The following is a 114165-nucleotide window of genomic DNA, read 5'->3' as shown; positions in this document are numbered from 1 at the left end:
CCATCGGCTACGGAGCCACCGGCGGCGAGATGTTCCTGCGCGGCCGCACCGGCGAACGCTTCTGCGTCCGCAACTCCGGCGCCCTGGTCGTCTCGGAGGGCGTGGGCGACCACGGCTGCGAGTACATGACCGGCGGAACGGCCGTCGTCCTCGGCGAGACCGGCCGCAACTTCGCCGCCGGCATGTCGGGCGGTGTCGCGTACGTCATCGACCTCGACCCCCGCCAGGTCAACGTCGGCAACAAGGAGGCCGTCGAGGCCCCCTCCGAGGCCGACAAGCTGTGGCTGCACGATGTGGTGCGCCGCCACGAGGAGGAGACCGGCTCGACGGTGGCCGCGAAGCTCCTGGCTGACTGGGACGCCGCCGCGGCCCGCTTCAGCAAGATCATCCCGACCACGTACAAGGCAGTGCTCGCCGCCAAGGACGCCGCTGAGCTGGCCGGACTCTCCGAGTCCGAGACCACCGAGAAGATGATGGAGGCGGCGACCAATGGCTGACCCGAAGGGCTTCCTCACCACCCCGCGCGAGACCGCCTGCACCCGTCCCGTGGCCGAACGCCTCAAGGACTGGAACGAGGTCTACGTCCCGGGCTCGCTGCTCCCGATCATCAGCAAGCAGGCCGGCCGCTGCATGGACTGCGGCATCCCGTTCTGCCACAACGGCTGCCCCCTCGGGAACCTGATCCCGGAGTGGAACGACTACGCGTACCGCGAGGACTGGACGGCGGCGTCGGAGCGCCTCCACGCCACGAACAACTTCCCGGAGTTCACCGGCCGCCTCTGCCCCGCCCCGTGCGAGTCGGCGTGCGTCCTCGGCATCAACCAGCCGGCCGTCACGATCAAGAACGTCGAAGTCTCGATCATCGACCGGGCCTGGGACAACGGCGACGTCACCCCGCAGGCGCCCGAGCGCCTGTCCGGCAAGACCGTGGCCGTCATCGGCTCCGGCCCGGCCGGTCTGGCCGCCGCCCAGCAGCTGACGCGAGCCGGCCACACCGTGGTGGTGTACGAGCGCGCCGACCGCATCGGCGGCCTGCTGCGCTACGGCATCCCCGAGTTCAAGATGGAGAAGGTGCACATCAACCGCCGCATCGAGCAGATGCGCGCGGAGGGCACCAAGTTCCGCACCGGCATCGAGGTCGGCCGCGACATCACGGCCACCGACCTGCGCAAGCGCTTCGACGCGGTCGTCGTCGCCGCCGGCGCCACGGTCTCCCGCGACCTGCCGGTCCCGGGCCGCGACCTCAAGGGCATCCATTTCGCGATGGAGTACCTCCCCCTCGCGAACAAGGTCCAGGAGGGCGACTTCCTGGCCCCGCCGATCACCGCCGAGGGCAAGCACGTCGTCGTCATCGGCGGCGGCGACACCGGCGCGGACTGCGTCGGCACCGCCCACCGCCAGGGCGCCCTCTCGGTCACCCAGCTGGAGATCATGCCGCGTCCGTCGGAGGACCGCCCCGCGTCCATGCCGTGGCCGACCTTCCCGATGCTGTACAAGGTCACCTCGGCCCACGAGGAGGGCGGCGAGCGGATCTACTCCGTCTCCACCACCCACTTCGAGGGCGACGAGGACGGCAACGTCCAGGCCCTGCACCTGGTCGAGGTCGAGTTCGTCGACGGCAAGCTGGTGCAGAAGCCGGGCACCGAGCGGGTCCTCCCGGCCCAGCTGGTCACCCTGGCGATGGGCTTCACCGGCACGGACCAGGCCAACGGTCTGGTCGAGCAGTTCGGCGTGGAGCTGGACGAGCGGGGCAACATCGCCCGCGACGCCTCGTACGCCACCAACGCCGACGGCGTCTTCGTCGCCGGCGACGCGGGCCGCGGCCAGTCGCTCATCGTGTGGGCCATCGCGGAAGGCCGCTCGGCCGCCCGCGGCGTGGACCGCTACCTGACGGGCACCAGCACCCTCCCGTACCCGGTCAAGCCGACGGACCGCTCCCTGATGGTGTAAGCCCCAGGCAGTACCCCTCCCTCGGGAGGACCCCTCATACGGTCCGTACAAGGGCGTACGGAACTCCGACACCGCGCCCGCCATGTCCCCGACCAGGGATGGCGGGCGCGGTGGCGTTCTGCAGTTATGTCAATGCGTTCCGCTGATGCGGCGACCTGGTGCGGACTACGCTTTTCGCGGCGCAAGAACACTGCGGAAGCGGGGAGTCGGCTCATGGCCAAGCCGAAGGACGAGGGTGGCGCGCAGACACCGGAGGAGTTCGCCCGTGTACTTCCACCGCCTGTCCAGGGCGTTCAAGTCCAAGCACGTGGAGTACTTCGCGGTCGCGGCCGAGCTGGAAGGCCTGGCGACGGCAATCTACGAATACGCCCCCACGCTGGTCCCTGGGCTGCTCCAGACGGAGGACTACGCTCGCGCCGTGATCCGGGCCGCCAGCCCTACCGCGCTCGCCGAACGCGTCGACGCGCTGGTCGCGGCACGCATTGAACGGGCACGGCTCCTCGGCGATCCGGGAACTCCTGAGATGTGGGTCGTCCTGCACGAGTCGGTGCTGCCGACGGCGGTAGGGGGCCCTGCGGTGATGGCCGCTCAGTTGCGGCACATCGCGTCCTATGTCCGGTCCCACCGCATCACCGTGCAAGTGGTGCCGTACGCGGCGGGCGCTCATGGCGTCCTGGACGCGTCCGTGAGAATCATGCGGTTCGACGACGCTCCCGATGTCGCTTACACCGAGGGACCCCACGCAGGGCAGCTGCTCGACTATCCGGCTCTGGTCCGGCGTTACTGGAAGTCATACGATCTTGCAAGGGCCGCCGCTCTGTCGCCGGAGGTGTCCCTGACCTTGATCGAGTCGGTGGCGGAGGAGCACGCAACATGCGCGCAGACATGAACGGCCTGTCCTGGCGGACGTCGTCGTACAGCAACGGTGAGGGCGGCAATTGCGTCGAGGTGTCCGACGGCCTCCCCGGCACCGTCCCCGTCCGCGACAGCAAGCAGGCGGGCACCGGCCCGGTGCTCGCGTTCCCGGCTGAGGCCTGGTCCTCCTTCATCCAGGACGTGAAGACCCGAGGCTGATCTCGTACCGCAGCCGCTGCCGTACGGTTTCAGCCGGCGGGCTCCTCGCGCGGCGGTTCGTCGTCGTTGCCGCGGCGGAGGGTGCGTGTTCCGTGGGCCGGGGTCCATGAGCGGATCACCAGGTCCTCGCCGTCGACGGCGATGTGGACCACCTCGGTCAGGTCGGCGTGGAAGAGGTGGAAGGGGTGTGCCGGGGCGTCGGTCTCCTCCGCGTACCGGTGCAGTTCCGGCGGCTCCACGACCTCCACCGCGCGCCCCGAGACGCGTACGTCGCCGTCGGGCATGGTGTCGCCCTCGCCCGGGTTGGTGTGCAGGGCGAAGCGCGGGTCGCGCTGGAGGTCCCGGGCCTTCATCGAGCCCGCCATCATTCCGAGCCACAGTTCCCCGCCCCGGAACTCGACGTTGAGTCCGCTCACCCGGGGCGAGCCGTCCTTGCGCAGGGTGGCCAGGACGTGGTGCGGGTACCGGGCGAAGCGGGCCCGCACGGCCGCAGCGAATTCCGGTTCCGCCTTCTCGAACGCTGCCCAGTTGTTCGTCGTCATCTCGGTCTCCTCGCACGATGTCGCAGGCCGGGCCCACCGCTGCCCTGGCGTCCGGGGGCGTGGGGACATCTTCGGTGAAGCGGGCGCTCGGATGCCGCTTCTGTCCGGCGGACGCGCGGACGTGCGGACGCGCGGACGTGCGGTGGTCGGTCCGGCGCCCCTACGGGTGCTTGCCCGCGCCCTCGGAGGCGGTGCGTGCCGCCTCCAGGGCGTCCATGTCCTCCAGCATCGCGACCGCGAGGTCCCGCTCGGAGGTGTAGTACCGCTCGGCCCACCTGAGGGCCAGTGCCGGGTACGCCCAGGCCGCCTCGCCCTGGGCGTCCTCCGCGTCGGCCTCCGCGCGGCGGCGCATGCCCTCCGCGAACTCCTGGTGCCCGCGCAGCACTTCGCGGATCTGCTCCGGCTCCAGCAGATGGCCCAGCCACAGCCGCAGCATCGGCCCGTGCTTGAGGACCGGCGGGTCGACCGGTGCCTCGCGCGCCCATGTGCGTACGGCGGCCATGCCCTCGCCGGTGATCCGGTACACGCGCTTGTCCCGGGTGCCGGATTCCTGGGAGACCATCCGCGAGGAGGCGTAGCCGGCCTTCTCCAGGCGCTTCAGCTCGCTGTAGATCTGGCTGAAGGAGGGGCTCCAGTAGAAGAAGCGCAGCGACCAGTCCGACCACTTCTTCAGGTCGTAGCCGGAGAGTTCCTCGCCGAAGGAGAGCAGTCCGAGGACCGCCCAGCTGGTCGCGGGGAGGGCGTGCGGGGGTGCCCCCGCCGACGCCTCGTCTGCCGTCTCGGCCGTCTCGTCTGCCACGCAACGCAGTCTACGACCGGTCGCGCGAGAGCCCTTCCCCCTGTCGGATGTGACTGCTAGAAGTATTTCTGTTCGTCATGTGGCGTGTTGTGTGCGTGCCGTGCTTTCCCCGATCCCGCTGGAGGGGCCTTCCGTGACGTTTCAGGAGAAGCCCGCGTGCCGGGCGTGCCCCGGCGTCGGCGGCGGGGTCTGAGGTGGCCTCGCTCGACGGCAAGGTCGTCGTCATCACCGGAGCCGGACGCGGCCAGGGCGCCGCCGGGGCCCGGCTGTGCGCGGGGGCCGGGGCGCGGGTCGTCGTCACCGACGTGCGCGAGGAGGAGGGCAGGGCGGTCGCCGCCGAACTGGGCGCCGGCCAGGGCCTGTACGTACGGCACGACGTGGCCGACGCCGACAGCTGGGCCGGGGTGGTGCGGGAGGCGGTGGCCGCCTTCGGGGCGGTCTCGGCGCTGGTCAACAACGCCGCCCTGTGGCGCACCGCGCACGTCGAGGAGCAGAGCCCGGAGGGCTTCAAGGAACTGCTGAGGGTCAACCTGCTGGGCCCGTTCCTCGGCATCCGGGCGCTGGCCCCGGTCCTGCGCGCCGGCGGGGGCGGCTCCGTCGTCAACGTCTCCTCCACCGCCGGGCTGGTCGGCGTCCCCGGCCACGCGGCGTACGCGTCCACGAAGTCCGGGCTGCGGGGCCTGACCCGGTCGGCGGCGCTGGACCTGGCCGGGGACGGGATCCGGGTCAACTCGGTGCACCCGGGGGCCGTCGACACCCCGATGGTGGCCGCCGCGGTCGCCGGGCGGGACTGGTCGCACGTACCGCTGGGGCGGATGGGCAGGCCGGGGGAGGTCGCGGAGCTGGTGCTGTTCCTGTGCTCGGACGCGTCCTCGTACGTGACGGGCGCGGAGTTCACGGTCGACGGGGGGATGACGGCGCGATGACGCGGGACGAGCTGTCCGGGGCCGCGCGGCGGCTGTGCGACGCGATGGCCGCCCGGTTCCCCGGGCCCGGGGACGCCGCCGCGCTGCGGGCCGCGGTGGCCGCGGGGGAGGCGGTGCGCCCGGCGGGGCCGGAGGTGGCCTCGGTGTACGACACCACCGCGGGCGGGGTGCCGGTGCGGGTCTACGACCCCGCGCCCGGGGCGGCGGGGCGGCCGCTGGTCGTGTACTTCCACGGCGGCGGGTGGGTGATGTGCGGCCCCGACACCCACGACGCCCTGTGCCGGGCCCTGGCCGCCGCCTCCGGGGCGGTGGTCGTCTCCACCGGGTACCGGCTGGCCCCGGAGCACCCCTGGCCGGCGGCGGCCGACGACGCGCTCACCGCGCTGCTGTGGGCGCGGGCCGAGGCGCTCCGGCTCGGCTGCGATCCGCGCCGGGTCGTGGTGGCGGGCGACTCCAGCGGGGGCAACCTGGCGGCGGTCACCGCGCTGCGGGCGCCGGAGCTGGTCGCCGGGCAGCTGCTGGTGTACCCGCCGCTGGACGCCGCGATGGACTCCGCGTCGGTGGCGGCGTACGGGCGCGGCTACTTCCACACCGCCGCGCACATGGCCTGGTACTGGGAGCAGTACGGCGGCGACCCCGCCCACCCGCACGTCTCGCCCCTGCGGGCGGCCCGGGTCGCGGGGCTCCCGCGCACGCTGCTCGTCCTCGCGGACTGCGACCCGCTGCGGGACGAGGGGCTGGCGTACGCGCGCCGCCTGGGCCGGGCGGGCGTGGACTGCGAGGTCCGCCTCTACCCGGGGGTCTTCCACGGCTTCCTGGGCCTGCCGCTGCCGGTCGCGGAGACGGCGGTGGCGGGAGCGGCGGCCTGGCTGGCGGGCACCGGCTGAGGGAGGGGGCGGGGCGGCCGGATTCGAACCGGCGTCTTCCCCTTCGCAAGGGGGCGCAACGACCTCTGTACCACGGCCCCGCCCTTGCGGCCGATCGTACGGCGTGGGCGTCACGGCACCGGCGTCGCGACCGGGGGCCGGGAAGGTCCGGGACGGACGAGGGGCGGGGCGGCCGGATTCGAACCGGCGTCCTCCTCCATGCTGTGTAGGCGCACTGCCTCTGTGCTACGACCCCGCTTGTGCGCGATCTTAGCCGCCGCCGGACGGGACCGCGCCGGGATATTCCCGACATGATGTGTCCATGCCTGGTTTCCTGCTGCGTGCCTGCCTGCTCCTCGCCGTGGAGGCCGGAGCCGCCGCGCTGCTGCGCGATCCCGGGACGCCGTGGATCCCCGTACTGCTGGCGGTGTTCGTGGCCGGCTCGGCCGTACCGCACGGCACCGAGGCGGAGTTCGCGGGCCGCTTCCTCGTCGCGCTCACCGCGGTGGGCGCCGCCCGGCTGGGGGCCGCCGCCTGGGAGGGGCACGGCCTGCCGGCCACGATGGGCCTCGGGGCGCTGCTGCTGCTCCAGACGGTGGTGCTGCTACGGCTGTCGCTGCGCGGGCGCCGCCGTCGTACCGGGCGCCGGCGCGCCCCGGCGGGCGGCAGCGGCCGCCGGTGACGCCGGGACGATTTGGCGCACCCGGCCGGACCGGGTATTTTTTCCTGTCGGAAGGCGCCGCTAGCTCAGTTGGTTAGAGCAGCTGACTCTTAATCAGCGGGTCCGGGGTTCGAGTCCCTGGCGGCGCACCCTCACCTTCGGGCGGTTCCCGGTTCACCGGGCACCGCCCGAAGTGCTTTCCGGCCCGGCCCTGACCTGACCCGCCGGACACCCCCCTACGCCAGCACCTCCGCCCGGCACCGCGACGGGCCGCCCCATGCGTCACGCAGCGGGCGGGCCTTGAGCAGCCACAGCGACAGGTCCAGTTCCCGGGTGTAGCCGACCGCCCCGTGCACCTGGAGGGCGGTGAGCGCGGCCGCGTACGCCGCATCCCCGGCGGTCAGCTTCGCCGCCGCCACGTCCCGGCGCGACAGGGACAGCGCGGCCGCCCACAGCAGCGGCCGGGCGAACTCCAGCCCCAGCAGGGTGTCCGCCAGCCGGTGCTTGACCGCCTGGAAGCCGCCGATCGGCATCCCGAACTGCGTGCGCCCCTTCGCGTACTCCACCGTCCGCGCCAGCAGCGCCTCACCGACGCCCAGGCACTGGGCCGCCGTCAGCAGACGCGCCCAGCGCAGAGCCGCCCCGGCCGCGGCCGTCACCGCCGGGCCCGCCGCCAGCAGCTCCCCGGCGGCGGCCGGCCGGTACAGCCGCCGCGCCGGGTCGGTCGAGGCCAGCGGCTCCCCCAGCCCGCCGGCCAGCCACAGCTCGCCCGCCGCCGTCACCGTGAACCGGTGCGTCACCGCGTCCGCGTCCAGGGCGTACGGGGATCCGCCCGGCAGCGTCAGCGTCGCCGAGGAGCCGCCCGAGGCCAGCCCCGGCAGGAACCGCTCCGCCGGCTTCCCGTCGTCCAGCCCGGCGAGGAGCACCGCGGCCGCGGCCGTCTCCACCACCGGCCCCGGAACGCCCGCCCGCCCCAGCTCCACGAAGCCGAGGGCCAGCTCCACCGGCAGCGGGCCCGCCCCGTCGTACGCCTCCGGCGCGGCCAGCGCGAACAGGCCCGTCCCGGCCAGCCGGGCCCACAGCGCCCGCCCGGGCCCGTGCTCCCCGGCCGCCCAGGCCCGGGCCGTCGCCGGAACCCCGGCCGCGGCCAGCAGGGAGCGCAGGGTGCGGGCGTACTCGGACTGTTCCGCGGTCGGCAGGAAGCGCATCAGCGGCGGCCCTTCGGGAGGCCGAGCAGCCGCTCGGCGATGATGTCGCGCTGGATCTCGTTCGTGCCCGCGTAGATCGGCCCGGCCAGCGAGAAGAGCCACGGCTCCGCCCACTCGCCGTCCGCGAGCTCCGCGTCCGCGCCCAGCAGGTCCAGGGCCGTCTCGTGCAGGGCGATGTCGTACTGCGACCAGAACACCTTGTTCAGGCTGGACTCGGCTCCGATCCGCTCGCCCGCCGCGAAGCGGGAGGCGCCCGCCCAGGTGAACAGCGCGTAGGCGCGGGCCCCGACCACCGCGTCCGCGACCCGGTCCCGCAGCGCCGTGTCGGCGGGGTCGCCCCGGTCGCGCCACAGCCCGGCCAGCCGGTCGGCGGCGGCCAGGAACCGGCCGGGGGAGCGCAGGGTCAGCCCCCGCTCGTTGCCGGTGGTGGACATCGCGATCCGCCAGCCCTGCCCGGGCTCGCCGATCACGTCCTCGTCGGGGACGAAGACCCCGTCCAGGAAGAGCTCCGCGAAGGCCGGCTTGCCGTCGAGGCGGCCGATGGGCCGTACCGTCACCCCCGGGTCCCGCAGGCCGAACATCAGGTACGTCAGCCCCTGGTGCGGCTTCGGCGCCCCGGGGTCCGTGCGGAAGACGCCGAAGGCCCGGTCGGCGAAGGCGGCCCGCGAGGACCAGGTCTTCTGCCCGGACAGCAGCCAGCCGCCCTCCGTCCGTACCGCCTCCGAGCGCAGCGAGGCCAGGTCGGAGCCGGCCTCGGGCTCCGACCAGGCCTGCGCCCAGACCACCTCGCCGCTCGCCATGGGGGGCAGTACGCGCGCCCGCTGCGCGGCCGTGGCGTGCTCGAAGAGGGTGGGGGCCAGCAGGTTGATGCCGTTCTGGGAGACCCGGCCGGGTGCGCCCGCCGCCCAGTACTCCTCCTCGAAGACCAGCCACCGCTCGAGGTCCACGCCCCGGCCCCCGTACTCCTCGGGCCACGACACCACCGACCAGCGGTCCGCGTGCAGCAGCGCCTCCCATTCCCGGTGGGCCGCGAAGCCCTCGGCGGTCTCCAGGGAGGGCAGGGGGCGGGCCGGGACGTGGGCGCGGAGCCAGTCGCGGGCCTCGGCCCGGAAGGCCTCCACCCCGGGGGAGTGGTCGAGGTTCATGAGGCGGCACATCCTTCCCTAACAAGTGTTTGGTAGGTTAACGTACGGCCATGAGCAGAGTCGAGGAGTCGCGCACCGGAGCCCGCGGCCGGCTCCGCACCCCCCGCACCACCGCCGGGCGGACCCCCGGCCTCCCCGAGGAGGCGCGGGCATGACCGCGCGGCCCGCCTACGTCCCGGCCCACGGGCTGCTCAAGGACCGCACCGCCGTCATCACCGCCGCCGCCGGAGCCGGCATCGGCGGCGCCACCGCCCGCCGCTTCCTGGAGGAGGGCGCCACCGTCCTGATCAGCGACGCCCACGCCCGCCGCCTGAAGGAGACCGAGGAAGCCCTCACCACTGCCTTCGGGCCCGGCCGGGTCGCCTCCCTGCCCTGCGACGTCACCGACGGCCGCCAGGTCGAGGCCCTCTTCGCGCACGCCGAACAGCTCCACGGCGGCCTCGACGTCGTCGTCAACAACGCCGGGCTCGGCGGCACCGCCGAACTCGTGGACATGACCGACGACCAGTGGGGCCGGGTCCTCGACGTCACCCTCAACGGCACCTTCCGCTGCACCCGCGCCGCCCTGCGCTCCCTGAAGGCCTCCCGACGCGGCGGAGTCGTCGTCAACAACGCCTCCGTCATCGGCTGGCGCGCCCAGACCGGCCAGGCGCACTACGCCGCCGCCAAGGCCGGAGTGATGGCCCTGACCCGCTGCGCGGCCTTGGAGGCCGCCGGATTCGGCGTACGCGTCAACGCGGTCGCCCCCAGCCTGGCCATGCACCCGCACCTGGCGAAGGTCACCAGCGAGGAGCTGCTGCGCGAGCTGACGGCCCGCGAGGCCTTCGGCCGGTACGCCGAGCCGTGGGAGATCGCCAACGTCATCGTCTTCCTGGCCAGCGGCTACTCCTCGTACATGACGGGCGAGACGGTGTCGGTCAGCAGCCAGCACGCCTAGGCCGACAATGGGGCCGTGCCAACGAACCAGCCGAACGCCCAGCCCGACGCCCAGCCGGGCGCCAAGAAGAAGACGCAGGTGACCGCCTCACCGGAGCGCCGACGGGAACTCCTCGCCACCGCCGCCGAGGTCTTCGCCGCCCAGGGCTACAACGCCACCACCGTCCGCAAGATCGCCGACGCCGCCGGGATGCTCGCCGGCAGCCTCTACTACCACTTCGATTCCAAGGAATCGATGCTCGACGAGATCCTCTCGGCCTTCCTGACCGAGCTGTGGGCGGGGTACGACACCGTCCTCGCCGCCGGCCTCGGCCCCAGGGAGACCATCGAGGCCCTCGTCACCGAGTCCTTCCGGGAGATCGACCGGCACCGCGCCGCCGTCGCGATCTACCAGAAGGAGGCCCGCACCCTCTCCGCGCAGCCCCGCTTCCACTACCTCTCCGACTCGCAGGTCAAGTTCGAGAAGGCGTGGCTCGGGACGCTGGAGCGGGGGGTCGACGCCCAGGTCTTCCGTGCCGACCTCGACATCCGCCTCACCTACCGCTTCGTCCGCGACACGGTGTGGGTCGCGGCGTCCTGGTACCGGCCGGGCGGCCGGCACAGCCCCGAGGAGATCGCCCGCCAGTACCTGTCGATGGTGCTGGACGGGATCGCCGTACGCCCCTGACCCGGAGGAGCCCGCCATGCCCGAGGCCTACATAGTCGACGCCGTACGCACCCCCGTGGGGCGGCGCGGCGGCGGCCTGTCCGCCGTGCACCCCGCCGACCTGGGCGCGCACGTCCTGAAGGCGCTGGTCGAGCGGTCCGGGATCGACCCGGCCGCCGTGGAGGACGTCGTCTTCGGCTGCCTGGACACCGTCGGGCCGCAGGCCGGTGACGTCGCCCGCACGGCATGGCTGGCGGCGGGCCTCCCGGAGGAGGTGCCCGGGGTGACGGTGGACCGGCAGTGCGGGTCCTCGCAGCAGGCCGTGCACTTCGCCGCGCAGGGCGTCCTGTCCGGGACCCAGGACCTGGTCGTCGCGGGCGGCACCCAGAACATGTCGATGATCCCCATCGCCTTCGCCTCCCGCCAGGCCGCCGAGCCGCTGGGCCTCACCGAGGGCCCCTACGCGGGATCGCGCGGCTGGCGCGCCCGGTACGGGGACGCGCCGGTCAACCAGTTCCACGGGGCGCAGCTCATCGCCGAGAAGTGGGGGATCACGCGGGGGGACATGGAGGAGTTCGCCCTGCGCTCCCACCGGCGGGCGGTCCGCGCCATCGACGAGGGCCGCTTCCGGCGGGAGACCGTCGCCTACGGGGAGGTCCGGGTGGACGAGGGCCCGCGCCGGGACACCACCCTGGAGAAGATGGCCGCCCTGAAGCCGGTCGTCGAGGGCGGCACCATCACCGCGGCCGTCTCCTCCCAGGTCTCGGACGGCGCCGCCGCCCTGCTGATCGCCTCCGAACGGGCGGTCGCCGAACACGGCCTCACGCCCCGCGCCCGCGTCCACCACCTGTCGGTCCGCGGCGAGGACCCCGTCCGCATGCTGTCGGCCCCGATCCCGGCGACCGCGTACGCCCTGAAGAAGAGCGGCCTCACCCTGGACGAGATCGACCTGGTCGAGATCAACGAGGCCTTCGCGCCGGTGGTGCTGGCCTGGCTGAAGGAGACGGGCGCCGACCCGGACCGGGTCAACGTCAACGGAGGCGCCATCGCCCTGGGTCATCCACTCGGGGCGACGGGCGCGAAGCTGATGACGACGCTGCTGCACGAGCTGGAACGCACGGGCGGCCGCTACGGGCTCCAGACCATGTGCGAGGGCGGCGGGCAGGCGAACGTGACGATCATCGAGCGGCTCTGACCCCGGCTCCGACCCCGCTCTGACCCGGCCCCGATCCGGCTCTGACCAGGCCTCGATCCGGTCGTGATCCGGCTCGGGGCGGGCCCCGCCGCGGCCGCGCCGCGGTTCGAGTGGCGCAGGTCGCAGCGGCGCGGGCCCGAGGTGTGCTAGCTTTGGAGCCGTTGCAGTTGTGGTACCCATGAACATTATGTGCGCCTGACGGGATTGCTCCGCAGGCGCTTTTATTGTTTTTCCCGGAATCTCCCGGATGGGGCCCTTGCCGCCTATTCAGGAGATCCAAATGGCTAACGGTACCGTGAAGTGGTTCAACTCGGAAAAGGGCTTCGGCTTCATCGAGCAGGACGGTGGCGGCCCGGACGTCTTCGCCCACTACTCGAACATCGCCACCCAGGGCTTCCGTGAGCTGACCGAGGGTCAGCGCGTGACGTTCGACGTCACCCAGGGCCAGAAGGGCCCCCAGGCGGAGAACATCCTCCCCGCCTAAGTTCTTCAGCATGCCGGGGTCCGCACCGCACGGTGCGGGCCCCGGCTTGTCTGCTGTCTCCACCGTTTGTTCGACCTGCCGGTTTCAGGAGGGCTTTTCCGCATGACCAGCTCCAGCTCCGCACGACCCAGCCGCCGCCCCACTCGGGGCCGAGGTGCGGCCCAGGGACGTCCGAAGGCTGGCGCGGGACGGCAGAAGTCCGCACCCGTCGCCCGGCCCCAGGAATTCACCATGCCCGAACCGCAGGCCCCGGCCCTCCCGCCGGTCGCCGCGTTCGAGGACATGGACATGCCCGAGGCGCTGCTGAAGACCCTCGCCGCCCAGGGCGTGACCGAGCCGTTCCCGATCCAGGCCGCCACCCTGCCGAATTCGCTCGCCGGCCGCGACCTGCTCGGCCGCGGCCGCACCGGCTCCGGCAAGACGCTCGCCTTCGGCCTGGCCCTGCTCGCCCGCACCGCCGGCCGCCGCGCGGAGCCCAAGGCGCCGCTCGCGATGGTCCTCGTACCGACCCGCGAGCTGGCCCAGCAGGTCACCGACGCCCTGAGCCCCTACGCCACGGCCGTCAACCTGCGCATCGCGACCGTCGTCGGCGGCATGTCGATCAACCGGCAGTCCGGCGCCCTGCGCCGCGGCGCCGAGGTGCTCGTCGCCACCCCCGGCCGCCTCAAGGACCTCATCGACCGCGGCGACGCCGACCTCTCGCAGGTCTCCGTCACGGTCCTCGACGAGGCCGACCAGATGACCGACATGGGCTTCATGCCGCAGGTCACCGCCCTGCTCAAGCAGGTCGAGCCCGGCGGCCAGACCATGCTGTTCTCGGCGACCCTCGACAAGAACATCGACAAGCTCGTCAAGATGTTCCTGACCGACCCGGTTGGCCACTCCGTCGACCCGTCGGCCGGCGCGGTCACCACCATGGAGCACCACGTCCTGTACGTCATGGACGAGACCGACAAGAAGGCCGTGGTGACCCGCATAGCGGCCCGCGACGGCCGGGTGATCATGTTCGTGGACACCAAGCGCGGGGTCGACCGCATGGTCAAGCGACTGCTCGCCGACGGCGTCCGCGCCTCCGGCCTGCACGGCGGACGCTCCCAGCCGCAGCGCAACCGGACCCTGGACTGGTTCAAGACCGGCGAGGTCACCGCGCTGATCGCCACCAACGTCGCCGCGCGCGGCATCCACATCGACGACCTCGACCTCGTCGTCAACGTGGACCCGCCGACCGACCACAAGGACTACCTGCACCGCGGTGGCCGCACCGCCCGCGCCGGCGAGTCCGGCAGCGTCGTCACCCTGGTCCTGCCCGAGCAGAAGCGGGACATGACCCGCCTGATGTCGGACGCAGGGATCAGCCCGCGCACCGCGCAGGTCAAGTCCTCCGACGCGGAACTGGCCCGCCTCACCGGCGCCCGCGAGCCCTCCGGCATCCCCGTCGTACTGGAGGTGCCGCAGCCCCCGCAGCCCAAGCGCACCGGCTCGGGCTCCGGATCCGGTTCCTCGCGCCGCCGCTCCGGCGGTCCCCGCGGCGGCTCCGCCACCGGCTCCGCCCCCGCGGCCGGCGGTCGCGGCCGGCGCTCCGGCGGCGCCGCCTCCGGGCAGGCCACCGCTGCCGGCTCGGGCCAGGCCCGCCGCGGCCAGGGCGGCGGCCAGGGCACCGGCGGTGCCCCCGCCCAGGGACGCCGCTCCGGCGGCTCGGCCTCCGGCGGCGCAGCCGCGGCCTCCGCGCGCAGCCGCGTCGGCACCGGCGGCCAGGGCCGCCGCCGGGCGGTCTGACCCCCGGCACGACGGCAAGGACGCCGGGCGGCACGCAGCACGTGCCGCCCGGCGTCGGCACGTCCGGCCCCGGACGGCTGCCTGAGGGATGCCGGGCGGCTACCGGACCAGCTTGTCCTGGAGCTTCACCAGCGTCCGCAAGTCCAGGCCCAGCCCCTGCGTCAGGTAGCCGTAGAAGCTCCCGTAGTCGGCCTCCAGCTGTCCCGTCGCCGCGTCCAGGTAGTCCTGGCGGACCTCCTGGAGCGGGATCAGCAGGTCCGGGTTCTGCATCCGCCCCGACTGCTTGAGCACCGCGCGCAGCTGGGCGTCGTACGCCGCCCGGAAGGTGTTCGAGGCCAGGTAGTCGCGCTCGGCTGTCTCCTGCGGCACGGCCAGCGCGCGCAGCAGGACGTAACTCAGCCAGCCCGTCCGGTCCTTGCCTGAGGTGCAGTGGTACAGCAACGGGCCCTGGCTCCCGTCCGCGATCTCCCGCAGCGTCGTCGCCAGCTGCGTCCGGTTCTCGGGACTGGTCACGAAGGTGCGGTAGATGTCCCGCATGTACGCCTCGGCGCGCCCGCCGCCGAGCATCTGCTCCTGCTTGACGGGGTCACCCGCGGTGATCGCACCGACCAGGGTGCCGTACAGCCCCAGGTCGCTGATCGGACGGGAGGTGACGGAGAGCCCGGACGGCAGCCGGTCGGCGCCGTCGTACTGGAGCTCCAGCGGGATGCGGAAGTCGACGACCTTCGTGAGGCCGAGACCCGCGACGGCGGTGACGTCGGCCGCCGTCAGCCTGCTCAGCGCGTCGGAGCGGTACACCAGCCCCTGGCGGACCTGACCGCCGGTGTAGGTGCGGTAGCCGCCGACGTCCCGGACGTTGACGGCGCCCTGGAGGGGGATCTGACGGATCGTTTCCGCCAGCGGGTCCCGGTGCTGCGCCGGACGGTGGTGCTGGTGCCTGGCGGAGGCGGCGCTGTCCGCCGGCGCCGCGTACGCGGAGGCGGGCAGGGCCCCGATGGCGAGGGCGGCGACGGCCGCCGCGGTGGCCAGGCGGGTTCGGGCACGGCTCATCGTGCGACTCCTGTAACGGAGAAGGGGGATCACCCTGGTGGTGGCAGGGTGCGGAGCGAGTGCAGTGCTTCGAGTACCTGCTGTGCTTCGGCCATGACGCCGGAGACGAGTTCCGCACAGGACGGCAGATCCTCGATCACCCCCGCGACCTGGCCCGATGCCATGACACCGAGGTCCGTACGGCCCTCGACCATGGACGCCTTCAGGAGCATCGGAGTGTTCGCCGCCAGCAGGACCTGGCTCCAGGACAGGTCCTTGCCGTGCTTCATCGCCAGGCCGTCGCGCACCAGTCGCGTCCAGCTCAGGCCCGACAGCCTCCGGAAACCCGCCGCGTGCCGGACCGCCCTGGCCAGCGCCCCGGCACGGCCGGACCGCTCCAGGGACGCCACCAGCTCGGTGCGCAGCATCCGGTGCGGCAGCCCGTCCACGGCCGTGGTGACGGTGACGTCCTTGACCGTGGCCTTCAGGTACTCGGCCTTCACGGCGTCCGGGACCGTGGAATCGGAGGTCAGCAGGAAACGCGTACCCATCGCGATGCCCGCCGCCCCGTAGGCCAGGGCCGCCACCAGCCCACGGCCGTCACGGAAGCCGCCCGCCGCCACCACCGGGATGTCCACCGCGTCGACCACCTGCGGCAGCAGCACCGTCGTGGCCACGTCCCCGGTGTGCCCGCCACCCTCCCCGCCCTGCACGATCACCGCGTCCGCACCCCAGGCCGCGACCTTCTCGGCGTGCCGGCGCGCCCCGACCGAGGGGATCACCACCACTCCGGCGTCCTTCAGCCGGGCGATCAGCTCCCGGGAAGGGGCGAGCGCGAACGAGGCCACCCGCACCCCCTCGTCGATGACCAGCCGCACCCGCTCGGCCGCGTCCCCGGCGTCCGCCCGCAGGTTCACCCCGAACGGCGCGTCCGTACGCGACCGGACCTCCCGCACGGCCGCCCGCAGCCGCGGGACCGTCATCGTCGCCGAGGCCAGGATGCCGAGTGCCCCCGCGTTCGCCGCCGCCGACACCAGCCGCGGCCCGGCCACCCAGCCCATGCCCGTCTGCACGATCGGGTACCGGACCCCGACCAGCCGGGTCAACGCCGTCTCCACCGTCCCCGTCACCGCCCTTCCGCCGCTCCTCGTCCCCGTCCCCGACGCCTCAGACCCGGACCTCCCGGTCGCGCAGGCCCCGGGGGTCGATCACCTCGCGGATCAGCCGCAGTTCCCCGGGGCTCGGCTCCCGCGTGTACGGGACCCCGTCCGCGACCGCCAGCTCGAACCCGGTCGCCGCGCGGACCTGCCCGACCGTGACGCCCGGGTGCAGCGACACCAGCCGCATCGAGCGGTCCGGGCCGGCGAAGTCGAACACCCCGAGGTCGCTGACCACCCGGGGCAGCCGGTGGAAGCGGGTCACCCCGGCCGCCTCCGCCCGGTCGTGGCCCACCCCGCACACCATGTCGACGCGCTCGACGAACACCCGGGGGGAGTGCCTCGGGATCCAGTAGCTCACCGGGTTGTTCAGGGTGTTCACGGGCGCGCCGCGCACCCCGAGGAGCTGGCGGGAGGGCCGCTCCCAGTCGCCGATGCAGGAAATGTTCTGGTTGCCGTACCGGTCGATCTGGCTGGCGCCCATCATCACGTGCCGCCGTCCGCCGGTGACCATCGTCAGGTGGCGGCGGTACGGCAGCCAGCCCTCGGCCGTACCGTCCAGGCCGACCAGCATGGCCTCGCCGTCGGTGAGCAGCAGGTCGGGGGCGAAGGTGCGCTTGGCGAGCCGGGCGCCGAAGGAGGGGATCAGCCCCATCGGGCTGGCCAGTACCTCGCCGTCGTCCCGCCAGGCCTCGGCGCAGGCGATGACGCAGTACTCCGGTCGGGTGGCGGTCGCGGCGGTCACTGCTGCTCCTCGTGCCAGGTCCGGACGGCGGTCCGGTAGTCGTGCTCGCTCGCACCGGCCAGGAAGCGGGCGGCGAACTCGGGCCAGGGGGTGGCCGCGTACAGCTTCTGGAAGGCCTCGTCGCGGTCGTAGTCCGGCACGCAGGAGGTGAAGTGCGCGCCGTTCGGGGCCTCGACGACCCCGGTGACGGAGTGCCGGCTGACGAGGAGGGACTGCGGCGGCCCCGCCTTGGCCAGCTCCGCGCTCTCCACGAGCTGCTCGCAGGAGACGTACGCGGTGTCGGCGGCCTCGCAGAAGAGGTCGTCGAAGTAGGGGTCCGGGCCCAGGTACTGGGCGTTGCCGAGCCGGTCGGCGCGGTTGAGGTGGACCAGGGCCGCGTCCATGCGCAGGGCGGGGACGGCGACGAACTCCTCGCCGTCGGCGTACGGGGAGGTGACGGTCCGCAGTTCGGGGTTGACCCGCATCACGTCGGAGCCGAGGCCGGCCCGCACGGGCATGAACGGGAGCCGGTTCGCGGCGGCGTGCAGCCCCCACATGATCATGGCCTCGTCGTACTCGGTGAGGGCGAGGGCCCCGTGCTCGCGGGCGGCCCGGAAGTTCGGCTCCAGGGCGATGGAGTCGAGGGTGGCGAAGGGGGCCACCAGTCTGCGGATCCGGCCGGCGGCGGCCAGCAGCCCGACATCGGGGCCCCCGTACGAGATCACGGTGAGATCGGTGACCTCCGAGCGGAGCAGTGCCCGCACCAGGGCCATCGGCTTGCGCCGGGAGCCCCAGCCGCCGATGCCGAGGGTCATCCCGCTGCGCAGCTGCCCGACGACCTCTTCGAGGGTCATGCTCTTGTCCGTCATGCGGTGTCTCCCCATTCCTTCCCGGGGGCGGAGCCCTTCCCGAACGTGTCGCGGACCCGGTCGGCGACCCCGCTGAGGTTGGCCTCGAAGGTGAAGCCCTGCTCGAAGCGGTAGCTGCGGCGCACGTCCACCGGGTCGATGCCGTTGATGGCGGCCTTGGCCAGGCGGATCAGGTAGCCGTCCTTCTTCGCGATCTCGGCCGCCAGCTCCAGGGCGGCGTCCCGCAGCCGCTCGGGCGGCACCACCTTCCAGACGGAGCCGTGCGCGTGCAGTTCGGCGGCGGTGACGGTGCGCGAGGTGTAGTACAGGGCCCGCATCAGGTGCTGCGGGACGAGCCGGGCCAGGTGGGTGGCGGCCCCGAGGGCGCCCCGGTCGAGCTCGGGCAGGCCGAAGACGGCGTCCTCCGCCGCCACGATCGCGTCGGCGTTGCCGACGAGGCCGATGCCGCCGCCCAGACAGAAGCCGTTCACGGCGGCGACCACCGGCACCTCGCACTCGTACACGGCGGCGAAGGCCTCGTAGCAGCCGCGGTTGGCGCCGACGAGGGCGCCGTGTCCCGTGTCGCGCTGCATCTCCTTGATGTCGACCCCGGCGTTGAAGCCCCTGCCCTCGGCAGCCAGGACCACGCAGCGCACCGCGGGGTCGCGGCCCGCCGCGCGCAGGGCGTCGGCGAGGTCGTACCAGCCCTGGACCGGGAGTGCGTTGACGGGCGGGAAGTCGGCCGTGACGAGTGCGATGCCCTTGACGGGGCCGGAGGTGGAGACACCCATGAGCGGATCAGCTACCTTTCCACCAAACATTTGTTAGGCGAGGAAGGTAGCAGTCGATGGAGCTCAAGGGGAGGGTCGTGGTCGTCACCGGCGGAACCCGGGGCGTGGGCGCCGGGATCGCGCGCTCGTTCCTCACGGCCGGGGCGGAGGTCGTCGTGTGCGCCCGGCGGGAGCCGCGGGAGCCGGTCGCGGCGGACGGGCGGCAGGCCGCCTTCACCGCCGTGGACCTGCGCGACGGGGCCGCCGTACGGGAGTTCTTCGACGCGGTCGCCGACCGGTACGGACGGCTCGACTGCCTGGTCAACAACGCGGGCGGCACCCCGTACCGGCTGCTGGACGAGGGCGGCGGCGAGGGCGGGGCCGAGCGGCACGCGCGGGTCGTCGAGCTCAATCTGGTGGCCCCGATGACGGCCTCGCTCGCCGCCTACCCGTGGCTGCGCGAGAGCCGGGGCTCGGTCGTCATGATCGGCAGCGTCAGCGGGACCCGCCCCTCGCCCGGTACGGCCGCCTACGGCGCGGCCAAGGCGGGCCTGGAGAGCCTGGCCCGCTCGATGGCGGTGGAATGGGCGCCCCGGGTACGGGTTAACTCGCTGGTCCTGGGCATGGTGCGGACCGAGCTGGCGCACCTGCACTACGGGGACGAGGCGGGCATCGCAGCGGTCGGCGCCACCGTGCCGCTGGGCCGGCTGGCCGAACCCTCCGACGTGGGGGAGGCGGCGGTGTTCCTGGCCTCGGACCGGGCGGCGTACGTGAGCGGCGCGAGCCTGCTGGTGCACGGGGGCGGGGAGCGCCCGGCGTTCCTGGACGCGGCGACGGTCAACAAGGCGACGGTCGGGGAGGCGAGCTGAGATGGGTATCGCGCAGGGACGCGTGGTGATCGTGACGGGCGCGGGACGGGGACTGGGCCGGGCCCACGCCCTGGCCTTCGCGGCGGAGGGCGCGCGGGTGGTCGTCAACGACCTCGGCGTGGACGTCGACGGGCGGCCCGGGCCCGACAGCCCGGCGACGCTGGTCACGGAGGAGATCCGGGCGCTGGGCGGGCAGGCGGTGGCGCACGGCGGGGACATCGCGTCGGAGGGGGGCGCGGCCTCGCTGGTGGACTGCGCCGTCTCCTCCTTCGGCGGGCTGGACACCCTGGTCAACAACGCCGGGTTCCTGCGGGACCGGATGCTCGTCAACCTGGGGGAGGCCGACTGGGACGCGGTGATGCGGGTGCACCTGAAGGGACACTTCCTGCCGCTGCGGTCGGCGGCCGCGTGGTGGCGGGCCGAGGCGAAGGCCGGGCGGCAGCGGGCCGCCCGGGTGGTCAACACCTCTTCGGGCGCGGGGCTGCTGGGCTCCGTCGGCCAGGGCAACTACAGCGCGGCCAAGGCGGGCGTCCTCGGCCTGACCCTGGTGGCGGCGGCCGAGATGGCCCGGTACGGGGTCCAGGTCAACGCCATCGCCCCGGCGGCGCGGACCCGGATGACCGAGGAGACCTTCGCCGAGTCGATGGCGGCGCCGGGGGAAGGCGCCTTCGACGCGATGGCCCCGGAGAACGTGTCCCCGCTGGTGGTGTGGCTCGGCTCGGACGCCTCGGCGGGGGTCACGGGGCGGGTGTTCGAGGCGGAGGGCGGCCGGATCACGGTGATGGAGGGCTGGCGCCCGGGCCCCACCACCGACCGCGGCGCCCGCTGGACCCCGTCGGAGGCGGGCGAGGCGGCGGCGAAACTCCTGGCGGCATCGCAGCCACCGCTCCCGGTGTACGGAGCCCGGTAGGCCGTAGCACCGGCCCGGGGCGCCTGGTGGAGGGCCTGTCGGGGCGGCACCGGGAGTCGCGCCGACCGGCCCGCGCCGCGGCCGGGCGTCGACGCTCCCGTGAGGAAACGCACGCGCGGCCCGAGCCGGGGGAGGGCCTCCGACGACGGGGCTCGGCCTTCCGGCGTCCGGGGGCAGCGCCGGGCGGGCGGCTGGGGAGGGCTCCTGGCCACGGGGCCCGGGCTAGGTCGTCTCTTTCGGGTCTTGCCGGTCAAGCCCGCGGAGTCTGGTGCGGTGCCTCGCAGGGCGGAGCCACAGCACGCGTACTGGACGTACTCGGCTGTGCCGACAACGCGGCGAGGTGCCGTGCCAGGCGTCGCGGGTCTGGGGGTACCTCCCAGCGGTAGCTGGGGGAGCAAGATCCGGAAGAGACGGCCTACGGGGCCCGGGCTCCCGGCGCCGAGTGGCCCGCGCCGCGACCGGGCGTCGACGCTCCCGGCCCCGGGGGTCCCGGGCCCGCCGGGCCCCAGGGGCAGCGTGGCCCTGTGCGGGCCGGCGGTGGGAGGGGCCGGCCCCGCGGGGCCTGGTCCCGTCTGTCCGGACGTCCGCCTCGGCGGTTGCCGGGGCCGGCCCCGCCAGGGTCCCGTCCGTGCGGCCTCGGGCGGCCTTGCCGGGCGCGGTCCGCCTCGCCGTCCGTCTGAGCCCGTCGCGAGGTTCGGCTCCGCGGGGGTCTGACCGCATCCGGCCCCGGTCAACCGGCTCCGGATGGTCCGGCCCGTGTGGTCCAGCCCTGCGCGGGTTCGGACCTGTCCGGGGGCTAAGGGGTGGGCCGGTCCCGTCCGGCCCCCGGCGCGGCCTGACGGGGCGTCGTGGTGTGGTCCGGCCGTGCGGGGGTCCGCCTCGCCCCCGGCTCTTCGCCCGTTCCCCGAGCTGCGAGCGGCCCTCCTAAGCGACTTTCAGGCGCGGGCGCGGGTGACCGTACGGGTTCGGGGTGGAGCTTTGGGTTTGGGGAGCCGGAACGCGCGCGGCGCGGCCCGCGCCCGGGTGCGCCCCGCGCGGTGGGCCGGTCGGGGCCCGGGCGGGTGGTGTATCGAAAGGGCCATCATGCGGGGCCGTGGCGGAGCGGCCCGTTCGCAGGCGCGCTGATGGGCGGGCCCGGGCACGGGCCGGGCCGGGCCCGTTCCGGCCAGGAAAGGGGCGCGGTGCGGGCGACGGCGGCCTTGGCCGTATCCCGTCCTCCCCGCCCGGCGTCGGCGTGATGGCATGTGCACGCCGAATCCGGCAGACGTTCCCGTCCCCCTGAAAGGGAGAACCGAACATGCCGCTCCGCAGAATGGCCGTCGGTGCCGCCGTCGCGGTGGTGTCGGCCGTGGCCCTGCCCGCCCAGGCCCAGGCCGGCCCGTCCTACGTCCCGCCGCCCGGCCGCGTCACCGTCGACGTCGTCGGCGTCAACGGCTCGGGCTGCCCCCAGGGCACCGCCAACGTCGCCGCAGCCTCCGACAACACGGCCTTCACCGTCACCTACAGCAACTACCTCGCGCAGACCGGAGGCGGCTCCGGCGGCACCGAGTTCCGCAAGAACTGCCAGCTGGCCCTGCGGATCCACGTCCCCCAGGGGTACACGTACGCCATCGCCCGCGCCGACTACCGCGGCTTCGCCCACCTCCAGCGCGGGGCCTACGGGCAGCAGCGCGCCAACTACTACTTCCAGGGCGAGCCCCAGACGGCCCGCACCACCCACCAGTTCAACGGCCCCCTCACCGACAACTGGCAGGCCGGCGACCGGACCGAGTACGCCGACCTGGTCTGGGCCCCCTGCGGCGAGGAACGCAACCTCAACGTCAACACCGAACTGCGGGTCTACGCGGGCACGTCGAGCCCGCAGGCGCTGAGCTTCATGAGCATGGACTCGACGGACGGCAGCGTCAGCACCGTCTACCACTTCGAGTGGAAGGAATGCCCCGCCAGCTGACGCCAGCGCCAGAGACCGATCCGGAGGTCAGGAGTGACAACGATGTCTCAGCCCCTGTCCCGCACCCGCACCCGCGTCCTGCTCACCGGCGCCGCGGCCGCCGCCCTGGTCACCGCGTCCACTCCCGCCGTGGCCGGTGGCCCGATCACCGCCCCGCCCGACAAGATCGTGATCGAGCTCGCCACCGTCAACGGCTCCGGCTGCCGCGAAGGCACCGCCCAGGTCGCCGTCGCCCCCGACAACACGGCCTTCACCGTCACCTACAGCGACTACATGGCGCAGGTCGGCCCGGGCGCCCCGCCGACCGCCTTCCGCAGGAACTGCCAGCTCAATCTCCGCGTCCACGTCCCGTCCGGTTTCACCTACGCCATCGTGCAGGCCGACTACCGCGGATTCGCGTTCCTCCAGCCCGGCGCCTGGGGCCAGGAGAGGGCGAGCTACTACTTCCAGGGCATGCCGCAGACGTCCCAGCGGACCCACCAGTTCACCGGCCCCCTCAACGACAACTGGCAGACGAGCGACAAGACCGAATACGCCGACCTCGTCTGGGCCCCGTGCGGTGAAAAGCGGAACTTCAACATCAACACCGAACTGCGCGTGAACGCCGGCACCTCCAACCCGCAGACCTCCACGAGCTTCATGGCCATGGACTCCACCGACGCCAGTGTCAGCACCCTCTACCACCTCGCCTGGCAGGTCTGCCCCGGCGGCGGCCCGAAGGTCTGAGCGCGAAAAGGCCGCGGGCCCGGCCCCCTGGCGAGGGGTCGGGCCCGCGGCCTCACTCGTGCGTTGCCATATGACTACCCGCTACGTCGGCGCGTTGAACCGCGGCCGGCCCACCATGTTGTCCGCCGGCCGCTGCGCCGACCGGTGCGGCCGGTCGGGTCGCCCCGGTCAGGACAGCTTGCCGCCGTAGTCCGGCAGCTTGACGGTGCGTTCGGCGTGGCCGCCGACGAGGTCGCTCTCGTTGTTCCCGATGTTGGCGATGATCGTGTAGCCGCGCGCCTCGATCTCGGCGCGCTTGGCCGTCTTGTAGGCGCTGACCTGCTCGAACAGTGCCGGCAGGTCCCGTACGTACAGCCCGTCGACCGGGTAGCCGACGGCCTTCAGGTTGTGCTCGGTCAGGGAGTACACGATCCCGGGCCGGGCGGTGACGAAGAAGATCGCCACGCCCCGGTCGTCCGCGTACCGGGTCAGCGCGCGCACCTTCTCGATGGCGGGCGTGGGGAAGGTCCAGAACCAGTGGAAGTCCGTCTCCAGCGAGGAGTTGTCGATGTCGAGGACGATCGCGGGCTTCTCGCCGGCCGGGGAGGCGGCGATGCGCTGCTCGATGGCGGGGCGCGCGGCGTCGATGACGGCGGCCACGTCGCGCTGCCAGGTGGCGTAGTCGATGCCGAGGATCGCCGCGTTGCCGCCGGGTGCGGAGGCGGTGACCGCGGCCGGGGCGGCAGCGGGGGCCGCCCCGGCCGCGGTGGCCGGCAGCAGCGTCATCACGGCGGCGGCTACGGCCACGCCGGCGGCGGCGGTACGGGACATGGGGGTGCGGCGGGTGCTGCGCATGGGGGGCGCTCCTCGGTCACGGCTTGACATGTACTGACCAGAGTTGGCCAGAACCGAACCCCTGTCTACTGGCCGGTAGGAAACTTTTCGTGGCCGCCCGATGAATGGTGTTCCGTCCCCCCGGGCGGCGGGCCGGAACTTGTCCGAAAAGGCGGTCTTGATGGCGCCGTCCCGCCGGTTGTGTCATGGACGCGTCATTCACCCGATGGCACGCACAGCCCAACCCCCCACGAAAGGCAGTGTGTTGACCGTGACCACCCTTGGCCGGATCGTCAAGCGCGCCCTCGCCGTCGGCGCCGTCACCCTCGCCGCCGTCAGCCTCCAGCCCGCCGGCGCCAACGCCTCACCCGCCCCCGTCGTCGGCGGAACCCGCGCCGCCCAGGGGGAGTTCCCCTTCATGGTGCGCCTCTCCATGGGCTGCGGCGGGTCCCTCTACACCCAGCAGATCGTCCTCACCGCCGCCCACTGCGTCAGCGGCTCCGGCAACAACACCTCCATCACCGCCACCGCCGGCGTCGTCGACCTCAACAGCTCCAGCGCGATCAAGGTCAGGTCCACCAAGGTGCTCCAGGCCCCCGGCTACAACGGCAAGGGCAAGGACTGGGCCCTGATCAAGCTCGCCCAGCCCATCAACCTGGCCACCCTCAAGATCGCCGACACCAAGGCCTACGACAACGGCACCTTCACCGTCGCCGGCTGGGGCGCCGCACGCGAAGGCGGCAGCCAGCAGCGCTACCTCCTGAAGGCCCAGGTCCCCTTCGTCTCCGACGCCTCCTGCCAGAGCGCCTACGGCAACGACCTCGTCCCCAGCGAAGAGATCTGCGCCGGCTACGCCCAGGGCGGCGTCGACACCTGCCAGGGCGACTCCGGCGGCCCCATGTTCCGCCGCGACAGCAGCAACGCCTGGATCCAGGTCGGCATCGTCAGCTGGGGCGAGGGCTGCGCCCGGGCCGGCTACCCGGGCGTGTACACCGAGGTGTCCACCTTCGCCGCCGACATCAAGGCCGCGGCGGCCACCCTGTAGTCCGGCCCCTCCACTCGTCCTTCCGGCCGGACGGAACCGGCCGGAAGGACGAGCGCGACACCCGGACACCACCACGTGACCGGCCCCGGCACCGGTACCGTCACCGGCCCCGGAGCCCCGGCCGATACCGCCGGCCCGCCCCGATGGCGGCTCGCCCGCCCCCGCCCGGCCGCCGCCGTGGGCCCCCGGCCGCACCCCCGCGTCTCACGGACCGACTGACAGAGGTGACGGCGACGCCCGCCACGTATTCTCGGGAACCATGAACAACAGCGACATCGACGAGATCGACGAGAACGTCACCGCCGAACTGTCCCGCCTGCGCGACAGCATCGACAACATCGACGCGGCCGTGGTCCACATGCTCGCCGAGCGCTTCAAGTGCACCCAGCAGGTCGGCCACCTCAAGGCCAAGCACCAGCTGCCCCCGGCCGACCCGGGCCGCGAGGCCAGCCAGATCGCCCGCCTGCGCCAGCTCGCCGAGAACGCCAAACTCGACCCGGCCTTCGCCGAGAAGCTCCTCAACTTCATCATCGCCGAGGTCATCCGCCACCACGAGACCATCGCCGCGGGCGAGGAGTAACACCCACCGGGGCCGACAGCCGGGCCGACCCCCGGCCCGGCCGACCCCCCGGCCCCGGCGGATGCCCGGCCGATACCCGGCCCCCGGCCGCCCCCCCCGGCCCCGCCTGCCCTGGGAGCCGCCGCGGCCATCCGGCAGCATGGCCCCCATGACCGCACTGACGCGCAACGAAGCGCAGCTCCGAGCCCAGCTCCTCGACGTCCACCACTACGTCGTCGGCCTCGACCTCACCACCGGCGACGAGACCTTCGAATCCGCCACCGTCATCCGGTTCACCGCCCGCACCGCCGCGGACACCTTCGTCGAGCTCAAGCCGGACGCACTGCACTCCGCCACCCTCGACGGAACCCCCCTCGACCCCGCCACCCTCACCGGCAACCGCCTCCCCCTCACCGGCCTGACCCCCGGCCCCCACGAGCTGCGCATCGACGCCCGCATGCGCTACTCCCGCACCGGCGAGGGACTCCACCGCTTCACCGACCCCGCCGACGGGGAGACGTACGTCTACTCCCAGATGTTCCTGGACGACGTCCAGCGCGTCTTCCCCGCCTTCGACCAGCCCGACCTGAAGGCCGTCTTCGAGTTCACCGTCGCCGCCCCCACCCACTGGACCGTCCTCGCCAACAGCGTCACCACCCGCGTCACCGACCGCCCCGCCACCGGCGACACCGCCGCCGCCGGCCTCTGGCAGTCCGTCACCACCCCCCGCATCCCCACCTACCTCGCCGCCGTCGCAGCGGGCCCCTGGCACAGCGTCACCACCACCCACGCCGGACTGCCCTTCGGCATCCACTGCCGCCAGTCCCTCGCCCCCCACCTCGACGCCGACGCCGACGAGATCCTCTCCGTCACCACCGCCTGCTTCGACCGCTACCACGAGAAGTTCGCCGAGCCCTACCCCTTCGACTCCTACGACCAGGCCTTCGTCCCCGAATTCAACGCCGGCGCCATGGAGAACCCCGGGCTCGTCACCTTCCGCGACGAATTCGTCTTCCGCTCCGCCGTCACCGACACCGAACGCCAGCGCCGCGCCATGGTCATCGCCCACGAAATGGCCCACATGTGGTTCGGCGACCTCGTCACCCTCGCCTGGTTCGACGACATCTGGCTCAACGAATCCTTCGCCGAATACATGGGCTACCAGACCCTCACCGAAGCCACCCGCTTCACCGGCACCTGGACCGAATTCGGCATGGAACGCAAGCCCTGGGGCTACGCCGCCGACCAACGCCCCTCCACCCACCCCGTCGCCCCCGGCCCCGACGACGTCCCCGACACCGCCTCCGCCCTCCTCAACTTCGACGGCATCTCCTACGCCAAGGGCGCCTCCGCCCTGCGCCAGCTCGTCGCCTGGCTCGGCGAAAAGGACTTCCTCGCCGGCATCAACACCCACTTCACCCGCCACAAATTCGCCAACGCCTCCCTCGCCGACTTCGTGGACTCCCTCGCGGCCCACACCGACCGCGACGTCCACACCTGGGCCGACACCTGGCTGCGCACCACCGGCATCGACACCCTCACCCCCCGCATCGAGGAGAGCACCGGCGGCTGGACCCTCACCGTCGACCGCCACGGCAGCCGCCCCCACCGCATCACCGCCGGCACCTACGACCACACCGCCGACGGCACCCTCGAACGCACCGAACTCCTCGACCTCGACGTCCCCACCGACGAGATCCTCTCCGCCGCCGGCCCCCGCCCCGCCCTCCTCGTCCTCAACGACGGCGACCTCGGCTACGCGAAGATCCGCCTCGACGACACCTCCCTCGAAACCGCCCTGCGCAACCTCTCCCGCATCCCCGACCCCCTCACCCGCGCCGTCGTCTGGGGCTCCCTGCGCGACATGGTCCGCGACGGCGAACTCGAACCCGCCGCCTACCTCGCCACCGCCGAAGCCCACCTCCCCGACGAAGCCGACCTCGCCGTCGTCCAGGGCGTCCTCGCCTTCGCCCGCCACCACATCGCCGACGCCTACACCACCCCCGACCAGCGCACCGCCGCCCTCACCACCCTCACCGGCATCGCCCACGCCCTCCTGCGCCGCACCGAGGACGGCACCGACCCCGGCCTGCGCCTCGCCGCCGTACGCGCCCTCATCGACAGCGCCACCCAGCCCGGCACCCTCACCGCCTGGCTCACCGACGGCACCGTCACCGGCGGCCCCGAACTCGACCCCGAACTGCGCTGGCGCATCCTCGCCCGCCTCTGCGTACTCGGCGCCGCCGACGCCACCGCCATCGACGCCGCCCTCGCCGCCGACCCCAGCGCCACCGGCCGGCAGGGCGCCGCCCGCTGCCACGCCTCCCTGCCCACCCCCGAAGCCAAGGCCGCCGCCTGGCAGCGCCTCTTCCACGACGACACCCTGTCCAACTACCTCTTCACCGCCACCGCCCACGGCTTCTGGCAACCCGAACAGGCCGGCCTCGTACGCGACTACGTACCCCGCTACTACCCCGACGCCGTCGCCCTCGCCGCCCGCCGCGGCCCCGCCATCGCGGAAGCCGCCGGCCGCTGGGCCTTCCCCGCCCACGCCGTCGACCGGGCCAACCTCCAGGCCGGCCATACCTGCCTCCAGGACCCCGAGATCATCCCGATGCTGCGCCGCGCCCTCACCGACCAGCTCGACGACCTCGCCCGCGCCCTGCGGGTCCGCGGCGCCTGACCCCGCCCCGACCCCTCCCGTCGGGCGGCCACCGCACCGCGCCGCCGCCCGACGGGCCCGCCCGCGTACCCTTTGTCCCGTGCCGTCCTCCCCCCTCCACCGCGTCGCCGTCCTCGTGCTCGAGGGCGCCAAACCCCTCGACGTCGGCATCCCCGCACAGGTCTTCACGACCCGCGCGAGCATGCCGTACGAGGTACGCGTCTGCGGAGCGGCACCCGGACTCGTCACCGGCGGCGACGGACTCTCGTACTACGTCACCCACGGCCTCGACGCACTCGCCTGGGCCGACATCGTCTTCGTCCCCGGCTACCGCTTCCCCGACCGCGACGACCCGCCCCGCCCCGTCCTCGACGCCCTCACAGCCGCCCACCACCGCGGCGCACGGCTCGCCGCCATCTCCACCGGCGCCTTCGCCCTCGCCGCCACCGGCCTCCTCGACGGCAAGCGGGCCACCACCCACTGGCACTACGCCCGCGCCCTCGCCGCCAAACACCCCCTCGTCCACGTCGACGAGAACGTCCTCTTCGTCGACGAGGGCAGCGTCCTCACCTCCGCCGGCGCCGCCTCCGGCATCGACCTGTGCCTGCACGTCCTGCGCCGCGACCTCGGCATCGCCGCCTCCAACCACGCCGCCCGCCGCCTGGTCGCCGCCCCCTACCGCAGCGGCGGTCAGGCCCAGTACGTCCCGCGCAGCGTCCCCGAACCGCTCGGCGAACGCTTCGCCGCCACCCGCGAATGGGCCCTGCACCGCCTCGGCGAACCCCTCACCCTCGAAGCCCTCGCCCAGCACGCCGCCGTATCCCCCCGGACCTTCTCCCGCCGCTTCGTCGAGGACACCGGCTACACCCCCATGCAATGGGTCATGCGCGCCCGCATCGACCTCGCACGCGAACTCCTCGAACGCTCCGAACGCGGCGTCGAGCAGATCGCCGCCGACGTCGGCCTCGGCACCGGTGCCAACCTGCGCCTGCACTTCCAGCGCATCCTCGACACCACCCCCACCGAATACCGCCGCACCTTCACCCACGGCACCTGACCGGCCCCCGCGAAAGGGACGGAGGCCCGATGGCGGGATCCTTTCGAACCGTGGCGATCACGCCCCTGTCACCGCCGGACGCGGAAGGCGAACCTGATGGCGCGAACAGAAGGGACAGCTCACATGACTCGCATCGCCATCAACGGATTCGGCCGCATCGGACGCAACGTGCTGCGCGCGCTCCTCGAACGCGACAGCGACCTCGAGATCGTCGCGGTGAACGACCTCACCGAGCCCGCCACCCTCGCCCGGCTGCTCGCCTACGACACCACCTCCGGCCGCCTCGGCCGCCCGGTCAGCGTCGACGGCAACGTCCTCGTCGTGGACGGCCACCGCATCACCGTCCTCGCCGAACGGGAACCGGCACAGCTGCCCTGGGCCGACCTCGGCATCGACATCGTCCTCGAGGCCACCGGCCGCTTCACCTCCGCCGAGGCCGCCCGCGCCCACATCAAGGCCGGCGCCCGCAAGGTCCTCGTCAGCGCCCCCTCCGACGGCGCCGACGTCACCCTCGCCTACGGGGTCAACACCGACGCCTACGACCCGGCCGCGCACACGATCGTCTCGAACGCCTCCTGCACGACCAACGCCCTCGCGCCGCTGGCCGCCGTACTGGACCAGCTCGCCGGCATCGAGCACGGCTTCATGACCACGGTGCACGCCTACACCCAGGAGCAGAACCTCCAGGACGGCCCCCACCGCGACCCGCGCCGCGCCCGCGCCGCCGGCGTCAACATCGTGCCCACCTCGACGGGCGCCGCGAAGGCCATCGGCCTCGTCCTGCCGAACCTCGACGGCAAGCTGTCGGGCGACTCGATCCGCGTACCGGTACCCGTGGGCTCGATCGTCGAACTCAACACCACCGTCGCCCGCGACGTCACCCGCGAGCAGGTCCTCGAGGCCTACCGGACCGCGGCCGAGGGCCCGCTGGCCGGCGTGCTCGAGTACTCGGACGACCCGCTGGTGTCCTCCGACATCACGGGCAACCCCGCCTCCTCGATCTTCGACTCCGAGCTCACCCGCGTCGAGGGCCGCCACATCAAGGTCGTCGCCTGGTACGACAACGAGTGGGGCTTCTCCAACCGCGTGATCGACACCCTCACCCTGCTCGCCACGAGCTGACCCGCCCGCCCCCTCAGGGGCTTCGTACCGAGCGCCGCAGTTGGTTCTGACCTGGCAACTGCGGCGCTCACCCATGCCCGGGCCCGCCCCGGGGAACGACGCGCCGACGGGCAGGACACGGCCCCGCACAGCGGCACGCGGCGAACGGCCACGAACGCCGGACACGCCACGGCAACGACGGTCAGCCCGCCGCGACGCCCGGCAGGCGCCCGCCGCGACGCCCGGCAGGCCGCCGGCATGACGCCCGGCAGGCCGCCGGCATGACGGGCAGCCACCGGCAGCCCCCCCCCGCATCGCCGGCAGGCCGCCGGCGACGACCGGCCCCCAACCGGTTACCCCATTCGGGTCTCCATCGTTGTACCGGCAGGGTGTTCCGCCCACCCCCGGCCCCCGCGCAGCGGATCCGCCGGTCCGCCCGCCCCGGAGGCCCCATGACCGAGCCCGCGCCCGCACCCGCGCCCCCGCTCGCCGGCGGAGCCCACGGCGCCGACGCCCTCCGGCCCCTCCTCGACACCGTCCTCACCGCCCTGCGCACCGGCGCCGACGAACGCAAGGGCCCCCTCCCCGCCGGCGGCCCCGCCACCATCACCGCCCGCGTCCACGCCGCCCTCGGCGACACCGGCCTCCTCCCCGCGCACGGCACCGGCGACCACGAAGCCCTCGCCACCCTCGTCCACACCCTCGCCGCGGGCGCCGCCGACCCCGCCCACCCCCTCTGCGCCGCCCACCTGCACTGCCCCCCGCTCGCCGTCGCGGCCGCCGCCGACCTCGCCGTCAGCGCCCTCAACCCCTCACTGGACTCCTGGGACCAAGCCCCCGCCGCCTCCGCCATCGAAGCCCTCCTCACCCGCACCCTCGCCGCCGAGTTCTACGACACCCCCCACGCCGACGCCGTCCTCACCACCGGCGGCACCGAAGCCAACCAACTGGCCCTCCTCCTCGCCCGCGAACGCCACGGCCCCGGCCTCGCCGTCCTCCACGGAGCCAACGCCCACCACTCCGTCCCCCGCGCCGCCTGGCTCCTCGGCCTCCCCCCCACCACCACCCTCCCCACCCCCACCGGCACCCTCGACCCCGCCACCCTCGACGCCGCCCTCATCCGCACCCCCCGCCCCGCCCTCGTCACCGCCACCGCGGGCACCACCGACGCCGGACTCATCGACCCCCTCGACGCCCTCGCCGACGTCTGCGCACGCCACCACGCCGAACTCCACGTCGACGCCGCCTACGGCGGAGCCCTCGCCTTCAGCCCCCGCCACCGCGCCAAGCTGACCGGCCTGCGCCGCGCCCGCTCCGTCACCCTCGACCTGCACAAACTCGGCTGGCAACCCGTCGCCGCCGGTTTCCTCGCCGTCCCCGACACCACCCATCTGGCACCCCTCGCCCACCAGGCCGACTACCTCAACGCCACCGACGACACCGAAGCCGGCCTCCCCGACCTCCTCGGCCGCTCCCTGCGCACCACCCGCCGCCCCGACGCCTTCAAGATCGCCGCCACCCTCCGCTCACTCGGCCGCGACGGCCTCGCCCGGCTCATCGACCGCACCTGCGCCACAGCCCACCGGCTCGCCGACCTCCTCGACGCACACCCCGGCTTCGAACTCCACGCGCGCCCCACCCTCACCACGGTCCTCTTCCGGCCCACCCCCACGGACGACGACCAGCTCCCCGCCCTGCGCCGCACCCTCCTCCACGACGGCACCGCCGTCCTCGGCCGCGCCACCGCCGACGGCCGCCTGTGGCTCAAGGCGACCCTGCTCAACCCCCACACCACCCCGCGGGACCTGGACACCCTCGTCGCCCTCCTGGAAGGCAGCACCCACCGATGACCGCCCAGCTCGATGCACCCCACGACCTCGTCGGAATCGGCATCGGCCCCTTCAACCTGTCCCTCGCCGCCCTCGCCCACGGCCTACCCCAACGCGGCGCGGACCCGCTCGCCACCGTCTTCTACGACCAGCGCCGCGACTTCCGCTGGCACCCCGGACTCCTCCTCGACGGAGCCACCCTCCAAGTCCCCTTCCTCGCCGACCTCGTCACCCTCGCCGACCCCACCAGCCCCTGGACTTTCCTCAACTACCTCAAGCACAAGGAACGGCTCTTCCCCTTCTACTTCGCCGAGCAGTTCCACATCCAGCGCGCCGAATACGACGCCTACTGCCGCTGGGTGGCCGGCCGCCTCCCCGGACTCCACTTCGGCCACCAGGTCGACGCCGTCCGCTGGAACCCCGAACGCGACCTCTTCGAAGTCGACTACACCCAGCTCGACGCCGACGGAGAAGCCGAAGCCCTCGGCCGCACCCACACCCGCAACCTCGTCCTCGGCATCGGCACCGCCCCCTACGTCCCCGAACCCCTGCGCCCCCTCGCCGACGCCCCCACCGTCCCCGTCATCCACTCCGCCGACTACCTCGACAACCGCCGGCGCATCCTCGGCGCCGAACACGTCACCGTCATCGGATCCGGCCAGTCAGGAGCCGAAGTCTTCCTCGACCTCCTCCGCGCCCGCCCCGCCGGCCGCGAACGCCTCACCTGGCTCGCCCGCACCCCCTCCTTCGCCCCCATGGAGTACTCCAAGCTCGGCCTCGAACACTTCACCCCCGACTACACCCGCTACTTCCACGACCTCCCCGAACCCGTCCGCGACCGGCTCGTCCCCGCCCAATGGCAACTCCACAAGGGCATCGACGCCGCCACCATCGCCGCCATCCACGAAGAGCTCTACCGCCGCACCCTCCACGGCGGCTGGCCCGACACCGTCCTCACCCCCGGAGTCACCGTCCGCACCGCCGGCCGCGTCGCCGCCACCAAGGTCGAACTCCACCTCGAACACACCCAGCAAGGCACCCGCTCCCGCCTCACCACCGACGCCGTCGTCCTCGCCACCGGCTACAAGGAACGCTCCCTCACCAGCCTCTTCGCCGGCCTCGACCCCTACATGCGCAAGGACTCCTCCGGCCGCCCCCGCATCGACGACCGCTACCGCATGGTCCTCGACCCCTCCGTCAGCGGCAGCGTCTTCGTCCAGAACGGCGAACGCCACACCCACGGCGTCGGCACCCCCGACCTCGGCCTCGCCGCCTGGCGCAGCGCCGCCATCCTCAACACCCTCACCGGCAAAGAGCCCTACCCCCAACCCCACCGCACCGCCTTCACCACCTTCGGCCTCGAACAGCGCACCCCCGCCCGCCCCCGGGTGGAACTCCGCCCCCTCGTCGAGCACCCCTGACGCGAACGGCCGGGACCCGCCACAGCAGGACCCGGCCACACACCGCACGAGACGACCAGAACGCCTAGAACACCGGCACGCCCGCCCGCGTCAGCCGCCAGTCCACCGAAGCGAACCCCGCCGGATCCACCGTGCCCTTCGCCTTCACCCACTGGATGATCGTGTTGCGGATCTCGTCCGAGTCCGCCCACAACTGCTTCGCCTGCGCCACGTGCGGGAACGCCCCACCACCCGAAGCCCGGTAATTGTTCACCGCGAACACGAACCGCGCCGCCGGATCCACCGGCTTCCCCTCGAACGACAACCCCGTGATCCGCGAACCCGCCGGCTGCGCGATGTCGATGTCGTACGTCAGCCCGTACACCGCGTCGTAGTTGTAGTCCGGGATGCCCTCCGCGTTCGTCAGCTTCGCCGGGTCCACCGCACCACCCGCGGCCGTCCGCACGAAGTACCGCGCCGAGTACTCCAGGTAGTCCTTCAGCTGCGCACCCGTGAGCAGCCGCGCCTCCAGCGTGTTCTCGAACGGGTACAGCCCCGCCGCGTCCCTGATCGTCACCTGGCCGGCCGGTATCGCCGCCGTCCGCGAGAAACAGGAGGCCTGCGACAGCACCGGCAGGGAGCCCCACTCCGAACCGGCCAGGGCCCCCTTCACCGTCTCCGCCTGCACATGGTTGATCAGATCGATGATCGGCACGTCCTTCACCGGTCCCTCGGCCGACGCCATCGCCTGCGTCGACGTCCCGATCACCTGGTTGACGTACGCCACCACCTTGCGGTGCTCGTCCGACAGCAACCCCGTGATCTTCGGGTCCTCGGCGGCCGTGTTCGAGTTCAGCACCCTCGCCGACACCTTCGCCACCGACCAGCGGCCACGCTCCCACGCCAGCTCGAAGTCGAACAGCGTCAGCCGCTGCCCCCACTTCAGCGGCTCCGACAGCACCACGTCCTTGCCGGTCGCCTTGTTCCGCACCCGGTACTCCGGGATCTCCGTGTGCGCGTGCCCCACCAGGATCGCGTCGATCCCCGGCACCTGCTCCGCCACCAGACCCGCCGCGTTCTCCACGTACGGCAGCTGGTCACCGTACGAAGACGTACCGCTCGACCCCGAATGCGCCGACACGATCACCACGTCCGCACCCATCGACCGCAGCCGCGGCACGTACTTCGCCGCCTGCTCCTCCAGCCCCGGGAACGTCATCTTCCCCTGCACGTTCGCCTTGTCCCAGATCGCGATGCCCGGATTCGTCAGCCCCAGCACCGCCACCTTCACGTCCCGCCCGTGCGGGGTCCGCAGCCGGTGCATGCTGTACGGCGGGAACGCCGGCCGCAGCGTCTTCGCGTCCAGCGCGTTCGCCCCCAGCAGCGGGAAATCACACTGCTCCTCGAACTTGCGCAGCACCGGAATGCCGTAGTTGAACTCGTGGTTCCCCAGCGCCGCCGCGTCGTACCCGATCGCGTTCATCGCCTGCGCCATCGGATGCACCGGACCCCGCCGCGCGGTGATCGGATCCACCTTCGCGTAGTAGTACGACAGCTGCGTCCCCTGGATGGTGTCACCCGCGTCGATCAGCAGCGTATTGCCACGCCCCTTCTCCGCGCGGACCTGCTCCACCAGCGTCGAGATCTTCGCCAGACCGACGTCGTTGTGCGCCTTGTCGTCGAACTCCTTGTCCGTGAAGTAGTCCCAGTTGAAGACGTTCCCGTGCAGATCGGTCGTACCCATCACGGTGAACGCATACGTCTTCGCCCCCTTCGACGGCACGGCCGCGGCAGCGGCCGGAGAGCTCGTGGCCCCCGCCATCGCCACAGCGGCACCCGTCGCGGCCGAAGCCCCCATGAAAGTCCTACGGTCAAACGCCATGGCCATCTCCCCTTGTGAGGCGTATATCGAGGCGTGAACAACGCGCGTAGATTCTGACCCACGAGTAACAAGCCGCAACACCCCCCACAGGTTGCGATCCGATGACCACACCAGAACGGACCCGGATGCAACAGTGAAGCCATGACCCAGGAACCCACCCGCACCACGCACCAGCCCTACGGAACCCCCGAAGTCCCCCGCGTCGCCGTCCGCGGCGAAGCCCACCTCGAAGTCGACCCCGAAATCGCCCGCATCGGCATCACCGTCAGCGCCCGCGGCACCGACCGCCGCACCGCCCTCGAAGACCTCACCCGCCGCAACAACGCCGTCCTCGAACTCGTCAAAAGCTACGGCGAACCCGTCGAAAAACTCGAAACCGGCGCCTTCTCCATCACCCCCGAACTCACCCGCCACGGCCGTGGCGAACGCGTCCGCGCCTACCACGGCCGCGTCCACATCACCGCCGAACTCAACGACTTCACCACCCTCGGCGAACTCACCACCCGCCTCGCCGACCTCGAACTCACCCGGATCGACGGCCCCTGGTGGGCCCTGCGCCCCACCTCACCCGCCCACGGCGAAGCCCGCCGCCAAGCCGTACTCGAAGCCGTCCAACGCGCCCGCGAATACGCCCACGCCCTCGGCGCCGACCTCGCCTCCCTCGTCGAACTCGCCGACCTCGGAGCCGAAGACGCCACCCCCTACCCCCCGGGCGGCAGCGGAATGCGCACCATGGCCTTCGCCGCCCCCGCCGACGACGCCGGCGCCCCGCCCCTCGACCTCGAACCGCAGCGCCAGACCGTCCACGCCCAGGTCAACGCCCGCTTCACCATGACCCCGCCGCGGCTCTGAGAACACCCCGTGGGGGTGCTCATCAGAGCGCCCCCACGCACATTCAATAAATGTCAACAAGCCTTCTCCCAAAGCTCGTTGACGAGACACCAGCACCACATTTCCTACCCCCCGGTAGGGCATACCCTCGACCCATGCGCCGAGCGAAAATCGTATGTACCCTGGGCCCCGCCACCGACTCATACGACCAGATCAAAGCCCTGGTCGAAGCCGGAATGGACATCGCCCGACTCAACCTCAGCCACGGCACCTACGCCGAACACGAGGAGCGCTACCAACGCGTACGCAAGGCCTCCGACGAAACCGGCCGCAGCGTCGGCATCCTCGCCGACCTACAAGGCCCGAAGATCCGCCTCGGCCGCTTCCACGAAGGCCCCGTACTCCTTGAACGCGGCGACGAATTCACCATCACCACCGAACAGCACCCGGGCGACCGCCACACCTGCGGCACCACCTACAGCGGCCTCGCCCAAGACGTCACCACCGGCGAACGCATCCTCGTCGACGACGGACGCGTCACCCTCGAAGTCACCGCCGTCGACGGCCCCCGCGTCCACACCCGCGTCATCGAAGGCGGCATGGTCTCCGACCACAAGGGCCTCAACCTCCCCGGCGTCGCCGTCTCCGTCCCCGCCCTCTCCGACAAGGACATCGAAGACCTCCGCTGGGCCCTGCGCACCGGCGCCGACGTCATCGCCCTCTCCTTCGTCCGCACCGGCCGCGACATCGACGACGTCCACCGCATCATGGACGAAGAAGGCCGACGCCTCCCCGTCATCGCCAAAATCGAAAAGCCCCAAGCCGTCGAGAACATCGACGACATCGTCGCCGCCTTCGACGGCATCATGGTCGCCCGCGGCGACCTCGGCGTCGAAATGCCCCTCGAGCAGGTCCCCATCGTCCAAAAGCGAGCCATCAAGCTCGCCAAGCGCAACGCCAAACCCGTCATCGTCGCCACGCAAATGCTCGACTCGATGATCGACAACAGCCGCCCCACCCGCGCCGAAGCCTCCGACGTCGCCAACGCCGTCATCGACGGCACCGACGCCGTCATGCTCTCCGGCGAAACCAGCGTCGGCAAATACCCCGTCGAAACCGTCCGCACCATGGCCCGCATCGTCGAAGCCGCCGAAGAGGACATCCTCGCCAAGGGACTCCCACCCCTCACCGACCGCAACAAGCCCCGCACCCAAGGCGGAGCCGTCGCCCGCGCGGCCGCCGAAATGGGGGACTTCCTCGAGGCCAAATTCCTCGTCGCCTTCACCCAGAGCGGCGACACCGTCCGCCGCCTCTCCCGCTACCGCAGCCCGATCCCCCTCCTCGCCTTCACCCCCGACCCCGCCACCCGCTCACAACTCAACCTCACCTGGGGCGTCGAAACCTTCCTCGGCCCCCACGTCGACTCCACCGACGCCATGGTCGCCCAGGTCGAAGAAGAACTCCTGCGCATCGGACGCTGCGTCCCCGGAGACATCGTCGTCATCACCGCCGGCTCACCCCCCGGAGTCAGCGGCAAGACCAACCTCGTCCGCATCCACCACATCGGCGACCCCGTCCGCTGACACCCCGGAAACACCGCCGGGCCGCCCCCGCGGGACGGCCCGGCGACCACGTTCACACCCGGATCACCACCCGAAGCGGCGATCCACCACGGCCTCGAACTCCTCCAACGACAACACCGCATCACCATTCTGGTCCGCCGCGTCGAACAACGCCGACGACGCATCCGCGTCCCCCACGCCCCACACCGGCATAATCCCCTGAGCAGCCAACGTCGGCCCCTTCGTCCGCAACGCCGAAATCACCTCCGCACGCGTCAACCGCCCGTCGTGATTCAAATCCAGCGCCTCGAAAAGCCGCCGAGCCTTCTCACTCACCCAAACCTCCCACCCACACCAACGACCCCCCCAACCTAAGGCACCAACCCCGGCACCACCTCCCACCCGTTCACCACCCACACCAACCGCCAATACCGCTCCACCCGCAGATCAACAGACTCCTCCACCCCCAGCTCCCGCAGCGTCCGTACGAGCTCCGGCCGCACCAGCGCGTCGACGTCGTACAGCCGGTACCCGGCACTACTACGACAGGCCGGCACGACGACCCCCTCATCGGAATAGAAGCGGATCGTCCGCACCGCCAACCCGGTCCTCCGGGCCAGCTCCCCGATCGAATACAACTCCGCCGCGCCGTCCATGCCCCCACCCTGAGGTCTCCACCCACTGGAGACTCAAGGCTAGGTTCAGTACTTCGGTCCGACGTGGGCGTCCATGAGCGCGACGGATTCCTTCCGGGCGATGGACACGTTGTACGTGTTCGCCTGTTTCCACCGGACGCCGACCCGGTCCAGGGTGCGGGTGAGGAGGTCGGTGATGTCCTGGGACCTATTGGTGAAGAAGTACCGGGGGTACTCGTACCGCTTGCCGTTCCGAACGGTCCAGTTGGTGGTCCGGCACCCGTCGGAGTGGACCAGCCCGCGGACGAACTCCCAGGGGTGCGCGTCGACGATGTCCTGCTGCCAGGGTTCGAGGGCGATGAGGCGCTCGTGTTTCCTGCCTGGCGCGTGCTGGGGGAAGAGGCACGTCCAGTGCCGTCCGTAACTGGTGACGGCCACACAGCCCTGCCGCTGCAGCACGTAGACCTTGTCCGTCGGCCGTACGGCCAGGATCGCTGTGCGGCACAGCTCGATGAGGCCGGGCCAGGCGTCCGCGCACGCGATGCGGAGGTAGTGCCCACCGCGGGGGTGCGGGCTGATGCAGCCGTCACCGAGGTAGAGGCCGAGGAGGTAGGCGTAGGCGGCATCGTCGGCCGGTCCGGAACACGGCACCGACTGATTGAGCCGGGGGAGCGGATCGATGCGGATTCGCCATTCCCGGATGGCGGCCCGGGATATCCCGGTTTCCTTGCTGACCGAGTTCAGGCTCCGCCCCTGGTCGAGCAGCTGCAGGGTGTGGCGACGGGTGGCCATGTCGTACATGTGATCGACACTGCCGTGCGGAATTCGCTCACGTGCCGCAATTGGATACGCTTCGCTGAAACGAGTGAAGGTCACGCGATACTTGCGTGACCTTGGAAAAGAAGGAAAAGTGCCCCGGGTCGGACTCGAACCGACACTGTATGGGTTTTGAATCCATCGCCTGCTGCCAATTGGGCTACCGGGGCCCAACGAATCAAAGGTTACCCCCGACCCGCTGCGTGTCCACCTTACCGCAGCTAGGTAGGCTCGGGGGAGCTTGTTATGCCCCGCAAAGAGGAGCCTCCGTGACCGCCGAGCACGAGTCGACGCCCATGCCCGACGCCGACCAGTCGCACGTTCCGCCGCTGACGACCCGCGTCGTCATCGCCGAGGACGAGGCGCTCATCCGTCTTGACCTGAAAGAGATGCTCGAAGAGGAGGGCTACTCCGTCGTCGGCGAGGCCGGGGACGGGCAGACGGCCGTCGAGCTCGCGCGGGAGCACCGGCCCGACCTGGTGATCCTCGACGTGAAGATGCCGGTCCTCGACGGCATCTCCGCCGCCGAGAAGATCGCGGGGGAGTCCATCGCCCCCGTGCTCATGCTCACCGCCTTCTCGCAGCGCGACCTCGTGGAGCGGGCGCGGGACGCCGGGGCCATGGCGTACCTGGTGAAGCCGTTCAGCAAGAGCGACGTCGTCCCGGCGATCGAGATGGCCGTGTCCCGTTTCGCGGAGCTGAAGGCGCTGGAGAAGGAGGTCGCGGACCTCTCCGCGCGTCTGGAGACCCGCAAGCTGGTCGACCGGGCCAAGAGCATCCTGCAGACGCAGTACGGGCTGAGCGAGCCCGCGGCGTTCCGCTGGATCCAGAAGACCTCCATGGACCGCCGCATGTCCATGCAGCAGGTCGCCGAGGCGGTCATCGAGGACGCCGAGGAGAAGAAGCAGAACGCCGGCAAGTAGGGCGTCCGGCGTCCGGAACGCGTGAGGCCCGTCTCCCCCCGAGGGGAGACGGGCCTCACGGCTTCACGGGGCCGGCGGGACTAGTCCTCGCCGAGGTAGGCCTTGCGGACGTCCTCGTTGACGAGGAGCTCGCGGCCCGGGCCGGACAGGACGATCTTGCCGATCTCCATGACGTGGCCCTGGTCGGCCAGCGACAGCGCGGCCTGGGCGTTCTGCTCGACCAGCAGGATGGTGGTTCCGGCGGCCTTCAGCTCGGCGATCGTCGCCATGATCTTCTGCATCATGAGCGGGGAGAGGCCCATGGAGGGTTCGTCGAGCATGAGCAGCTTGGGCTGCGACATGAGCGCGCGGCCCATGGCGAGCATCTGCTGTTCGCCGCCGGAGAGGGTGCCGGCGGCCTGCTTGCGGCGCTCTCCCAGGATCGGGAAGAGGTCGTAGGCGCGCTGGACGTCCTTCTGGATGCCTTCCTTGTCGCTGCGGAGGAAGGCGCCGAGGAGGAGGTTGTCCTCGATCGACATGCGCGGGAAGATGTGCCGCCCCTCGGGGGAGTGGGCGAGTCCGAGCGAGACGATGTCGTGCGCGGGGACCTTCTTCAGCGACTTGCCCTGGAACTTGATCTGGCCGCCCTTGGGCTTGATCAGGCCGGAGAGGGTGCGCAGGGTGGTGGTCTTGCCGGCGCCGTTGGTGCCGATGAGGGTGACGATCTCGCCTTCGTTGACGGTGAAGGAGATGCCCTTGACGGCTTCGATCTTGCCGTAGGCGACGCGGAGGTCCTCGACCTCGAGGAGGGCGGTCACTTGGCTTCTCCGTCCGTGCTGGTGGTGCTGCCCTCGGCGGCCTCTTCCGCGGTGGCTTCGGGGGCGGCCTCGGCCTCGGCTTCGGCGGCGGCTTCGGCGGCTTCGACCTCGGCGGCCTCTTCGGCGCCGGGGGCGCCTTCGAAGGGTTCGCCGAGGTAGGCGGCGACGACGCGTTCGTCGCTCTGGACCTCGGTGGCGGTGCCTTCGATGAGCTTTTCGCCCTGGACGAGGCAGGCGACGCGGTCGCAGAGGTTGAAGATGAAGCGCATGTCGTGCTCGATGACGAGGACGGCGATGCCCTTGTCCCGGATGGCGAAGATGAGCTCTTCGGCGGCGCGGGTCTCCTGCGGGTTCATGCCGGCGGTGGGCTCGTCCAGGAGGATGAGGCCGGGGTCGCTGGCGAGGGCGCGGGCGATCTCGAGCTTGCGCTGTTCACCGTAGGGGAGGTTGCGGGCGAGGTGCTCGGCCTTGTGGTCGAGGCCGATGAACTCGAGGAGTTCCATGGCGCGCTCGCGGCTGGCCTGCTCTTCCCGGCCGAAGCTGGGGAGGCGGAGGAGGGCGGACCAGAGGCCTTCCTTGGTGCGGGTGTGGCGTCCGACGAGGACGTTTTCCAGGACCGTCATGTTGTTGAAGAGACGGATGTTCTGGAAGGTGCGGGCGATGCCGGCCGCGGTGACCTTGTAGGACTTCGGGGGCAGGACCGTGCCCTTGTACCGGACTTCGCCCTCGGTGGGGATGTAGAGGCCGGTGAGGCAGTTGAAGAAGGTGGTCTTGCCGGCGCCGTTGGGGCCGATGAGGCCGACGATCTCGCCGCTGCGGACGGTGAGGTCGACGTTCTTGACGGCGGTGAGGCCGCCGAAGCGCATCGTGACGCCGCGGGCGTCGAGGACCGTTTCGGTCGCCGTTGCGGTCGTGGTGGTGGTCATGGATCAGGCCCCTGTCTTGCCGAGGACTGTGGGCGCTTCGAGGTCCTTGTGGAGTTCGAGCTGGTTGCGCCGGTTGGGGATGAGGCCTTCGGGGCGCAGGCGCATCAGGATGACGAGTGCGATGCCGAAGACGAGGAGCTGGTACTCGCCCAGGAACTGGAGCTTGTTGGGGATCATGAAGAGGAGGGCGCCGCCGACGAGGGGGCCGGAGATGGTGCCCATGCCGCCGAGTACGACTGCCGCGAGGAGGAAGGCGGAGTTCGGGGGGACGGCGTTGGCGAAGACGTACTGGTCCGGGGTGACGGTGTAGTTCACGTGGGCCTGTACGGCGCCGGCGAGGCCGGCGAGGGTGGCGCCGAGGGCGAAGGCGATGAGCTTGACGCGGAAGCCGTTGATGCCCATGGCTTCGGCGGCGGTTTCGTCTTCGCGGATGGCGACCCAGGCGCGGCCGATGCGGGATTCGGCGCTGCGGCGGAAGACCATGATCACGATGAGGGTGACCAGGAGCATCAGCAGGAAGTAGTTGGCGAAGCGGCCGACGGTGAATCCGGCGATGGTGTGGCTGGCGCCGAAGTCGAACCCGAAGAGGTTGACGTTGGGGATGCCGGCGATGCCGTTGGGGCCGTTGGTGAGGTCGGGGCCGCTGACGCCGTCGAGGTTGTTCATCGAGATGCGGAAGATCTCTCCGAAGCCCAGGGTGACGATGGCGAGGTAGTCGCCGCGCAGGCGCAGGGTCGGGGCGCCGATGAGGACGCCGAAGACCATGGAGGCGAGGGCGCCGACGAGGAGTGCGGCCCAGAAGGGCAGGTGCACGCCGAAGGGCGAGTTGGGGGAGCCGGAGACCAGGGCCGCGGTGTAGGCGCCGACGCCGAGGAAGGCGACGTAGCCGAGGTCGAGGAGGCCGGTGAGGCCGACGACGATGTTCAGGCCGAGGGCGACGGTGGCGAAGATGAGGATGTTGACGCCGAGGGTCGCGTACTGGTCGTCGGTCTGGGTGAGGGGGAAGGCCGCGGCCGCGACGAAGGCGCCGACGAGGGCGACGTTGCGGTGCTTGGCGGTGAGGGCGGTGAAGCGGGCGACCAGGCCGGCCTTGTTGAGGGCGGTGAAGCCGAAGCCGGCGGTGATCAGGAAGCCGAGGAAGAGTTCCTGGTAGGGGGTCGTGACGCCGTAGGTGAAGACGCCGAGGGCGACGGCGAGGACGGCGGTGATGAGCAGGATCTCGGCGTAGGCCGGGAGTTCGCGGGCCGGCTTGGCGGTGCCGCCGGCGTGGGCGGCCTTGGTGACGGCCCAGCTGTTGCCGATGTTGTGCTTGGTCTGCTCCCACCAGGTGTCTTCGGGGTCCGCCAGTTCGGTGGCGGGGCGCTCGAAGGGGAGGGAGCGGGCGCCGAGGTAGGCGGCGAGGGCGGTGACGAGGGCGACGATGCCGCCGGGCTCCAGGTTGACGAGGCCGCCGAGGGTGTTGCTGATCGCCCAGACGGTGTAGGCCACGGTCAGGAGGGTGCCGAGGGCGCAGAGCTTGATCGCGGCGTCGGTTCCGGCGGGCGCGAGCCAGCGCAGGCCCTTGATGCCGTAGGAGCTGAGGCCGAAGAGCGCGGTCAGGGCGCCGCCGACGAGGACGAGCCACTGGAGGCCGCCGGGGTACCCGTAGACGGTGAGGTCACCGGGGAAGGCGGAGGTCCAGGTCCAGGCGAGGAAGCAGGAGATGACCGTGAGGGCGCCGCCGGCGGTGGCGAGGGCGCGGGCGGTCTTCTCGGGGAGGGAGATTCCCGCTCGGCCGCTGGTGGCCGTCTGCGGCGTGGTGTCTGTGGTGGTGGTCGTCATGGTTCTCACGCCCTGTCCGCCACGCGCTCGCCCATCAGACCCTGGGGCCGGAAGAGAAGCACGAGGATGAGGAGTACGAACGCCCAGGTGTTGCCCCAGGACTGGCCGCCGAGCTGCTGCATGCCCGGTACGTCGGCGATGTAGGCGGTGGTCAGGGTTTCGGCGAGGCCGAGGACGATGCCGCCGATCATGGCGCCGTAGATGTTGCCGATGCCGCCGAGGACGGCCGCGGTGAAGGCCTTGAGGCCGAGGATGAAGCCCATGCGGTAGTTGACTTCGCCGTACTTGAGGCCGTACGCGACGGCTCCGACGGCGGCGAAGGCGGCGCCGAGGGCGAAGGCGACCGTGATGATGCGGTCGGTGTTGATGCCCATGAGCTTCGCGGTGTCCGGGTCCTGCGCGGTGGCCTGCATGCCGCGGCCGGTGCGGGTCTTCTTGACGAAGAAGCCGAGGAAGGCCATGGAGATGGGCGCGGCGAGCAGCAGGAAGACGTCACCGGTCTGGATGGTGATGCTGCCGAGGTGGAAGGGGCCACCGGGGATTTCGGGGAAGACGACGGAGGACTTCGCGTCGGGGTACCAGGCCCACACGACCTGCTGGAGGACGATGGAGAGGCCGATGGCGGTGATGAGCGGGGCGAGGCGTGGAGCGTTGCGCAGCGGCCGGTAGGCGAAGCGTTCGGCGCCGACGGCTATGAGGGTGGCGACGATGATGGCGCCTATGAGCATGAGCGGCAGCGCGAGCCACATGGTGGTGCCGCCGGGGAGCATCAGCCAGACCGTGAGGGCTCCGAACCCGCCGGTCATGAAGATCTCGCCGTGGGCGAAGTTGATGAGCTGGACGATGCCATAGACCATCGTGTAGCCGATGGCGACGAGCCCGTACATGGATCCCAGTAGCAGGCCGTTGACCAGCTGTTGCGGCAGTTCGTGCACCGCAGGTCCTCCGAGTCTTTCGACGGATGTGACACCGCGCGGGGCGCAATGGTGCGCGCCCCGCGCGGCAGGTGAGGGGTGAGGCTAGGGAGTCAGCCGGTGGGAGGTCAGCCGGCGAGGGTGCCGGACTCGACGGTCTTGAAGTCGTCGCCGTCGACCTTGTAGACGGTGAGCTGCTTGTTGGTGGCGTCGCCGAACTCGTCGAAGGAGACCTTGCCGGTCACGCCTTCGAAGTTGACGCCCTGGACGGCCTCGAGGACCTTGGCGCGGGCGTCGGAGGGGAGCTTGCCGTTGTTGGCGTCGACGACCTTCTTGACGGCTTCGATGACGGCCCAGGCGGAGTCGTACGAGTAGCCGCCGTAGGCGGAGTAGTCGTCCTTGTAGCCGGCCTTCTTGTAGTTGTCGACGAACTCCTTGGCGGAGGCCAGGCTCTCGACGGGGGCGCCGACGGAGGTGCAGAGGTCGCCCTGGGCGCTGGCGCCGGCGAGCTCGACGTACTTCTTGTCCTTCATGCCGTCGCCGCCGACGAGCGGGATGTTGGTGCCGGAGGCCTTGATCTGCTTGCTGAGGGGGCCGGCCGCCGGGTACTCGCCGCCGTAGTAGACGACGTCGGCGCCGGAGCTCTTGACCTGGGTCACGATCGCCGAGAAGTCCTTGGACTCGGGGTCGATGTGGCCCTCGCCGGCGACGGCGCCGCCGAGCTTGGTGAACTCGCCCTTGAAGGTCGCGGCGAGGCCGGCGCCGTAGGTCTTCTTGTCATCGATGATGAAGACCTTCTTCTTGCCCGCCTTGTTGAAGAGGTACTGCGCCGCGTACGGGCCCTGGATGGCGTCCGTGGTGGCGGTGCGGAAGTAGCTCTTGTAGGTGCGGGTCTTCTGGCCCTCGGCCCACTTGGGGCCCTGGGTCAGGGACGGGCTGGTGTTGGCGGGGGAGATCTGGGCCAGCTTCGCGTCGTCGAAGACCTTCTGCATGGCCTCGGAGACCGAGGAGTTGAGCGGGCCGACGACGCCGAGGACGTCCTTGTTGGCGGTGAGCTTGGTGGCGTTCTGCTGGCCGGAGGAGGCCTGGGCCTGGTCGTCGAGGGCTTCTATCTTGAAGGTGACGCCCTTGACGTACTTCTTCTCGTTGGCCTGCTTGGCGGCGAGGTCGGCGGAGTTCTTGATGCCGAGGCCGAGGGCGGAGAGGTCGCCCGTCAGCGGGGCGTCGACGCCGATGACCACGGTGGTGTTGCCGCCGTCGGCGGTGGCTCCGCCCTTGTCGTCGCGGGATCCGCAGGCGGTGAGGGTGAGAGCGCCCGCGGCGAGGGCGGCGGTCACGGCGATGAGCTGACGAGAACGCACGATCAGTCCTTTCCTGGCGCCGCGTCCCCCCGTGGGACGCGTCGAGTCGAACGCGGGGAACCGAACTGAGGAAATCCGGCGCGGTCGCGGTAACTGGCGGTGACTCTAGGCGGCTCTTCGGGGGATATGGAGGGCTGAGGCCAATGATGTGACTCTCTTGTTATGCCACGGCGTAATACATAGCGGTTCACGCGGGGTGGAACGGGGGAATTCAGGCCGGTTCGTCTTGTCCGCATGCTGAGATGCGGCAGGACCTTGGGGCGGTTTGAGTCCTGTCGTGCCAGGACTCTGGCGGTGTTTGCTCATGACGGGCCGGTGGGCGCCGTGTCTCGGTCTACGGGACATGCCCTGGTCAGGGCGACGGAAAGATCTCGCGCATATCGGTCACCGGGGATGTAACTGTGATCCTCTTTCTGGAATCCATTACTCAGGGTCACCTCCAAAAAGGGCAGCCCGGAATTCCGTGCTACATGCACGCAGTCTTTTACCCGAATGAGCAGCAGGAGCTCGCGTTCTTCCCCCGCGCCGACCGCGGCCGGAAGCGGTGGCCGGATCGCCACGCTCAGCGCCTCCGAGGGCTGGCCGATCCGCTCCACCGAGATGGTCGGTCCCCACCCCGTCCGCACACGCACGGTGAACGCGAACGCGTAGCCGGGTGGCGGCGGCTCCATCGGCTCCCCGTACGTCAGGGACAGGGCCTGGGAGGGGGCGGGCGGGGCCTGCGGGCGGGGCGGGTCGGGCCGTGCGGCGTACAGCCGCGCGGCGCCCGCGGCCAGTACGGCGGCCGCGGCGGCGGCCAGGACGGCCCTGCGGTGGCGGGCGTAGCGCGAGCGGATCCAGGCGGCGGCCCGGGGGGTACGCGGCCCCGTGCGCGGGACGTGACCGTCCTGCGTGCCCTCCCCGGGCTCCACGGGGCCGATGCCGGCGCTCACGGCCGGCGCCCGGCGGTCCGGCAGGCGGCGGGGCGCCCAGCGGCGGCAGGGTCACTGGCGGCGCCGGGGGCGCCGATACGGGCGCCGGCGGCGGCGGTGCGTGGTGCCGCCGCCCGGCATGTGGCCGTGGCGCCGCGCGGCGCCGGTCCGGATCCCATGCGGGAACGCTAGACCGGTGCCGCGGACGGCACAACGGCTCGTACGGGCCCGGCTGTTAAGACTCCGTGTCGCGCAGCAGGCAGGTGAGGCGGGCGGTGCAGACGCGGCGGTCCTGTTCGTCGGAGATGACGATCTCGTAGGTGGCGGTGGAGCGGCCGCGGTGGACCGGGGTGGCGACGCCGGTGACGCGGCCGTCGCGCACGCCGCGGTGGTGGGTGCAGTTGAGGTCGACGCCGACGGCGATCTTGTTGATGCCGCCGTGCATCATGGCGCCGACGGAGCCGAGGGTTTCGGCCAGGACGGCGGAGGCGCCGCCGTGGAGGAGTCCGTAGGGCTGGGTGTTCCCCTTGACGGGCATGGTGGCGACGACGCGTTCGGCGGAGGCCTCCAGGATCTGGATCTCCATGCGCCGGCCTAGGTCGCCCGCCGAGAACAGGGCGGGCAGGTCTATGCCCAGGGCCTCGTACTCGTCGAGGACTTCCTGGGGGAACTTCACGGCGTGCTGCTCGTCGCCCATGGGCCTGCTCCGTTCGTCAACGGTCGTTAACCAGTGTGTCGGGGCCGTTCTATCAGGCCGGTTCGAAGCGCACGACGACGGACTTGCTGGCGGGGGTGTTGCTGGTGTCGGCGGTGGAGTCCAGGGGGACCAGGACGTTCGTCTCGGGGTAGTAGGCGGCGGCGCAGCCGCGTGCGGTGGGGTAGTGGACGACGCGGAAGCCGGGGGCGCGGCGTTCGACGCCGTCCTTCCATTCGCCGACGAGGTCGGTGTAGGAGCCGTCGGCGAGGCCGAGCTCGGCGGCGTCCTCGGGGTTGACCATGACGATGCGGCGGCCGCCGGTGATGCCGCGGTAGCGGTCGTCGAGGCCGTAGATGGTGGTGTTGTACTGGTCGTGGCTGCGCAGGGTCTGCAGGAGCAGCCGGCCGGCCGGCACGCGCGGGTACTCGACGGGGGCGGCGGTGAAGTTGGCCTTGCCGGTCGCGGTGGGGAAGCGGCGTTCGTCGCGGGGCGCGTGGGGCAGCTGGAAGCCGCCGGGGCGGGCGACGCGGGTGTTGAAGTCCTCGAAGCCGGGGACGACGCGGGCGATGCGGTCGCGGATGGCGGCGTAGTCGTTCTCGAAGTCCTCCCAGGGAGTCCGGGAGGCGGTGCCGAGGACGGCGCGGGCCATGCGGGCGACGATGGCCGGTTCGGAGAGCAGGTGGGGGGAGGCGGGGGCGAGGTTGCCGCGGGAGGCGTGGACCATGCCCATGGAGTCCTCGACGGTGACGAACTGGCGGCCGCTCTTCTGGACGTCCTTGTCGGTGCGTCCCAGGGTGGGCAGGATCAGGGCGCGCCGGCCGGTGACCGCGTGGGAGCGGTTGAGCTTGGTGGAGACGTGGACGGTGAGGGAGGCGCGGCGGATCGCGGCTTCGGTGACGTCGGTGTCGGGGGTGGCGGCGACGAAGTTGCCGCCCATGGCGAAGAGGACCTTGGCCTTGCCGTCGCGCAGGGCTTCGATGGAACGGACCACGTCGTAGCCGTGCGTGCGGGGCGAGGTGATGCCGAATTCGCGGTCGAGGGCGTCGAGGAAGGCGGGGGCGGGGCGTTCGAAGATGCCCATGGTGCGGTCGCCCTGGACGTTGGAGTGGCCGCGGACGGGGCAGACGCCGGCGCCGGGGCGGCCGATGTTGCCGCGGAGCAGGAGGAGGTTGACGACCTCCCGGATGGTGGCGACGGAGTGCTTGTGCTGGGTGAGGCCCATGGCCCAGCAGACGATGGTGCGCTCGGAGGCCAGGATCATGGCCAGGGCGCGTTCGATCTCGGGGCGGGTGAGGCCGGTGGCGGTGAGGGTCTCGTCCCAGTCGGCGTTCCCGGCGGCGGTGGCCAGGGCTTCGTAGCCGTGGGTGTGCTCGCGGATGAAGTCCTCGTCGAGGGCCCCGTCGGTGTCGATGACGAGCTTGTTGAGGAGGCGGAAGAGGGCCTGGTCGCCGCCGATGCGGATCTGGAGGAAGAGGTCGTTGAGGGGGGTGCCCTTGATCATGCCGAGGGGACTCTGGGGGTTCTTGAAGCGTTCCATGCCGGCCTCGGGCAGCGGGTTCACCGAGATGATCTTCGCGCCGGCTTCCTTGGCCTTCTCCAGCGCGGAGAGCATGCGGGGGTGGTTGGTGCCCGGGTTCTGGCCGGCGACGATGATCAGGTCGGCGCGGTGGAGGTCCTCGAGGGAGACGCTGCCCTTGCCGATGCCGATGGTCTCGCCCAGCGCGCAGCCGGAGGACTCGTGGCACATGTTGGAGCAGTCCGGCAGGTTGTTGGTGCCGAATTCGCGGGCGAAGAGCTGGAAGAGGAACGCGGCCTCGTTGCTGGTGCGGCCGGAGGTGTAGAAGAGGGCCTCGTCGGGGGAGGACAGGGCCCCCAGCTCCTCCGCGATGATCGCGAAGGCCTTGTTCCAGCTGACGGGCTCGTACCGGTCGGCGCCCTCGGGCAGGTACATGGGGTGGGTGAGGCGGCCCTGCTGGCCGAGCCAGTAGCCGCTGCGGGCGGCCAGCTCGGACACCGGGTGGGCGGCGAAGAAGTCCGGGGTGACCCGGCGCAGCGTGGCCTCCTCGGCGACGGCCTTGGCGCCGTTCTCGCAGAATTCGGCGGCGTGCCGCTCGTCGCCCTCGGGCCAGGCGCAGCCGGGGCAGTCGAAGCCGTTCTTCTGGTTGACCTTGAGGAGGGTCCGCGCGGTGCGGCGCAGCCCCATCTGTTCGTACCCGGCCTTCAGGGTGTGCGCGATGGCGGGCAGGCCGGCGGCGGCGTGCTGCGGGGGACCGACGTGCGGCGCGTCCTGTACCGGATCACCTGCGGGCGGCTTGGTGGCCATGTCGCTCCCCTTCGAGCAGTCTTCGCGTACACGTCCGATCCTGTCACGCCCGGCCGACATCACCGACGGCGGATTTGTCGGTGGGGGCGCCTAGGATCGGGGGCGTGGCAGAGACAGCATCGAAGAAGACCGACCAGCCGACCGCAGCGGACCGCCCCCGCCTGATGCTCATGGACGGGCACTCCCTGGCGTACCGGGCGTTCTTCGCGCTGCCCGCGGAGAATTTCACGACGGCCACGGGCCAGCCGACGAACGCCATCTACGGCTTCGCGTCGATGCTGGCGAACACGTTGCGTGACGAGGCGCCGACGCATTTCGCGGTGGCGTTCGACGTGTCCCGCAAGACGTGGCGCACGACGGAGTTCCCCGAGTACAAGGCGAACCGCTCGAAGACCCCGGACGAGTTCAAGGGGCAGGTCGAGCTGATCGGCGAGCTGCTCGACGCGATGAAGGTGCCGCGGTTCGCGGTGGACGGCTTCGAGGCCGACGACGTGATCGCGACGCTGGCGACGCAGGCCGAGGCCCTCGGTTTCGACGTGCTGATCGTCACGGGCGACCGGGACTCCTTCCAGCTGGTCTCCGAGCACACGACGGTGCTGTACCCGACGAAGGGCGTCTCCGAGCTGACCCGGTTCACTCCGGAGAAGGTCGTGGAGAAGTACGGGCTCACCCCCCAGCAGTACCCGGACTTCGCGGCGCTGCGCGGTGACCCGTCGGACAACCTGCCGGGCATCCCGGGCGTCGGCGAGAAGACGGCCGCCAAGTGGATCACGCAGTTCGGGTCGTTCGCCGAGCTGGTGGAGCGGGCCGACGAGGTCAAGGGCAAGGCCGGGCAGAACTTCCGCGACCACCTGGAGGCCGTGAAGCTCAACCGGGTGCTGACCGAGATGGTCAAGGACGTGGAGCTGCCCGGCACCCCGGCGGACCTGGTGCGCGCCCCGTACGACCGGGCCGCGGTCACGGGGGTGCTGGACGTGCTGGAGATCCGCAACGCCTCGCTGCGGGAGCGGCTGCTGGCCGTGGACCCGGGCGCGGCCGGGGCGGAGGAGGCCCCGGCTCCGGCGGCCGGCGTGGAGCTGGACGGGTCGGTGCTGGGCGCGGGCGAGCTCGCGCCGTGGCTGGAGGCGCACGGGGGCGGTCCGCTGGGCGTGTCCACCGTGGACAGCTGGATGCTGGGCGCCGGCAGCGTCAGCGAGGTCGCGCTGGCCTCGGCGGGCGGTGCGGCCGCCTGGTTCGAGCCGTCCTCGCTGGACGAGGCCGACGAGCGGGCCTTCGCGGCCTGGGCCGCCGACGCGGAGCGCCCGAAGGTGGTGCACAACGCGAAGGGCCTGATGCGGGTCTTCCCCGAGCACGGCTGGACCCTGGCGGGCGTCACCATGGACACCGCGCTCGCCGCCTACCTGGTCAAGCCGGGCCGGCGTTCCTTCGCGCTGGACGTGCTGTCCGTGGAGTACCTGGGCCGGGAGCTCCAGCCGCCGGCCGCCGCCGGGCAGCTGGCGTTCGGTGCCGACGAGACCGCCGAGGCGGACGCGCTGATGGCGCAGGCCCGCGCGGTCCTCGACCTGGGCGACGCCTTCGCGGCGAAGCTGCCCGAGGTCGGCGCGGTCGAGCTGCTCCACGAGATGGAGCTGCCGACGTCCGAGCTGCTGGCCCGTCTGGAGCGGGCGGGCATCGCCGCCGACCGCGACCACCTGGAGGCCATGGAGCAGCAGTTCGCGGGCGCCGTGCAGCAGGCGGTGAAGGAGGCGCACGCGGCGGTCGGCCACGAGTTCAACCTCGGCTCGCCCAAGCAGCTCCAGGAGGTGTTCTTCGGCGAGCTGGACCTGCCGAAGACGAAGAAGACGAAGACCGGCTACACCACGGACGCCGACGCGCTGGCCTGGCTGGCCACGCAGACCGACCACGAGCTGCCGGTGATCATGCTGCGGCACCGGGAGCAGGCCAAGCTGCGGGTGACCGTCGAGGGCCTGGTCAAGGCGATCGCCGCCGACGGCCGGGTGCACACCAGCTTCAGCCAGACCGTCGCCGCGACCGGACGTCTGTCCTCCACCGACCCCAACCTGCAGAACGTGCCGGTGCGCACGGACGAGGGCCGCGCGATCCGCCGGGGCTTCGTCGTCGGTGAGGGCTACGAATCGCTGATGACGGCCGACTACAGCCAGATCGAGCTGCGCGTGATGGCACACCTCTCCGAGGACGAGGGCCTGATCGAGGCGTTCCTGTCCGGTGAGGACCTGCACACTACCGTCGCCTCGCAGGTGTTCGGCGTGGAGCGCTCCCAGGTCGACGCCGAGATGCGCCGCAAGATCAAGGCCATGTCGTACGGCCTGGCGTACGGGCTGTCGGCGTTCGGTCTCGCCCAGCAGCTGAACATCGAGCCGGCCGAGGCGCGCGGGCTGATGGAGACCTTCTTCGAGCGGTTCGGCGGGGTCCGCGACTACCTCCAGCGGGTGGTCGACGAGGCCCGGGCGACCGGCTACACGGCGACGGTCTTCGGCCGCCGCCGCTACCTGCCGGACCTGAACAGCGACAACCGCCAGCGCCGTGAGGCCGCCGAGCGGATGGCGTTGAACGCCCCGATCCAGGGCACCGCCGCCGACATCGTCAAGGTCGCCATGCTGCGCGTGGACAAGGCCCTCGCCGAGGCGGGCCTGACGTCGCGGATGCTGCTCCAGGTCCATGACGAAATCGTCCTGGAGATCGCCCCCGGCGAGCGGGAGCGGGTCGAGGAACTGGTGCGCCGGGAGATGGGCGCCGCCGTGGAACTGCGGGCCCCGCTGGACGTGTCCGTGGGCGTCGGCGGCGACTGGGAGTCCGCCGCGCACTGACCCCGCGCGCGGCGTCCGAGCGCCCGTCCACTGCTTAGGCCGTCTCTTCCGGATCTTGCTCCCCCAGCTACCGCTGGGAGGTGCCCCCAGACCGGCAAGATCCGAAAGGGACGCCCTAGGCGGCGGGGACGGGCGTTCGCGCGTCCCGCTCCGGGCGGGGCCGGTCCCGGTCGCGGTCCCGGCGGTGGCGCAGCCGTACGAGGGTCCCGTACGCCAGCAGCCCGACGGTGAGGCCGGCTCCCGCTCCGAAGCAGACGGTCGGGATGATGTCGAGCGGGGTGCGGATCCGGTCGTAGAAGGTGAAGAAGCGCATCACCCGCAGGGTGATCCCGGCCGCCGCGCAGCCGGCGATCAGTGCGGCGGCGCCCCAGCGCTCCGCGAGGCCGAGCACCGGGACCGAGGCCGGCGCGGGCGTGGCCGGCAGCCGCCGCAGGCCGCTCACCGTGAACCAGAGCAGCGCGCAGGCGGCCACCGCGGAGGAGCCGTACTGGAGGTAGGAGTAGAGGGGCAGGCCGAAGGCGAGGGGATCACCGAGCCCCGGCAGCACGTTCGTCCCCCAGCGGTCCAGGTGCGTGAAGCTGTCCCACACCACGTGGGTGAGCGAGCCGGCCACCGCCGAGAGGTAGAACCAGAGCGCGAGCCGCGGCAGCCCCCGCCCGCGCCAGCTCTCACCCCGTACGAAGGCGTACGTCCTGCCCCGCCAGGTCCGCGGCAGGAGCGCGACGAGGGGTTCGCGCAGCAGCAGCCAGCACGCCGCGAGGAGCGCGGTCAGGACGGCGTCCACGGTGGCCACGCCCAGCAGGGTGTGCGTGAAGCGGCCGTAGCCCATGACGCCGCTCACGACGGCGTCCGCGAAGTAGAAGGTGTCCGGGGCGAACGAGCCCAGGACGAGCGCCGAGCCGACCAGCGGTCCCCGGGCACGCCCGGTCCGGCGTACGGCCGGAAGTACGGCGGCCGCATGGCTGAGAGTGAACGGCACGGGGGCTCCTCGGGCTTTCGGCGTCCGGACATTATGCGTGTGCTGCAAGGGAACGTGGGGATGTGGTGAATTCCGAGCCGCGGTGCGTGCCGTGTGAAGTGAGTTGACGTAGGGTCACGCGGACGTCTAGGGGAGGGGCCCGTCATGGCGGCACGAATACGCGGACGCGGGCTGCGCAGGGGCGCGGCCGCGGCACTGGTCTCGGCGGTGGTGGCCGCCGCCATGACGGCCTCGCAGGGCCCGGCCGGTGCCGGCCGGCAGCGGATCGCGGCGGCCGGCGAGGAGGCCGCGGCGCGGCAGCCGGCGGCCGCGGGCTCCGGCGGTGACTCCGCCTACTTCACCGAACTCCCGCCGCTGGTGAGCCCCGAGCCGCCGGCCGTGGTCCTGCCGGAGGGGCCGCCCGCCGCCGGGGAGCGGCCCGCGCCCGTGCCCTCGCCGTCGGCGGCCGTGGTGCCGGCGGCGGACCGGCCCTTGGGGCCGGGCGCGCAGGGGATACCGGCCGGCGTGCTCGCCGCGTACCGGGCCGCCGAGCAGCGGGTGGCGCGGAACGATCCCGGGTGCGGGCTGCGCTGGCAGCTGCTCGCGGCGATCGGCAAGGTCGAATCGGGGCAGGCGCGCGGCGGGCGGGTGGACGCCGCCGGCACCACGTTGCTGCCCATCCTGGGGCCGGTGCTCGACGGCAACGGCTTCGCGAACATCTCCGACACCGACGGCGGAACCTTCGACGGCGACGCCCGCTACGACCGGGCCGTCGGGCCGATGCAGTTCATCCCGTCCACCTGGGCGGCCTGGGGCCAGGACGCGAACGGCGACGGCCGGCGCGACCCGAACAACATCCACGACGCCGCGCTGGCGGCCGGACGGTACCTGTGCGCGGGCAGCCGGGACCTGAGGACGGGGGCGGACCTGGACCGGGCCGTACTGTCGTACAACCACTCCGCGGAGTACCTGCGGACGGTGCGGTCCTGGTTCGCGTACTACCTCCAGGGGGTCCACGAGGTCCCGGACGCGGGCGGCGCTGCGGGCCCCACCGGTACGGTCCCGGGCGCCCCGGCGGGCCGGCCGTCGGACCCGAAGCCGACTCCGCCCCCGTCGCCGAAGCCGACCCCGACGCCCACTCCGTCGCCGAAGCCGACCCCGACGCCCACTCCGTCGCCGAAGCCGACCCCGACGCCCACTCCGTCGCCGAAGCCGACGCCGACCCCCACTCCGTCGCCGAAGCCGACGCCGACGCCGACCCCGACGCCGTCTACGAAGCCGACGCCGACCCCCACGCCGACCCCCACCCCGCGCCCGTCCTCGTCGGCATCGGCCCCCGCCCCCGCGCCCACCCCGGCCGTCACCCCCGCGCCCGGCACCGCCGGTTAGGCCCCGGGCCGCCGCACCGGGGCGCCCGGCGCCGAAGTGGCCGCGCCGGGCGCCCCGGCGGTTCCCGGCGGTTCTCATCTCACCCCCGCGTTGCTACGGTACGCCTCCCTGACGCCCCATCAGATCCGGAGGCCCCGCCATGCGCGCACTCGCCGCCGCCGCCGTCGGACTGGCCGCCGCGCTGGCCCTCGTCCTCACCGTCACCGCCTTCGGGGTGCCGGAGGGCGAGACCTCGCCCCGGCCGCTGCTCACCACCGCGCCCGCCGCGCCCGGGAAGTAGAGGAGGCCCGGCCGTGCGACGCAGAGCCAGCCTCGTCCTCCTCGCCCTGGCCGTGTTCTGCGCGGCCCTCGCACCACTGCTGCGCTGGTACGCGTACCCGCGGCTCGCCAAGGTCCCGCCCGGCCAGTACCAGGAGATGGTCCTGGAGGCCAGGGACGCCACCCTCCTCGACTACTCCGGCGGCATGCGGCCCAAGAAGGTCGACAAGGTCACGATCGTCCAGACCCTCAAGGGCAACGTCGAGGCGTCGAAGGAGATCGAGGCCGACGCCGGCAAGGACGTGGTCGTCTGGGACACGCTCTCCCACGTCATCGGACCCGACGGCAAGACGGTCTCGCAGATCCCCGAGCGCTACATCTTCGACGCCCACACCCAGGACCCGGTGCACGCCACCGGCGAGATGGTCGACGGGGACCCGGTCGAGCGCGAGGGCATCGAGTTCAAGTGGCCCTTCTTCACCGAGCCGCGCGACTACCTCTACTTCGACGCCCAGACCCGCACCTCCTCCCCGGTCCACTACGTCGGACCGCGCACCTACCGCGGCATGGACGTCTACTACTTCGAGCAGACCGTCCCCTGGACCAAGGTCCCCATGCCGAAGAAGATGCCGATCGAGGGCATCGACCCCGCCACCATCGAGCAGACCACCGGCACCACCCTCTGGTACACGGTCACGGCCCGGTTCTGGGTGGACCCGGTGACCGGCGCACCCGTCAACGCCGAGCAGGACATCCAGCAGGAGATGCGCGGCGGCATCGCGGCGGGAGCCCCGGACGGCAGGCTCACCGCCTTCGCCGGACACGTCACGATGCGCGAGGACTACGCGGAGCACACCTTCGACCTGGTCTCCGCCAACCGTACGAAGGTCCTCGCGCTGCACACCCACGCCCCGGCCGGCCTCGCCGCCGGCGGGCTGGCCCTGCTCGCCTGCGCCCTCTGGCTGGAGGCCCGGGGCCGCCGCGCCCGGGACGGGGCCGTCAGCGCCTGAGCCGGGCGTTGGTGTGGCGGGTGGGCTCGGCCGTCGCCGGGTCCTCCGGCCACGGATGCCGGGGGTAGCGGCCGCGCAGCTCGGCGCGGACGGCGCGGTAGCCGCCCCGCCAGAAGGAGGCCAGGTCGGCGGTGACGGCGGCCGGCCGGCCCGCCGGCGACAGCAGGTGGACCAGCAGCGGCACCCCCGCCACGCGCGGGGTCTCGGCCAGCCCGAACAGCTCCTGGAGCTTGACCGCGAGCACCGGCTGCCCGGCCGTGTAGTCGACACGGATCCGGGACCCGCTGGGGACCTCGATCCGCTCGGGCGCCAGCTCGTCCAGCCGCGCGGCCTCCCCCGTGGCCCAGGGCAGGAGCCGGTTCAGAGCCTGTCCGGCGTCGATCCGGCCCAGGTCGGCACGGCGCCGGGCCCGCGACAGCTCGGGCTCCAGCCAGTCGTCGGCCGGCTCCAGCAGTGCCGCGTCGTCCGCCACGTCGGGCCAGGGGCCGCCGAGCGTACGGTGCAGGAAGCCGATCCGGGCCCGCAGCGCCCGCGCGTCCGGGGACCAGCGCAGCAGGCCCAGGCCCTCGGCGCGCAGCCCGTCCAGCAGGGCCGCCCGTACCAGCTCCGGGGCGGGGTCGCGCAGCGGGCGCGCCACCAGTTCGATGGCACCGAGCCGCTCGGCGGAGCGGGCGACCACGTCCCCGTCCTCCCAGCGGACCTCCTCCCCGCGGGTCAGCAGGTGCCCGGCGGCGGCCCGGGCGGTGTCCTCGTCGAGGACCGCCGCCAGCCGGACCCGTGCGGACGCCGCGTGCGGGGCCCGGTCGGCGACGGCCACCGCCAGCCAGGGCGCGTCGCGCAGCGCGGAGCCCCCGCCCAGCTCGGCGCCGGTCCCCGAGGCCATCAGGAACGCGCCCGCGCCCCTGGCCCGGGCCACCCGCTCCGGGAACGCGAGCGCGGCGACGAGGGCGGCGGCGTGGTCGTCGCCGGCCGCCGCCGCGCCCGGGGCCCCGGCCGGGGAGGCGCCCCGCGCGGCGGCGTCGCCGGACAGCGCGCGCTCCAGGCGGCCCACCTCCGCCCGCCAGCGGCCCGCGTACGGGTCACCGCCCCGGCGGGCCGCACGCCAGGCCGCCGCCAGGTCGTCCCCGTACTCCCGCGGCGGCTCCTCGCTCAGCAGCGCCACCACCTCGGCGGCCCGCCGCGCGCCCAGCGCCCCGGCGCCGTCCAGCAGCGCCCGCGCCAGCCGCGGGTGCAGACCCAGCCGGGCCGTGCGCCGCCCGCGCGGGGTCGGCCGTCCCGCGGCGTCCACCGCCCCGACGGCCACCAGTACCTCCCGGGCGGCGGCCATGGCCCCGGCGGGCGGCGGGTCCAGCAGCGCCAGCCCGGGCGGCGTCCGGGTCGCCCCAGCAGGCGGCCTGGAGCGCGAACGGCGCCAGGTCCGCGATCCGGATCTCGGGGGAGGGGAAGGCGGGCATCCGGCCGTCCTCCGCCTCGGCCCAGCACCGGTACACCACCCCCGGCGCCTCACGTCCGGCCCGGCCCGCCCGCTGGCGGCCCGCCGCGCGGGAGGCCCGTACCGTCGCCAGCGCGCCCAGCCCCCGGGCGTGGTCCACCCGGGGCTCGCGGGCCAGCCCCGAGTCCACGACCACCCGTACGCCCGGCACGGTCAGGCTCGACTCCGCGACGGCGGTCGAGAGGATGACCCGGCGGTGCGCCGAGGCGGTCAGCGCCGCGTCCTGCACGGCGGCCGGCGCGCGGCCGTGGACCTGGAGCACCTCGGCGTCCACCCCGGCCAGCTGCCCGGCGACGCGGGCGATCTCCCCGACGCCGGGGAGGAAGCACAGCACGTCGCCGGAACGTTCCGCCAGCGCCCGGCGCACCACCGAGGCCACGTGCGCGAGCTGCGCCGGATCCACCCTCATCCCGTGCGGCGGCCGCACCGGCCGGGCCGGCGGCGCCCACACGGTCTCCACCGGGTACGCGACCCCGGCGGCCTCCACCACCGGCGCGTCCCCCAGCAGCCGGGCCCAGCCGGCCGCGTCGGTCGTCGCCGAGGCCGCCACCAGGCGCAGCTCCGGGCGCAGGGTCTCGCGTACGTCCAGCAGGAAGGCGGCGACGGTGTCGGCGTCCAGGTGCCGCTCGTGGCACTCGTCCAGGACCACCACGTCCACCCCGGCGAGCTCCTGGTCGCGCTGGAGGCGCTGGAGCAGCACGCCGGTGGTCACCACCTCGACGGCCGTGTCCCGGCCCACGACGCGCTCCCCGCGCACGGTGAAGCCCACCGAGCCCCCGACGGCCTCGCCCAGCAGCCACGCCATCCGCCGCGCCGCCGCCCGGGCGGCGATCCGCCGGGGCTCGGCGACGACCACCCGGCGCGGCGGCCCGCCGCCCGTCAGCCCGGCCAGGACGAGCGGCACCAGGGTGGTCTTGCCCGTACCGGGCGGGGCGCACAGCACGGCCGTGCCCCGCTCGTCCAGTGCCGAGACGAGCGCGGGCACGGCCTCCCGTACGGGGAGGGCGTCGAGGGCGGCCTGGCGGATCAAGGGGTCAGTCCCTCTCGCAGACGAAGATCGCGGTGCCCGGGATCAGGTTGCCGCGCAGCGGGGACCAGCCGCCCCACTCCTGGCTGTTCCACTCCGGCCACTGCGGCTCCACGAGGTCCAGCAGCCGGAAGCCGCCCGCGACCACGTCCCGGACGCGGTCGCCGATGGTGCGGTGGTGCTCGACGTAGACGGCGCGGCCCCGCTCGTCCTGCTCGACGTACGGGGTCCGGTCGAAGTAGGAGGCGGAGACGGAGAGCCCCGCGGGGCCGGGCTCGTCGGGGAAGGCCCAGCGGATCGGGTGGGTGACGGAGAAGACCCAGCGGCCTCCGGGGCGCAGGACGCGGCGCACCTCGCGCATGACGTTCACCGGGTCGGCGACGAAGGGGACGGCCCCGTACGCCGAGCAGGCGAGGTCGAAGGAGCCGTCGCGGAAGGGGAGCCGGCCGGCGTCGGCCTCGACGAGCGGGACGTCCCCGCCGATGCGCAGGGCGTGCTGGAGCTGGCGGTGGGAGAGGTCGAGGGCCACCGGGCGGGCGCCCTGGGCGGCGAGCCAGCGCGAGCACTGGGCGGCGCCGGCGCCGATCTCCAGGACGTGCTTGCCCTTGAGGGAGGCGGCGGGCCCCAGCAGGGCGGCGTCGGCCTCGTCCAGGCCCTCGGGGCCCCAGACGAAGCGGTCGTCGCCGAGGAAGGCGCCGTGCTCGCTCTGGTACTCGTCGGCGTTGCGGTCCCACCAGCCGCGGCTCGCGCGGCTGCTCTCCGCTTCGCCCGCGTCACGCCGGGTGGCCTCGGCCTCGTCCTCGGCGGTGCTGCCCGCCCCGCGGGCGTCTTCGGGGGCGTAGTCCTCTTGGTTCATGGGGCCCGTCGTCGTAGTCTGCGGATGGCTCGATGGTCGGGGCGGCCGGAAAGTCGTACGGAGTGCTCATCACCGCGGCGCCGCCCACGAATTGCGCCGGTTTTGCGGTGATCTGCCCGCGGTGTGCGCCTTCGCGCATTGACCCTTCCCGGCTGCCCCCGTATGCTACAAGTTGCGCTGCGAGCCTGTGCTCCTCAGACCTAGCAGGCTGCGCTTGCATCTGTTGATGTCCCCTCGGTTTTCGAGGCCCTTCCCCTTCCAGGGGATTCAGGGGCTTCTTTGGCTGTCCGGCTTCTTCGGCAGGTGCCGATAAGGGCTCCCGGCGTAGCAGTACCTACGACTTTCTGTCCGTAACCGGAGCCCTTTCCCACATGACGAGCAGCACCGAGACCACCGCCACCACCCCTCCGCAGGTAGCGGTCAACGACATCGGTAACGCGGAAGCCTTCCTGGCCGCGATCGACGAGACGATCAAGTACTTCAACGACGGCGACATCGTCGACGGCGTCATCGTGAAGGTCGACCGGGACGAGGTCCTGCTCGACATCGGTTACAAGACCGAAGGCGTGATCCCGAGCCGCGAGCTCTCGATCAAGCACGACGTCGACCCGAACGAGGTCGTCAAGGTCGGCGACGAGATCGAGGCCCTGGTTCTCCAGAAGGAGGACAAGGAAGGCCGTCTCATCCTGTCCAAGAAGCGCGCTCAGTACGAGCGTGCCTGGGGCACGATCGAGAAGATCAAGGAAGAAGACGGCATCGTCACCGGCACCGTCATCGAGGTCGTCAAGGGTGGTCTCATCCTCGACATCGGCCTCCGTGGCTTCCTGCCGGCCTCCCTCGTCGAGATGCGCCGCGTCCGCGACCTCCAGCCCTACGTGGGCAAGGAGCTCGAGGCGAAGATCATCGAGCTGGACAAGAACCGCAACAACGTGGTTTTGTCCCGCCGCGCCTGGCTCGAGCAGACCCAGTCCGAGGTTCGCCAGACGTTCCTCACCACCCTGCAGAAGGGTCAGGTCCGCTCCGGCGTCGTCTCCTCGATCGTCAACTTCGGTGCCTTCGTGGACCTGGGTGGCGTCGACGGTCTCGTGCACGTCTCCGAGCTCTCCTGGAAGCACATCGACCACCCGTCCGAGGTTGTCGAGGTCGGCCAGGAAGTCACCGTCGAGGTCCTCGACGTCGACATGGACCGCGAGCGCGTTTCCCTGTCGCTGAAGGCGACGCAGGAGGACCCGTGGCAGCAGTTCGCCCGGACCCACCAGATCGGCCAGGTCGTCCCGGGTAAGGTCACCAAGCTGGTTCCGTTCGGTGCGTTCGTCCGCGTGGACGAGGGCATCGAGGGTCTGGTCCACATCTCCGAGCTGGCCGAGCGCCACGTGGAGATCCCGGAGCAGGTCGTCCAGGTCAACGACGAGATCTTCGTCAAGGTCATCGACATCGACCTCGAGCGTCGCCGGATCTCGCTGTCCCTCAAGCAGGCCAACGAGTCCTTCGGTGCCGACCCGGCGTCGGTCGAGTTCGACCCGACCCTGTACGGCATGGCCGCGTCCTACGACGACCAGGGCAACTACATCTACCCCGAGGGCTTCGACCCCGAGACCAACGACTGGCTCGAGGGCTACGAGACCCAGCGCGAGACGTGGGAGCGCCAGTACGCCGAGGCGCAGGTCCGCTTCGAGCAGCACCAGGCCCAGGTCATCAAGAGCCGCGAGGCCGACGAGGCCGCTGCCGCCGAGGGCGCTGCCGCCCCGGCCGCCGGTGGCAACGCCGGTGCGGGCGTCTCCGGTGGTTCGTACTCCTCCGAGGGTGCGGACGAGACCTCCGGCGCCCTGGCGTCGGACGAGGCCCTGGCCGCGCTCCGCGAGAAGCTGGCCGGCGGCCAGAGCTGATCGCAGCGCATCACACTCCGGTGTGAGCCGAGCTGAACGACGAGGCCCGTCCCCTTCGGGGGGCGGGCCTCGCCGCGTTCCCCGGCCGTGTGCCGGGGCCCCGCCGGGCACCGTGGGTCCGGCCGCCGTCGCGTTGCGTTTCTGTTAACACGGCCGACCGGGGAATGGCCGCGCGACCCCGGACGTTCTTCGCAGGGAACACGGCGCGAGGGAGGACTGGTGACGGTGCTTGATCCACAGGGTCTGTACGAATGGGACGCCAAGGGCCTGGCGGTGGCCGACCTGGCGCTGACCCAGGACTCGGCCGGACTGGTCATGCTCTACCACTTCGAGGGGTACATCGACGCGGGCGAGACCGGCGAACAGATCGTCGAACGGCTCCTCGACACCCTGCCCCACCAGGTGGTGGCCCGCTTCGACGCGGACCGGCTGGTGGACTACCGGGCACGCCGCCCGCTGCTGACCTTCCAGCGCGACCACTGGAGCGACTTCGAGGAGCCCCGCCTGGAGGTGCGCCTGGTCCAGGACGCCACCGGCGCGCCCTTCCTGCTGCTCTCCGGCCCGGAGCCGGACGTGGAGTGGGAGCGCTTCGCCGCCGCCGTCCGGCAGATCGTGGAGCGGCTCGGCGTCCGGCTCTCGGTCAACTTCCACGGCATCCCGATGGGCGTGCCGCACACCCGGCCCGTCGGCATCACCCCGCACGGCAACCGGACGGACCTGATGCCCGGCCACCGCAGCCCCTTCGACGAGGCCCAGGTGCCCGGCAGCGCCGAATCGCTGATCGAGTTCCGCCTCGCCCAGGCCGGCCACGACGTACTCGGCGTCGCCGCGCACGTCCCGCACTACGTCGCCCGCTCCGCCTACCCCGACGCGGCCCTGACCGCGCTGGAGGCCATCACGGCCGCCACCGGGCTGGTCCTGCCGGCCGTCGCGCACGCACTGCGCACCGAGGCCCACCGGACCCAGACGGAGATCGACCGGCAGATCCGCGAGGGCGACGAGGAACTCGTCAGCCTCGTCCAGGGCTTGGAGCACCAGTACGACGCCGCGGCCGGAGCCGAGACCCGCGGCAACATGATCGCCGAGCCGGCCGAGATCCCCTCGGCCGAGGAGATCGGCCGCGAGTTCGAGAAGTTCCTGGCGGAACGCGAGGGCGAGGCGTAGGCCCCGGCTGTCAGGGGCGCGCGTGCCGCGGTGGCCCCCCGGGCGGTGTTCCCCGCCGGTGGGGCACCGCCTAGGGTGCTGACCATGCTGAAAGTGGGCCTGACAGGCGGAATCGGTGCCGGCAAGAGCGAGGTCTCGCGGCTGCTGGCGGGATACGGGGCGGTCGTCGTGGACGCCGACCGGATCGCGCGGGAGGTCGTCGAGCCGGGCACACCCGGACTCGCGGCCGTCGTGGAGGCCTTCGGGGACTCCGTCCTCACCGCCGACGGACGGCTGGACCGGCCCCGGCTGGGGGCGGTCGTCTTCGCCGACCCGGAGAAGCTCCGCACCCTCAACGCCATCGTGCACCCCCTCGTCGGGACCCGGTCCGCCGACCTGGAGCGTGCGGCCGGACCCGGCGCGATCGTGGTGCACGACGTACCGCTCCTCACGGAGAACGGCCTCGCGCCCCTGTACGACCTGGTCGTGGTCGTGGACGCGGCCCCCGAAACGCAGCTGACCCGGCTGACCGCACTGCGCGGGATGACCGAGGAGGAGGCCCGCGCCCGGATGGCCGCCCAGGCCACCCGCGAGCAGCGGCTGGCGGTGGCCACCCTCGTGATCGACAACGACGGGCCGCTGGAGGCGCTGGAGCCGCAGGTGCGCAAGGTCTGGGAAGAGCTGACGGCCAGGGCCGCCGCCAAGGCCCCCACGGAATAGGGGCGGCGGCGGAGGGCGTTGAACGCGCCCGTAGAGGGAAGGAAAGACACCGTGTCCGAAACCACGCCCCCGCCGCCGCCCACCGGACCGGGACCCGGACCCGCTGGATCTCCGGGTTCCGCGAGCCCCGAGACCCACGTCATCGACTACCGTGCCGCCGAGCACCTCCTGGCCGCCCGCGACCCGCGCGGCGCGGTCCGGCTGCTCGACTCCGTCATAGCCGCCCACCCGGAGAACACCGCGGCCCGGCTGCTGCGCGCCCGTGCCTTCTTCGCGGCGGCCCAGCTGCGGCCCGCCCAGCTGGAGTTCGAGCTGGTGCTGGAGCGGGAGCCGGACAACGCCTTCGCCCACTTCGCGCTCGCCCGCACCCACGAGCGGTCCGGGCGCCCCGAGCAGGCCCGCCGGCACTTCCGGCTCGCCGCCGCCCTCGACCCGCAGCCCGAGTACCTCGAAGCGGCCCGCTTCGAGCGCTGAGCCGCGGCCGGCTCAGCGCTCGCGCGGAGGCTCGTACGGGGGCACGTCCGCCCCCGGCTGGTAGTGCGGGCCCTGACGGATGTGCCGGACGACGACGGCCAGGTCGACGGCGGCCAGCAGCGCGACCGCCGCGCAGGCGGCCGCCCACCCGGAACGGCCGGCCAGCGAGAAGGCGGCCGCCCCGCCGGCGGCCCAGATCAGTCCCCACAGGCTCAGCCAGAACCGCAGCCGCAGCGGACTGCGCGCGGTCACGGGCTCGTTCCCGGTACGCATGGCCATCGCCCCATCCCGTACGGAGGCCTCCGTTCCATGCTCCCACCCGGGGCGCGGCGCGGTAAGCGCCGAGACCGGCCGCGGCTGCGGTCAGGGATTGAGCTTGTTCACGGCCGTCGTGGTCGTCTTCTTGAAGGCGGGCACGGGAGCGTCGGGCAGGTTCCCCATCTGGCCCCACTTCACGACCGTCACGGTGGAGCCGTCGCGTCCGATCCCGTACAGGTGCACGCCCGGCTCGGACTCCGGGATCGAGGTGCCCACCCCGTAGACGTGCGCGCCCTCCTCCACCGCCAGCTTCCCGTAGTCCTGCCAGGACGCCGTCCCGCCCGGGTTCGTGCGCAGCCAGTCCGCGGCGCAGGCGGCGACCCGGCGCTCCAGGGTGGCGGCGAGCTTCGCGGCGGCGGCGCCCGAAGCGGTGCGTACGGAGATCTGGACGGCACCGGTGTCGACCTCGGTGCCGAAGTCGCGGTGCCAGCTGCCGGCGGCCGGAAGGACCCCCTCCAGGCAGAAGGGCGCGTTCTCGGGCAGCCCCTTGGTGACCTTGCCCGGGTACCAGGCGGAGGAGGGGTGCGGGGGCAGGTCGGTGCCGTTCAGGAAGCCGGGGGCGGTGGCGGCCGCGGCGGTGCCCGAGGCGGTCAGGGTGAGGGCGGCGGCCGCCGCGAGGGCGGCGGTGGCGAGGGCCGAGGTGCTGGAGCGTCGGAACACGGTGTCTCCCCGTGAGAGGTGCGGTTGCGTACGTCGTGCGGTGCGGCCGGTGGACGACCGCTACGAACAGCCTTCCCGCTCGGGGGGCCAGAGGGGAACGGTTCGCGGCGGAACAGGGACACTGGAACGGCTGTACGTGCCGTCACCTGCGGGAACACCCCTGGCATGGGACGGCGTCACGGGAGGGGGAGCCTGGTGGGCGAGGCGGAGACCGAGGAATTCGCGCGGCTGATGCGGGAGCTGAAGGAGCGCGCCGGACTGAGCTACGGGACGCTCGCGCGCAAGCTGCACACGAGCACCTCGACACTGCACCGGTACTGCGCGGGGGAGGCGGTGCCGGCGGAGTTCGCCGTGGTGGACCGCTTCGCCCGGACCTGCGGGGCCGCGCGGGAGGAGGCGGTGGACCTGCACCGCGCCTGGCTGCTGGCGGACGCGCGACGCCGGTCGGCGGGGCGGGCCGCACCGGCGGCCGGGGTCGCGGGGGCGGGGGCGGTCACGGGGGTCGAGCCCGGGGCCGCGTCGGGGGCGGGGTCCGGGGTCGAGGCCGGCGGGTCCGGGGCCGAGCCCGGGGCCGGGGTCACGGGTGGTGCGCCGGCCGGGGCGGGGCGCTGGCACCGGCGGCGGGGTGTGGCGGTGGGCGCGGCCGGGGCGGCGGCGCTCTCGGTGGCCGTCGCGGTCCTGGTGGCGGCCGGGCCCGGGCCGCGCACCCCCGGGGCGGGCCCGGCCGGGGCCGCCGGCTCGACGGCCGGGCCCGCCGTCGGGACGGCCGGGCCGGCGGGCACGCCGAGCGTGTGGGCGAGCACACCCCCGGCGACGTCAACGCCCGCGCCCGTGCCCTCAGGGAGCACCGGCACCGACCCCGGCACCGACCCCGGCCCCGGCACCGGCCCCGGCTCGGGCGCCGGCGCGACGGCGCCTTCGCCGGCCCCGCCGTCCGGGCCGGTGGCGACACCGCTCAAGGCGGCCGTCCGGTCCCACGTGTGGGCCGCCGGCTGTGACCACGCCTACCTCTCCGAGCGGGCCCCGGAGTCCGTCCCCGCGCCGCCCGTGGAGGCGGACGCGCCCGCCTGGGCCCGGGCCCAGCGGGCCGTGCACGCCGGGACCCAGACCGTCGAGGTGACCCTGCACGGCACCGGAGAGGGGGCCGTGGTGCTCCAGGGGCTGGAGGTACGGGTGGACGCACGGCGGACCCCGCCTCCCTGGAACGTGTACCAGATGTCCCCGGGCTGCGGCGGCGGCCTCACCCCGGCCGGCTTCGCCGTGAACCTGGACGCACCGAGGCCGCTGGCCCGGCCCGTCGCGGGCAACGACGCCGGCACCCGGCTCCCCGCGCCGGCCTTCCCGCTGCGCGTCTCGGCCACCGATCCGGTCGTGCTCCGGGTCACGGCGGCCGCCACGGGCTGCGACTGTGACTGGCACCTCGAACTGCGGTGGAGCGGGCCCGGCGGGTCCGGCACCCTCCGCCTCGACGACGACGGCGTCCCCTGGCGCACCAGCGCCACGGCGGGCCGCCCCGAGTACGGCTTCGCCGGCGAGCTGGGCCGCTGGGCGCGCTGACCGCGCCAGCGCGCCCAGAGAGCCGGCCCGAGGGGCGCGCTGACCGCACCCCCCTCGGGCCGGGCGTATGCGCTGGTCAGCGACGTTGTCAGTGCGCGCGCCTAGACTCGGGTGCAGTGGATCCGCCATGACCGGGCGGAGCCGAGCACCAGGGAGGGGGACCCCGTGACCGCGCAGCCGCCGCCGCAGCCGTCGTTGCTGCGCCGCGCCGCCGTGTTCCTCCCCGCCGCCGTACCCCGGGAGGGCCGGGTGGCGTTCTGGTGCCCCGAGGGAGACCCCCTGCCCGAGCTGGGGACCCCGCATCCGCTGAAGGTGGTCCGGGCCCACGGGGACGGCGTCCGCACGCGTACCGTGCCCGCGGTGGCGCTGTCCGTGGCCGCCGCCCTGCCCGTGCTGGTGCGGGCCGCCGGCAGCCCCGCCGCGCATCCCGCCACCCGCGCCTGGGGCACCGCCGCCACGCAGGCGCTGGCCCTCGCCGCGCGCGGCCGCCTGCTGCCCGGGCTGACCGCCGACGGGGTCGACGCCTGGCGTGCCGGGCCGCTGGACGCCGAGGACGTCGGGTACCTGCGCGCCGTCGCGGCCGCCCTGCCGTACGAGGGGTACGCCACCCCGCTCGCCGGACGCCGGCCGACCGCGCTGCCCGAGCCCGAGGCCCTGGTCCGGGCCTTCCTCGACGCCGTCGCCGATGTGCTGCCGCGTACGCCCGCCGCGCCCTTCGCCACCGGGCGGCCGTTCGCCGCCGTGGAGCCGCAGCGGGTGCCGGGGATACGGGAGTGGGCCGCGCAGGTCGCGGCCGGTGCCGACGCCGGGGTGGGGATCTCGCTCCGGCTGGATCTGTCCTCCTTCCGCCTCTTCGACGAGGCCGAGCCGGAGGACGTCCGCCGCGCGGGAGCCGCCGTGGTCCAGGTGCACAGCCTCGCCGACCCCACCCTGATCGCCGACGCCGGGCAGCTGTGGGCCGGGACGGCGGGCGCCGGCTTCGGCCCGCGCGCCCGGATCGACGCCGTGCTCGCGCTGCGCCGCGCGGCCAGGGTCTGGCCGCCGCTGCTGCGCCTGCTCGACCAGCCGGTGCCCGACGCCCTCGCGCTGTCCGACCCCGAGCTGGAGGACCTGCTCGGCACCGCCGCGACCCGCCTGGCCGCCGCCGGGGTCCTCGTGCACTGGCCGCGCGAGCTGGCCCGTACGCTCTCCGCGACCGCCGTCGTACGCCCGGCCGCGCCCGGGTCAGCGACCGACGGCACCGCCTTCTTCGACGCGGCCGCCCTGTTCTCCTTCTCCTGGGAGCTGGCCCTCGGCGGGGACCGGCTCACTCCGGGCGAGATGGACGCGCTCGCGCAGGCCCACCGGCCCGTGGTGCGGCTGCGCGACCAGTGGGTGCGGGTCGACCCCGAGCTCGTGCGCAGGGCGCGCAAGCGGGAGCTGGGCCTGCTGGACCCGGTGGACGCGCTGGCCGCCGTACTCACCGGCACGGCCGAGGTGGACGGCGAGGCGGTACCCGCGGTCCCCGTGGGGGCGCTGGCCGCCCTGCGGGACCGGCTCGCCGGCGAGCCGGCCGCGGTCGCGGCGCCCGCGGGCCTGAAGGCGACCCTGCGGGACTACCAGCTGCGCGGGCTGGCCTGGCTGGACCTGATGACCTCCCTGGGGCTGGGCGGCTGCCTGGCCGACGACATGGGCCTGGGCAAGACCGTCACCCTGATCGCCCTGCACCTGCACCGGGCCCGCCCCGAGCCCACCCTCGTGGTCTGCCCTGCGTCCCTGCTGGGCAACTGGCAGCGGGAGATCGAGAAGTTCGCCCCCGGCACCCCCGTGCGCCGCTTCCACGGCGCAGGCCGCAGCCTCGACGGAGTGAGCGGGGGCTTCGTGCTCACCACGTACGGGACGATGCGCGCGGCGGCCGCCCGGCTGGCCGGGCACAGCTGGGGCATGGTCGTCGCGGACGAGGCCCAGCACGTGAAGAACCCCCACTCGGCCACTGCGAAGGCACTGCGCACCATCCCCGCCCCGGCCCGCGTGGCCCTCACCGGGACGCCGGTCGAGAACAACCTCTCCGAGCTGTGGGCCCTGCTCGACTGGACGACCCCGGGACTGCTGGGCCCGCTCACCGCCTTCCGGGCCCGGCACGCCCGCCCGGTCGAGCACCAGCAGGAGGAGGACGGGGGCAACGAGGCGGCGGTGGCCCGGCTGGCCGCCCTCGTCCGGCCGTTCCTGCTGCGCCGCAAGAAGTCCGATCCCGGCATCGCGCCCGAGCTTCCCCCCAAGACGGAGACCGACCACCCGGTGTCCCTGACCCGGGAACAGGTCTCCCTGTACCAGGCCGCGGTGGACGAGGCGATGGCCGTGATCGAGGGCAGCGAGGGCATCGGACGGCGCGGCATGATCATGAAGTTGCTGGCCTCGCTCAAGCAGATCTGCAACCACCCCGCGCAGTACCTGAAGGAGCAGGACGTGCCGGGGGCCGGTCCCCGCATCGCGCACCGCTCGGGCAAACTGGCCCTGCTGGACGAGCTGCTGGACACGATCCTGGCCGAGGACGGCTCGGTCCTGGTCTTCACCCAGTACGTGACCATGGCCCGGATCCTGGAGCGGCACCTCACCGACCGGGGCATCCCCTCGCAGCTCCTGCACGGCGGTACCCCCGTCCCGCGGCGCGAGGAGCTCGTCGACCGCTTCCAGTCCGGCGAGGTCCCCGTCTTCCTGCTGTCCCTCAAGGCCGCGGGCACCGGCCTCAACCTGACCCGCGCCGGACACGTGATCCACTACGACCGCTGGTGGAACCCGGCCGTCGAGGAGCAGGCCACCGACCGCGCCTACCGCATCGGCCAGACCCAGCCCGTCCAGGTCCACCGCATCATCGCCGAAGGCACCGTGGAGGACCGCATCGCCGAACTGCTGGAGAGCAAGCGGGCCCTGGCCGATGCCGTCCTCGGCTCCGGCGAGTCGGCGCTGACCGAGCTGACCGACCGCGAGCTGGCCGATCTCGTCTCCCTGCGGAGGCCGGCGTGATCACCGCGCGGGACGACCGCCGCCGCACCTTCGAGACCGTGCCCGCCGGGGCGGAGGCCGCGACCTGGTGGGGCCGGGCCTGGGTGGCCGCGCTGGAGGAGCGCGCGCGGGACGCCGCCCGCCTCCAGCGCGGGCAGGCGTACGCCGCCGATGGCCATGTCGACGCCGTGACGGTCACCCCCGGCCGGATCGTGGCCTACGTCCGGGGCAGCCGGGCCCGCCCCTACCGCACCGAACTGTCCCTGCCCGCCTTCGCGGACGCCGAGTGGTCAGCGCTGCTGGAGGCGCTGGCCGCCGACCCCTCGGCCCTCGCCGCGCTGCTGGAGCGGGAGGTCCCGCAGTCCCTCGCGAACACCCTGCTGCCCGGCGCGGGGGAGCTCGTGGCGCGCTGCTCCTGTCCGGACACGGTGCGGCCGCCCTGCAAGCACGCCGCGGCCCTCTGCTACCGGGCGGCCCGGCTACTCGACACCGACCCCTTCGTCCTGCTGCTCCTGCGGGGCCGCGGTGAGCGCGAGCTCCTCGACGAACTGGCCCGGCGAAACGCCGCCCACGCGGCGCGCGAACAGCCCGGTGCCGCACCGGACTTCCCCGGCGTCCCGGCCCGCGCGGCGCTCGCCCGGACCAGCCGGCCCCCGCTGCCCGCCCCGCTCCCCGCACCGGCCGCCGCCGGGCCGCCGCCGGCCTACCCCGCCGATCCGGCGGCGCCCGATCCGCTGGCGCTGGAGCAGCTCGCCGGTGACGCGGCCGCCCGCGCACTGGCCCTGCTCGGCACGGCCGAGGACCCTATCGCAGGGCTCACCCTCTGGCAGGACGCCGTCCGGCTGGCCTCGGCGCACCCCACCTCCGGCCTCACCGGCGCCGCCCGCGCCCTCTACCGCGACCTGGCCCGGGCGACCGGCCGCAGCACCACGGACCTGGCCCGCGCCGCCGCGGCATGGCGGCAGGGGGGCCTGCCCGCGCTCACCGTCCTCGAAGAGCCCTGGGACCCCCCGGCCGGGCCCTTCGACCGGGCCCGCCCCGCCCTGCTCGCCGCGGGCCAGGGTTCCTTCCGCCCCGAGCGCAACCGCCTCACCGCCCGCACCCGTCAGCTCCGTCTGAGCCGTGAGGGCCTCTGGTACGCCTACGAATCCCGCCCGGAGGCCGCCGACTGGTGGCCCACCGCCGGCCCGTCCCCGGACCCGGTCACCGCCCTGCTGCGCTGACCTCCCCCGCCCAGGCGGCCAGGGCGGCGAAATCCCGTTCGCGCAGTCCGTGGCGGGGGTGGACGCGCAGCAGGAGGCTCGGAGCCGGGTGGCGGGAGGAGACCCAGGCACGGTCCTGCGGGGTGATCATGTCGTCGACCCACGCGAAGGGCCGGCCGGCCGCCCAGTCGAGCAGCGGGCGGGTCTTCCAGGAGAGGCCGTCGGGGTCCCGGGCGAAGAGCTCCGGCCACTCCACCACCGGCAGGTCGCAGGGGAGCCCGATGTGCGGGGAGATCAAGGTGTTGGCCTGGTGCGTCCAGGCCGTGGCCCAGGCGAGGTCGAAGGGCAGCGCCCGCAGCCGGGCGCCGTGGGAGGGATGGAGGCGCACCCGGACGCCGCGCCGGGCCTTGCGGGACTCCGGGTCGCGGTAGGAGAGCCAGACGTCCGGGCGCATCCGGTGGCTCGTATAGCCGCGCAGGCCGGCGAAGAGGGACCGGAACGGATTCAGCGGGCCGTCGACGTCGAGCAGCAGGAGCGGTCGTTCAGTCATGAAGTAGGCACTACCCAGTACACGATGGAGTGAAATGCCTACCGGCGCTATAACCCGAACGGGTCCACCGCGTTGTTTCCGGTGCGGGCTCGATGCCCCTGGAACCCCTCCGGAAAGCAGGAAACTGATGCGTCACACTCGTCGGAATGGCTTGATCGCGGTGATGGTCGCGGGTGGCGGACTGGCGGTCGCGGTGGGTGGCCTCGCGCACGCCGACGCCGAAGCGGGCGGGCAGACCGAGCGCTCCCCTGGGCTGCTCTCCGGGAACCTGGTGCAGCTGCCCCTGCACACCCCGGTGAACGTGTGCGGGAACACCGTGAGCGTGGTCGGTGTGCTCAACCCGGCGGCGGGCAACGGCTGTACGAACGCGGCACCGGGTGGCGGGAACGCGGACCCGCGGCCCTCCCATCCGTCGAAACGGGGATCGGGGAACGGGGGAGGCGCGGTGGCCGAGGGAGGGGCGAAGGGTTCCCCCGGGGTGCTGTCGGGCAACGGCCTTCAGCTTCCCGTCGATCTCCCGCTGAACGTCAGCGGGAACTCCGTGAACGTCGTCGGCGTCGGCAACGGCTCCCACGGGAACACCGCCGTGAACGGTGGGACCCCGCCCGGCGGGAAGCCGGCGCAGCCGCCCGCCGCGCAGCCGCCGGTCTCCCCGCGACCGGTGACCCCGCCCGCCGCTACGGCCCCCTCCAACCGGGGACAGGACCCCACGGCCCTGGCCCACACCGGCTCCGACGGGCTCGGCTACCTGCTGCCCGGCAGCGGTGCCCTGCTGCTCGGCGGAGCACTCCTCTACCGCCGTTTCCGGCTCAACTGACGTTCTCCGCACGCCAGCCGTCCAGGACGGCGTCGATCCGCGCCGCCAGCCGGGCCCGCGCCGCGAACCGCGGCACCCCCGCCATCAGCAGCGCGTCGTACTCGGTGTCGGTGTGCCGCACGGCGGCCCGCACCGCCACCGACACCGCCTGCTCCTCCAGTGCCCGGCCGGCGGCGGTACGCCCGACCCGGCCGCTGCCGCGCACTGAGGCGTGGGCGGCGATCGCCTGCGCGCGGTCGGGCGGGCAGCCGGGGAACAGTCGCCGTATCTCGGCGGCGAAGGCCGCGGTGAAGCGGACGTCCTCGGCCGCGCGGCGCAGCCGGTCGCGTTCCCGGCGGCGGGCCCGGGCATCGGCGTCGGCCAGGCAGGCGCGCTCGGCGCGGGCCAGCGCGGCGTCCTCCACCAGCAGCCCCTGGCGGCCGTAGCGGCGGCGGCCCCTGTGCCGGCGCACCACGACGGCGTGCAGCGAACTGCCCTCCCGCGCCCGGCGGGTGAGCGCCGCGTCACCGCGCGGCAGGTACACGAGATGGCCGAGGCCGGCGCAGTCCAGACAGCGGGGCACCCCGGATTCGCGGACGAGGAGCCGTAGCGGTCCCCGTCGGCAGGCGGCGCAGTGGATCGGCTTCTGTGACTCGAAGACGACGAGACTCATGCCGTTGTGATACCGCTTGTCCGCCCCTCTATCACCTTGCGGAGTAAGGTCGTTGGTCTTTCATTAAATCCGACTGGAACTCGTGAGGTTCGTCTACCGTGAGCCGACGGCAAGGAGGGGCACATGGGTGGACGACAGGCGACGGTACGGTGCCCGAGGGCGTCGGGAGCTTCGAGAGCGGCGGTGCCCTCGGGCCTCACCGGCCGGGAGGTCGTCATACCGCCCGGCGGCTGCACGGGCTGGCACTACCACCACGTGCCGCTCATGGCGGTGGTCAAGTCCGGTACCCTGACCCGTTTCCTGGCCGACGGCACCGTGGAAGTGCACCCGACGGGGGCCACCTTCGTCGAACCGGCGGGCGCCGACAACGTACACCTCGGCCGCAACCTCGGCTCCCGGCCCGTGGTCCTCCAGGTGACCTGCGGCCTGGCCGAGGACGACCCCTGGTCGGTGCCCTCCCCGGCCCCGCTCGACGCCGTACCCTGCCGCTGCCCCGAGGAACCCCGGTGCGCCGCTCAGACCAGTCGGCGTATCTCCCCGCGCACCCGGTAGAAGCCCCCGCCGGCCGCATGCAGGCCGTCCACCACGTACCGCGCTCCGGGCTCCCGGATACCACGCGGGAACTGCACGTTCCAGCCGTGTTCGAAGCCCTCCGAGACCACCTGCACCCGCATCCGCCCTCCCTGCTGGACGCACTCCACCACCACACCGCCGGTCGGGACCGAGGCCACCGAGACCGTCGCCACCGCCGAGGCGGAGGCCGCCGGGGTGAAGACCGGCAGGGCCGCCGCCGACTTCACGTCCACCGCGGTCGGGACGGAACCCTGCTGCGCCGCGGCGATCGCCGTCTCGCTCGCGTCCACGCACACCAGTGAACCGTCCGTGGTGACGAGGTAGAGCCGCTCGTCCAGGTACTGCATCGAGAGCGCGGAACCGCCACCCGTGCCCAGCTTCCACAGCCGCCGCCCGTCGGCGTCGAAGCAGTACACCGAGGAGGACGAGTCCCCGGCGAAGACGTGACGGCCGTCCGGAGAGGTCGCGCACGAGTACACCGCCGCGTCGCACGGGTACGAGGCCTCGACCCGGCCCGTCGCCTTCGACAGGCGCTGCACGGTGTTGCGTACCGTGCCCGCGTACACGGCGTGCTCCTCCTGCCAGCCGAACAGCACCCCGCCGGGCGTCGCCGTGTGCCACAACTGGCCGGTACCGTCGGCCGCGTACGCCGTCACACCGCCGCTGTGCCCGTGGTACACGGCCCGCTCGTCCGCCCGGACCATCCAGGCGCCGGTCCCCGAGGACTTGCGGGACCACTGGTGCTCGTCCTCGTGGTCGATGACCGTCAGACCGCCGCCCGCGTCCGAGACGTTGAGCACGCCCTCGTGGATGTCGAGCCAGTAGATGTCCATGTCCGCGGCTATCCCGTACGCCCCGAACGGCACCTTCGAGGACAGGTCGTACACCGTGCCGTCGTCACAGCCCGCGTATATCCAGAACTCGTCCGCGACCAGGCACTTCACCCCGTCCGGCAGGGAGTAGCGGGCCAGTACCTCACCGCCGTGGCTCACCGTGTAGACGTCCCCCGCCTGGTTGCCGACCCAGCAGCGGTCCTCGTCCACATGGATGCCGAAGGCCGAGGAACCGGTACGGAAGCGCCACAGCACCGGCGCCACCGCGCGGGCCGTCGACGGCGCCGAGGCCACCTGCCGACGGGTGACCGAGCGGGCGGCGCGCGCCCCCCGGACCGCCGGAGCGTACCCCTTGCGGACCTTCTCACCGATCTTCTTGGCGGCGGCCGCGCGGGCCTTCTCCGCCGTGGGGAAGGAGGAGCTCTGCAGCTGGCCGGCCGCGCCGATGCGGCCGTAGCGCACCGAGACGGCGGTGCCGTCGACGGTCACCTCGTAGAACTTGTGCGCCGCGCCGTCCTCCTGCGACAGCTCCAGATACGTCGTCTCCCGAGCCATGACAGACCCCTCCCCAAGAGCAGGGCCGCCGGCTCCTGTCCACCGGTGATCCCTCGTGAAAAACGTTAGGGCGCACCACTGACAATGGGCCGGTGAAGCTGGAAGCGATCACCTGGCAGCGGATGGCCGAGCGGCTCGCCGGTCATCTGGACGACTCCCGCGGCCCCGCGGTCGAGGAGCGCACGTGGCAACGCGTCGGCATCGACGGCGCGCCGGCGGCCGGTACCGGGGTCCTCGCGGGCGAGCTCGCCGACGCGCTGCGCTCGCGCGGGCGGTCCGTGCTCGTGGTCGCGGCCGGAGACTTCCTGCGGCCGGCGTCGCTGCGGTTCGAGTTCGGGCGCGAGGACGTGGACGCGTACCTGGGGGGCTGGTACGACACGGGCGCGCTGTGGCGGGAGGTGTTCGGCCCGACGGATCCCGGCGGCAGCGGGCGGGTGCTGCCGGACCTGTGGGACCCGGTGCGGGACCGGGCGACCCGCAGCCCGTACGCCGAACTCCCGCCGGGCGGCGTGCTGGTGGTCCACGGGCCGCTGCTGCTGGGGCACTGGTTCCCGTTCGACCTGACCGTCCACATCAGCCTCTCCGAGGGGGCGCTGGCGCGGCGCACGGAGGAGGCGCAGCGGTGGACGCTGCCGGCGTTCGCCCGCTACGAGAGGGAGACCGGCCCGGGGACGGCCGCGGACGTCCTGGTCCGCGCGGACGACCCGCGGCACCCGGCCTGGACGGGTGTGCGGTAGCCCCGGGCCGAGCCGTAGCCCCCCGGCCGGGCCGCTACGGGCGGCCGCCCAGGCGGGTGACCGCGCCGGCCGCCGCGCGGCAGCCGGCGCGGGCCGATTCCGCCGGGCCGGCCCCCGCGAGGCGGGCCGCCAGGAAGCCGCCGGTGAAGGCGTCCCCGGCGCCCGTGGTGTCCACCGCCTCCGCCGGCTCCGCCTCGACCTCGGCGGTGATCCGGCCGTCCTCCGCGACGAGCGCTCCGCCAGGGCCCCGGGTGACCACCACCAGCGGCACCCGGCGGCTGAGCTCCTCCGCCGCCCGGGCCGGGTCCCGTACGCCGGCCAGCAGCCGGGCCTCGTCCTCGTTCGGCAGGAGTACGCCGGCCCCCGCCACGGCCGCCAGGAAGCGCTCGGGGCCGAGCCCGGCCAGGAACCCCGCCGAGGCGGGGTCGACGCTGACGGGCACCCCGCGGGTCCGGGCGGCCCGCAGCGCGACCAGGGCCAGCTCCCGGCTGCTGTCCGAGAAGAACAGGTAGCCCGACAGGTGCAGGTGCCCGGCACCGTCCAGCAGGGCCGGCACCCAGTCGGCGGGGCACAGCCGCAGCGAGGCCCCGCTGTCGGTCAGGAAGGTCCGCTCCGCGTCCCCGCCGACCAGCGCCACCACCGTCCCCGTCGGCTCCGCCGGGTCCACCACCAGCAGGGGCCGTACTCCCGCGTCGACCAGGGCCCGCTCGTGCCAGTCGGCCGACTCGCACCCCACCCGCGCGAGGAGACGTACCTCCGAGGTGCCCGCGCGGGCCGCCCAGCAGGCCGCGTTGGCGCCGGCCCCGCCCGGGAGGGTGCGGATGCGGGCGGTGGTGTCGGTGGCCGGGGCCAGGGGGCCGCGGTGCACCGCCACCACGTCCGTCACCACGTCGCCGACCACCAGCAGGGCGGCCGTCACGCGCGGGCCGCCCAGGCCCCGGCGATTTTGGCGCCGAGCCGCACGTTGCCCCGGACCGCCGCCAGGTTCGCCTCCAGCGAGGCGCCGCCGGTCGCGCGCACCAGGAACCCCAGCAGGAACGGGGTCACCGCCTGCCCCGTGACACCCCGCTCGCGGCACTCGGCCAGGGCCTCGGCCAGGACCCGGTCGTGGAGCGCCGGATCCAGCTGCTCCGCCTCCGCCACCGGATTGGCGACGATCAGCGCCGCCTCGGGTCCGCCGAGGCCGTGCTGGGCGGCCATCACCGCCGCCACCTCCTCAGGCTCCCGCACCGTCCAGTCGACCGGCTCTCCCGAGTCGGTCAGGTAGAAGCCGGGGAAGCGGTCCGTCCGGTAGCCCAGGACGCCGACGCCGAGGGTTTCGAGGCGCTGGAGCGTGGCCGGCACGTCCAGGATCGACTTCACCCCCGCGCACACCACCGTGATCCGGGTCCGGGCGAGCAGCGACAGGTCCGCCGACTCGTCCTGCGAGAGCGTCCACTCGCGGTGTACGCCGCCCAGCCCGCCCGTGGCGAACACCCGCAGCCCCGCCCGCGCGGCCAGGAAGGCCGTAGCCGACACCGTGGTCGCCCCGGTGGCGCCCGTGGCGAGGGCGGGCGCGAGGTCCCGGTGGCCCAGCTTGCGCACGCCCTCGCCCGTCGCGATCCGCTCCAGCGCGGCCTTGTCGAGGCCCGCCCGGGCCACCCCGTCCAGCACGGCGACGGTCGCCGGGACCGCGCCCTCCGCCCGGACCAGGTCCTCCAGCTCCAGACCCGTCTCCAGATTGCGGGGACGCGGCAGACCGTGCGAGATGATCGTCGACTCCAGGGCGACGACGGGCCGGCGGGCGGCGAGCGCCTCGCGTACCTCTTCCGACAGGACCGGTCCCCCGGACAGGGGTGCAGTTGCTCTGTGCTGTGGCATGTCCCCATCCCTGGCACGGGACTCACGCCGCCAAACGCGCCCCTCCCGCTCCGGCGCGAACCCGTCCGGGCGGCGCGCCCGGAAGGGCCGCTCCCGGACCGGGCCCTCCACCGGGCCGCACACCATGCCGTGCCCCGCGCCGGCCACCGTGCCGCCCGCCGCGGGCGTGCGCGCCGCTCTGGCCGAAAGCCGCCGGATCCCGCGCCCGGGCCGCCTGCCCCCGGGCTGCCCGGGGAGGGGAGGTCGCGGTACCTGCGACAAGGGGCTCCGGCGAGCCCGTCGCCGGCGGGAGCGGGCCGGTGGAGCCGCCCGCGGCTCCGGCCCGCGGCGCTGACCCGCTCGACGGAATGACGCGCCGGAGGCGCCCGCGCTGGACGCTCTGGTCACCCCGCGCGCGGGGCGGCGGCCCTACGCTGACGCACCATGAGCACCCGTCACCACGAAGCGCCCGCCTCCTTCGCCGTGTCCGTCGCGGACCTCCCCGACGCCGAGCTGGAGCCCGAGGAGCTGGACCCCGCGCAGGTCGTCTCCGGCACCCCGGTCGTGACCGGGAAGGTGCTCTGGGAGTCGGCGGACGGCTCGCAGGTCCGGGGGATCTGGCAGATCACCCCCGGGGTGGTCACCGACACCGAGGCCGACGAACTGTTCGTGGTGGTCAGCGGCCGCGCCACCATCGAGGTCGAGGGCGGCGCGGGCTTCGAGGTGGGACCGGGCTCGGCCTGTGTGCTGAAGAAGGGCGACCGGACCACCTGGACGGTCCACGAGACGCTCCGCAAGGCCTACCACATCAACTGCTGAGACCCCCCGGCTCCGTGCGTGCCGGATGCCGCCGTGCGGTGAACAGGGCGAGCGCCGCCATCGGCAGCAGCAGGGCCGCGCTGATCGCGTTGAGCCAGCCGTAGCCGGCCTGGGACATGATCAGCCCGGCAGCCGCCCCGCCCACGGCGGCTGCGGTGTTCATCGTCAGGTCGCCCAGGCCCTGCACGGCGGCCCGCGCGGCCTGCGGTACCGAGTCGGTCAGCAGCGCCGAGCCGACGACGATCCCGGCGGACCAGCCGAGCCCGAGCAGGAAGAGGCCGGCCGCGCTCTGGGCGTGGTTCCCGCCGGCCGTGCCGGCGAGCAGGGCGGCGATGGACAGCAGCCCGGCGGTGAGCCCGATCACGGACAGCCGGCCGAGCCGGTCGGCGAGCCAGCCCATGACGGGGGAGAAGGCGAACATGCCCGCGATGTGGCCGCTGATCACCAGGCCGATGAGCCGCAGGTCGGCGCCGTGGTGACCGAGGTCGACGGGGGCCATCACCATGATCGACACCATGGCGGTGTGCGATACGGCGACGGTGAGCAGCGCGAGCCGGGCCCGCGGTGAGGCCTTGACGGCGGCGACGCCGGCGCGCAGCGAGCGGGCCTGCCGGGACTGCTCGCCGGAACCGGCCAGGGCCCGGGCGGTCAGCAGCGGGTCCGGCCGCAGGAACACGGCGAGCAGGGCGCCGGTGAGTACGAAGACGGCGCCGGCCCATACGAAGGGTCCCGCCGTCTGGGGTATGGAGGTGCCGGCGAAGCTGTCGCTGGCGGGGGCCGAGAGGTTGGGGCCGAGCACCGCGCCCAGGGTGGAGGCCCAGACGACCAGCGAGATCGCGCGGGCCCGCCGGTCGGGCGCGGCGAGGTCGGTGGCGGCGAAGCGGGCCTGGAAGGTGGCGCAGGAGGCGGCGCCGAAGGCGGCCATGCCGACGAGCAGCAGCGGGAAGCTGTCGACGACGGCGGCCAGGACGACCAGGGCCGCGCCGAGCGCGCCGATCGCGTACGCCACCACCAGCCCCCACCGGCGCCCGCGCGCGGTCATCAGGGCGGCGAGCGGCAGCGAGAACAGCGCGGTGCCGATCACGGCGGCGGTGGACGCGACCCCGGACAGGGCCTCGGTGCCGCTGATCTCGGTGGCCAGTACGGGGGCCAGGGCGACGCTGATCGGCACGCCCAGGCCGCCCAGCATCTGGCTGGTCATCAGCACGGCGGAGGTCCGGCGCTGGAGCCGGGGCAGCGCCGCCGCGTCGACGGGCGCGGGCGTGGCCTTGGTGCCGGCGGAGGTTCCGGGAGCGGCGCTCACGCCCGGCACCGCCGTCGCGGGGGTTCGGCGGAGGCGGACGGTATGAGGCCTGGTGCGGCAGGAGTGGTCACGGCGGCAGTTTCCCACCGTCGGGCGCGCGGGGGAACCGCGTATCGCGGTCCGGGGTCCCGTCGCCACCCGCTGTCACCTGCGTGACGGCGCGCGGCTCAGAACAGGGGCCGCGGGAGCACGCCCTCCAGCGCGAGCAGGATCCGCTTGGTCTCCACCCCGCCCCCGAAGCCGCCAATGCCCCCGTCGTTCTCGACCACGCGGTGGCACGGCACGACCACGGGCAGGGGATTCGAGCCCATGGCGTTGCCCACGGCCTGGGCCGCCCCCGGCTGCCCGGCCCGAGCGGCCAGCTCCCCGTACCCGACGACCGATCCGTACGGCACCGAGCGGTCGAGCTCCAGCAGCACCTGCCGGTTGAAACCGGAGCTGAGCCGCCAGTCCAGCGGCAGCTCGAAGCGCCGCAGCGAACCGGCGAAGTAGGCGGCCAGCTGGCGTATCGGCTCGGCCAGCAGCACCTCCTCGCCCGGGTCCGGCCGCCACGCGTCGGCGCCGAGCCGGGAAACGAGCGAGCCGATCATCCGGCCGGCCCGGTCCGGGCGCGCGTGGAACTCGACCCGGACCAGACCCTCGGGGGTCGCGGCCAGGAGCAGGGGACCGATGTCGCTGGGCACGACGGTCCATTCGAGGTGCGGCCCGCGGGGCCGCTCGGTGCTGTCCACGTCCCCACCGTACGGCCCGCCACCGACAGCGCGGACGGGCTCGCGCACGCCACCGCCGCGCCGGGCCCTCAGAAGCCGAGCGCGGCGTTGCGCACCACGTCGGGCGCGTTGGTGATGATCCCGTCCACGCCCATGTCGCGGACCTTGCGGGCCGTGGCCGCGTCGTCCACGATCCAGGTGTCCACCTCCATGGCCCTGCCGTGGGCCCCCAGCAGGCCGTGCACCGCCGTCACCCACTCCGCGGAGATCGTGGTGTGCCACGGGTTGATCCGGTCCGTGAACCGCGCGTAGCGCGGCAGCTCGGCCACGGGCGGGGTGCCCAGGAAGGCCGTCACCAGGCCGGGGTGCAGTTCGTGGACGGTGCGTACGGAATCGGCGCTGAAGCTCTGTACCACCAGGCGGTCCGGGACGTGGTCCTCGTCCAGCCAGCCGGTCTCGTCCAGGAGCTCCAGCGTCTCCTCCTCGATCCCCGGGTAGAGCTCCGGCTTCTTGATCTCCAGCAGCAGCTTCTGCCGGTTCTCCTCGACCCGCTCCAGGTACGCGCGCAGGGTCGGTACCCGGGCGCCCGCGAAGCGGGGGGCGAACCAGCTCCCCGCGTCCAGCCGCCCGATCTCCTCCGCCGTGAAATCCCTGACCCGCCAGGGCCTGCGGTCGGGGAAGACCTGCTCGACGTCGGTGGTGCGGGCGAGGGTGTCGTCGTGGATCACCACCAGCTCGCCGTCCCTGGTCCGCTGGACGTCGTTCTCGACCCAGTCGAAGCCCAGCCGCCTCGCGAGGTCGACCGCTTCGAGGGTGTTCTCCGGGGCGTAGGCGGACGCGCCCCGGTGGGCGTACACGACGGGGCCCAGGACGCCGCGCGCGGCATCGGGGGAGCCGGGGCCGGCGGCGGCCGGGGAGGCCGTCCCGCCCAGCACCGTGAGGGTGAGGCCCAGGATCGCGGCGGCGGCCGCGGTGGCGGGTCGGACGTACATGTGCTTTCTCCTCGGGTCGTGAGCCCTGTTCCTGCGTCAGACGGGCGGGGAGCGGCAGACGTTGCGGCGATGCACTTCACGGCGGAGCGTTCACCGCGATCATGGGCTCGAAGATCACCGGGCCGCCACCGAACTACGACAAACAGACCGGAAAGGAGGAGATCCACTCCGCCCGCCGGACCTGTGGAGGGGGCCATGGCCCCGTCGGGAGGGCGTGAGTGTCAGTGCGGGGTCGTACGGTGGACTCATGCGGCCCGTATCGAAGATCGAACGCACGGTGGCACCCTTTGAGGTCGTCAGCCCGTACCAGCCCAGCGGTGACCAGCCGGCGGCCATCGCCGAGCTGGAGAAGCGCATCCGCGCAGGTGAGAAGGACGTCGTACTGCTCGGCGCGACGGGCACGGGCAAGTCCGCGACCACGGCCTGGATGATCGAGAGGCTCCAGCGCCCCACGCTGGTGATGGCGCCGAACAAGACGCTGGCCGCCCAGCTGGCGAACGAGTTCCGCGAGCTCCTGCCGAACAACGCCGTCGAGTACTTCGTCTCGTACTACGACTACTACCAGCCCGAGGCCTACGTACCGCAGTCGGACACCTACATCGAGAAGGACTCCTCGATCAACGAGGAGGTCGAGCGGCTGCGCCACTCCGCGACGAACTCGCTGCTGACCCGGCGCGACGTGATCGTCGTCGCCTCCGTGTCCTGCATCTACGGCCTCGGCACCCCGCAGGAGTACGTGGACCGGATGGTCTCCCTCAAGGTGGGCGAGGAGATCGACCGGGACCAGCTGCTGCGCCGCTTCGTCGACATCCAGTACACCCGCAACGACCTGGCCTTCACCCGCGGCACCTTCCGGGTGCGCGGCGACACCATCGAGATCTTCCCGGTCTACGAGGAACTGGCCGTCCGGATCGAGATGTTCGGCGACGAGATCGAGGCGCTCTCCACCCTGCACCCGCTGACCGGCGAGGTCATCAGCGAGGACCGCGCGCTCTACGTCTTCCCCGCCAGCCACTACGTCGCCGGCCCCGAGCGCATGGAGAAGGCGATCACCGGCATCGAGGCCGAGCTCGCCGAGCGGCTCGCGGAGCTGGAGAAGCAGGGCAAGATGCTGGAGGCCCAGCGGCTGCGCATGCGCACCACCTACGACCTGGAGATGATGCGCCAGATCGGCTCCTGCTCCGGCATCGAGAACTACTCGCTGCACATGGACGACCGCGAGCGCGGCTCGGCCCCCAACACCCTCATCGACTACTTCCCCGAGGACTTCCTCCTCGTCATCGACGAGTCGCACGTCACTGTGCCGCAGATCGGCGCCATGTACGAGGGCGACGCCTCGCGCAAGCGGACGCTGGTCGACCACGGCTTCCGGCTGCCGTCCGCGCTCGACAACCGGCCGCTGAAGTGGGAGGAATTCCTGGAGCGGGTCGGCCAGACCGTCTACCTGTCGGCCACCCCCGGCAAGTACGAGCTCTCCCGCTCCGACGGCTTCGTCGAGCAGATCATCCGCCCCACCGGCCTCGTCGACCCCGAGGTCGTGGTCAAGCCCACCGAGGGCCAGATCGACGACCTGGTGCACGAGATCCGCACCCGGGTGGAGAAGGACGAGCGGGTCCTGGTCACCACCCTCACCAAGAAGATGGCCGAGGACCTCACCGACTACTTCCTGGAGCTGGGCATCCAGGTCCGGTACCTGCACAGCGACGTCGACACCCTGCGCCGCATCGAGCTGCTGCGCGAGCTGCGGGCCGGCGAGTACGACGTCCTCGTCGGCATCAACCTGCTCCGCGAGGGCCTCGACCTGCCCGAGGTGTCGCTCGTGGCGATCCTCGACGCCGACAAGGAGGGCTTCCTGCGCTCGGGGACCTCCCTCATCCAGACCATCGGCCGCGCCGCCCGCAACGTCTCCGGCCAGGTCCACATGTACGCGGACAAGATGACCCCGGCGATGGAGAAGGCCATCGAGGAGACCAACCGGCGCCGCGAGAAGCAGATCGCGTACAACACGGCCCACGGGATCGACCCGCAGCCGCTGCGCAAGAAGATCAACGACATCGTCGCCACCATCGCCCGCGAGGAGCTGGACACCGAGCAGCTCCTCGGCACCGGCTACCGCCAGACCAAGGACGGCAAGGCCGCCAAGGCGCCGGTCCCCGCGCTCGGCGGCGCGGCGGCGGCCAAGGGCAAGGCCGGCAAGGCGGCGAAGGGCGTGGCGGCCGCGACGCCCACCGACCGGCCCGCCGCCGAACTGGCCGCGCTGATCGAGCAGATGACCGAGCGGATGCGGGCGGCGGCGGCCGAGCTCCAGTTCGAGGTGGCCGCCCGGATCCGGGACGAGGTGGGCGAGCTCAAGAAGGAGCTTCGTCAGATGAGGGAAGCGGGCCTCGCCTGACCCGTGGGCGGTCAGTAGGGTGTGGAAACGCCGCAGGTGCACGCTGCGGGCCTTTAGGGGCGGGCTATGGAGAGGGGAACGCGCGTGACGGTCAACATGACCAAGGGTCAGGCCATCAGTCTGCAGAAGGCGGACGGCGGCACGCTGACCGCGGTCCGGATGGGCCTCGGGTGGCAGGCGGCCAAGCGCCGCGGCCTGTTCGGGTCGCGGACGCGGGAGATCGACCTGGACGCGTCGGCAGTGCTCTTCGCCGACAAGCAGCCGGTGGACGTGGTGTTCTTCCGGCACCTGCAGAGCGACGACGGCTCGGTCCGCCACACCGGCGACAACCTGGTCGGCGGCGTGGGCCAGGGCGGGGACGACGAGGCCATCCTCGTCGACCTCCAGCGGGTCCCGGTCCACATCGACACGATCGTCTTCACGGTGAACTCGTTCACCGGCCAGACCTTCCAGGAGGTCCAGAACGCCTTCTGCCGCATCGTCGACGAGACCAACGGCCAGGAACTGGCCCGCTACACCCTCGACGGCGGCGGCCAGTACACCGCGCAGATCATGGCGAAGGTGTCCCGGTCCGGTGCCGGCTGGCAGATGACGGCCCTCGGGAACCCGGCCAACGGCCGGACCTTCCAGGACCTGATGCCGGCGATCCTGCCGCACCTGTAGGACCGCACCCGTAAGACCGGACCGTAAGACCGCACCCGTAAGACCGGGCCCGGGACCGGACCCCGGGCGCGGACCCTCGGGTCCGCACGCGAAGGACCGGGCCCGCCTGTGGGTCCGCACCGGCAAGAGCAGTACGGAACAAGAGAAGAAGGCACGGGGGAGGGGCTGCACTATGACGGCCGAACTGGTCCGGGGGCAGAACCACCCCGTGCCCCACGACAGGATCGAGGTCAGGGTCTCGGCGGGCACACCCGTGCTCGCCCTGGCGGCCCTGGCCGACGAGCAGGGCCGCCTCGCGGGCCCCGGGGCGCTGGCCCGTCCGGGCGCCCCGGCCCCGTCCTGGATACGGCTGCCGGAGGAGGTCGCCGACCGGCACACGCTGGGCGTCGACCTCGACGCCGTGGCCGCGGAGGTCCACCGGATCGGCCTGCTCCTCGTCCTGCCGCCCGGCGGGCCGCCGGGCTTCGGCTCCGTACCGGCCGCGCACACCGCCGTGGCCCCACCGGGCGGGCCCGAGTTCGCCGGTTTCACCCTGACCGGGCTGAATGCCGAGACGGCCGTGGTGGCCCTGGAGCTCTACCGGCGCCAGGGCGCCTGGAAGGTCCGGGCCGTCGGCCAGGGGTACGCCGAAGGGCTGGGCGCCCTGCTCACCGACGGCGGCCTGGCCGCGCCGGAGGCCGCCGAGCTGGCCGGTGCCGCCCTCCGGAAGGCCGCCGGGCCGGCCCCGGCCGCCCTCGGGGACGCCACCGGGCCCGGCGGGGGAGACCGCATGGCCGCCGGCCCGCCCCCGCGGGCCCAGGGCGCGCCGCACGCCGGGCGGCAGCCCGCCCCCGAGCCGCCGGAGCCCGTCCCGGTCTCCGGAGTCCCCTACGCGGGCACCCCCGGCCCCGCGCCGGCCACCCCGGCAGACACCGCGGCCGGCCCGCCCACCATCGACTACGCGCACCCGCGCCGCCGGCGCACCAGCACCGAAGCCCCCGAGCCGGCCCCCCGGCCCGCGCCCGCCGCCGAACCCGGCCGGCCCCCGGCCCCCGTCGCCGGGGACGCGAGCGGCTGGTCCATGGACGAGCGGCTCTACAACCAGGTCTGGGGCATGTTCGAGGACCTGGCCCGGACCGTCGCCGCCTACCGCGGCGCCGTCGACTTCGCCGACGCGCGGCTGGACCGCGAACTGGACGAGGCCCTGTCCGACCCGCGCCACCGCATCGGCGGCGCGGGTGACTCCGCGCGCGACACCGCCCGGGCCCGCCGGGACGAACTGGTCGCGCGGGCCAGGGCGGCCCTCGACCGGGACCTGGCCCAGCTCGTCGCCGAGTCCGAGGTGGTCGAGCCCGCGCTGCCGGCCGCGTACGCCCGCTGGGACAATCCCGTCTGGCACGGCGGGGGCGTGCCCGAGGAGGCCCCGCTGGCGCTGCGCCTGGGCAACCTGAGCCTGCCCGAGATGCCGGGCCTGCGGATCCCGATGCTGATGCGGCTCCCGCTGGAACGCGGCCTGTGGATCGACAACGGCCGCACCGGCTCCGAGACCGCCATGGCCATGGACACCGACCGGCTGCGCCGCGCCGCCATGGACATGGCCGTCGCGCACGCCGTACGGCTGCTCGCGGTCCACCCCGCCGACCGGATCTCCGTCCACGTCATCGACGCCGCCGGGGCGGGTGCCGCCTCCCTGGCCCCGCTGGTGCGCGCCGGAGTGCTCGCGGCGCCGCCCGCCGCCGGCGCCGAGGGGGTCGCGCGGACCCTGGCGCGGCTGACGCGGCGCGTGGACCTCGTACAGATGGCGCTGCGCGCCGGCGCCCCCGAGGAGCTGCCCGCCGACGTGGACCGGGCCGAGCAGCTGCTGGTGGTGCACGACTTCCCGCACGGCTTCGACGACCGGGCGGTCACCCAGCTGCGCTACCTGGCGGACGAGGGTCCGGCGGTCGGGGTCCACCTGCTGATGGTCGCCGACCGCGACGAGGCCTCCGCGTACGGGCCGCTGCTGGATCCGCTGTGGCGCTCGCTGATGCGGCTGTCGCCGGTGCCGGACAGCCACCTCGCCGACCCCTGGGTCCAGCACGCCTGGACCTTCGAGCCGGATCTGCCCCCGCAGGGCAGCACGGTCCTCGACCAGGCGCTGGAGCGGGTGGGGCGGGCGCGGCGGGAGGCCCGCCCGTGAGCGGTCCATGGGTGTTCCATGACCGGCCGGTGACTCCTTCTTGGTAAGCGCTTTACCTTTTGGCTCCTCTGCGGGTACTCTGGGACCCGCGGAGGGGAGTATTCCTGCTATTTCCTGCGCGGCGTTCCCGTCAATACGGACCACTGTGCTCATCTGGCGCGGTCGGTCCCGGGGCGTCGGCCCGCGGCCTGTGGCCGCCGGGTGGAAGAGACCTCCGGCAGCGATGACGCTGACCATGTGCTGAGCCATCCGCCGGAGGCGTGAATACTGTGGACGTTTCGTTGACCCTGTGGGTGCTGACCGTTGCCGGTCTGTGCATCCTCATCGGCGCCGATTTCCTCATCGGCCGCAAACCGCACGACGTTTCGATCAAGGAAGCGGGCACCTGGACCGTCGTCTGGATCGTGCTCGCCGCCCTCTTCGGCCTCGGCCTGCTGTTCTTCGGCAACGGCCAGGCCGCGCAGGAGTTCTTCGCCGGTTTCATCACCGAGAAGTCCCTGAGCGTGGACAACCTCTTCGTCTTCGTCCTGATCATGGCGAAGTTCTCCGTGCCCTCCCACCTCCAGCAGCGCGTCCTGCTGGTGGGCGTACTGATCGCCCTCGTCCTCCGCGCGATCTTCATCGCGGCCGGCGCCGCGATCATCACCACCTTCTCGTGGGTCTTCTACCTCTTCGGCGCCTTCCTGATCTACACCGCCTGGAAGCTGATCCAGGAGGCCCGCAAGGACGAGGACGAGGAGGAGTTCGAGGAGAACCGCCTCCTCAAGTCGATCGAGAAGAAGTTCGGCGTCGCCGACCGCTACCACGGCACCAAGCTCTTCATCCAGAACAACGGCAAGCGCGTCCTGACCCCCCTGATGGTCGTCATGCTCGCCATCGGCACCACGGACGTGCTCTTCGCCCTGGACTCGATCCCCGCCATCTTCGGCCTCACCCAGGACCCGTACATCGTCTTCACCGCCAACGCCTTCGCCCTCATGGGTCTGCGCCAGCTGTACTTCCTGATCGGCGGCCTGCTCAAGAAGCTGGTCCACCTCAGCTACGGCCTGTCCGTGATCCTCGGCTTCATCGGCGTCAAGCTGGTGCTGCACGCCCTGCACGAGTCCGGGGTGCACGTCCCGCAGATCTCCATCCCGCTCTCCCTGGGCGTCATCTGCGGTGTCCTCGTGATCACCACCATCACCAGCCTGATCGCCTCGAAGAAGCAGGCGGCGGCGGAGACCTCCGCCACGGAGGCCAAGAGCGTCGACGCCTGACCGGCGACCGTAGGGCGAAGGGCCCGGGAGCACGCTCCCGGGCCCTTCGCCCTACGTCCCCGCTACAGCGGCCCAGGTCGGCGATCGTCTCCGGAACCTCCCGGAGCCTGCGGAGTATCCCCGTCACCCGCAGGGAGGGCTTGTTCGCCGCCGTCGCCTCCATCGCGTGGTCCGGGCCCACCGCCGTGGCCGCCTCCCGCACGTCCCTCACGTTCTCGTTCAGGTCGCCCACCATCTCGGCGGCCGCGGTGCCCTGGCGGAACCCGCCGGATCGCCGGCCGTCGACCCGGCCGCCGCCGCCCCGCCCGCCTGCTGGTCAGGCCCGACACCGCCGCCCGGGCCCCGCCGGTCCGGCGTACCGACGATCTGCCGCCGTACGGGTCCGGCGGCCGGTGCCTCACACCACGGCGGGCTCGTTCCTCGCCGCCCGGGCCGGGGCCGGCCGGGTCTCCGGGAGCAGGGCGAAGCAGCCGAGGCTGACCAGCGAGACCACCGTGAGGTACACCGCCACGCCCCACGGCGGGCCCGGGCCGTCCGACAGGGCCGTCGCCACGAGCGGGGTCAGCGCACCGCCCAGTACGCCGCCCAGGTTGTAACCGACGGCCGCGCCCGTGCAGCGCAGGCGCGGGGCGTACAGCTCGGGCAGGTAGGCGCCGACCACCGCGAACATCGTCACCATCGCCAGCAGCGCGCCGACGCAGCCCACCGTCATCAGCAGGGGGTCCGCCGTGTCCAGCAGGGCGACGAAGGGGAACATCCACACCGCGCACGCCGCGCTGCCGGCCAGGCACAGCGGCCGGCGTCCCCAGCGGTCGCCGAGCACCGCCAGCGCCGGGGTGGCCAGCCCCTTGAGCAGGACCGCCGCCATCACGATGGCCAGCATCACCGTACGGTCCACGCCGCCGCGGCCGGTGGTGTACGCGAGGGACCAGGTGGTGACCGTGTAGAAGACGGCGTACCCGACCGCCATCGCCCCTCCGGTCAGCAGCAGCAGCCGCCAGTGGCCGCGGACCACCTCGGCGAGCGGGGCGTCGGCCTGCCGGCCGGACGCGGCGAGCGCGCGGAACTCCGGGGTCTCCTCGACCGACCGGCGCAGCCACAGCCCGGCCAGCGCCAGCAGCCCGGCGGCCCAGAACGGCACCCGCCAGCCCCAGGCGGTGAACTGGGCGTCGCTCAGGGTCCAGGACAGCGCCAGGGTCAGGCCGTTGGCCAGCAGGAAGCCGGCGGCCGGGCCCATCTGCGGGAAGCTCGACCACAGTCCGCGGCGCCGCTCCGGAGCGTGCTCGGCGGTCAGCAGGACGGCCCCGCCCCATTCACCGCCGAGGCCCAGTCCCTGGAGGAAGCGCAGCAGGAGCAGCAGGAAGGGCGCGGCGATGCCGATGGCGTCGAAGGAGGGCACGCAGCCGACGGCCACCGTGGCGAGGCCGGTCAGGAGCAGCGAGCCGAGCAGCACGGGGCGACGGCCGTAGCGGTCGCCGATGTGGCCGAAGAGGACGGAGCCGAGCGGGCGGGCGAGGAAGCCGACTCCGAACGTGCCGAAGGCGGCGAGGGTGCCGGCGAGCGGGGAGAAGGAGGGGAAGAAGAGCGGGCCGAGCACCAGGGCGGCGGCCGTGCCGTAGACGAAGAAGTCGTAGAACTCGATGGCGGTGCCGACCAGGGAGGCGATGGCCAGCCGCAGCATCGAGGGGGAGGAGGGCGGGGAGGGGTCTCGTTGCATGGTGCAGCAACTACCCCAGTCCCCGCCTCCAGGACAGGTGTTCGGTCAAGGTCGACCGGAAGGAGTGCCCCGCCCCGCGGTATTGACCTCGGCCGGCGAGCGCGTCCGGGGGCACGGGCGCGCTCGCGGGGTCACCAGCCGCGCTCGCGCCACTCCGCGAGGTGCGGGCGCTCGGAGCCGATCGTGGTGTCGTTCCCGTGGCCCGGGTAGACCCAGGTCTCGTCCGGCAGCTGCTCGAAGAGCTTGTGCTGGACGTCGTCGATGAGGCGGGCGAAGTTCTCCGCGTCGCCCCACGTGTTGCCCACGCCGCCCGGGAAGAGGCAGTCGCCGGTGAACACGTGCGGGTGCCCGTGCGGGTCGTCGTAGATCAGCGCGATCGAGCCGGGGGTGTGCCCGGCCAGGTGGCGCGCGGTCAGGGAGACCCGCCCGACGGTGATGGTGTCCCCGTCCTCGACCAGGACGTCCGTGGCGACGGGGATGCCCTCCGCGTCGTGGGCGCCCGCGTAGGTCCGCGCGCCCGTGGCGTCGACGACCGCCTGGAGGGCGCCCCAGTGGTCGCCGTGCCGGTGGGTGGTGACGACGGACGCGATGCCGTCGTCACCGATCAGCTGCAGCAGCGTGTCCGCCTCGGCTGCCGCGTCGATCAGCAGCTGCTCGCCGGTGGCCCGGCAGCGCAGCAGGTACGCGTTGTTGTTCATCGAACCGACCGCGACCTTGGAAATCATCAGGTCGGCGAGTTCGTGCACGTCGGCGGGACCGCCGACCTTGACCGCTCCGCTGTACGTCATGTCGGAATCCTAGAGCGCGGGGAGCTCGGGCAGGCGGTCGCCGGCCTCGACGGTGAGGTGGGCGCCCTTGAGGTCGCGGCCGGCCAGCCAGCCGAGCAGCTCGTCCTTCGGGCCGCTCAGGGTCACCGGGGTGCCCTCTGTGCCGCCCGTGCGGGCGACGGGCTCGCCGTCGGGGAGGGTGAGGGTGACCGGCGGGACGCCGGGGCGTCCGGACCAGCGGTCGGCGAGGAAGGCGATCTCCCGGTCGGTGAACTCCTCCGGGAGGTCGGAGAGCTCGTAGCCGATGTCCAGGTCGACGTGGTGCAGCTCGACCTCGACGAGGCGGCGGAAGGGCACGTTGGCGGCGAGGTCGGTGACGCCGTTGCGCAGCTCGACGGTGCGCTGCCAGTCCTGGTCGGTCCCCGTGGTGGCGAGGAAGCGGGCCCCGGAATCACGGAGGTCCGTCAGGTGTTCTTCCAGGGGCCGGCCCGCGTCGCGCTCGATGTCCGCGTCGCGGGCGGCGGCGCTCTCGTACATGGGGCGGCCCTCGAAGACGTTGACGAGGGCGTCGGCGTTGCGTGCCAGGTGGGCCAGGATGTGGCCGCGGGTCCATCCCGGGAGGTGTGACTCCTCGGAGAGGGAGGCGTTGTCCAGTTTCGCGACCGCGTTCAGCAGCCGTTCCGTGGCTTCACGTACAGAGGCCAGGTCGTGCACATGATCAGTCATGGATCCGAGCCTAGTGGCCGCGGGGTCTCCGCCACACGATCGGGTGAAGCGGGCTTGCGAGTGCCGTAAATCGAATGTGCGTGCTATACGCTCGGGAGTCAGACTCCATCCCATCGCAGAGGCGCCCCCCATACCCTGGACAGTCGGGGCCCGTGCCCCCGCTCTCTCAAGAAAGGTGCGACCGGCGTGACCGACCGTCTCATCGTTCGTGGCGCTCGCGAGCACAACCTGAAGAACGTCTCGCTCGATCTGCCCCGCGACTCGCTCATCGTCTTCACCGGGCTCTCCGGCTCGGGCAAGTCCTCCCTGGCCTTCGACACGATCTTCGCCGAGGGCCAGCGCCGCTACGTGGAGTCGCTGTCCTCCTACGCCCGGCAGTTCCTGGGGCAGATGGACAAGCCCGACGTCGACTTCATCGAGGGCCTCTCCCCGGCCGTCTCGATCGACCAGAAGTCGACCTCGCGCAACCCGCGCTCCACCGTCGGCACCATCACCGAGGTCTACGACTACCTCCGCCTGCTCTTCGCCCGCATCGGCAAGCCGCACTGCCCCGAGTGCCGCCGTCCGATCTCCCGGCAGTCGCCGCAGGCGATCGTCGACAAAGTCCTCGCCCTCCCCGAGGGCAGCCGCTTCCAGGTGCTGTCCCCGCTGGTCCGCGAGCGCAAGGGAGAGTTCGTCGACCTCTTCGCGGACCTCCAGACCAAGGGCTACAGCCGGGCCCGGGTGGACGGGGAGACCATCCAGCTCTCCGAGCCGCCCACGCTGAAGAAGCAGGAGAAGCACACCATCGAGGTGGTCGTCGACCGCCTCACCGTCAAGGACAGCGCCAAGCGCCGGCTCACCGACTCCGTCGAGACCGCGCTGGGCCTCTCCGGCGGCATGGTGATCCTGGACTTCGTCGACCTCGCCGAGGACGACCCCGAGCGCGAGCGGATGTACTCGGAGCACCTCTACTGCCCGTACGACGACCTGTCCTTCGAGGAGCTGGAGCCGCGCTCCTTCTCCTTCAACTCGCCCTTCGGCGCCTGCCCCGAGTGCACCGGCATCGGCACGCGCATGGAGGTCGACCCCGAGCTGATCGTCCCGGACGAGGACAAGTCCCTGGACGAGGGCGCCGTCTCGCCGTGGGCGCTCGGCCACACCAAGGACTACTTCCAGCGGCTGATCGGCGCGCTCGCCGGGGAGCTGGGCTTCCGGACCGACATTCCGTGGGCCGGGCTGCCGCAGCGTGCCCGGAAGGCGCTGCTGTACGGCCACAAGACCCAGATCGAGGTCCGCTACCGCAACCGGTACGGGCGCGAGCGGGCGTACACGACGGCCTTCGAGGGCGCCGTGCCCTTCGTCAAGCGCCGGCACGCCGAGTCCGAGAGCGACGCCAGCCGCGAGCGCTTCGAGGGCTACATGCGAGAGGTGCCCTGCCCGACCTGTGAGGGCACCCGCCTCAAGCCGATCGTGCTCGCGGTGACGGTGATGGAGCGGTCCATCGCCGAGGTCGCGGCGATGTCGATCAGCGAGTGCGCCGACTTCCTGGGCCGGCTGAAGCTGGACGCCCGCGACAAGAAGATCGCCGAGCGGGTCCTCAAGGAGGTCAACGAGCGGCTGCGCTTCCTCGTGGACGTGGGCCTGGACTACCTCTCCCTCAACCGCGCCGCCGGCACCCTGTCGGGCGGCGAGGCCCAGCGCATCCGGCTGGCCACGCAGATCGGCTCCGGCCTGGTCGGCGTGCTGTACGTGCTGGACGAGCCGTCCATCGGCCTGCACCAGCGGGACAACCACCGGCTGATCGAGACGCTGGTACGGCTGCGGGACATGGGCAACACCCTCATCGTCGTCGAGCACGACGAGGACACCATCAAGGTGGCCGACTGGGTCGTGGACATCGGCCCCGGCGCCGGCGAGCACGGCGGCAAGGTCGTGCACAGCGGCTCGCTGAAGGAGCTGCTGGAGAACGGCGATTCGATGACCGGCCAGTACCTGTCCGGCAAGAAGTCGATCCCCGTGCCCGACGTGCGCCGCCCCGTGAACGGCGACCGGAAGCTCACCGTGCACGGCGCCAAGGAGAACAACCTGCGGGACATCGACGTGTCCTTCCCGCTGGGCGTGCTCACCGCGGTCACCGGTGTCTCCGGCTCCGGAAAGTCGACCCTGGTCAACGACATCCTGTACACGCACCTGGCGCGCGAGCTGAACGGCGCCCGGTCGGTACCGGGCCGCCACACGCGGGTCGAGGGTGACGACCTGGTGGACAAGGTCGTCCATGTCGACCAGTCGCCGATCGGCCGCACCCCGCGGTCCAACCCGGCGACGTACACGGGCGTCTTCGACCACGTGCGCAAGCTCTTCGCGGAGACCATGGAGGCGAAGGTGCGCGGCTACCTGCCGGGCCGCTTCTCCTTCAACGTCAAGGGCGGCCGGTGCGAGAACTGCTCCGGTGACGGCACCATCAAGATCGAGATGAACTTCCTGCCGGACGTCTACGTCCCGTGCGAGGTGTGCCACGGCGACCGGTACAACCGGGAGACGCTGGAGGTCCACTACAAGGGCAAGTCCATCGCCGAAGTCCTGAACATGCCGATCGAGGAGGCGCTGGACTTCTTCGAGGCCGTACCGACGATCGCGCGGCACCTGCGCACGCTGAACGAGGTGGGGCTGGGCTACGTCCGCCTCGGCCAGTCCGCGCCGACCCTGTCGGGCGGTGAGGCGCAGCGCGTCAAGCTGGCCTCGGAGCTGCAGAAGCGGTCGACGGGCCGGACGGTCTACGTACTGGACGAGCCGACGACGGGTCTGCACTTCGAGGACATCTCGAAGCTGATCAAGGTGCTGTCCGGGCTGGTGGACAAGGGGAACTCGGTGATCGTCATCGAGCACAACCTCGACGTCATCAAGACCGCCGACTGGGTCGTCGACATGGGCCCCGAGGGCGGTTACGGCGGCGGCCTGGTGGTGGCCGAGGGCACGCCCGAGCAGGTCGCGTCGGTCGGCGCGAGCCACACGGGCAAGTTCCTGCGGGACATCCTCGGAGCCGAGCGGATCTCCGACGCGGGCGCGCCTCCGGCTCCGGCCAGGCGGGCGAAGAAGGCGGCCCCGGCGAAGAAGACGGCGGCGCCCGCCGCGAAGAAGACAGCGGCGCCGGCGAAGAAGACGGCGGCCCGCACCCGCAAGGCGTAGCCGCGGGCCTCGGCCGTCGCCGGGGCCTGCGGGCCGCCGGCGGGAGCGGCGGCGGTGTCCGCCCCCGTCACGGGGGGGGGGAGGTGCAGCCGCCCTTCCCGCGCGGCGGGGCGGGCAATCCCGGTCAGCTGCCGGGCTCCAGCTCCGCCGCGTACGGCGGCTCGGCGCCCGCCCGGGTGCAGGTCAGCGCGGCGGCTCGGGCCGCGTAGGCCAGCACGTCCGGCCAGTCCGCCGCGCCCGGGTCCGGGACCCCGGCGAGCCGGTGCAGCAGCGCCGCGTTGACGGTGTCGCCCGCGCCGATCGTGTCGGCCACCGCGACCCGGCGGGCCGCCGCGCTGTGTTCCGCGCCGTCCGAGGTCCACACCGTCAGGCCCGCCGCGCCCCGGGTCAGCACCACCGCCGACGGACCGGCCGCCAGCCAGTCCCCGGCCCGGCCGCCCAGCCAGTCCGCGTCCTCCTCCGAGAGCTTGAGCACGGACACGTACGGCAGCCAGCCCAGGAACCGTTCCCGGTACGCGGCCGGGTCCGCGATCAGCGCCGGGCGGACGTTGGGGTCCAGCAGGGTCAGCAGCCCGCGCCGGGACTCCCGCCTCAGCAGCGCCTCGTACGCGGACGCGCCCGGCTCCAGCACCAGCGAGCAGGTGCCGAGCGCGAGGGCCCGCGCCCCCGCGGGCAGCTCGGGCGGCAGCGCGAAGAGCCGGTCGGCGGTCCCCTCGACGTAGAAGCCGTACACGGCCGAGCCGTCCGGCCCGAGCGAGGGTACGGCCAGCGTGGTCGGCTCGGGCCCGCGCTGCACCAGCGACAGGTCCACCCCGGCGGCCCGCAGCCCGGCCAGCAGGCTCTCGCCGAAGCCGTCCGAGGACACCCGCGAGCAGAAGGCGACCTCGGCGCCCAGCCGGCCCAGCGCCAGGGCGGTGTTGTAGGGCCCGCCACCGGGCCGGGGCAGCAGCGCGCCCGGCGGCCGTTCGACGGGCACGAGGTCGATCAGGGCTTCTCCACCGACGACGATCACGCGGGGGAAGGTACCCCATCGGACGCCGGTATCGTCGGGTGGAGCCCGCCCCGGGGCCCGTCACTCGTGCAGGAGAACCGCATGTCCGCGTCGCAGTCCGCCGCCCGCCGTATCGTGCTCAAGGGAGCCGCCGCGCTGGCCGGGGCCGTGGGCGCGGGGACGGCGCTCACCGCGTGCTCCACCGAGACCAACAGCGGCGCCGGCAGCCCGGCCGTCCCGAAGGAGCCGGTCGAGCTGGGCGGGGTGGCCGACGTGCCGGTCGGCGGCGCGAAGCTGTTCCGCGAGCGCAAGGTCGTCGTCAGCTGCCAGGCGGAGGGCCAGTACAAGGCGTTCAGTGCCCAGTGCACCCACGCCGGCTGCGTCCTGGACAAGATCGTCGAGGGTGAGGGCAACTGCCCCTGCCACGGCAGCCGTTTCGACGTCACCACCGGCAAGGTCCTGCGCGGCCCCGCCACCGACCCGCTGCCGGCCGTCCCGGTCAAGGCCGAGAACGGCAGGCTGATCGCGGGATAGCGGCTGCGCCGGGGGACGCCCGGGTGCAGGTGCGGACCGGCCGCGCGGCCTACTCCCAGTCCCAGGCGATCCCCAGGATCCCGCACCGGACGCCCTGCTCCACCAGGTGCACCGCCCGGTGGCGCCCGCTCGGCGTGAGGTCGCCGAGGTCGGTGCGCGGGGACCGGGGGCCCGCGCGGGCGAAGCGGCGGCAGCGCACCGGCAGGGCCGCCTCGTCGAAGGAGACCTGGAGCATGTACTGCCCGCCCGCGTAGCTGAAGCCCCGTACGTACTCCGTACTGCGCCCGCCGGTGCCGTCCTCGATGCCGTAGCCGAAGACGTACGTGTCCCCGCGCCGCAGCCGCGCGTCGAACAGCAGCTCCGCCACCACCACCCCGGCCTCCCGGTGGCAGCGCACCCGCCCCGTGCGGCAGTTCTCGTACGCCGTCACCTCCACCCGCGTCGCGTCGCAGCCCGGATCGCCGTGGTGGACGGCGAGGTAGCGGTCGACGCCGTCGCGGTGGGCCCGGACGATCTGCTGCGACTCCCGGGTGCGCAGCTCGCCGCCCGGCCCGATGCGAACCCGCTCGTGGTGACCGAGCGAGTGCAGGCCGCCGTCCGCCGGGAGCTCCAGCCCGGCCAGCAGCTGTTCCACCGCCGCGCCCACGCTCACCAGCGCCCGGTACGAGCGGGTGGCCGGGCGGGCGCCGGAGGCGGGGACGGGGTCGGCCAGCAGGCGCAGCAGGGCGCCGGCGGGCAGCTCCAGGATCTCCTCCAGGGCGGAGACCGCCCGCAGGGACTCGGGACGGCGCGGCCGCCGGGCACCCTGCTGCCAGTAACTGAGGCTGGTCACCCCGACCTTGACGCCGCGTGCCGCGAGGTGGTGCCGCACGCGCTGCAGGGGCAGGCCGCGGGCGGCGAGGGCGGCGCGCAGGGCGAGGTGGAAGGGGCCCGCGCCGAGCAGATCTTCCAGTTCCGCCGCCGCTGCCGTGTCTGGCCGGTCGCCGGTGGGCCGCATGGCGACTCCTCTGTGAACGTTCACGCGCGCCGGGTGGGGGGCCGGGGCGGTGGTGCCGGGGGACCTGGTGGAACGGCGGCAACCGTTCACACCACAGCCACACCGTTCACACTGCAATGTCACCGCGTATTGAAACGTGTTGACCTGATCGCGACAACACCCTGATGCTCCTCCACAGCGTCCGGACGCGCTCCCCCCCCACACCTCGAGTCCCCACCTCGGGAGGAACGCGATGCGCAACAGAAGCGGGCGGCTGTCCCTGGCCGCCATGATCTCCGCCCTGCTCCTCGTCCTGCTGCCCGTCGGCATCGGCGCCGGTACCGCCACCGCCGCCGCCACGGGCGCGGACACCGCGAGCACGGCCCTGGCGTACAAGCGGCTCGACATCACCATGCAGGCGCAGCAGAAGAGCAACTGGTGCTGGGCCGCCGGCGGCAACACCATCGCCACCTGGTTCGGCCGCACCTACAGCCAGAACCAGTTCTGCAACGCCGCCTTCAACCGTCAGCAGGGCACCGAGTGCCCCAACAACCAGGCCACGCTGGGCAACGTCCAGACCGCCCTGCGCTGGGCCGGCATCAACGCCGGCAGCTATGTGAACGGCTGGCTCCAGTACTCGACCGTACAGACCGAGATCAACGCCAACCGGCCGGTCGAGACCCGCATCCAGTGGTCCAACGGCGGGGGCCACATGCACGTCGTCTACGGCTACGACACCGCCGGCAGCTGGGTCTACTGGGGCGACCCCTGGCCCTCCAGCGACCGCTACAACTGGGCCTCCCACGCCTGGTACGTGGACAACAGCACCTTCTCCTGGACCCACTCCCTCTACCGGATCGGGGCGTGACCGCCATGACCCTGCGCGCCTCCGCCACCGTCCTCGCGGCCGCCGCCGTCCTGTGGGCCACGGGCGGGCAGGCCTCCGCCGCGCCCGTACCGCAGCCCCAGGGCGTCACCGCGGAGACCCGGGCGGCCGCCCGCGAGGCCGCCGCCGCGCCCGCCACCCTGGCGACGCTCTCCCGGTTCTTCGCCCGTGAGGGGAGGATCCCGGAGGCCGAGGCCCGGCCCCGGATCGAGGGTGAGGTGACCCCCGTGAGCTATCTGTCGCCCGACTTCGTCGCCGGGAAGGCCGGGGCGCCGGTCGCCCGTCTGGAGTTCCTGGCGAGCGCGGCGGTCTCCTCGGACGGGCAGAAGGCGGCCCTGTGGACCGCGAGGACCGGGGCCGGCTGGCAGGTGGTGAACATCGCCACCGGCGACGACGAGTTCCGCTACGCCCGGCTGGGCGCGGAGAGACTCCCCGGCGGGACGGTGTTCCGCGAGCCCCAGACCGACGCCTGGTACGTGGCACGGGAGGACCGGGTGCTGCCGCTGGACGAGGACGCCGCGCGGGCCGTGGGCGACCGGGGGACGACGCTGGCCGGTTACCGGGCCCGGGTGACGAAGCTGTACGGCGACAAGCTTCCGGCGTCCGCGTACGCGAAGGAGGGCAGGGCCGGGGGCTTCGCCGGCGCGGGCGGGGACGCCGGCGCCGGGCCCGCCGGGGCGCCGGTGGCGGTGGCCACCGGGGCGCTGGCGCTGGGCGCGGCCGGGGCGGTAGCCCTGCGGCGGCGGCGCCGCCCCGGCGCCGGGGCGTAACCCCGGCCCCGCCCCACCCGCCCGCGGGGCCCGGCACCCGCCCGGGCCCCGCGAGGCGGGCGCCCGCGAGGCCGGGCCCCGCGAGCGGTCCCCCCCCGTGCCCCGCCCGCGGGACCGGTTCCGCACCGGCCGGGCCGCCCGGTGGTGCCGGGGGTTGTCGGCCCCCGCCAGTAGGGTGGTTGGCATGGCCGACCCTTCCAGCTACCGTCCCGAGCCCGGGCAGATCCCCGACTCCCCGGGGGTCTACAAGTTCCGCGACGACCACCGCCGGGTGATCTACGTCGGGAAGGCCAAGAGCCTGCGCCAGCGCCTCGCGAGCTACTTCCAGGACATCGCCGGCCTGCACCCCCGTACCGCCACCATGGTCACCACGGCCGCCTCCGTCGAGTGGACCGTCGTGTCCACCGAGGTCGAGGCGCTCCAGCTCGAATACTCCTGGATCAAGGAGTACGACCCCCGGTTCAACGTCAAGTACCGGGACGACAAGAGCTACCCCTCCCTCGCCGTGACCATGAACGAGGTGTACCCCCGGGTCCAGGTCATGCGCGGGCCCAAGAAGAAGGGCGTGCGCTACTTCGGCCCGTACGGGCACGCCTGGGCCATCCGCGAGACCGTCGACCTGATGCTGCGCGTCTTCCCGGTGCGGACCTGCTCCGCCGGCGTGTTCAAGCGGTCCGCGCAGATCGGCCGCCCCTGCCTGCTCGGCTACATCGGCAAGTGCTCCGCGCCCTGCGTCGGCCGGGTCACCCCCGATGAGCACCGCGAACTCGCCGAGGACTTCTGCGACTTCATGGCGGGCCGGACCGGCACCTACCTCTCGCGGCTCGAGAAGCAGATGCACGAGGCCGCCGAGGAGATGGAGTACGAGAAGGCCGCCAGGCTGCGCGACGACATAGGCGCCCTGCGCCGCGCGATGGAGAAGAACGCCGTCGTGCTCGCCGACGCCACCGACGCCGACCTCATCGCGGTCGCCGAGGACGAGCTGGAGGCGGCCGTGCAGATCTTCCACGTCCGCGGCGGCCGGGTCCGCGGCCAGCGCGGCTGGGTCACCGACAAGGTGGAGGCGGTGGACACCGCCGGGCTCGTCGAGCACGCCCTCCAGCAGCTGTACGGGGAGGAGAAGGGCGAGGCCGTCCCCAAGGAGGTGCTGGTACCGGCGCTCCCCGAGGACACGCCCGCCCTCAGCCAGTGGCTCGCCGGCCGGCGCGGTTCCGGAGTCAGCCTGCGCATCCCGCAGCGCGGGGACAAGAAGTCCCTGATGGAGACCGTCCACCGCAACGCCCAGCAGTCCCTCGCCCTGCACAAGACCAAGCGCGCCAGTGACCTCACCACCCGCTCCCGGGCCCTGGAGGAGATCGCCGAGGCCCTGGAGCTGGACGGCGCGCCCCTGCGCATCGAGTGCTTCGACATCTCCCACCTCCAGGGGGAGGACGTCGTGGCGTCGATGGTGGTGTTCGAGGACGGGCTGGCCAGGAAGAGCGAGTACCGCAGGTTCCAGATCAAGGGCTTCGAGGGCCAGGACGACGTCCGGTCCATGCACGAGGTCGTCTCCCGGCGCTTCCGCCGCTACCTCCAGGAGAAGCTGAAGACGGGGGAGTGGTCCCCCGAGGACGGCGAGCCGGAGGACGACGGTCGGCCCAGGCGTTTCGCGTACCCCCCGCAGCTCGTCGTCGTCGACGGCGGGCAGCCGCAGGTGGCGGCCGCCAAGCGGGCCCTGGAGGAACTCGGGATCGACGACGTGGCGGTGTGCGGGCTCGCCAAACGGCTGGAGGAGGTCTGGCTGCCCGGCGAGGACGACCCCGTCGTGCTGCCCCGCACCAGCGAAGGCCTCTACCTGCTCCAGCGGGTGCGTGACGAAGCCCACCGGTTCGCCATCCGGTACCAGCGCGACAAGCGCGGAAAGCGCCTGAAGGCGGGCCCGCTGGACGAGGTACCGGGCCTCGGGGAGAGCCGCAGGCTGGCCCTCGTCAAGCACTTCGGTTCGGTGAAGAACCTGAGACAGGCGACAATCGAGCAGATCTGCGAGGTCCCGGGCATAGGCCGCAAGACGGCGGAGACCGTGGCCGCCGCCCTCGCCGGGGCGGTTCCCGCCGGTCCTGCCGTCAACACGGCGACAGGAGAGATCATTGAGGACGAGGTCTCCGCACCTGCGGAGACATCGCCCGAACGGGGGACCGCGCCATGACCGAGCACGAGACCGCACAGACCGCACAGACCGCACACACGAACGAGCACGACCGAGACGGAGCACAGGTGAGTACGGGCACGACCGTGGAGCCCGGCGACAACGCCGAGGCGGCCATCCCCGAGCTGGTGATCATCTCCGGGATGTCCGGAGCCGGCCGCAGTACGGCGGCCAAGTGTCTGGAGGACCTCGGCTGGTTCGTCGTGGACAACCTCCCGCCGGCCCTGATCCCCACCATGGTGGAGCTCGGCGCCCGCTCCCAGGGCAACGTGGCGCGGATCGCCGTCGTCGTCGACGTCCGCGGCCGCCAGTTCTTCGACGCCCTGCGCGAGTCCCTCTCCGACCTGGAGGCCCGCGGCGTCACCCGCCGCATCGTCTTCCTGGAGTCCTCCGACGACGCGCTGGTCCGGCGTTTCGAGTCGGTCCGCCGCCCCCACCCGCTCCAGGGCGACGGCCGGATCGTCGACGGCATCGCCGCCGAGCGCGACCTGCTGCGCGAGCTGCGCGGCGACGCCGACCTGGTCATCGACACCTCCAGCCTGAACGTGCACGAGCTGCGCGCCAAGATGGACGCCCAGTTCGCGGGCGACGAGGAGCCCGAGCTGCGGGCCACCGTCATGTCCTTCGGCTTCAAGTACGGCCTGCCCGTCGACGCCGACCTCGTCGTCGACTGCCGCTTCATCCCCAACCCGCACTGGGTGCCCGAGCTGCGCCCCTTCACCGGGCTCAACGAGGAGGTGTCGGGCTACGTCTTCAGCCAGCCCGGCGCCAAGGAGTTCCTCGACCGCTACACCGAGCTGCTCCAGCTCATCGCCGCCGGCTACCGCCGCGAGGGCAAGCGGTACGTGACCATCGCGGTCGGCTGCACCGGCGGCAAGCACCGCAGCGTGGCCATGTCCGAGAAGCTCGCCGCCCGCCTCGCGTCCGAGGGCGTCGAGACCGTCGTCGTCCACCGGGACATGGGGCGCGAGTGACCGGTCGGACCCTGCGGCTGCGCCGCCTGCGCCGCCTCACCCCCGGCCGGGGCGAGGAGGGCGCGGGCCGCGCCGGCCGCCGCGGCGCGGCGGCGAAGGTGGCCGCACCCAAGGTCGTCGCCCTCGGCGGCGGCATGGGCCTGTCGGCCTCCCTGGCCGCGCTGCGCCGGATCACCGGCGAGCTCACGGCGGTGGTCACCGTCGCCGACGACGGCGGCTCCAGCGGACGGCTCCGGGAGGAGCTGAGCGTGCTGCCCCCCGGCGACCTGCGCAAGGCGCTGGCCGCGCTGTGCGGGGACGACGACTGGGGGCAGACCTGGGCCCGGGTCATCCAGCACCGCTTCCAGTCCGAGGGCGACCTGCACGGCCACGCGGTCGGCAACCTGCTGATCGTCGCCCTCTGGGAGCAGCTCGGCGACCCCGTCCAGGCCCTCGACCTGGTCGGGAAGCTGCTGGGCGCGCAGGGCCGGGTACTGCCGATGTCGGCGGTGCCGCTGGAGCTCCAGGCCCTGGTCAAGGGACACGACCCGGCGCGCCCGAACGAGGTCGACACGGTCCGGGGGCAGGCCACGGTGGCCCTCACCCCCGGTGAGGTGCTCTCCGTGCAGGTCGTGCCGGCCGACCCGCCGGCCGTGCCGGAGGCCGTCGCCGCCGTGCTCGACGCCGACTGGGTGGTACTGGGCCCGGGGTCCTGGTTCTCCTCCGTGATCCCGCACCTGCTGGTGCCGGAACTGCTCGACGCGCTGGTGCAGACGAAGGCCCGCAGGGTCCTGTCACTGAACCTGGCACCGCAGCCCGGCGAAACCGAGGGCTTCTCTCCGCAGCGTCATTTGGAGGTTTTGGCCCGACACGCCCCTAAACTCGCCCTGGACGTGGTGCTGGCCGACGAGGCCGCCGTGCCCGACCGCGAGTCCCTCGCCGATGCCGCGAAACGGTTCGGTGCCGCGGTCGAGCTGGCTCCAGTGGCCTGGCGTGGGGGTACCTCCCAGGCCGAAGGCGCTGGGGGAGGTTCTCCGAAGCACGATCCGGAGCTGCTGGCCGCCGCGTACGACCGTATTTTTCGGATGCATGGAAGGATCGGCCCATGGCGATGACGCCCGCGGTGAAGGATGAGATCTCACGCCTCCCCGTCACCCGGACCTGCTGCAGGAAGGCGGAGGTCTCGGCGATCCTGCGGTTCGCGGGCGGCCTGCACCTGGTGAGCGGCCGCATCGTCATCGAGGCGGAGCTGGACACCGGCATCGCCGCGCGACGGCTGCGCAAGGACATCCTGGAGATCTTCGGACACTCCTCCGACCTGGTGGTCATGGCCCCCGGCGGACTGCGCCGCGGCAGCCGTTTCGTCGTGCGCGTCGTGGCGGGCGGGGACCAGCTGGCACGCCAGACGGGCCTGGTGGACGGCCGCGGCCGTCCCATCCGGGGTCTTCCCCCGCAGGTGGTCTCCGGGGCCACCTGTGACGCGGAGGCGGCCTGGCGCGGTGCCTTCCTGGCCCACGGCTCCCTCACCGAGCCCGGGCGGTCGTCCTCGCTGGAGGTCACCTGCCCCGGCCCGGAGGCCGCCCTGGCCCTGGTGGGCGCCGCCCGCAGGCTCTCCATCGCCGCCAAGGCGCGCGAGGTGCGCGGCGTGGACCGGGTCGTGGTCCGCGACGGGGACGCCATCGGCGCCCTGCTGACCCGCCTCGGCGCCCACGAGTCGGTGCTGGCCTGGGAGGAGCGGCGGATGCGGCGCGAGGTGCGCGCCACCGCCAACCGCCTCGCCAACTTCGACGACGCCAACCTGCGCCGCTCCGCGCGGGCCGCGGTGGCCGCCGGCGCCCGGGTGCAGCGCGCGCTGGAGATCCTCGGCGAGGAGGTCCCCGAGCACCTCGCCGCGGCCGGCCGGCTGCGCATGGAGCACAAGCAGGCCTCCCTGGAGGAACTGGGCGCGCTCGCCGACCCGCCGCTGACCAAGGACGCCGTCGCGGGCCGGATCCGCCGCCTGCTGGCGATGGCCGACAAGCGGGCCCAGGACCTCGGCATCCCGGGCACCGAATCGAACCTGGACCTCAGCGAGGAGCTGGCCGACAACATGGCGGGCTGACCAGCGGCTCCCCGGACGCGCGCCCTGACGGGCCCGCACGCCTCCGCGTGCGGGCCCGTTCCGTTCCCGGTTTGTCCCGTTGACATGGGCATCGCCGGATCGTGAGCCTGGCGTCCGAACGTTTCGTGGCAGACGACGCCCAGGGGGGCACATGAGGCACCGCGCGAGATCGATCCTCGCCGCAAGCGCACTCGTCCTGGCAACCACACTCGCCGCACTGCCCGCCGCGGCCCAGCCCCGGCCCGCGTCCGGCACCGCACCCGCCGCCGACGAGGTGCGGACCTACGACGCAGACATCACCCGCGAGCAGGTCCCGCTCGTTCTCGCCGCCGGCCAGGACGGCCACGAACTCTCCGAGCGCGCCCCCGAGACCGGGACCGCCCGGGTGGAGCTCTTCCTCACCGGGGAGCAGGCCGCACGGCTCGCGGCCCAGGGGATCCGGCTCGCCGAGCGCAAGGTCTCCCCCCAGGGGTCGGCCCGTGCCAAGGCCGCCGGGGACGGGGTCTTCCGCCCGTACAGCGGCAAGGGAGGCCTGCGGGAGGAGATCCTGCGGACCGCGCAGGAGAACCCGGCGCTCACCAAGGTCGTCTCCATCGGCAGGACCGTCCAGGGCAAGGACATCCTCGCCCTCAAGGTCACCAAGGACGCCAGGAGGACCGAGGACGGCGACAAGCCGTCCGTGCTCTACATGTCCAACCAGCACGCCCGCGAGTGGATCACCCCCGAGATGACCCGGCGGCTGATGCACCACACCCTGGACAACTACGGCAAGGACGAACGGATCACCCGGCTGGTGGACTCCACCGAGCTGTGGTTCCTGCTCTCCGCCAACCCCGACGGGTACGACCACACCTTCACCTCCGACAGCGCCCGGCTGTGGCGCAAGAACCTCCGCGACAACAACGGCGACGGCAGGACCACCGCGGCCGACGGGGTCGACCTCAACCGCAACTTCGCCTACAAGTGGGGCTACGACAACGAGGGTTCCTCCCCCAACCCCTCCAGCGAGACCTTCCGCGGCCCCGGGGCGCAGTCCGAGCCCGAGACCCGGGCCCTCGACGCCTTCGAGAAGCGCATCGGCTTCGCGTACGCCATCAACTACCACTCGGCCTCCGAGCTGATCCTGTACGGCGTGGGCTGGCAGGTCGCCACCCCCACCCCGGACGACGTCGCCTACAGGGCGCTCGCCGGCACCCCCGAGAAGCCCGCCGTCCCCGGCTACCGCCCGCAGCTCTCCTCCGAGCTGTACACCACCAACGGCGAGGCCGACGGCCACGCGGCCAACGCCAACGGCGTCATGATGTTCACCCCGGAGATGACCACCTGCCAGACGGCCTCCGCGATCGACCCGGACGACGCCTGGAAGCCCGAGGACTGCGCCTCCGGGTTCAACTTCCCGGACGACGAGAAGCTGATCCAGCAGGAATTCGCCAAGAACGTCCCCTTCGCGCTGAGCGTCGGCGAGAGCGCCGCCCACCCGGACCGGCCCTCGTCCTCCGTCGGCACGAGCGCCGCCGACTTCACCCCCGACCCCTTCACCACCTCCTACGCGGCCCGCGGCGAGGACCAGACGGTCGCCGTCACGGCCCGCAAGGCGCTCGAGGACAAGCGGCTCAACTTCCGCGTCAACGGCGGCCGTACGCACGACGACGCGCTCAAGGCCTGGAAGGGCGGCAGGGTCTACGGCGGCGAGGACAACAACTGGTTCGACGAGTACCGGGCCACGGTGGACGGCACCAGGCCCGGCGACAAGGTCGAGGTCTGGTTCACCGGCCGAGACCGCTCCGGCGGCCTGGTCTCCAGCGAGCGCTTCACGTACACCGTGGCGCAGCGCCCCCGCGCGGACGTGCTGGTGATCGCCGAGGAGGGCGCGAAGGCGCGGAACGCCCAGAGCTACGTGGACGCGCTTCGGGCCGGCGGAAAGTCCGCGGCCGTCTGGGACGTGGCCACCCAGGGTGCCCCGCACCGCCTCGGAGTGCTCTCCCACTTCGGTACGGCCGTCCACTACACCGGCGCCGCGGCCCCCGGCGGACCCACCCAGCTGGCGGTCCGCGAGTTCCTCAACGAGGGCGGCAAGCTCGTCGAGGCCGGGGAGCTGGCGGGCGGCCGGGCCCAGGTCGGGCGGGCCCTGACCGACGACTTCAGCCAGTACTACCTCGGCGCCTACGGCCGCACCCCGGCCCAGGGCGCGACGGGCTTCACCGGCGCGGGAGCCCTCGCCGGGACCAAGGGCTCCCTCGGTGACGCGGCGGGCCACCCGCTGGGCGCCCCCGGCGCCTACACCGTCACCTCCGACAGCCTCCCCGCGGCGCAGTTCCCGCAGTTCGGGAGCGCTCAGGCGGGCCAGTACGCCGGAGTCGTGAACCCGTACGCCCCTTACGCGGGCAGCGGGATGGCCGCGGCCGCCCATGACGACGACGACTGGAAGCGGCTCACGCGCACGATCGACCTCACCCGGGTCACCGCCGCCGACCAGCCGAAGCTGAGGATGGCCCTCAACTGGAACACCGAGGAGGGCTACGACCACGCCGTCCTGGAGGCCCGTACGGCCGGCGGGGACGACTGGACCACACTTCCGGAAGCGGGCGGGCTGAGCTCCGCCACAGTCCCGGCGGAGTGCGAGGCCGGATTCTTCCTGGGTGGCCACCCCTTCCTGCGCCGCTACCTCACCCTGGACTCCGGTGGCTGCACCGCCTCCGGCAGCAGCGGAGCGTGGCACAGCTTCACCGGCTCCTCCGGGGGCTGGAAGCAGGCCGCCTTCGACCTGAGCCCCTACGCGGGGAAGACGGTCGAGGTCTCCCTCTCCTACGTGACCGACCCCGGATCGGGAGGCCGCGGTGTCTTCGCCGACGAGGCGCGGGTGTCCGTGGGCGGCGCCGACCAGCCCGTCGAGGGGTTCGAGACCTCCCTCGGGCCGTGGGCCGCGCAGGGCGCGCCCGCCGGAAGTCCGGACGTTCCGGGGGATTGGTCCAGGTCCGGAGAGCTCTTCAAGTCGTACGCGGCGGTCACTACGCGTGACACGGTCCTGCTCGGTTTCGGGCTGGAGCACGTCCCGGCCGCGGCGGACCGGGCCGCAGTGCTCCGCAAGGCGCTCGCGTCGTTGGGCCGCTGATCCGCCACCCGGTCCCCGCTCACCCTGAGTGACGGGGGCCGGAGTTCCCCGGGGTCCCGTGCCGTGGCCACTGGTACAGGGCTTCGGGGCCTCCCCCGTGGGGCAGGGGGAGTGTCAGGCCCCGACCGATGTCACTCCGAAGCTCACAGAGAGGTAGGGTCGTAAGCGGTCGGGGACATCCCATACAGCTCGCCGGCGGGACAGGCCGGCGCACCAACGAGGAGATCGGTTCGTGACGATCCGCGTAGGCATCAATGGTTTTGGCCGAATTGGCCGTAACTACTTCCGGGCTCTTCTCGAGCAGGGAGCGGACATCGAGATCGTCGGTGTCAACGACCTGACGGACAACGCCACCCTGGTGCACCTGCTCAAGTACGACACCATCCTGGGCCGCCTCAAGGCCGAGGTCTCCCACACCGACGACACCATCACGGTCGCCGGCAACACCTTCAAGACCTTCGCCGAGCGCGACCCCGCGAACCTCCCGTGGGGCGAGCTGGGCGCCGACATCGTCATCGAGTCGACCGGCATCTTCACGAAGAAGGCCGACGCGGCCAAGCACATCGCGGCCGGCGCGAAGAAGGTCCTCATCTCGGCTCCGGCCAAGGACGAGGACATCACCATCGTGATGGGCGTCAACCAGGACAAGTACGACGCGGCCAACCACCACGTGATCTCCAACGCCTCCTGCACCACCAACTGTGTGGCGCCGATGGCCAAGGTCCTCGACGAGAACTTCGGCATCGTCAAGGGCATGATGACGACGGTCCACGCCTACACCAACGACCAGCGCATCCTGGACTTCCCGCACTCGGACCTGCGCCGCGCCCGCGCCGCCGCCGAGAACATCATCCCGACCTCCACCGGTGCCGCCAAGGCCACCGCGCTGGTCCTGCCGCAGCTCAAGGGCAAGCTCGACGGCATCGCCATGCGCGTCCCGGTCCCGACCGGCTCGGTCACCGACCTCGTCCTGGAGCTCGACCGCGAGGTCACCAAGGACGAGATCAACGCCGCCTTCCAGAAGGCCGCGGAGGGCCAGCTCAAGGGCATCCTCGACTACACCGAGGACGCGATCGTCTCCTCCGACATCGTGAACTGGCCGGCCTCCTGCACCTTCGACTCCTCCCTGACCATGGTCCAGGGCAAGCAGGTCAAGGTCGTCGGCTGGTACGACAACGAGTGGGGCTACTCCAACCGACTCGTCGACCTGACCGTCTTCGTCGGCGGTCAGCTCTAAGAACGTAGGGCAAGGCAACACGATGTGAGCACAGGGTCCGTTCGGCGCGATGAGGCGCCGTCCGGGCCCTGTCGCTTGCCTGGTCCTCCCGTCCTCGCCCTCCGGGTGAAGGTCTCCTAAGGAGTAGGAAACACATGAAGACGATCGACGAACTGCTCGCCGAGGGCGTCGCCGGCAAGCGGGTCTTCGTCCGCGCCGACCTCAACGTGCCCCTGGCGAACGGTGAGATCACCGATGACGGCCGCATCCGCGCCGTCCTGCCGACCATCGCGAAGCTGGCCGAGGCCGGCGCCCGCGTGGTCGTCGCCTCGCACCTGGGCCGCCCCAAGGGCGCCCCGGACCCGGCCTTCTCGCTCGCCCCGGCGGCCAAGCGGCTCGGCGAGCTGCTCGACGCGGAGGTGGCCTTCGCCACCGACACCGTCGGCGCCTCCGCCAAGGAGACCGTCGCGGCCCTCGCCGACGGACGGGTCGCCGTCATCGAGAACCTGCGCTTCAACGCCGGCGAGACCTCGAAGGACGACGCGGAGCGCGGCGCCTTCGCGGACCAGCTCGCCGAGCTGGCCGACGTCTACGTCGGCGACGGCTTCGGCGCCGTCCACCGTAAGCACGCCTCGGTCTTCGACCTGCCCGCGCGCCTCCCGCACGCGGCCGGCTACCTCATCGCCACCGAGGTCGGCGTCCTGCAGAAGCTCACCGCCGACGTCCAGCGCCCCTACGTGGTCGTCCTCGGCGGCGCCAAGGTCTCCGACAAGCTCGCCGTCATCGACGAGCTGCTCGGCAAGGCCGACCGCATCCTCATCGGCGGCGGCATGGCCTACACCTTCCTCCACGCCAAGGGCTACGAGGTCGGCATCTCCCTGCTCCAGAAGGACCAGGTGGACACGGTCAAGGAGTACATGGCGCGCGCCGAGCGGAACGGCGTCGAGCTGGTCCTGCCCGTCGACATCCTGGCCTCCTCGGACTTCCCCGACCTCAAGGGCAAGACCCCGGCGGAGTTCGTCACCGTCGCCGCGGACGCCATCCCCGCGGACAAGGAGGGGCTGGACATCGGGCCCAAGACCCGTGAGCTGTACGCTTCGAAGATCGCCGACGCCGCGACCGTCTTCTGGAACGGCCCGGTGGGCGTCTTCGAGCACCCCGACTACGCGGGCGGCACCGCCGCCATCGCGCAGGCCCTCCTCGACAGCCGGGCCTTCACCGTGGTCGGCGGTGGCGACAGCGCCGCCTCCGTCCGCATCCTCGGCTTCGACGAGAACGCCTTCGGTCACATTTCCACCGGTGGTGGCGCCAGCCTCGAATACCTCGAGGGCAAGACGCTCCCCGGCCTCGCCGCCCTGGAGGGCTGAACCCCCATGACCACTGTGAACGGCCGCACCCCGCTGATGGCGGGCAACTGGAAGATGAACCTCAACCACCTCGAGGCCATCGCCCACGTCCAGAAGCTCGCCTTCGCGCTCACCGACAAGGACTACGACGCCGTCGAGGTCGCGGTGCTCCCGCCCTTCACCGACCTGCGCTCGGTCCAGACCCTGGTCGACGGCGACAAGCTGAAGATCAAGTACGGCGCCCAGGACATCTCGGCGCACGACTCCGGCGCGTACACGGGTGAGATCTCCGGCCCGATGCTGTCGAAGCTGAGCTGCACCTTCGTCGCCGTCGGCCACAGCGAGCGCCGCCAGTACCACGGCGAGGGCGACGAGATCTGCAACGCCAAGGTGAAGGCCGCCTTCCGCAACGGGATCACCCCGATCCTGTGCGTCGGCGAGGGCCTGGACGTCCGCAAGGCCGGCAACCAGGTCGCGCACACGCTGGCCCAGGTCGAGGGCGGTCTCAAGGACCTCCCGGCCGAGCAGGCCGAGTCCATCGTGATCGCGTACGAGCCGGTCTGGGCGATCGGCACCGGCGAGGTCGCCACCCCCGAGGACGCGCAGGAGGTCTGCGGGGCGATCCGCGGCCGCCTCGCCGAGCTGTACTCCCAGGAGCTGGCCGACAAGGTCCGCATCCAGTACGGCGGCTCGGTCAAGGCCGGCAACATCGCCGCGATCATGGCCCAGCCCGATGTCGACGGTGCGCTGATCGGCGGCGCCGCGCTGGACGTGGACGAGTTCGTCAAGATCGTCCGCTTCCGCGACCAGTGAGTATGCGGTAGGGCCGATCCGTCGTACCCTTGCGGGGGCCGGGGGCCGCGTACGCGCGGCCTGCCGGCCCCCGCTTCCTCCCAGCAAGCCCAGAAAGTAGGAATCAGCCGTGGTTATGGGGTTCTCGATCGCCCTGCTCGTCTTCAGCGCTCTGCTGATGCTGCTCGTGCTGATGCACAAGGGCAAGGGTGGCGGCCTTTCCGACATGTTCGGCGGCGGCATGCAGTCCTCGGTCGGCGGCTCCTCCGTGGCCGAGCGCAACCTCGACCGCATCACGGTCGTGGTCGGCCTGCTGTGGTTCGCCTGCATCGTCGCGCTCGGCCTGCTCATGAAGGCCGCCGCCGTCTGACGGTTCTGGCCATTCGGCCCGTCCCGCCGGTTCCGCCCGGCCTATCATGAGGGCCTGCGTCCACGGCCGGAGCGAGTAACTCCGGTTGCTGGACGCGCGTTGGGCCTTACGTAGACTGGGGCGTCCGCAGCGGACATCCCTCACGCTCCGCGGCACCATCACGCAGGGAGTTACGACCGTGGCAAGTGGCAACGCGATTCGTGGAAGTCGGGTCGGAGCCGGGCCGATGGGCGAGGCCGAGCGCGGTGAATCCGCGCCCCGCCTGCGCATCTCCTTCTGGTGCTCGAACGGGCACGAGACGCAGCCGAGTTTCGCCAGCGACGCGCAGGTGCCGGACACCTGGGACTGCCCGCGCTGCGGGTTCCCGGCCGGCCAGGACCGGGACAATCCGCCCGCGCCGCCGCGCACGGAGCCGTACAAGACGCACCTCGCGTACGTCCGCGAGCGCCGCACGGACGCCGACGGCGAGGCGATCCTCGCCGAGGCCCTCGCCAAGCTCCGCGGCGAGATCTGAGCGGTCCGTCCGCACACGACCGGCCGCACTCGAAAGCGGCTCGGGGGCCCGGCCCGCAGGAGACCCAATCCCGCGGACCGGGCCCCTTTGTGTGTGTTGTCCCCCTTCCGATCCCTTAGGTTGGACGGTGGCGGGGCACAACAGGACGGAAGAAGTGGGTTGATGTCCGAGATGAACGCAGACAGCCGTACGAGGCTCAACCGGACGCCCGAGTGGCACGCGCTCGGCAAGCACCGGGAAGCGCTGGGGCAGACGCATCTGCGGGAGCTGTTCGAGTCGGACCCGGACCGGGGCACCGGCTACACGCTGCGCGTCGGGGACCTGCACATCGACTACTCGAAGCACCTCGTCACCGACGAGACGCTCGGGCTGCTGCGCGAACTGGCCGCGGCCACCGGCGTGGCGGAGCTGCGGGACGCGATGTTCCGCGGCGAGAAGATCAACGTGACGGAGGACCGCGCGGTCCTGCACACCGCGCTGCGCGCCCCCCTGGACGCGGTCGTCGAGGTGGACGGCGAGAACGTCGTACCCGGCGTGCACGAGGTCCTCGACAAGATGGCGGCCTTCTCCCGCCAGGTCAGGTCGGGGGAGTGGACCGGATTCACCGGCGAGCGCATCAAGAACGTCGTCAACATCGGCATCGGCGGCTCCGACCTGGGCCCCGCCATGGCGTACGAGGCGCTGCGCGCCTTCACCGACCGCGGCCTGACCGTGCGGTTCGTGTCCAACGTGGACGGCGCCGACCTGCACGAGGCCGTGCGCGACCTCGACCCGGCGCGGACGCTGTTCATCATCGCGTCGAAGACCTTCACCACCATCGAGACCATCACCAACGCCACCTCGGCACGGGAATGGCTGCTCGCGGGTCTGGGCGGCGACCAGGCCGCCGTGGCACGGCACTTCGTGGCGCTGTCCACGAACGCCGAGAAGGTCACCGAGTTCGGCATCGACCCGGCCAACATGTTCGGCTTCTGGGACTGGGTCGGCGGACGCTACTCCTTCGACTCCGCCATCGGCCTCTCCCTGATGATCGCTATCGGCCCGGACGCCTTCCGCGAGATGCTCGGCGGCTTCCACGCCATGGACGAGCACTTCCGCACCGCGCCCCCGGAGCGCAACGCCCCGCTGCTGCTGGGCCTGTTGGGCATCTGGTACGGGGCCTTCTTCGACGCGCAGTCGCACGCCGTGCTCCCGTACAGCCACTACCTCTCCCGTTTCACCGCCTACTTGCAGCAGCTGGACATGGAGTCCAACGGCAAGTCCGTGGACCGGGACGGCAATCCGGTGGACTGGCAGACCGGCCCGGTGGTGTGGGGCACGCCCGGCACCAACGGACAGCACGCCTACTACCAGCTGATCCACCAGGGCACCCGGATGATCCCGGCCGACTTCATCGGCTTCGCCCGCCCGGTGGCGGAGCTGCCGCCGGCGCTGGCCGCCCAGCACGACCTGCTGATGGCGAACTTCTTCGCCCAGACGCAGGCCCTGGCCTTCGGCAAGACCGCCGACGAGGTGCGTGCGGAGGGCGTCGCCGAGGAGCTCGTCCCGCACAAGACCTTCCGGGGCAACCACCCGACGACCACCATCCTCGCCACCGAACTGACGCCGTCGGTGCTGGGGCAGCTCATCGCGCTGTACGAGCACAAGGTGTTCGTGCAGGGTGCCGTGTGGAACATCGACTCCTTCGACCAGTGGGGCGTCGAACTCGGCAAGGTCCTCGCCAAGCGCGTGGAGCCGGCGCTGACCGAGGGCTCCGCCGTGGAGGGACTCGACCCGTCGACGCGGGCGCTGGTGACCGCCTACCGCGAACTGCGCGGCCGCTGACGCACGGCGAAGGGCCCCGCACCGGTCGCCGGTGCGGGGCCCTTCGCGCGGCCGCCGTCAGGCGGAAGCCGGGGGATACAGCCCGGCGGGCAGCTTGGCCGCCGCCGCGCGGTCCAGCAGCCACAGGGTGCGGCTGCGGCCGTGGGCGGCCGCGGCCGGGGCCTGGACCGCGCCGGCCCCGCCCAGGGCGATGGCCACCGCCCCCGCCTTGTCCTCGCCGGCCGCCAGCAGCCAGACCTCGCGGGCCGCGAGGATCGCCGGGAGGGTGAGCGAGACGCGGGTCGGCGGCGGCTTCGGGGCGCCGTGGACGCCGACGACGGTGCGCTCCGTCTCACGGGCCGCCGGGTGCTCGGGGAACAGGGACGCCACGTGGGTGTCCGGGCCCACGCCCAGCATCAGCACGTCGAACGTGGGCACCGGGCCGTGGTCCTCGGGCCCGGCGGCCTTCGCCAGTTCGGCGGCGTAGGCGGCCGCGGCGGCGTCGACGTCGTCGCCGTACGGACCGTCGGAGGCGGGCATCGCGTGCACGCGGGCCGGGTCCACGGGGACGGCGTCCAGCAGCGCCTCGCGGGCCTGGACGTGGTTGCGCTCGGGGTCGTCGGCGGGGACGTACCGCTCGTCGCCCCACCAGAGGTCGATGCGGGACCAGTCGACGGCGTCCCGGGCGGGGGCGGCGGCGAGCGCCGCGAGCAGGCCGTTGCCGTTGCGGCCGCCGGTCAGGACCACGGAGGCCGAGCCGCGGGCCGCCTGTGCGTCCACGATCTTCGTGATGAGCCGGGCCGCCGCGGCCTGGGCCATCAGCTCCTTGTCCCGGTGGACGACGACCTGGGGAGTCGTCATACCCATGTGCTGCCGCCTTCTTGGTAGTTCTGGGATGAATGGTGCGTGCGCGTCGGTGCGGGGTGCCGCTGCGCGGAGCCGTTCCCCACCGCGCCCCTTCCCGAAACCGGGGGCAGGCCGCCCGGCCCCCGTACGGGCGCTCCGCCCGAAGGGGACCGCACCCGGCGACGGGGCCGTCGAGGGGCGCGGCGGGTCCGGGCCCATGCCCCGGGCCCTCCGAAACGGGGTCGAAGGGCCCGGGGCTGCGCCCCAGGTCCTTCGTCCCCCTGACGGGTTGGCGAACCTGGGGCTGCGCCCGGCTCCCGGCGCCCGGGGCGCCGATGGTGCGGTGGGTCCGGGGGCATGCCCCGGGGGCCGCACCCGACGCGGTGGAAGGGGCCGGGGCTGCGCCCCTGACCCTTCGTCACGCCGACGGGGTGGCGGACCTGGGCCCTGCCCCGGTCCGTGCGCCCGGGCTGTGCCCTGGGCACTTCGTGCCGTTGGCGGGGTGGAAGGGAGCCGGAGGTGTGTCCCGAGGCCGTGTTACGGGCCCGGGCGGGCGGTGGGGGGGGGGGGGGGGGGGGGGGGGGGGCGCCCCCCCCCCCCCCCCCCCCCCGGCCCCCCCCGCCCCCCCGGGGGGCCCCCCCCCCCGGGGGGGGGGCCCCCCCCCCCCCCCCCGGGTCTGGGGGCACCTCCCAGCGGTAGCTGGGGGAGCAAGATCCGGAAGAGACG

General features: G+C 72.8%; 99 protein-coding genes, 4 tRNA genes and 2 pseudogenes (1 of these 105 only partly in view). 61 read left to right on the top strand and 44 right to left on the bottom strand.

Annotated features, from left to right (window positions below; genetic code table 11):
* The 4 genes from gltB to ACFY7H_RS09140 form a co-directional block, all read left to right on the top strand.
* Positions 1-497, top strand: the 3' portion of a protein-coding gene (gltB, locus tag ACFY7H_RS09155; RefSeq protein ID WP_388936186.1) for a glutamate synthase large subunit. The gene continues 4042 nt to the left of window position 1, outside the view; 497 of the gene's 4539 nt are visible here — the last part of the coding sequence; the start codon falls outside the window, past its left edge; it ends in the stop codon at positions 495-497.
* The gene (locus tag ACFY7H_RS09150; protein ID WP_388935302.1) at positions 490-1950 is read left to right on the top strand and encodes a glutamate synthase subunit beta; all 1461 of its coding nucleotides are present in this window, start codon (positions 490-492) and stop codon (positions 1948-1950) included. Before gltB ends, ACFY7H_RS09150 begins: the two co-directional genes overlap by 8 nt.
* 265 nt (positions 1951-2215) lie before the next feature.
* Positions 2216-2839 (top strand): DUF5753 domain-containing protein, encoded by a 624-nt coding sequence (locus ACFY7H_RS09145; protein WP_388935299.1) that lies wholly within the window; start codon positions 2216-2218, stop codon positions 2837-2839.
* A complete protein-coding gene (locus ACFY7H_RS09140) occupies positions 2824-3024 on the top strand; it encodes a DUF397 domain-containing protein (RefSeq protein ID WP_388935296.1) in 201 nt (66 codons plus the stop codon). The genes ACFY7H_RS09145 and ACFY7H_RS09140 overlap by 16 nt, the downstream gene beginning before the upstream one ends.
* 29 nt (positions 3025-3053) lie before the next feature.
* Here the strand turns inward: ACFY7H_RS09140 and ACFY7H_RS09135 are convergent, their stop codons facing one another.
* Together ACFY7H_RS09135 and ACFY7H_RS09130 are read right to left on the bottom strand one after the other, a co-directional pair.
* Positions 3054-3566, bottom strand: a complete 513-nt coding sequence (locus ACFY7H_RS09135) for a pyridoxamine 5'-phosphate oxidase family protein (protein WP_388935294.1) — start codon at positions 3564-3566, stop codon at positions 3054-3056.
* A 160-nt stretch (positions 3567-3726) separates the two neighbouring features.
* On the bottom strand, positions 3727-4365 hold the full coding sequence (locus ACFY7H_RS09130; RefSeq protein WP_388935292.1) for a helix-turn-helix transcriptional regulator: 639 nt from the start codon (positions 4363-4365) through the stop codon (positions 3727-3729).
* 194 nt (positions 4366-4559) lie between these two features.
* Between ACFY7H_RS09130 and ACFY7H_RS09125 the strand changes: the two genes are divergently transcribed.
* Together ACFY7H_RS09125 and ACFY7H_RS09120 are read left to right on the top strand one after the other, a co-directional pair.
* On the top strand, positions 4560-5291 hold the full coding sequence (locus ACFY7H_RS09125; RefSeq protein WP_388935289.1) for an SDR family NAD(P)-dependent oxidoreductase: 732 nt from the start codon (positions 4560-4562) through the stop codon (positions 5289-5291).
* Positions 5288-6178, top strand: a complete 891-nt coding sequence (locus ACFY7H_RS09120; protein WP_388935285.1) for an alpha/beta hydrolase — start codon at positions 5288-5290, stop codon at positions 6176-6178. The genes ACFY7H_RS09125 and ACFY7H_RS09120 overlap by 4 nt, the downstream gene beginning before the upstream one ends.
* Before the next feature lie 7 nt (positions 6179-6185).
* On the opposite strand, the gene ACFY7H_RS09115 is transcribed toward ACFY7H_RS09120, so the two are convergent.
* Positions 6186-6260: transfer RNA gene (locus tag ACFY7H_RS09115), tRNA-Arg, on the bottom strand.
* 80 nt (positions 6261-6340) lie between these two features.
* A tRNA-Ala gene (locus tag ACFY7H_RS09110) sits at positions 6341-6415 on the bottom strand.
* A 64-nt stretch (positions 6416-6479) separates the two neighbouring features.
* On the opposite strand from ACFY7H_RS09110, the gene ACFY7H_RS09105 reads away from it, so the two are divergent.
* A complete protein-coding gene (locus ACFY7H_RS09105; RefSeq protein WP_388935283.1) occupies positions 6480-6839 on the top strand; it encodes a hypothetical protein in 360 nt (119 codons plus the stop codon).
* Positions 6840-6893: 54 nt separating this feature from the next.
* Positions 6894-6967, top strand: a tRNA-Lys gene (locus tag ACFY7H_RS09100).
* A gap of 87 nt (positions 6968-7054) precedes the next feature.
* On the opposite strand, the gene ACFY7H_RS09095 is transcribed toward ACFY7H_RS09100, so the two are convergent.
* Both ACFY7H_RS09095 and ACFY7H_RS09090 read right to left on the bottom strand, forming a co-directional pair.
* Positions 7055-8026: an acyl-CoA dehydrogenase family protein gene (locus ACFY7H_RS09095; protein ID WP_388935281.1), complete on the bottom strand. Its 972-nt coding sequence runs from the start codon at positions 8024-8026 to the stop codon at positions 7055-7057.
* The gene (locus ACFY7H_RS09090; protein ID WP_388935278.1) at positions 8026-9171 is read right to left on the bottom strand and encodes an acyl-CoA dehydrogenase family protein; all 1146 of its coding nucleotides are present in this window, start codon (positions 9169-9171) and stop codon (positions 8026-8028) included. Before ACFY7H_RS09090 ends, ACFY7H_RS09095 begins: the two co-directional genes overlap by 1 nt.
* A 151-nt stretch (positions 9172-9322) precedes the next feature.
* On the opposite strand from ACFY7H_RS09090, the gene ACFY7H_RS09085 reads away from it, so the two are divergent.
* From ACFY7H_RS09085 to ACFY7H_RS09065, 5 genes are all read left to right on the top strand, one after another.
* Positions 9323-10108 (top strand): SDR family oxidoreductase, encoded by a 786-nt coding sequence (locus ACFY7H_RS09085; RefSeq protein ID WP_388935275.1) that lies wholly within the window; start codon positions 9323-9325, stop codon positions 10106-10108.
* Between the two features lie 15 nt (positions 10109-10123).
* Positions 10124-10774, top strand: coding sequence for a TetR/AcrR family transcriptional regulator (locus tag ACFY7H_RS09080; protein WP_388935272.1), 651 nt, complete (start codon positions 10124-10126; stop codon positions 10772-10774).
* A 16-nt stretch (positions 10775-10790) separates the two neighbouring features.
* The gene (locus ACFY7H_RS09075; protein WP_388935270.1) at positions 10791-11948 is read left to right on the top strand and encodes an acetyl-CoA C-acetyltransferase; all 1158 of its coding nucleotides are present in this window, start codon (positions 10791-10793) and stop codon (positions 11946-11948) included.
* Between the two features lie 280 nt (positions 11949-12228).
* Entirely contained in the window at positions 12229-12432 is a 204-nt protein-coding gene (locus ACFY7H_RS09070; protein WP_007263537.1) for a cold-shock protein, read from the top strand.
* 102 nt (positions 12433-12534) lie between these two features.
* The gene (locus tag ACFY7H_RS09065; protein ID WP_388935267.1) at positions 12535-14208 is read left to right on the top strand and encodes a DEAD/DEAH box helicase; all 1674 of its coding nucleotides are present in this window, start codon (positions 12535-12537) and stop codon (positions 14206-14208) included.
* A 99-nt stretch (positions 14209-14307) separates the two neighbouring features.
* Here the strand turns inward: ACFY7H_RS09065 and ACFY7H_RS09060 are convergent, their stop codons facing one another.
* Genes ACFY7H_RS09060 through ACFY7H_RS09040 form a run of 5 tightly spaced genes read right to left on the bottom strand, consistent with a single transcriptional unit; the run spans position 14308 to position 18757 of the window.
* Positions 14308-15258 carry a tyrosine-protein phosphatase gene (locus tag ACFY7H_RS09060; protein ID WP_388935265.1) on the bottom strand — a complete coding sequence of 317 codons (951 nt, stop codon included), beginning with the start codon at positions 15256-15258 and terminating at the stop codon, positions 14308-14310.
* A gap of 29 nt (positions 15259-15287) precedes the next feature.
* Positions 15288-16355: an NAD(P)H-dependent flavin oxidoreductase gene (locus tag ACFY7H_RS09055; RefSeq protein WP_388936183.1), complete on the bottom strand. Its 1068-nt coding sequence runs from the start codon at positions 16353-16355 to the stop codon at positions 15288-15290.
* Between the two features lie 49 nt (positions 16356-16404).
* A complete protein-coding gene (locus tag ACFY7H_RS09050; protein WP_388935262.1) occupies positions 16405-17139 on the bottom strand; it encodes a CoA-transferase subunit beta in 735 nt (244 codons plus the stop codon).
* The gene (locus tag ACFY7H_RS09045; RefSeq protein WP_388935259.1) at positions 17136-17987 is read right to left on the bottom strand and encodes a CoA transferase subunit A; all 852 of its coding nucleotides are present in this window, start codon (positions 17985-17987) and stop codon (positions 17136-17138) included. The genes ACFY7H_RS09050 and ACFY7H_RS09045 overlap by 4 nt, the downstream gene beginning before the upstream one ends.
* Positions 17984-18757: an enoyl-CoA hydratase family protein gene (locus tag ACFY7H_RS09040; RefSeq protein ID WP_388935256.1), complete on the bottom strand. Its 774-nt coding sequence runs from the start codon at positions 18755-18757 to the stop codon at positions 17984-17986. Before ACFY7H_RS09040 ends, ACFY7H_RS09045 begins: the two co-directional genes overlap by 4 nt.
* A gap of 56 nt (positions 18758-18813) precedes the next feature.
* Between ACFY7H_RS09040 and ACFY7H_RS09035 the strand changes: the two genes are divergently transcribed.
* From ACFY7H_RS09035 to ACFY7H_RS09020, 4 genes are all read left to right on the top strand, one after another.
* On the top strand, positions 18814-19605 hold the full coding sequence (locus ACFY7H_RS09035) for an SDR family oxidoreductase (RefSeq protein ID WP_388935254.1): 792 nt from the start codon (positions 18814-18816) through the stop codon (positions 19603-19605).
* 1 nt (position 19606) lies between these two features.
* Entirely contained in the window at positions 19607-20515 is a 909-nt protein-coding gene (locus ACFY7H_RS09030; protein WP_388935252.1) for an SDR family oxidoreductase, read from the top strand.
* Positions 20516-21812: 1297 nt separating this feature from the next.
* Positions 21813-22466 carry a DUF4360 domain-containing protein gene (locus ACFY7H_RS09025; protein WP_388935250.1) on the top strand — a complete coding sequence of 218 codons (654 nt, stop codon included), beginning with the start codon at positions 21813-21815 and terminating at the stop codon, positions 22464-22466.
* A gap of 42 nt (positions 22467-22508) precedes the next feature.
* Entirely contained in the window at positions 22509-23192 is a 684-nt protein-coding gene (locus ACFY7H_RS09020; RefSeq protein ID WP_388935247.1) for a DUF4360 domain-containing protein, read from the top strand.
* Between the two features lie 168 nt (positions 23193-23360).
* Here the strand turns inward: ACFY7H_RS09020 and ACFY7H_RS09015 are convergent, their stop codons facing one another.
* Entirely contained in the window at positions 23361-24026 is a 666-nt protein-coding gene (locus ACFY7H_RS09015; protein ID WP_388935245.1) for an HAD family acid phosphatase, read from the bottom strand.
* 205 nt (positions 24027-24231) lie between these two features.
* On the opposite strand from ACFY7H_RS09015, the gene ACFY7H_RS09010 reads away from it, so the two are divergent.
* The 7 genes from ACFY7H_RS09010 to ACFY7H_RS08980 all read left to right on the top strand — a co-directional run bounded on the left by ACFY7H_RS09010 (position 24232) and on the right by ACFY7H_RS08980 (position 33679).
* Complete coding sequence (locus tag ACFY7H_RS09010; protein ID WP_388935243.1) at positions 24232-25050, top strand: serine protease; 819 nt, start codon at positions 24232-24234, stop codon at positions 25048-25050.
* Between the two features lie 259 nt (positions 25051-25309).
* Entirely contained in the window at positions 25310-25630 is a 321-nt protein-coding gene (locus ACFY7H_RS09005) for a chorismate mutase (protein WP_125605821.1), read from the top strand.
* A 139-nt stretch (positions 25631-25769) separates the two neighbouring features.
* Positions 25770-28292: an aminopeptidase N gene (pepN, locus tag ACFY7H_RS09000; protein WP_388935240.1), complete on the top strand. Its 2523-nt coding sequence runs from the start codon at positions 25770-25772 to the stop codon at positions 28290-28292.
* 79 nt (positions 28293-28371) lie between these two features.
* Complete coding sequence (locus ACFY7H_RS08995) at positions 28372-29328, top strand: GlxA family transcriptional regulator (protein ID WP_388935237.1); 957 nt, start codon at positions 28372-28374, stop codon at positions 29326-29328.
* A gap of 123 nt (positions 29329-29451) precedes the next feature.
* A complete protein-coding gene (gene gap / locus ACFY7H_RS08990) occupies positions 29452-30450 on the top strand; it encodes a type I glyceraldehyde-3-phosphate dehydrogenase (protein ID WP_388935235.1) in 999 nt (332 codons plus the stop codon).
* A 431-nt stretch (positions 30451-30881) separates the two neighbouring features.
* Entirely contained in the window at positions 30882-32279 is a 1398-nt protein-coding gene (locus tag ACFY7H_RS08985; protein WP_388935233.1) for a pyridoxal phosphate-dependent decarboxylase family protein, read from the top strand.
* Positions 32276-33679 carry a lysine N(6)-hydroxylase/L-ornithine N(5)-oxygenase family protein gene (locus ACFY7H_RS08980; protein WP_388935231.1) on the top strand — a complete coding sequence of 468 codons (1404 nt, stop codon included), beginning with the start codon at positions 32276-32278 and terminating at the stop codon, positions 33677-33679. The genes ACFY7H_RS08985 and ACFY7H_RS08980 overlap by 4 nt, the downstream gene beginning before the upstream one ends.
* A gap of 64 nt (positions 33680-33743) precedes the next feature.
* Here the strand turns inward: ACFY7H_RS08980 and ACFY7H_RS08975 are convergent, their stop codons facing one another.
* Entirely contained in the window at positions 33744-35540 is a 1797-nt protein-coding gene (locus ACFY7H_RS08975; RefSeq protein WP_388935229.1) for a bifunctional metallophosphatase/5'-nucleotidase, read from the bottom strand.
* A gap of 141 nt (positions 35541-35681) precedes the next feature.
* Here ACFY7H_RS08975 and ACFY7H_RS08970 point away from each other — a divergent pair, with 141 nt between their 5' ends.
* Both ACFY7H_RS08970 and pyk read left to right on the top strand, forming a co-directional pair.
* A complete protein-coding gene (locus tag ACFY7H_RS08970; RefSeq protein ID WP_388935227.1) occupies positions 35682-36392 on the top strand; it encodes an SIMPL domain-containing protein in 711 nt (236 codons plus the stop codon).
* Between the two features lie 134 nt (positions 36393-36526).
* Positions 36527-37954: a pyruvate kinase gene (pyk, locus tag ACFY7H_RS08965; protein WP_388935224.1), complete on the top strand. Its 1428-nt coding sequence runs from the start codon at positions 36527-36529 to the stop codon at positions 37952-37954.
* A 63-nt stretch (positions 37955-38017) separates the two neighbouring features.
* Here the strand turns inward: pyk and ACFY7H_RS08960 are convergent, their stop codons facing one another.
* The 4 genes and pseudogenes from ACFY7H_RS08960 to ACFY7H_RS08945 form a co-directional block, all read right to left on the bottom strand.
* Positions 38018-38269, bottom strand: a complete 252-nt coding sequence (locus ACFY7H_RS08960) for an EF-hand domain-containing protein (RefSeq protein WP_388935221.1) — start codon at positions 38267-38269, stop codon at positions 38018-38020.
* Between the two features lie 122 nt (positions 38270-38391).
* Positions 38392-38589: pseudogene (locus ACFY7H_RS08955) on the bottom strand (MerR family transcriptional regulator); the annotation flags it as partial.
* Positions 38590-38634: 45 nt separating this feature from the next.
* Positions 38635-39369, bottom strand: coding sequence for a transcriptional regulator (locus ACFY7H_RS08950; RefSeq protein ID WP_388935219.1), 735 nt, complete (start codon positions 39367-39369; stop codon positions 38635-38637).
* 110 nt (positions 39370-39479) lie between these two features.
* A tRNA-Leu gene (locus ACFY7H_RS08945) sits at positions 39480-39554 on the bottom strand.
* Between the two features lie 126 nt (positions 39555-39680).
* Here ACFY7H_RS08945 and ACFY7H_RS08940 point away from each other — a divergent pair.
* On the top strand, positions 39681-40307 hold the full coding sequence (locus tag ACFY7H_RS08940; RefSeq protein ID WP_388936181.1) for an ANTAR domain-containing response regulator: 627 nt from the start codon (positions 39681-39683) through the stop codon (positions 40305-40307).
* An 80-nt stretch (positions 40308-40387) separates the two neighbouring features.
* Here ACFY7H_RS08940 and ACFY7H_RS08935 read toward each other — a convergent pair whose 3' ends face one another.
* From ACFY7H_RS08935 to ACFY7H_RS08900, 8 genes are all read right to left on the bottom strand, one after another.
* A complete protein-coding gene (locus ACFY7H_RS08935) occupies positions 40388-41104 on the bottom strand; it encodes an ABC transporter ATP-binding protein (RefSeq protein WP_388935216.1) in 717 nt (238 codons plus the stop codon).
* A complete protein-coding gene (locus ACFY7H_RS08930; RefSeq protein WP_388935213.1) occupies positions 41101-42030 on the bottom strand; it encodes an ABC transporter ATP-binding protein in 930 nt (309 codons plus the stop codon). Before ACFY7H_RS08930 ends, ACFY7H_RS08935 begins: the two co-directional genes overlap by 4 nt.
* Positions 42031-42033: 3 nt before the next feature.
* Positions 42034-43851, bottom strand: a complete 1818-nt coding sequence (locus ACFY7H_RS08925; RefSeq protein WP_388935211.1) for a branched-chain amino acid ABC transporter permease — start codon at positions 43849-43851, stop codon at positions 42034-42036.
* A 5-nt stretch (positions 43852-43856) separates the two neighbouring features.
* Positions 43857-44786 carry a branched-chain amino acid ABC transporter permease gene (locus ACFY7H_RS08920; protein WP_388935209.1) on the bottom strand — a complete coding sequence of 310 codons (930 nt, stop codon included), beginning with the start codon at positions 44784-44786 and terminating at the stop codon, positions 43857-43859.
* A 107-nt stretch (positions 44787-44893) separates the two neighbouring features.
* Positions 44894-46126, bottom strand: a complete 1233-nt coding sequence (locus tag ACFY7H_RS08915; RefSeq protein WP_388935205.1) for a branched-chain amino acid ABC transporter substrate-binding protein — start codon at positions 46124-46126, stop codon at positions 44894-44896.
* 302 nt (positions 46127-46428) lie between these two features.
* Positions 46429-47058 (bottom strand): Tat pathway signal sequence domain protein, encoded by a 630-nt coding sequence (locus ACFY7H_RS08910; protein WP_388935203.1) that lies wholly within the window; start codon positions 47056-47058, stop codon positions 46429-46431.
* Positions 47059-47272: 214 nt separating this feature from the next.
* Complete coding sequence (locus ACFY7H_RS08905) at positions 47273-47734, bottom strand: PaaI family thioesterase (RefSeq protein ID WP_388935200.1); 462 nt, start codon at positions 47732-47734, stop codon at positions 47273-47275.
* Between the two features lie 52 nt (positions 47735-47786).
* Complete coding sequence (locus ACFY7H_RS08900; RefSeq protein ID WP_388935197.1) at positions 47787-50057, bottom strand: FdhF/YdeP family oxidoreductase; 2271 nt, start codon at positions 50055-50057, stop codon at positions 47787-47789.
* Between the two features lie 104 nt (positions 50058-50161).
* Here ACFY7H_RS08900 and polA point away from each other — a divergent pair, with 104 nt between their 5' ends.
* The gene (polA, locus tag ACFY7H_RS08895; protein ID WP_388935193.1) at positions 50162-52885 is read left to right on the top strand and encodes a DNA polymerase I; all 2724 of its coding nucleotides are present in this window, start codon (positions 50162-50164) and stop codon (positions 52883-52885) included.
* 115 nt (positions 52886-53000) lie between these two features.
* Here the strand turns inward: polA and ACFY7H_RS08890 are convergent, their stop codons facing one another.
* On the bottom strand, positions 53001-53864 hold the full coding sequence (locus ACFY7H_RS08890) for a DUF4184 family protein (protein WP_388935190.1): 864 nt from the start codon (positions 53862-53864) through the stop codon (positions 53001-53003).
* Between the two features lie 144 nt (positions 53865-54008).
* Here ACFY7H_RS08890 and ACFY7H_RS08885 point away from each other — a divergent pair, with 144 nt between their 5' ends.
* The 3 genes from ACFY7H_RS08885 to ACFY7H_RS08875 all read left to right on the top strand — a co-directional run bounded on the left by ACFY7H_RS08885 (position 54009) and on the right by ACFY7H_RS08875 (position 56500).
* Positions 54009-55232: a lytic murein transglycosylase gene (locus tag ACFY7H_RS08885; RefSeq protein ID WP_388935187.1), complete on the top strand. Its 1224-nt coding sequence runs from the start codon at positions 54009-54011 to the stop codon at positions 55230-55232.
* A gap of 139 nt (positions 55233-55371) precedes the next feature.
* Positions 55372-55512: an SPW_0924 family protein gene (locus tag ACFY7H_RS08880; RefSeq protein WP_388935184.1), complete on the top strand. Its 141-nt coding sequence runs from the start codon at positions 55372-55374 to the stop codon at positions 55510-55512.
* A 13-nt stretch (positions 55513-55525) separates the two neighbouring features.
* Positions 55526-56500 carry a DUF3068 domain-containing protein gene (locus ACFY7H_RS08875; RefSeq protein ID WP_388935182.1) on the top strand — a complete coding sequence of 325 codons (975 nt, stop codon included), beginning with the start codon at positions 55526-55528 and terminating at the stop codon, positions 56498-56500.
* On the opposite strand, the pseudogene hrpB reads toward ACFY7H_RS08875, so the two are convergent.
* A pseudogene (hrpB, locus tag ACFY7H_RS08870) lies at positions 56490-59022 on the bottom strand (ATP-dependent helicase HrpB). The gene ACFY7H_RS08875 and the pseudogene hrpB overlap by 11 nt on opposite strands.
* A gap of 4 nt (positions 59023-59026) precedes the next feature.
* A complete protein-coding gene (locus tag ACFY7H_RS08865) occupies positions 59027-59875 on the bottom strand; it encodes a class I SAM-dependent methyltransferase (RefSeq protein ID WP_388935180.1) in 849 nt (282 codons plus the stop codon).
* Between the two features lie 371 nt (positions 59876-60246).
* Between ACFY7H_RS08865 and rpsA the strand changes: the two genes are divergently transcribed.
* The 4 genes from rpsA to ACFY7H_RS08845 all read left to right on the top strand — a co-directional run bounded on the left by rpsA (position 60247) and on the right by ACFY7H_RS08845 (position 64098).
* Positions 60247-61761: a 30S ribosomal protein S1 gene (gene rpsA / locus ACFY7H_RS08860; protein WP_007263497.1), complete on the top strand. Its 1515-nt coding sequence runs from the start codon at positions 60247-60249 to the stop codon at positions 61759-61761.
* A 225-nt stretch (positions 61762-61986) separates the two neighbouring features.
* The gene (locus ACFY7H_RS08855; protein WP_388936179.1) at positions 61987-62925 is read left to right on the top strand and encodes a PAC2 family protein; all 939 of its coding nucleotides are present in this window, start codon (positions 61987-61989) and stop codon (positions 62923-62925) included.
* Between the two features lie 84 nt (positions 62926-63009).
* On the top strand, positions 63010-63624 hold the full coding sequence (gene coaE / locus ACFY7H_RS08850) for a dephospho-CoA kinase (RefSeq protein ID WP_388935176.1): 615 nt from the start codon (positions 63010-63012) through the stop codon (positions 63622-63624).
* A 141-nt stretch (positions 63625-63765) separates the two neighbouring features.
* Positions 63766-64098: a tetratricopeptide repeat protein gene (locus tag ACFY7H_RS08845; protein WP_388936176.1), complete on the top strand. Its 333-nt coding sequence runs from the start codon at positions 63766-63768 to the stop codon at positions 64096-64098.
* Between the two features lie 12 nt (positions 64099-64110).
* Here the strand turns inward: ACFY7H_RS08845 and ACFY7H_RS08840 are convergent, their stop codons facing one another.
* Together ACFY7H_RS08840 and ACFY7H_RS08835 are read right to left on the bottom strand one after the other, a co-directional pair.
* On the bottom strand, positions 64111-64371 hold the full coding sequence (locus tag ACFY7H_RS08840) for a DUF6343 family protein (protein ID WP_388936174.1): 261 nt from the start codon (positions 64369-64371) through the stop codon (positions 64111-64113).
* A 90-nt stretch (positions 64372-64461) separates the two neighbouring features.
* Positions 64462-65076: a hypothetical protein gene (locus ACFY7H_RS08835; RefSeq protein ID WP_388935173.1), complete on the bottom strand. Its 615-nt coding sequence runs from the start codon at positions 65074-65076 to the stop codon at positions 64462-64464.
* Between the two features lie 195 nt (positions 65077-65271).
* Between ACFY7H_RS08835 and ACFY7H_RS08830 the strand changes: the two genes are divergently transcribed.
* From ACFY7H_RS08830 to ACFY7H_RS08820, 3 genes are all read left to right on the top strand, one after another.
* On the top strand, positions 65272-66633 hold the full coding sequence (locus tag ACFY7H_RS08830) for a helix-turn-helix domain-containing protein (protein ID WP_388935169.1): 1362 nt from the start codon (positions 65272-65274) through the stop codon (positions 66631-66633).
* A gap of 165 nt (positions 66634-66798) precedes the next feature.
* Positions 66799-69636, top strand: coding sequence for a DEAD/DEAH box helicase (locus ACFY7H_RS08825; protein ID WP_388935167.1), 2838 nt, complete (start codon positions 66799-66801; stop codon positions 69634-69636).
* Positions 69633-70838, top strand: coding sequence for an SWIM zinc finger family protein (locus ACFY7H_RS08820; protein WP_388935164.1), 1206 nt, complete (start codon positions 69633-69635; stop codon positions 70836-70838). Before ACFY7H_RS08825 ends, ACFY7H_RS08820 begins: the two co-directional genes overlap by 4 nt.
* On the opposite strand, the gene ACFY7H_RS08815 is transcribed toward ACFY7H_RS08820, so the two are convergent.
* Entirely contained in the window at positions 70819-71367 is a 549-nt protein-coding gene (locus tag ACFY7H_RS08815) for a hypothetical protein (RefSeq protein ID WP_388935162.1), read from the bottom strand. The genes ACFY7H_RS08820 and ACFY7H_RS08815 overlap by 20 nt on opposite strands.
* A gap of 127 nt (positions 71368-71494) precedes the next feature.
* On the opposite strand from ACFY7H_RS08815, the gene ACFY7H_RS08810 reads away from it, so the two are divergent.
* Positions 71495-72184, top strand: a complete 690-nt coding sequence (locus tag ACFY7H_RS08810; protein ID WP_388935160.1) for a chaplin — start codon at positions 71495-71497, stop codon at positions 72182-72184.
* Here ACFY7H_RS08810 and ACFY7H_RS08805 read toward each other — a convergent pair.
* Positions 72177-72836 (bottom strand): DUF2293 domain-containing protein, encoded by a 660-nt coding sequence (locus tag ACFY7H_RS08805; protein WP_388935157.1) that lies wholly within the window; start codon positions 72834-72836, stop codon positions 72177-72179. The two genes, ACFY7H_RS08810 and ACFY7H_RS08805, sit on opposite strands and share 8 nt — an antisense overlap.
* A 123-nt stretch (positions 72837-72959) precedes the next feature.
* Here ACFY7H_RS08805 and ACFY7H_RS08800 point away from each other — a divergent pair, with 123 nt between their 5' ends.
* Positions 72960-73388, top strand: a complete 429-nt coding sequence (locus ACFY7H_RS08800) for a cupin domain-containing protein (RefSeq protein ID WP_388935154.1) — start codon at positions 72960-72962, stop codon at positions 73386-73388.
* On the opposite strand, the gene ACFY7H_RS08795 is transcribed toward ACFY7H_RS08800, so the two are convergent.
* Positions 73352-74797, bottom strand: a complete 1446-nt coding sequence (locus ACFY7H_RS08795; protein ID WP_388935151.1) for a WGR domain-containing protein — start codon at positions 74795-74797, stop codon at positions 73352-73354. The two genes, ACFY7H_RS08800 and ACFY7H_RS08795, sit on opposite strands and share 37 nt — an antisense overlap.
* Positions 74798-74889: 92 nt before the next feature.
* Here ACFY7H_RS08795 and ACFY7H_RS08790 point away from each other — a divergent pair, with 92 nt between their 5' ends.
* The gene (locus ACFY7H_RS08790) at positions 74890-75534 is read left to right on the top strand and encodes a uridine kinase (protein ID WP_388935147.1); all 645 of its coding nucleotides are present in this window, start codon (positions 74890-74892) and stop codon (positions 75532-75534) included.
* Positions 75535-75568: 34 nt separating this feature from the next.
* Here ACFY7H_RS08790 and ACFY7H_RS08785 read toward each other — a convergent pair whose 3' ends face one another.
* Together ACFY7H_RS08785 and ACFY7H_RS08780 are read right to left on the bottom strand one after the other, a co-directional pair.
* Entirely contained in the window at positions 75569-76453 is an 885-nt protein-coding gene (locus ACFY7H_RS08785) for a carbohydrate kinase family protein (protein WP_388935144.1), read from the bottom strand.
* Positions 76450-77394, bottom strand: a complete 945-nt coding sequence (locus ACFY7H_RS08780; RefSeq protein ID WP_388935141.1) for a pseudouridine-5'-phosphate glycosidase — start codon at positions 77392-77394, stop codon at positions 76450-76452. Before ACFY7H_RS08780 ends, ACFY7H_RS08785 begins: the two co-directional genes overlap by 4 nt.
* A 423-nt stretch (positions 77395-77817) precedes the next feature.
* Here ACFY7H_RS08780 and ACFY7H_RS08775 point away from each other — a divergent pair, with 423 nt between their 5' ends.
* Positions 77818-78192 (top strand): cupin domain-containing protein, encoded by a 375-nt coding sequence (locus tag ACFY7H_RS08775; RefSeq protein WP_388935138.1) that lies wholly within the window; start codon positions 77818-77820, stop codon positions 78190-78192.
* Here the strand turns inward: ACFY7H_RS08775 and ACFY7H_RS08770 are convergent.
* The 3 genes from ACFY7H_RS08770 to ACFY7H_RS08760 all read right to left on the bottom strand — a co-directional run bounded on the left by ACFY7H_RS08770 (position 78182) and on the right by ACFY7H_RS08760 (position 81197).
* Complete coding sequence (locus ACFY7H_RS08770) at positions 78182-79393, bottom strand: MFS transporter (protein ID WP_388936172.1); 1212 nt, start codon at positions 79391-79393, stop codon at positions 78182-78184. The two genes, ACFY7H_RS08775 and ACFY7H_RS08770, sit on opposite strands and share 11 nt — an antisense overlap.
* Before the next feature lie 269 nt (positions 79394-79662).
* On the bottom strand, positions 79663-80226 hold the full coding sequence (locus tag ACFY7H_RS08765) for a methylated-DNA--[protein]-cysteine S-methyltransferase (RefSeq protein WP_388935136.1): 564 nt from the start codon (positions 80224-80226) through the stop codon (positions 79663-79665).
* A gap of 68 nt (positions 80227-80294) precedes the next feature.
* Entirely contained in the window at positions 80295-81197 is a 903-nt protein-coding gene (locus ACFY7H_RS08760) for a glycerophosphodiester phosphodiesterase (RefSeq protein ID WP_388935133.1), read from the bottom strand.
* Positions 81198-81444: 247 nt separating this feature from the next.
* On the opposite strand from ACFY7H_RS08760, the gene uvrB reads away from it, so the two are divergent.
* The 4 genes from uvrB to ACFY7H_RS08740 all read left to right on the top strand — a co-directional run bounded on the left by uvrB (position 81445) and on the right by ACFY7H_RS08740 (position 87666).
* Complete coding sequence (gene uvrB / locus ACFY7H_RS08755) at positions 81445-83589, top strand: excinuclease ABC subunit UvrB (protein ID WP_388935130.1); 2145 nt, start codon at positions 81445-81447, stop codon at positions 83587-83589.
* Between the two features lie 84 nt (positions 83590-83673).
* Complete coding sequence (locus ACFY7H_RS08750; protein ID WP_388935127.1) at positions 83674-84252, top strand: TerD family protein; 579 nt, start codon at positions 83674-83676, stop codon at positions 84250-84252.
* Positions 84253-84424: 172 nt separating this feature from the next.
* A complete protein-coding gene (locus ACFY7H_RS08745; protein WP_388935125.1) occupies positions 84425-86410 on the top strand; it encodes a TerD family protein in 1986 nt (661 codons plus the stop codon).
* A gap of 269 nt (positions 86411-86679) precedes the next feature.
* Positions 86680-87666, top strand: a complete 987-nt coding sequence (locus ACFY7H_RS08740) for a TerC/Alx family metal homeostasis membrane protein (RefSeq protein ID WP_388935122.1) — start codon at positions 86680-86682, stop codon at positions 87664-87666.
* A gap of 397 nt (positions 87667-88063) precedes the next feature.
* Here ACFY7H_RS08740 and ACFY7H_RS08735 read toward each other — a convergent pair whose 3' ends face one another.
* From ACFY7H_RS08735 to ACFY7H_RS08725, 3 genes are all read right to left on the bottom strand, one after another.
* Positions 88064-89383, bottom strand: coding sequence for an MFS transporter (locus ACFY7H_RS08735; protein ID WP_388935119.1), 1320 nt, complete (start codon positions 89381-89383; stop codon positions 88064-88066).
* A gap of 131 nt (positions 89384-89514) precedes the next feature.
* The gene (locus ACFY7H_RS08730; protein WP_388935116.1) at positions 89515-90171 is read right to left on the bottom strand and encodes an MBL fold metallo-hydrolase; all 657 of its coding nucleotides are present in this window, start codon (positions 90169-90171) and stop codon (positions 89515-89517) included.
* A gap of 9 nt (positions 90172-90180) precedes the next feature.
* Positions 90181-90876, bottom strand: coding sequence for a maleylpyruvate isomerase family mycothiol-dependent enzyme (locus ACFY7H_RS08725; protein ID WP_388935113.1), 696 nt, complete (start codon positions 90874-90876; stop codon positions 90181-90183).
* Positions 90877-91062: 186 nt separating this feature from the next.
* Here ACFY7H_RS08725 and uvrA point away from each other — a divergent pair, with 186 nt between their 5' ends.
* The gene (gene uvrA, locus ACFY7H_RS08720; protein WP_388935110.1) at positions 91063-94044 is read left to right on the top strand and encodes an excinuclease ABC subunit UvrA; all 2982 of its coding nucleotides are present in this window, start codon (positions 91063-91065) and stop codon (positions 94042-94044) included.
* 124 nt (positions 94045-94168) lie between these two features.
* On the opposite strand, the gene ACFY7H_RS08715 is transcribed toward uvrA, so the two are convergent.
* Positions 94169-95056, bottom strand: coding sequence for a carbohydrate kinase (locus ACFY7H_RS08715; RefSeq protein ID WP_388935107.1), 888 nt, complete (start codon positions 95054-95056; stop codon positions 94169-94171).
* An 81-nt stretch (positions 95057-95137) separates the two neighbouring features.
* Here ACFY7H_RS08715 and ACFY7H_RS08710 point away from each other — a divergent pair, with 81 nt between their 5' ends.
* Complete coding sequence (locus tag ACFY7H_RS08710; protein WP_388935104.1) at positions 95138-95569, top strand: Rieske (2Fe-2S) protein; 432 nt, start codon at positions 95138-95140, stop codon at positions 95567-95569.
* Between the two features lie 49 nt (positions 95570-95618).
* Here the strand turns inward: ACFY7H_RS08710 and ACFY7H_RS08705 are convergent, their stop codons facing one another.
* A complete protein-coding gene (locus tag ACFY7H_RS08705) occupies positions 95619-96566 on the bottom strand; it encodes a hypothetical protein (protein WP_388935102.1) in 948 nt (315 codons plus the stop codon).
* Positions 96567-96798: 232 nt separating this feature from the next.
* On the opposite strand from ACFY7H_RS08705, the gene ACFY7H_RS08700 reads away from it, so the two are divergent.
* The 13 genes from ACFY7H_RS08700 to pgi all read left to right on the top strand — a co-directional run bounded on the left by ACFY7H_RS08700 (position 96799) and on the right by pgi (position 112614).
* Positions 96799-97413: a papain-like cysteine protease family protein gene (locus ACFY7H_RS08700; protein WP_388935099.1), complete on the top strand. Its 615-nt coding sequence runs from the start codon at positions 96799-96801 to the stop codon at positions 97411-97413.
* A gap of 5 nt (positions 97414-97418) precedes the next feature.
* The gene (locus ACFY7H_RS08695) at positions 97419-98201 is read left to right on the top strand and encodes a hypothetical protein (protein WP_388936169.1); all 783 of its coding nucleotides are present in this window, start codon (positions 97419-97421) and stop codon (positions 98199-98201) included.
* Positions 98202-98385: 184 nt separating this feature from the next.
* Entirely contained in the window at positions 98386-100386 is a 2001-nt protein-coding gene (gene uvrC, locus ACFY7H_RS08690; protein ID WP_388935097.1) for an excinuclease ABC subunit UvrC, read from the top strand.
* The gene (rapZ, locus tag ACFY7H_RS08685) at positions 100383-101360 is read left to right on the top strand and encodes an RNase adapter RapZ (protein ID WP_388935094.1); all 978 of its coding nucleotides are present in this window, start codon (positions 100383-100385) and stop codon (positions 101358-101360) included. The genes uvrC and rapZ overlap by 4 nt, the downstream gene beginning before the upstream one ends.
* Positions 101357-102454: a uridine diphosphate-N-acetylglucosamine-binding protein YvcK gene (gene yvcK, locus ACFY7H_RS08680; RefSeq protein ID WP_388935092.1), complete on the top strand. Its 1098-nt coding sequence runs from the start codon at positions 101357-101359 to the stop codon at positions 102452-102454. Before rapZ ends, yvcK begins: the two co-directional genes overlap by 4 nt.
* Positions 102445-103440, top strand: coding sequence for a DNA-binding protein WhiA (whiA, locus tag ACFY7H_RS08675; protein ID WP_030237199.1), 996 nt, complete (start codon positions 102445-102447; stop codon positions 103438-103440). The genes yvcK and whiA overlap by 10 nt, the downstream gene beginning before the upstream one ends.
* Before the next feature lie 151 nt (positions 103441-103591).
* Positions 103592-106552, top strand: a complete 2961-nt coding sequence (locus ACFY7H_RS08670; protein WP_388935089.1) for a M14 family zinc carboxypeptidase — start codon at positions 103592-103594, stop codon at positions 106550-106552.
* 232 nt (positions 106553-106784) lie between these two features.
* Positions 106785-107789: a type I glyceraldehyde-3-phosphate dehydrogenase gene (gene gap / locus ACFY7H_RS08665; RefSeq protein ID WP_388935085.1), complete on the top strand. Its 1005-nt coding sequence runs from the start codon at positions 106785-106787 to the stop codon at positions 107787-107789.
* A gap of 134 nt (positions 107790-107923) precedes the next feature.
* Positions 107924-109135, top strand: coding sequence for a phosphoglycerate kinase (locus ACFY7H_RS08660; RefSeq protein ID WP_388935082.1), 1212 nt, complete (start codon positions 107924-107926; stop codon positions 109133-109135).
* A gap of 15 nt (positions 109136-109150) precedes the next feature.
* Positions 109151-109927 (top strand): triose-phosphate isomerase, encoded by a 777-nt coding sequence (gene tpiA / locus ACFY7H_RS08655; RefSeq protein WP_388936167.1) that lies wholly within the window; start codon positions 109151-109153, stop codon positions 109925-109927.
* Between the two features lie 115 nt (positions 109928-110042).
* Positions 110043-110276 carry a preprotein translocase subunit SecG gene (gene secG / locus ACFY7H_RS08650; protein WP_388935080.1) on the top strand — a complete coding sequence of 78 codons (234 nt, stop codon included), beginning with the start codon at positions 110043-110045 and terminating at the stop codon, positions 110274-110276.
* Between the two features lie 178 nt (positions 110277-110454).
* A complete protein-coding gene (locus ACFY7H_RS08645) occupies positions 110455-110790 on the top strand; it encodes an RNA polymerase-binding protein RbpA (RefSeq protein ID WP_007263454.1) in 336 nt (111 codons plus the stop codon).
* Between the two features lie 171 nt (positions 110791-110961).
* A complete protein-coding gene (gene pgi / locus ACFY7H_RS08640; RefSeq protein WP_388936164.1) occupies positions 110962-112614 on the top strand; it encodes a glucose-6-phosphate isomerase in 1653 nt (550 codons plus the stop codon).
* 57 nt (positions 112615-112671) lie between these two features.
* Here the strand turns inward: pgi and pgl are convergent, their stop codons facing one another.
* Positions 112672-113454 (bottom strand): 6-phosphogluconolactonase, encoded by a 783-nt coding sequence (pgl, locus tag ACFY7H_RS08635; protein WP_388935077.1) that lies wholly within the window; start codon positions 113452-113454, stop codon positions 112672-112674.
* Between the last annotated feature and the right edge of the window lie 711 nt (positions 113455-114165).

The organism is Streptomyces sp. NPDC012794, from assembly GCF_042901085.1.
Taxonomy (GTDB): domain Bacteria; phylum Actinomycetota; class Actinomycetes; order Streptomycetales; family Streptomycetaceae; genus Streptomyces.
The sequence above is the reverse complement of the archived record's forward strand: the minus strand, read 5'-3'. Positions and strand labels throughout refer to the sequence as shown.

Coding starts and splice junctions, on each gene's coding strand:
- ACFY7H_RS09045 (WP_388935259.1), bottom strand. CDS start 17,987: ATGACGGACAAGAGCATGACCCTCGAAGAGGTCGTCGGGCAGCTGCGC.
- ACFY7H_RS08880 (WP_388935184.1), top strand. CDS start 55,372: ATGCGCGCACTCGCCGCCGCCGCCGTCGGACTGGCCGCCGCGCTGGCC.
- ACFY7H_RS09070 (WP_007263537.1), top strand. CDS start 12,229: ATGGCTAACGGTACCGTGAAGTGGTTCAACTCGGAAAAGGGCTTCGGC.
- ACFY7H_RS08900 (WP_388935197.1), bottom strand. CDS start 50,057: ATGGCCACCAAGCCGCCCGCAGGTGATCCGGTACAGGACGCGCCGCAC.
- ACFY7H_RS08980 (WP_388935231.1), top strand. CDS start 32,276: ATGACCGCCCAGCTCGATGCACCCCACGACCTCGTCGGAATCGGCATC.
- ACFY7H_RS08775 (WP_388935138.1), top strand. CDS start 77,818: ATGAGCACCCGTCACCACGAAGCGCCCGCCTCCTTCGCCGTGTCCGTC.
- ACFY7H_RS08770 (WP_388936172.1), bottom strand. CDS start 79,393: ATGACCAGCCAGATGCTGGGCGGCCTGGGCGTGCCGATCAGCGTCGCC.
- ACFY7H_RS08795 (WP_388935151.1), bottom strand. CDS start 74,797: ATGGCTCGGGAGACGACGTATCTGGAGCTGTCGCAGGAGGACGGCGCG.
- secG (WP_388935080.1), top strand. CDS start 110,043: ATGGGGTTCTCGATCGCCCTGCTCGTCTTCAGCGCTCTGCTGATGCTG.
- ACFY7H_RS09030 (WP_388935252.1), top strand. CDS start 19,607: ATGGGTATCGCGCAGGGACGCGTGGTGATCGTGACGGGCGCGGGACGG.
- uvrC (WP_388935097.1), top strand. CDS start 98,386: ATGGCCGACCCTTCCAGCTACCGTCCCGAGCCCGGGCAGATCCCCGAC.
- ACFY7H_RS08865 (WP_388935180.1), bottom strand. CDS start 59,875: ATGAACCAAGAGGACTACGCCCCCGAAGACGCCCGCGGGGCGGGCAGC.
- ACFY7H_RS09035 (WP_388935254.1), top strand. CDS start 18,814: ATGGAGCTCAAGGGGAGGGTCGTGGTCGTCACCGGCGGAACCCGGGGC.
- gap (WP_388935235.1), top strand. CDS start 29,452: ATGACTCGCATCGCCATCAACGGATTCGGCCGCATCGGACGCAACGTG.
- ACFY7H_RS08700 (WP_388935099.1), top strand. CDS start 96,799: ATGCGCAACAGAAGCGGGCGGCTGTCCCTGGCCGCCATGATCTCCGCC.
- ACFY7H_RS09015 (WP_388935245.1), bottom strand. CDS start 24,026: ATGCGCAGCACCCGCCGCACCCCCATGTCCCGTACCGCCGCCGCCGGC.
- ACFY7H_RS09140 (WP_388935296.1), top strand. CDS start 2,824: ATGCGCGCAGACATGAACGGCCTGTCCTGGCGGACGTCGTCGTACAGC.
- ACFY7H_RS08815 (WP_388935162.1), bottom strand. CDS start 71,367: ATGACTGAACGACCGCTCCTGCTGCTCGACGTCGACGGCCCGCTGAAT.
- ACFY7H_RS08810 (WP_388935160.1), top strand. CDS start 71,495: ATGCGTCACACTCGTCGGAATGGCTTGATCGCGGTGATGGTCGCGGGT.
- ACFY7H_RS08735 (WP_388935119.1), bottom strand. CDS start 89,383: ATGCAACGAGACCCCTCCCCGCCCTCCTCCCCCTCGATGCTGCGGCTG.
- ACFY7H_RS08660 (WP_388935082.1), top strand. CDS start 107,924: ATGAAGACGATCGACGAACTGCTCGCCGAGGGCGTCGCCGGCAAGCGG.
- ACFY7H_RS09040 (WP_388935256.1), bottom strand. CDS start 18,757: ATGGGTGTCTCCACCTCCGGCCCCGTCAAGGGCATCGCACTCGTCACG.
- ACFY7H_RS08970 (WP_388935227.1), top strand. CDS start 35,682: ATGACCCAGGAACCCACCCGCACCACGCACCAGCCCTACGGAACCCCC.
- ACFY7H_RS08725 (WP_388935113.1), bottom strand. CDS start 90,876: ATGACTGATCATGTGCACGACCTGGCCTCTGTACGTGAAGCCACGGAA.
- ACFY7H_RS08940 (WP_388936181.1), top strand. CDS start 39,681: ATGCCCGACGCCGACCAGTCGCACGTTCCGCCGCTGACGACCCGCGTC.
- ACFY7H_RS08710 (WP_388935104.1), top strand. CDS start 95,138: ATGTCCGCGTCGCAGTCCGCCGCCCGCCGTATCGTGCTCAAGGGAGCC.
- ACFY7H_RS08695 (WP_388936169.1), top strand. CDS start 97,419: ATGACCCTGCGCGCCTCCGCCACCGTCCTCGCGGCCGCCGCCGTCCTG.
- ACFY7H_RS09135 (WP_388935294.1), bottom strand. CDS start 3,566: ATGACGACGAACAACTGGGCAGCGTTCGAGAAGGCGGAACCGGAATTC.
- rapZ (WP_388935094.1), top strand. CDS start 100,383: ATGACCGAGCACGAGACCGCACAGACCGCACAGACCGCACACACGAAC.
- uvrB (WP_388935130.1), top strand. CDS start 81,445: ATGCGGCCCGTATCGAAGATCGAACGCACGGTGGCACCCTTTGAGGTC.
- ACFY7H_RS08925 (WP_388935211.1), bottom strand. CDS start 43,851: ATGACGACCACCACCACAGACACCACGCCGCAGACGGCCACCAGCGGC.
- ACFY7H_RS09105 (WP_388935283.1), top strand. CDS start 6,480: ATGCCTGGTTTCCTGCTGCGTGCCTGCCTGCTCCTCGCCGTGGAGGCC.
- ACFY7H_RS08950 (WP_388935219.1), bottom strand. CDS start 39,369: ATGTACGACATGGCCACCCGTCGCCACACCCTGCAGCTGCTCGACCAG.
- ACFY7H_RS09010 (WP_388935243.1), top strand. CDS start 24,232: ATGGCACGCACAGCCCAACCCCCCACGAAAGGCAGTGTGTTGACCGTG.
- pgl (WP_388935077.1), bottom strand. CDS start 113,454: ATGACGACTCCCCAGGTCGTCGTCCACCGGGACAAGGAGCTGATGGCC.
- ACFY7H_RS09020 (WP_388935247.1), top strand. CDS start 22,509: ATGTCTCAGCCCCTGTCCCGCACCCGCACCCGCGTCCTGCTCACCGGC.
- ACFY7H_RS09025 (WP_388935250.1), top strand. CDS start 21,813: ATGCCGCTCCGCAGAATGGCCGTCGGTGCCGCCGTCGCGGTGGTGTCG.
- ACFY7H_RS08670 (WP_388935089.1), top strand. CDS start 103,592: ATGAGGCACCGCGCGAGATCGATCCTCGCCGCAAGCGCACTCGTCCTG.
- ACFY7H_RS09095 (WP_388935281.1), bottom strand. CDS start 8,026: ATGCGCTTCCTGCCGACCGCGGAACAGTCCGAGTACGCCCGCACCCTG.
- ACFY7H_RS08730 (WP_388935116.1), bottom strand. CDS start 90,171: ATGACGTACAGCGGAGCGGTCAAGGTCGGCGGTCCCGCCGACGTGCAC.
- ACFY7H_RS09120 (WP_388935285.1), top strand. CDS start 5,288: ATGACGCGGGACGAGCTGTCCGGGGCCGCGCGGCGGCTGTGCGACGCG.
- pgi (WP_388936164.1), top strand. CDS start 110,962: ATGAACGCAGACAGCCGTACGAGGCTCAACCGGACGCCCGAGTGGCAC.
- ACFY7H_RS08745 (WP_388935125.1), top strand. CDS start 84,425: ATGACGGCCGAACTGGTCCGGGGGCAGAACCACCCCGTGCCCCACGAC.
- ACFY7H_RS08840 (WP_388936174.1), bottom strand. CDS start 64,371: ATGCGTACCGGGAACGAGCCCGTGACCGCGCGCAGTCCGCTGCGGCTG.
- rpsA (WP_007263497.1), top strand. CDS start 60,247: ATGACGAGCAGCACCGAGACCACCGCCACCACCCCTCCGCAGGTAGCG.
- coaE (WP_388935176.1), top strand. CDS start 63,010: ATGCTGAAAGTGGGCCTGACAGGCGGAATCGGTGCCGGCAAGAGCGAG.
- ACFY7H_RS08930 (WP_388935213.1), bottom strand. CDS start 42,030: ATGACCACCACCACGACCGCAACGGCGACCGAAACGGTCCTCGACGCC.
- ACFY7H_RS08985 (WP_388935233.1), top strand. CDS start 30,882: ATGACCGAGCCCGCGCCCGCACCCGCGCCCCCGCTCGCCGGCGGAGCC.
- ACFY7H_RS08780 (WP_388935141.1), bottom strand. CDS start 77,394: ATGCCACAGCACAGAGCAACTGCACCCCTGTCCGGGGGACCGGTCCTG.
- ACFY7H_RS09085 (WP_388935275.1), top strand. CDS start 9,323: ATGACCGCGCGGCCCGCCTACGTCCCGGCCCACGGGCTGCTCAAGGAC.
- ACFY7H_RS08905 (WP_388935200.1), bottom strand. CDS start 47,734: ATGGGCGACGAGCAGCACGCCGTGAAGTTCCCCCAGGAAGTCCTCGAC.
- ACFY7H_RS08760 (WP_388935133.1), bottom strand. CDS start 81,197: ATGTACGTCCGACCCGCCACCGCGGCCGCCGCCGCGATCCTGGGCCTC.
- ACFY7H_RS09060 (WP_388935265.1), bottom strand. CDS start 15,258: ATGAGCCGTGCCCGAACCCGCCTGGCCACCGCGGCGGCCGTCGCCGCC.
- ACFY7H_RS08885 (WP_388935187.1), top strand. CDS start 54,009: ATGGCGGCACGAATACGCGGACGCGGGCTGCGCAGGGGCGCGGCCGCG.
- ACFY7H_RS09005 (WP_125605821.1), top strand. CDS start 25,310: ATGAACAACAGCGACATCGACGAGATCGACGAGAACGTCACCGCCGAA.
- whiA (WP_030237199.1), top strand. CDS start 102,445: ATGGCGATGACGCCCGCGGTGAAGGATGAGATCTCACGCCTCCCCGTC.
- pyk (WP_388935224.1), top strand. CDS start 36,527: ATGCGCCGAGCGAAAATCGTATGTACCCTGGGCCCCGCCACCGACTCA.
- ACFY7H_RS09150 (WP_388935302.1), top strand. CDS start 490: ATGGCTGACCCGAAGGGCTTCCTCACCACCCCGCGCGAGACCGCCTGC.
- ACFY7H_RS09075 (WP_388935270.1), top strand. CDS start 10,791: ATGCCCGAGGCCTACATAGTCGACGCCGTACGCACCCCCGTGGGGCGG.
- pepN (WP_388935240.1), top strand. CDS start 25,770: ATGGCCCCCATGACCGCACTGACGCGCAACGAAGCGCAGCTCCGAGCC.
- ACFY7H_RS09090 (WP_388935278.1), bottom strand. CDS start 9,171: ATGAACCTCGACCACTCCCCCGGGGTGGAGGCCTTCCGGGCCGAGGCC.
- ACFY7H_RS09065 (WP_388935267.1), top strand. CDS start 12,535: ATGACCAGCTCCAGCTCCGCACGACCCAGCCGCCGCCCCACTCGGGGC.
- ACFY7H_RS08975 (WP_388935229.1), bottom strand. CDS start 35,540: ATGGCGTTTGACCGTAGGACTTTCATGGGGGCTTCGGCCGCGACGGGT.
- ACFY7H_RS08705 (WP_388935102.1), bottom strand. CDS start 96,566: ATGCGGCCCACCGGCGACCGGCCAGACACGGCAGCGGCGGCGGAACTG.
- ACFY7H_RS08805 (WP_388935157.1), bottom strand. CDS start 72,836: ATGAGTCTCGTCGTCTTCGAGTCACAGAAGCCGATCCACTGCGCCGCC.
- ACFY7H_RS08800 (WP_388935154.1), top strand. CDS start 72,960: ATGGGTGGACGACAGGCGACGGTACGGTGCCCGAGGGCGTCGGGAGCT.